Source organism: Cocleimonas flava (genome assembly GCF_004339015.1).
Taxonomy (GTDB): Bacteria; Pseudomonadota; Gammaproteobacteria; order Thiotrichales; family Thiotrichaceae; genus Cocleimonas; species Cocleimonas flava.
Genome location: NZ_SMFQ01000003.1, coordinates 57672 through 173014 on the forward strand (window position 1 = coordinate 57672; position 115343 = coordinate 173014).

Annotated in this window: 104 protein-coding genes, 1 other RNA gene and 2 riboswitches (2 of these 107 cut by a window edge); of the genes, 52 read left to right on the forward strand and 53 right to left on the reverse strand. The window is 38.8% G+C overall.

Features of this window, described 5'->3' with window-relative positions:
* The 14 genes from EV695_RS06400 to EV695_RS06460 form a co-directional block, all read left to right on the forward strand.
* Positions 1–91, forward strand: partial view of a Tad domain-containing protein gene (locus tag EV695_RS06400; RefSeq protein WP_131905127.1) — the end only. Its footprint begins 1409 nt before the window's first position; only the last 91 of its 1500 coding nucleotides appear in the window; its start codon lies beyond the left edge, outside the window; it ends in the stop codon at positions 89–91.
* Entirely contained in the window at positions 92–961 is an 870-nt protein-coding gene (locus EV695_RS06405) for a hypothetical protein (RefSeq protein WP_131905128.1), read from the forward strand.
* Positions 962–973: 12 nt separating this feature from the next.
* Positions 974–1687, forward strand: a complete 714-nt coding sequence (locus EV695_RS06410) for a hypothetical protein (RefSeq protein ID WP_131905129.1) — start codon at positions 974–976, stop codon at positions 1685–1687.
* 50 nt (positions 1688–1737) lie between these two features.
* Positions 1738–1887: a hypothetical protein gene (locus EV695_RS20130; RefSeq protein WP_165874638.1), complete on the forward strand. Its 150-nt coding sequence runs from the start codon at positions 1738–1740 to the stop codon at positions 1885–1887.
* A 23-nt stretch (positions 1888–1910) separates the two neighbouring features.
* Entirely contained in the window at positions 1911–2900 is a 990-nt protein-coding gene (gene cpaB / locus EV695_RS06415) for a Flp pilus assembly protein CpaB (RefSeq protein WP_131905130.1), read from the forward strand.
* 53 nt (positions 2901–2953) lie between these two features.
* Entirely contained in the window at positions 2954–4459 is a 1506-nt protein-coding gene (locus EV695_RS06420) for a type II and III secretion system protein family protein (RefSeq protein WP_131905131.1), read from the forward strand.
* A 4-nt stretch (positions 4460–4463) separates the two neighbouring features.
* Positions 4464–6176: a TadA family conjugal transfer-associated ATPase gene (locus EV695_RS06425; protein ID WP_131905132.1), complete on the forward strand. Its 1713-nt coding sequence runs from the start codon at positions 4464–4466 to the stop codon at positions 6174–6176.
* The gene (locus tag EV695_RS06430) at positions 6173–7024 is read left to right on the forward strand and encodes a type II secretion system F family protein (protein ID WP_131905133.1); all 852 of its coding nucleotides are present in this window, start codon (positions 6173–6175) and stop codon (positions 7022–7024) included. Before EV695_RS06425 ends, EV695_RS06430 begins: the two co-directional genes overlap by 4 nt.
* The gene (locus EV695_RS06435; RefSeq protein ID WP_131905134.1) at positions 7017–7895 is read left to right on the forward strand and encodes a type II secretion system F family protein; all 879 of its coding nucleotides are present in this window, start codon (positions 7017–7019) and stop codon (positions 7893–7895) included. Before EV695_RS06430 ends, EV695_RS06435 begins: the two co-directional genes overlap by 8 nt.
* Positions 7885–8253 carry a DUF192 domain-containing protein gene (locus tag EV695_RS20545; protein WP_131905135.1) on the forward strand — a complete coding sequence of 123 codons (369 nt, stop codon included), beginning with the start codon at positions 7885–7887 and terminating at the stop codon, positions 8251–8253. The genes EV695_RS06435 and EV695_RS20545 overlap by 11 nt, the downstream gene beginning before the upstream one ends.
* Positions 8238–8729 (forward strand): tetratricopeptide repeat protein, encoded by a 492-nt coding sequence (locus EV695_RS06445; protein ID WP_131905136.1) that lies wholly within the window; start codon positions 8238–8240, stop codon positions 8727–8729. The genes EV695_RS20545 and EV695_RS06445 overlap by 16 nt, the downstream gene beginning before the upstream one ends.
* Positions 8730–8832: 103 nt before the next feature.
* On the forward strand, positions 8833–10692 hold the full coding sequence (locus tag EV695_RS06450) for a polymorphic toxin-type HINT domain-containing protein (RefSeq protein WP_131905137.1): 1860 nt from the start codon (positions 8833–8835) through the stop codon (positions 10690–10692).
* Between the two features lie 16 nt (positions 10693–10708).
* Complete coding sequence (locus tag EV695_RS06455) at positions 10709–11323, forward strand: DUF4303 domain-containing protein (protein ID WP_131905138.1); 615 nt, start codon at positions 10709–10711, stop codon at positions 11321–11323.
* Positions 11324–11398: 75 nt separating this feature from the next.
* On the forward strand, positions 11399–12001 hold the full coding sequence (locus EV695_RS06460; protein WP_131905139.1) for a hypothetical protein: 603 nt from the start codon (positions 11399–11401) through the stop codon (positions 11999–12001).
* Between the two features lie 425 nt (positions 12002–12426).
* On the opposite strand, the gene EV695_RS06465 is transcribed toward EV695_RS06460, so the two are convergent.
* The 4 genes from EV695_RS06465 to EV695_RS06480 form a co-directional block, all read right to left on the reverse strand.
* Positions 12427–12816 (reverse strand): Hsp20/alpha crystallin family protein, encoded by a 390-nt coding sequence (locus EV695_RS06465; protein ID WP_131905140.1) that lies wholly within the window; start codon positions 12814–12816, stop codon positions 12427–12429.
* Between the two features lie 25 nt (positions 12817–12841).
* Complete coding sequence (locus EV695_RS06470; RefSeq protein WP_131905141.1) at positions 12842–14203, reverse strand: hypothetical protein; 1362 nt, start codon at positions 14201–14203, stop codon at positions 12842–12844.
* A gap of 64 nt (positions 14204–14267) precedes the next feature.
* Positions 14268–14705 (reverse strand): hypothetical protein, encoded by a 438-nt coding sequence (locus tag EV695_RS06475; protein WP_131905142.1) that lies wholly within the window; start codon positions 14703–14705, stop codon positions 14268–14270.
* 74 nt (positions 14706–14779) lie between these two features.
* Positions 14780–15130 carry a hypothetical protein gene (locus EV695_RS06480; RefSeq protein WP_131905143.1) on the reverse strand — a complete coding sequence of 117 codons (351 nt, stop codon included), beginning with the start codon at positions 15128–15130 and terminating at the stop codon, positions 14780–14782.
* A gap of 575 nt (positions 15131–15705) precedes the next feature.
* On the opposite strand from EV695_RS06480, the gene EV695_RS06485 reads away from it, so the two are divergent.
* On the forward strand, positions 15706–17118 hold the full coding sequence (locus EV695_RS06485; RefSeq protein ID WP_131905144.1) for an L-serine ammonia-lyase: 1413 nt from the start codon (positions 15706–15708) through the stop codon (positions 17116–17118).
* A 64-nt stretch (positions 17119–17182) separates the two neighbouring features.
* Here EV695_RS06485 and aat read toward each other — a convergent pair whose 3' ends face one another.
* Positions 17183–17944 (reverse strand): leucyl/phenylalanyl-tRNA--protein transferase, encoded by a 762-nt coding sequence (aat, locus tag EV695_RS06490; RefSeq protein WP_131905145.1) that lies wholly within the window; start codon positions 17942–17944, stop codon positions 17183–17185.
* Positions 17945–17971: 27 nt separating this feature from the next.
* A complete protein-coding gene (trxB, locus tag EV695_RS06495; RefSeq protein ID WP_131905146.1) occupies positions 17972–18931 on the reverse strand; it encodes a thioredoxin-disulfide reductase in 960 nt (319 codons plus the stop codon).
* A gap of 513 nt (positions 18932–19444) precedes the next feature.
* Here trxB and EV695_RS20475 point away from each other — a divergent pair.
* From EV695_RS20475 to EV695_RS06515, 4 genes are all read left to right on the forward strand, one after another.
* Positions 19445–22153 carry a DNA translocase FtsK gene (locus EV695_RS20475; protein WP_131905147.1) on the forward strand — a complete coding sequence of 903 codons (2709 nt, stop codon included), beginning with the start codon at positions 19445–19447 and terminating at the stop codon, positions 22151–22153.
* 19 nt (positions 22154–22172) lie between these two features.
* A complete protein-coding gene (lolA, locus tag EV695_RS06505) occupies positions 22173–22835 on the forward strand; it encodes an outer membrane lipoprotein periplasmic chaperone LolA (RefSeq protein WP_165874640.1) in 663 nt (220 codons plus the stop codon).
* A 124-nt stretch (positions 22836–22959) separates the two neighbouring features.
* The gene (locus EV695_RS06510) at positions 22960–24525 is read left to right on the forward strand and encodes a phospholipase D family protein (protein ID WP_131905149.1); all 1566 of its coding nucleotides are present in this window, start codon (positions 22960–22962) and stop codon (positions 24523–24525) included.
* Between the two features lie 201 nt (positions 24526–24726).
* The gene (locus EV695_RS06515; RefSeq protein ID WP_131905150.1) at positions 24727–25674 is read left to right on the forward strand and encodes a TIGR01777 family oxidoreductase; all 948 of its coding nucleotides are present in this window, start codon (positions 24727–24729) and stop codon (positions 25672–25674) included.
* A gap of 117 nt (positions 25675–25791) precedes the next feature.
* Here EV695_RS06515 and EV695_RS06520 read toward each other — a convergent pair whose 3' ends face one another.
* From EV695_RS06520 to aspS, 7 genes are all read right to left on the reverse strand, one after another.
* On the reverse strand, positions 25792–27126 hold the full coding sequence (locus tag EV695_RS06520; protein ID WP_131905151.1) for a proprotein convertase P-domain-containing protein: 1335 nt from the start codon (positions 27124–27126) through the stop codon (positions 25792–25794).
* Positions 27127–27320: 194 nt separating this feature from the next.
* Positions 27321–27683 carry a LexA family protein gene (locus EV695_RS06525; protein ID WP_131905152.1) on the reverse strand — a complete coding sequence of 121 codons (363 nt, stop codon included), beginning with the start codon at positions 27681–27683 and terminating at the stop codon, positions 27321–27323.
* A 37-nt stretch (positions 27684–27720) separates the two neighbouring features.
* The gene (gene cysG, locus EV695_RS06530; protein ID WP_131905153.1) at positions 27721–29145 is read right to left on the reverse strand and encodes a siroheme synthase CysG; all 1425 of its coding nucleotides are present in this window, start codon (positions 29143–29145) and stop codon (positions 27721–27723) included.
* A 50-nt stretch (positions 29146–29195) separates the two neighbouring features.
* Positions 29196–29702, reverse strand: a complete 507-nt coding sequence (locus EV695_RS06535; protein WP_131905154.1) for a hypothetical protein — start codon at positions 29700–29702, stop codon at positions 29196–29198.
* 21 nt (positions 29703–29723) lie between these two features.
* Complete coding sequence (locus tag EV695_RS06540; RefSeq protein ID WP_131905155.1) at positions 29724–29960, reverse strand: hypothetical protein; 237 nt, start codon at positions 29958–29960, stop codon at positions 29724–29726.
* 63 nt (positions 29961–30023) lie between these two features.
* Positions 30024–31157: a hypothetical protein gene (locus tag EV695_RS06545; protein WP_131905156.1), complete on the reverse strand. Its 1134-nt coding sequence runs from the start codon at positions 31155–31157 to the stop codon at positions 30024–30026.
* Between the two features lie 153 nt (positions 31158–31310).
* Positions 31311–33086 (reverse strand): aspartate--tRNA ligase, encoded by a 1776-nt coding sequence (gene aspS, locus EV695_RS06550; protein ID WP_131905157.1) that lies wholly within the window; start codon positions 33084–33086, stop codon positions 31311–31313.
* 194 nt (positions 33087–33280) lie between these two features.
* Here aspS and EV695_RS06555 point away from each other — a divergent pair, with 194 nt between their 5' ends.
* Positions 33281–34210, forward strand: coding sequence for a hypothetical protein (locus EV695_RS06555; protein ID WP_131905158.1), 930 nt, complete (start codon positions 33281–33283; stop codon positions 34208–34210).
* A gap of 33 nt (positions 34211–34243) precedes the next feature.
* A complete protein-coding gene (locus EV695_RS06560) occupies positions 34244–34891 on the forward strand; it encodes a hypothetical protein (protein WP_131905159.1) in 648 nt (215 codons plus the stop codon).
* A gap of 234 nt (positions 34892–35125) precedes the next feature.
* Here EV695_RS06560 and EV695_RS06565 read toward each other — a convergent pair whose 3' ends face one another.
* From EV695_RS06565 to EV695_RS06585, 5 genes are all read right to left on the reverse strand, one after another.
* Positions 35126–35620 carry a Crp/Fnr family transcriptional regulator gene (locus EV695_RS06565; protein ID WP_131905160.1) on the reverse strand — a complete coding sequence of 165 codons (495 nt, stop codon included), beginning with the start codon at positions 35618–35620 and terminating at the stop codon, positions 35126–35128.
* A 105-nt stretch (positions 35621–35725) separates the two neighbouring features.
* Positions 35726–37519 carry a DEAD/DEAH box helicase gene (locus EV695_RS06570; protein WP_131905161.1) on the reverse strand — a complete coding sequence of 598 codons (1794 nt, stop codon included), beginning with the start codon at positions 37517–37519 and terminating at the stop codon, positions 35726–35728.
* Between the two features lie 43 nt (positions 37520–37562).
* Complete coding sequence (locus EV695_RS06575) at positions 37563–38195, reverse strand: DUF502 domain-containing protein (RefSeq protein WP_131905162.1); 633 nt, start codon at positions 38193–38195, stop codon at positions 37563–37565.
* A 68-nt stretch (positions 38196–38263) separates the two neighbouring features.
* Positions 38264–38554, reverse strand: coding sequence for an FmdB family zinc ribbon protein (locus tag EV695_RS06580; RefSeq protein ID WP_131905163.1), 291 nt, complete (start codon positions 38552–38554; stop codon positions 38264–38266).
* A 218-nt stretch (positions 38555–38772) separates the two neighbouring features.
* Positions 38773–39900: a S1C family serine protease gene (locus EV695_RS06585; RefSeq protein ID WP_207906993.1), complete on the reverse strand. Its 1128-nt coding sequence runs from the start codon at positions 39898–39900 to the stop codon at positions 38773–38775.
* 123 nt (positions 39901–40023) lie between these two features.
* Between EV695_RS06585 and rfbC the strand changes: the two genes are divergently transcribed.
* The 5 genes from rfbC to EV695_RS06610 all read left to right on the forward strand — a co-directional run bounded on the left by rfbC (position 40024) and on the right by EV695_RS06610 (position 43766).
* The gene (rfbC, locus tag EV695_RS06590; RefSeq protein WP_131905165.1) at positions 40024–40572 is read left to right on the forward strand and encodes a dTDP-4-dehydrorhamnose 3,5-epimerase; all 549 of its coding nucleotides are present in this window, start codon (positions 40024–40026) and stop codon (positions 40570–40572) included.
* Positions 40573–40626: 54 nt separating this feature from the next.
* Entirely contained in the window at positions 40627–41496 is an 870-nt protein-coding gene (gene rfbD / locus EV695_RS06595) for a dTDP-4-dehydrorhamnose reductase (protein ID WP_131905166.1), read from the forward strand.
* 46 nt (positions 41497–41542) lie between these two features.
* Positions 41543–42613, forward strand: a complete 1071-nt coding sequence (gene rfbB / locus EV695_RS06600) for a dTDP-glucose 4,6-dehydratase (RefSeq protein ID WP_131905167.1) — start codon at positions 41543–41545, stop codon at positions 42611–42613.
* Between the two features lie 222 nt (positions 42614–42835).
* Entirely contained in the window at positions 42836–43243 is a 408-nt protein-coding gene (locus tag EV695_RS06605; RefSeq protein ID WP_131905168.1) for a universal stress protein, read from the forward strand.
* A 52-nt stretch (positions 43244–43295) separates the two neighbouring features.
* Positions 43296–43766: a flavodoxin family protein gene (locus EV695_RS06610; protein WP_131905169.1), complete on the forward strand. Its 471-nt coding sequence runs from the start codon at positions 43296–43298 to the stop codon at positions 43764–43766.
* A gap of 165 nt (positions 43767–43931) precedes the next feature.
* Here the strand turns inward: EV695_RS06610 and EV695_RS06615 are convergent, their stop codons facing one another.
* Positions 43932–45230 carry a pyridoxal phosphate-dependent aminotransferase gene (locus EV695_RS06615; RefSeq protein ID WP_131905170.1) on the reverse strand — a complete coding sequence of 433 codons (1299 nt, stop codon included), beginning with the start codon at positions 45228–45230 and terminating at the stop codon, positions 43932–43934.
* 184 nt (positions 45231–45414) lie between these two features.
* Between EV695_RS06615 and EV695_RS06620 the strand changes: the two genes are divergently transcribed.
* The 8 genes from EV695_RS06620 to EV695_RS06655 all read left to right on the forward strand — a co-directional run bounded on the left by EV695_RS06620 (position 45415) and on the right by EV695_RS06655 (position 52966).
* On the forward strand, positions 45415–46038 hold the full coding sequence (locus EV695_RS06620; protein WP_131905171.1) for a DUF3592 domain-containing protein: 624 nt from the start codon (positions 45415–45417) through the stop codon (positions 46036–46038).
* A 218-nt stretch (positions 46039–46256) separates the two neighbouring features.
* Positions 46257–47168 (forward strand): protease HtpX, encoded by a 912-nt coding sequence (htpX, locus tag EV695_RS06625; RefSeq protein WP_131905172.1) that lies wholly within the window; start codon positions 46257–46259, stop codon positions 47166–47168.
* 147 nt (positions 47169–47315) lie between these two features.
* Entirely contained in the window at positions 47316–47777 is a 462-nt protein-coding gene (gene speD / locus EV695_RS06630; protein WP_131905173.1) for an adenosylmethionine decarboxylase, read from the forward strand.
* Position 47778: 1 nt separating this feature from the next.
* Positions 47779–48603 carry a GNAT family N-acetyltransferase gene (locus EV695_RS06635; RefSeq protein WP_131905174.1) on the forward strand — a complete coding sequence of 275 codons (825 nt, stop codon included), beginning with the start codon at positions 47779–47781 and terminating at the stop codon, positions 48601–48603.
* A gap of 122 nt (positions 48604–48725) precedes the next feature.
* Complete coding sequence (locus tag EV695_RS06640) at positions 48726–49295, forward strand: hypothetical protein (protein ID WP_131905175.1); 570 nt, start codon at positions 48726–48728, stop codon at positions 49293–49295.
* A 185-nt stretch (positions 49296–49480) separates the two neighbouring features.
* Positions 49481–51010 carry a polyamine aminopropyltransferase gene (locus EV695_RS06645; RefSeq protein ID WP_165874641.1) on the forward strand — a complete coding sequence of 510 codons (1530 nt, stop codon included), beginning with the start codon at positions 49481–49483 and terminating at the stop codon, positions 51008–51010.
* A gap of 32 nt (positions 51011–51042) precedes the next feature.
* Positions 51043–51798: a M15 family metallopeptidase gene (locus EV695_RS06650; RefSeq protein ID WP_131905177.1), complete on the forward strand. Its 756-nt coding sequence runs from the start codon at positions 51043–51045 to the stop codon at positions 51796–51798.
* A gap of 82 nt (positions 51799–51880) precedes the next feature.
* Positions 51881–52966: a quinone-dependent dihydroorotate dehydrogenase gene (locus EV695_RS06655; protein ID WP_131905178.1), complete on the forward strand. Its 1086-nt coding sequence runs from the start codon at positions 51881–51883 to the stop codon at positions 52964–52966.
* Positions 52967–53075: 109 nt separating this feature from the next.
* Here EV695_RS06655 and EV695_RS06660 read toward each other — a convergent pair whose 3' ends face one another.
* Positions 53076–53903: a c-type cytochrome gene (locus tag EV695_RS06660; RefSeq protein ID WP_131905179.1), complete on the reverse strand. Its 828-nt coding sequence runs from the start codon at positions 53901–53903 to the stop codon at positions 53076–53078.
* Positions 53904–54112: 209 nt separating this feature from the next.
* Positions 54113–55036 carry a LysR family transcriptional regulator gene (locus tag EV695_RS06665; protein ID WP_131905180.1) on the reverse strand — a complete coding sequence of 308 codons (924 nt, stop codon included), beginning with the start codon at positions 55034–55036 and terminating at the stop codon, positions 54113–54115.
* A gap of 288 nt (positions 55037–55324) precedes the next feature.
* On the opposite strand from EV695_RS06665, the gene EV695_RS06670 reads away from it, so the two are divergent.
* From EV695_RS06670 to EV695_RS06695, 6 genes are all read left to right on the forward strand, one after another.
* Entirely contained in the window at positions 55325–56176 is an 852-nt protein-coding gene (locus EV695_RS06670; protein WP_131905181.1) for a pyruvate, water dikinase regulatory protein, read from the forward strand.
* A 23-nt stretch (positions 56177–56199) separates the two neighbouring features.
* Positions 56200–58572 carry a phosphoenolpyruvate synthase gene (ppsA, locus tag EV695_RS06675; protein WP_131905182.1) on the forward strand — a complete coding sequence of 791 codons (2373 nt, stop codon included), beginning with the start codon at positions 56200–56202 and terminating at the stop codon, positions 58570–58572.
* Between the two features lie 44 nt (positions 58573–58616).
* Complete coding sequence (locus EV695_RS06680) at positions 58617–59114, forward strand: DUF4952 domain-containing protein (RefSeq protein WP_131905183.1); 498 nt, start codon at positions 58617–58619, stop codon at positions 59112–59114.
* Positions 59115–59552: 438 nt separating this feature from the next.
* The gene (locus tag EV695_RS06685; protein WP_131905184.1) at positions 59553–60596 is read left to right on the forward strand and encodes an iron ABC transporter substrate-binding protein; all 1044 of its coding nucleotides are present in this window, start codon (positions 59553–59555) and stop codon (positions 60594–60596) included.
* Positions 60597–60600: 4 nt separating this feature from the next.
* Positions 60601–61614, forward strand: coding sequence for a FecCD family ABC transporter permease (locus EV695_RS06690; RefSeq protein ID WP_131905185.1), 1014 nt, complete (start codon positions 60601–60603; stop codon positions 61612–61614).
* Between the two features lies 1 nt (position 61615).
* Positions 61616–62392, forward strand: coding sequence for an ABC transporter ATP-binding protein (locus tag EV695_RS06695; RefSeq protein WP_131905186.1), 777 nt, complete (start codon positions 61616–61618; stop codon positions 62390–62392).
* Positions 62393–62539: 147 nt separating this feature from the next.
* Here EV695_RS06695 and EV695_RS06700 read toward each other — a convergent pair whose 3' ends face one another.
* From EV695_RS06700 to fabD, 10 genes are all read right to left on the reverse strand, one after another.
* The gene (locus tag EV695_RS06700; RefSeq protein WP_131905187.1) at positions 62540–63724 is read right to left on the reverse strand and encodes an acetate/propionate family kinase; all 1185 of its coding nucleotides are present in this window, start codon (positions 63722–63724) and stop codon (positions 62540–62542) included.
* 105 nt (positions 63725–63829) lie between these two features.
* Positions 63830–64603: a TatD family hydrolase gene (locus EV695_RS06705; protein WP_131905188.1), complete on the reverse strand. Its 774-nt coding sequence runs from the start codon at positions 64601–64603 to the stop codon at positions 63830–63832.
* 165 nt (positions 64604–64768) lie between these two features.
* Positions 64769–65170: a PilZ domain-containing protein gene (locus EV695_RS06710; protein WP_131905189.1), complete on the reverse strand. Its 402-nt coding sequence runs from the start codon at positions 65168–65170 to the stop codon at positions 64769–64771.
* 96 nt (positions 65171–65266) lie between these two features.
* A complete protein-coding gene (holB, locus tag EV695_RS06715; RefSeq protein ID WP_131905190.1) occupies positions 65267–66343 on the reverse strand; it encodes a DNA polymerase III subunit delta' in 1077 nt (358 codons plus the stop codon).
* Positions 66340–66978 carry a dTMP kinase gene (gene tmk / locus EV695_RS06720; protein ID WP_131905191.1) on the reverse strand — a complete coding sequence of 213 codons (639 nt, stop codon included), beginning with the start codon at positions 66976–66978 and terminating at the stop codon, positions 66340–66342. The genes holB and tmk overlap by 4 nt, the downstream gene beginning before the upstream one ends.
* A 5-nt stretch (positions 66979–66983) precedes the next feature.
* Positions 66984–68018, reverse strand: a complete 1035-nt coding sequence (mltG, locus tag EV695_RS06725; RefSeq protein ID WP_131905192.1) for an endolytic transglycosylase MltG — start codon at positions 68016–68018, stop codon at positions 66984–66986.
* A 103-nt stretch (positions 68019–68121) separates the two neighbouring features.
* Positions 68122–69366 carry a beta-ketoacyl-ACP synthase II gene (fabF, locus tag EV695_RS06730; protein WP_131905193.1) on the reverse strand — a complete coding sequence of 415 codons (1245 nt, stop codon included), beginning with the start codon at positions 69364–69366 and terminating at the stop codon, positions 68122–68124.
* A gap of 116 nt (positions 69367–69482) precedes the next feature.
* Positions 69483–69719: an acyl carrier protein gene (acpP, locus tag EV695_RS06735; protein WP_131905194.1), complete on the reverse strand. Its 237-nt coding sequence runs from the start codon at positions 69717–69719 to the stop codon at positions 69483–69485.
* A 116-nt stretch (positions 69720–69835) separates the two neighbouring features.
* Positions 69836–70579, reverse strand: a complete 744-nt coding sequence (gene fabG, locus EV695_RS06740; protein WP_131906121.1) for a 3-oxoacyl-ACP reductase FabG — start codon at positions 70577–70579, stop codon at positions 69836–69838.
* A gap of 60 nt (positions 70580–70639) precedes the next feature.
* Positions 70640–71575 (reverse strand): ACP S-malonyltransferase, encoded by a 936-nt coding sequence (fabD, locus tag EV695_RS06745; protein WP_131905195.1) that lies wholly within the window; start codon positions 71573–71575, stop codon positions 70640–70642.
* 317 nt (positions 71576–71892) lie between these two features.
* Here fabD and infA point away from each other — a divergent pair, with 317 nt between their 5' ends.
* Positions 71893–72111 (forward strand): translation initiation factor IF-1, encoded by a 219-nt coding sequence (gene infA, locus EV695_RS06750; protein ID WP_131905196.1) that lies wholly within the window; start codon positions 71893–71895, stop codon positions 72109–72111.
* A gap of 148 nt (positions 72112–72259) precedes the next feature.
* On the opposite strand, the gene aceK is transcribed toward infA, so the two are convergent.
* A complete protein-coding gene (aceK, locus tag EV695_RS06755; RefSeq protein ID WP_131905197.1) occupies positions 72260–74026 on the reverse strand; it encodes a bifunctional isocitrate dehydrogenase kinase/phosphatase in 1767 nt (588 codons plus the stop codon).
* A 288-nt stretch (positions 74027–74314) separates the two neighbouring features.
* On the opposite strand from aceK, the gene EV695_RS06760 reads away from it, so the two are divergent.
* Entirely contained in the window at positions 74315–76495 is a 2181-nt protein-coding gene (locus tag EV695_RS06760) for a malate synthase G (protein ID WP_243651521.1), read from the forward strand.
* A 193-nt stretch (positions 76496–76688) separates the two neighbouring features.
* Positions 76689–78434, forward strand: a complete 1746-nt coding sequence (locus EV695_RS06765; RefSeq protein ID WP_207906994.1) for an NAD-dependent malic enzyme — start codon at positions 76689–76691, stop codon at positions 78432–78434.
* A 133-nt stretch (positions 78435–78567) separates the two neighbouring features.
* Here EV695_RS06765 and recR read toward each other — a convergent pair whose 3' ends face one another.
* From recR to ffs, 4 genes are all read right to left on the reverse strand, one after another.
* Entirely contained in the window at positions 78568–79170 is a 603-nt protein-coding gene (gene recR, locus EV695_RS06770; RefSeq protein ID WP_131905200.1) for a recombination mediator RecR, read from the reverse strand.
* A 60-nt stretch (positions 79171–79230) separates the two neighbouring features.
* A complete protein-coding gene (locus EV695_RS06775; RefSeq protein WP_131905201.1) occupies positions 79231–79563 on the reverse strand; it encodes a YbaB/EbfC family nucleoid-associated protein in 333 nt (110 codons plus the stop codon).
* 95 nt (positions 79564–79658) lie between these two features.
* Positions 79659–81728, reverse strand: coding sequence for a DNA polymerase III subunit gamma/tau (gene dnaX / locus EV695_RS06780; protein ID WP_131905202.1), 2070 nt, complete (start codon positions 81726–81728; stop codon positions 79659–79661).
* 160 nt (positions 81729–81888) lie between these two features.
* An RNA gene (gene ffs / locus EV695_RS06785) (signal recognition particle sRNA small type) lies at positions 81889–81985 on the reverse strand.
* A gap of 125 nt (positions 81986–82110) precedes the next feature.
* On the opposite strand from ffs, the gene EV695_RS06790 reads away from it, so the two are divergent.
* Complete coding sequence (locus EV695_RS06790; protein ID WP_165874643.1) at positions 82111–82926, forward strand: DUF4184 family protein; 816 nt, start codon at positions 82111–82113, stop codon at positions 82924–82926.
* Here the strand turns inward: EV695_RS06790 and EV695_RS06795 are convergent.
* Entirely contained in the window at positions 82915–83523 is a 609-nt protein-coding gene (locus EV695_RS06795) for a hypothetical protein (protein WP_131905204.1), read from the reverse strand. The genes EV695_RS06790 and EV695_RS06795 overlap by 12 nt on opposite strands.
* Before the next feature lie 178 nt (positions 83524–83701).
* Positions 83702–84709 carry a beta-N-acetylhexosaminidase gene (gene nagZ, locus EV695_RS06800; protein WP_207906995.1) on the reverse strand — a complete coding sequence of 336 codons (1008 nt, stop codon included), beginning with the start codon at positions 84707–84709 and terminating at the stop codon, positions 83702–83704.
* A gap of 317 nt (positions 84710–85026) precedes the next feature.
* Here nagZ and EV695_RS06805 point away from each other — a divergent pair, with 317 nt between their 5' ends.
* Positions 85027–85821 (forward strand): hypothetical protein, encoded by a 795-nt coding sequence (locus EV695_RS06805; RefSeq protein ID WP_131905205.1) that lies wholly within the window; start codon positions 85027–85029, stop codon positions 85819–85821.
* Positions 85822–86153: 332 nt separating this feature from the next.
* Positions 86154–86663 (forward strand): DUF805 domain-containing protein, encoded by a 510-nt coding sequence (locus EV695_RS06810; protein ID WP_165874644.1) that lies wholly within the window; start codon positions 86154–86156, stop codon positions 86661–86663.
* On the opposite strand, the gene EV695_RS06815 is transcribed toward EV695_RS06810, so the two are convergent.
* On the reverse strand, positions 86653–89964 hold the full coding sequence (locus EV695_RS06815) for an efflux RND transporter permease subunit (RefSeq protein ID WP_131905207.1): 3312 nt from the start codon (positions 89962–89964) through the stop codon (positions 86653–86655). The two genes, EV695_RS06810 and EV695_RS06815, sit on opposite strands and share 11 nt — an antisense overlap.
* Complete coding sequence (locus EV695_RS06820; RefSeq protein WP_131905208.1) at positions 89965–91449, reverse strand: efflux RND transporter periplasmic adaptor subunit; 1485 nt, start codon at positions 91447–91449, stop codon at positions 89965–89967.
* A gap of 317 nt (positions 91450–91766) precedes the next feature.
* Here EV695_RS06820 and EV695_RS06825 point away from each other — a divergent pair, with 317 nt between their 5' ends.
* Both EV695_RS06825 and EV695_RS06830 read left to right on the forward strand, forming a co-directional pair.
* On the forward strand, positions 91767–92555 hold the full coding sequence (locus EV695_RS06825; RefSeq protein ID WP_131905209.1) for a sialate O-acetylesterase: 789 nt from the start codon (positions 91767–91769) through the stop codon (positions 92553–92555).
* Between the two features lie 87 nt (positions 92556–92642).
* On the forward strand, positions 92643–93254 hold the full coding sequence (locus EV695_RS06830) for an outer membrane beta-barrel protein (RefSeq protein WP_131905210.1): 612 nt from the start codon (positions 92643–92645) through the stop codon (positions 93252–93254).
* Between the two features lie 69 nt (positions 93255–93323).
* Here EV695_RS06830 and erpA read toward each other — a convergent pair whose 3' ends face one another.
* The 3 genes from erpA to argC form a co-directional block, all read right to left on the reverse strand.
* Positions 93324–93695 carry an iron-sulfur cluster insertion protein ErpA gene (gene erpA / locus EV695_RS06835; RefSeq protein ID WP_131905211.1) on the reverse strand — a complete coding sequence of 124 codons (372 nt, stop codon included), beginning with the start codon at positions 93693–93695 and terminating at the stop codon, positions 93324–93326.
* Between the two features lie 193 nt (positions 93696–93888).
* On the reverse strand, positions 93889–94284 hold the full coding sequence (locus EV695_RS06840; protein ID WP_243651522.1) for a bactofilin family protein: 396 nt from the start codon (positions 94282–94284) through the stop codon (positions 93889–93891).
* Between the two features lie 74 nt (positions 94285–94358).
* A complete protein-coding gene (gene argC / locus EV695_RS06845; RefSeq protein ID WP_131905213.1) occupies positions 94359–95387 on the reverse strand; it encodes an N-acetyl-gamma-glutamyl-phosphate reductase in 1029 nt (342 codons plus the stop codon).
* Positions 95388–95643: 256 nt separating this feature from the next.
* Between argC and EV695_RS06850 the strand changes: the two genes are divergently transcribed.
* Positions 95644–97830 carry a carboxy terminal-processing peptidase gene (locus EV695_RS06850; RefSeq protein ID WP_131905214.1) on the forward strand — a complete coding sequence of 729 codons (2187 nt, stop codon included), beginning with the start codon at positions 95644–95646 and terminating at the stop codon, positions 97828–97830.
* Positions 97831–98063: 233 nt separating this feature from the next.
* Here EV695_RS06850 and EV695_RS06855 read toward each other — a convergent pair whose 3' ends face one another.
* The 6 genes from EV695_RS06855 to xerD form a co-directional block, all read right to left on the reverse strand.
* Entirely contained in the window at positions 98064–98426 is a 363-nt protein-coding gene (locus EV695_RS06855; protein ID WP_131905215.1) for a diacylglycerol kinase, read from the reverse strand.
* Positions 98427–98480: 54 nt separating this feature from the next.
* Positions 98481–101369, reverse strand: coding sequence for an aminomethyl-transferring glycine dehydrogenase (gcvP, locus tag EV695_RS06860; protein ID WP_131905216.1), 2889 nt, complete (start codon positions 101367–101369; stop codon positions 98481–98483).
* A 60-nt stretch (positions 101370–101429) separates the two neighbouring features.
* Complete coding sequence (gene gcvH, locus EV695_RS06865; protein WP_131905217.1) at positions 101430–101819, reverse strand: glycine cleavage system protein GcvH; 390 nt, start codon at positions 101817–101819, stop codon at positions 101430–101432.
* 68 nt (positions 101820–101887) lie between these two features.
* Complete coding sequence (gcvT, locus tag EV695_RS06870) at positions 101888–102994, reverse strand: glycine cleavage system aminomethyltransferase GcvT (RefSeq protein ID WP_131905218.1); 1107 nt, start codon at positions 102992–102994, stop codon at positions 101888–101890.
* 65 nt (positions 102995–103059) lie between these two features.
* Positions 103060–103153, reverse strand: a riboswitch (glycine riboswitch).
* A gap of 6 nt (positions 103154–103159) precedes the next feature.
* Positions 103160–103288, reverse strand: a riboswitch (glycine riboswitch).
* A 61-nt stretch (positions 103289–103349) separates the two neighbouring features.
* Positions 103350–104093 (reverse strand): DsbC family protein, encoded by a 744-nt coding sequence (locus EV695_RS06875; RefSeq protein WP_131905219.1) that lies wholly within the window; start codon positions 104091–104093, stop codon positions 103350–103352.
* A gap of 159 nt (positions 104094–104252) precedes the next feature.
* Positions 104253–105149: a site-specific tyrosine recombinase XerD gene (gene xerD, locus EV695_RS06880; protein ID WP_131905220.1), complete on the reverse strand. Its 897-nt coding sequence runs from the start codon at positions 105147–105149 to the stop codon at positions 104253–104255.
* A gap of 137 nt (positions 105150–105286) precedes the next feature.
* On the opposite strand from xerD, the gene EV695_RS06885 reads away from it, so the two are divergent.
* On the forward strand, positions 105287–106057 hold the full coding sequence (locus EV695_RS06885) for an inositol monophosphatase family protein (protein ID WP_131905221.1): 771 nt from the start codon (positions 105287–105289) through the stop codon (positions 106055–106057).
* 13 nt (positions 106058–106070) lie between these two features.
* Here the strand turns inward: EV695_RS06885 and EV695_RS06890 are convergent, their stop codons facing one another.
* Positions 106071–106508 carry a hypothetical protein gene (locus tag EV695_RS06890; protein WP_131905222.1) on the reverse strand — a complete coding sequence of 146 codons (438 nt, stop codon included), beginning with the start codon at positions 106506–106508 and terminating at the stop codon, positions 106071–106073.
* A gap of 178 nt (positions 106509–106686) precedes the next feature.
* A complete protein-coding gene (locus EV695_RS06895) occupies positions 106687–108942 on the reverse strand; it encodes a GumC family protein (protein WP_131905223.1) in 2256 nt (751 codons plus the stop codon).
* A gap of 424 nt (positions 108943–109366) precedes the next feature.
* Between EV695_RS06895 and EV695_RS06900 the strand changes: the two genes are divergently transcribed.
* On the forward strand, positions 109367–109837 hold the full coding sequence (locus tag EV695_RS06900; RefSeq protein WP_131905224.1) for a hypothetical protein: 471 nt from the start codon (positions 109367–109369) through the stop codon (positions 109835–109837).
* Positions 109838–110032: 195 nt separating this feature from the next.
* Here EV695_RS06900 and odhB read toward each other — a convergent pair whose 3' ends face one another.
* Positions 110033–111220 carry a 2-oxoglutarate dehydrogenase complex dihydrolipoyllysine-residue succinyltransferase gene (gene odhB, locus EV695_RS06905; RefSeq protein ID WP_131905225.1) on the reverse strand — a complete coding sequence of 396 codons (1188 nt, stop codon included), beginning with the start codon at positions 111218–111220 and terminating at the stop codon, positions 110033–110035.
* A complete protein-coding gene (locus EV695_RS06910; RefSeq protein ID WP_131905226.1) occupies positions 111221–114073 on the reverse strand; it encodes a 2-oxoglutarate dehydrogenase E1 component in 2853 nt (950 codons plus the stop codon).
* A 283-nt stretch (positions 114074–114356) separates the two neighbouring features.
* On the opposite strand from EV695_RS06910, the gene dapC reads away from it, so the two are divergent.
* Positions 114357–115343, forward strand: the 5' portion of a protein-coding gene (dapC, locus tag EV695_RS06915; protein WP_131905227.1) for a succinyldiaminopimelate transaminase. 210 nt of this gene lie beyond the right edge of the window; only the first 987 of its 1197 coding nucleotides appear in the window; the start codon lies at positions 114357–114359; its stop codon lies beyond the right edge, outside the window.

The window sequence follows — 115343 nt, forward strand, 5'->3', positions numbered from 1 at the left end:
TGGCAACTTATTTAATCCGTATTGGCAAGCTAGATTGGTTGCCATTAGTCCAGCGGAAAGGACTCAGATTCTTTTGACGATACCTAATTAAATGTTAAGAAGAAATCAAAATGGTGCTGTTTGGGTTGAGTTTCTCGTTGCAGCAAGTACTGTTCTGTTAAGCATGTTTTTCTTAATTCCGATGCTTGGTAAGTATATGGATATTCGACATTCTACAGAGAGTGCAGCCAGATATTCTGCTTGGGAAAGAACAGTATGGCACGGAAGTGTTGGTGAATATGATAGCTCTAATACACAGCAGAAACTATCATCCCATATAGAAAATGAATCAAACCATAGAGTATTGGGGAATGGGAATACTTTAATTTATGGCGAACAAAAAAATGATTCAGATCAACAAAATATGAACGTGGATTCCATGCATTATTTTAATAATCATAATACTGAACAGTACGAAGAGTTATTAAAAACCAAGAGTAATACTGCGGATACATCAAAACAATACTTTTCATTGATTGAAAATCAAACTGAAGCGCCAGGTTTTAGTGCAATAGATACAATCTTTGGTCTCTATGGATGGATGATGGATGGTGGGTTCTCATCTTTAGAAGATAAAGGTTATTACACGGAAACCGTCAGTACTTCTGCCAAAACCCCAACTTGGATGGGTGAGTCTCAATATATTGAAAATTCAACACCTTTTGTAAATGATGTAATGTCTTTTACTGCATCAAATTCTATCCTTGTTGATGGCTGGGGTGCTGGTGGTAGCGATGATAATATTGAAAGAGTTAGAGATATGAAGGCCAAGTTTCAAGAAGATAGTTTAGACTTTGTTGTGGAAGCGATGAAGTTTCCTTATATTTTCTTTAGACCGTTTGTAGAAGAGCTTTGGGACATCGATGTTGATAAAATAGATGATGAGTTGTTATTAGATGAAACCCATCTAGGACAGTATTAGCGTATGGTGAGAATGACAAAAACAATCTTATGCATCTTTCTGTCTTCATTATTAATCAATGGTGTTATTGCAAAAGAAATCCCAGATATTAAATTTCCCAGTTTTATGAAGGTGAGTGAAGTTGCAGGAAAGGTAAATCTTGGTAAGCTTGATGTCAAAACGTATGTCTTTAGATCCTCTAAGGGTAATAAAGAAATATTAGCTTATTTCAATGAATTATGGGATGGAAAAGTCAAATCGGTAAAAACTTCAGAGTGGATATATCATTCTTACTTTGATGGAGAATTCTTGTATTCTATACAGTTACAGACAAAGGGCGAGGGCGGAACCTTTTTCTCTAGTGCTTCATCATATAATGGGATTATAGGAATTAGTCAGCCAGGCGCTGTAACAAATAATTCAAAAAGAATAAATATAGAAAAAATTTATCCCATAGCTCCTGGTACTAAAGTTTTAACTGATTTGTCATCTATAGATTTAGGTAATAAAAGTAGAACTACCGTTTTAGATAGTCCTGGAAGTGTAATGAGTAATTTAATTCACTACAAACGTCATTTTGAACTAAATGAATGGAGTGAGGTGCTTAATAAAATGTCTCTTGGAATGGCTAAACAGCTTGGAGGGTCTAGCTTGGTGATGACAAAAGGGGTTGATGAACTTGCTATAAGTTTTATTCCTAGTGATGGTAATAGAACAAAAATAGTATCTGTTTTGGTAGAGAAATGAGTTTAAAGAAAATAAATAGAACTATAAAAAATCAGATAAAAGGGGCCTCAATGATTGAATATATAGTAGGTTTATCTGCTTTGGTTGTAGCTTTATCTGTGGTTCCTGTTTCTAATGGTCTATCTGCGATAGAACTACTTGAGTTGGCACTAAAAGAAGAGTCCTCTGGTTATTCTAATTCAATTTCTAGTCCTCGATAATTTAATAAGTTTTAGGTAAAAAAGTGAAAAAAAAATCCAATATCTGGTTGATGTTATTCATTGCTGTAGTTTTAGGTGGGGCCACGTTTTATTTAACCCAAACTTATTTAAAAAATAAAGAAAAAGAGTTACAAAACTCTTATCAGCCGGAGAAAGCTGAAACTAAAAGAATTATTGTTGCAATAGGTGATATTAAAAAAGGTGATATTCTGAAGGGACCAATGGTTGCACCGGTAGATTATCCTTCGCAATTTGTAAGTGAAGGAGCTATCTCTCCTGGTGATGCAGCAAGTTATTTTGGTCAAATTTCAAATGTGCCTTTAAAACGTGGTCAAATAATCTATGCTTCAAATTTAGGGGGAGATGCTGTTGACCGTTTTTCAGAACTTTTGAAAGATGGAGGAACAGCGGTTACTTTAGAAGTAGATGCTAAAAAAAGTAATTCACATATGCTTATCCCGGGTGATTTCGTCGACATTTTAGTATTAGCTGAGAAGTCTAAAATTGATCCTTTATCAACAAAAGATTTGTCTAAAGGTTTGAGTACGGACAAAAATAAAATGCTGGTACCTTTGTTATCAAAAATTAAAGTTCTTTCTGTTGATAGAAATCCTTTAGCTAGTGAAGATGAAAAATATCGTATTCCGATAGATAAAGAGGGGCGTATTCCTACTTATAGTTATGTAACGGTAGGTGTTCCAATTAATGACGCTACTAAATTAGCGTTAGCCCAAGATTTAGGGGACATTGTTTTCTTCTTAAGAAATTCCGAAGATATGCGTAAAGTAAAAGTTAAAACCCTTGACGGACTTTTTGCTGTTTATAGCGATAAGAATGATTCACAAGATAGTTATGAATATTATTCAGCAAAAAGTAGGTTAGTACTGACGCCCACATCAAAGTCTGATGATAATAAAAATTACAAGGCAAAAGATTCTGTAGATTCACCAAAACTGATGTTTGAAAATACTTACCCTAGAATAATAGAGCCAGCGAGTACACAAGCTAACTAAAGTTAGACATTTAAAAATATAATAGAATTAGTTAATAAGGAATCATTGTTACCATGGCGATAAAAAAAATAGCTTTATGTTTTTGGTTAGTAACCTTTTTGTTATTGATGAATACTCCATCTTTAGCTGATCCAAATATGAATCTTTATGTAGGGCAAGTAAAACCTGTCTATGTAGGAAAAGTATCTAGGGTGGCTGTAGGTAAAGACTCTGTATTACAAACAGTAATATTAGATGATGGTAAGATTCTTTTTATACCCACGGCTGCTGGTGAAACAGATGTAAAAGTCTGGTTAAAGAACGGTAAATATATTGGTTACCACTTTAATATACTTGCAGAAAATATGGGGAGTAAAAAAGTTATCGCACATTCCTTGTTAAGAGCGTTTCCGGGCTTAAGGGTGGTAGCAGTTGATAAACATATAATAGTTGAAGGTAAGATTTCACCTGTTGATCAAAAAACATATGAAAATGTTATAGCTAAAATTGAGAATGTTGTTTCATTAGTAAATCCTAATAAATTTAATGAGTATCAAGCTAGGCAGCTTTTAAAAGCATTTGATATACAAGGTGTTCAAATCAAAAAAGCAGGTAAACGTTTGGTTATAGGTGGAGAGGTTGATCCACAAGATAAAAAGGCTTTTGATGCAGTAATATCTAAAATACCTAACATATCATCTCTTATTAGAGAGAAAAAATTTGTTAAAGAACGAATGGTCAGACTTAAGGTTCGTGTAGCTGAAATTGATTCAAACTATGGGCGTCAATTGGGTATTAAATGGGATGAGAGTGCAGCAGGCCCTATATTTAGTTTAGCTACTCCATTAATAAGTAATGATTATTTTGGAATCGTTCCGTCTAGTTCAGAGGTGGGTGGTGTTGATTTTGTCGATCTATTACAGTCTGCACCAAATAAGACACTTACTGACTTTCGTTTTACAACAAGTATTTTTTCTAGGTTGAATTTTTTGGAGTCAAATGGAAAGGCTAGAACTTTATCTCAACCTGAACTTTTAGCAAGAAGTGGGGCAGAAGCAAGCTTTAGTGTTGGTGGAGAGCTTCCTATTGTTTTTACAAATAATGATGGGCCTCAAGTGACTTTTAAACCATATGGTGTAAGTGTGAAAATGAAGCCATTGGTTAACAGAAATAATGAAATAGTCTTGGATTTAACTACAGAGGTTAGTTCAGTAGATACATCTAATACGGTTTTGGGTGTTCCCGGTATTAAAACATCTAATGCAACTACAACCATAAATGCTTACGATGGCCGTACAATAGCAATAGCAGGCTTGCTAGATGTAACCGCAGGAAATGATACTGCTAAAATACCGTTTTTAGGTAATATACCTGTGTTAGGTCATTTGTTTAAAACGAAAGGAAAGAATTTTGCTAAAAGAGAACTAGTTTTTTTGGTTACTCCTCAACTAATAACTCCTTCAAATGAAAACAATACCCCTATGCAGTTACGAGATGAGATAAAAAGCTTAGAAAACTTTCAAGTACCGTTAGATAGAGATATTAAAGGCTCTTCTTTTGTAACAGACATATTGGAGTAAATATATGTTTGAAGTAGAAGCATGGACAGCTGGAGGAAAGAAAGTTGAAAAAATTGTATGTCATAAAAAAAATGCAATTATAGGTAAAGCACCTGATAGCCAATTGAGATTATATGGGTGGAGAATTGGGTCTAATCATGCTCAGTTGGTAGAGGCTGAAAATGGGGTATATATATATAATAACAAATCTAAAGGAAGTAGTACTTTTGTAAATGATTCTGAATATGAAGAGTACGGTCCATTATCAAGTGATGATGAGATTAGGATTCATAATTATATAATAAAAGTAACTCATATTGGAGCTACCAAAAAAGAAGTACCCATAAATGATATAGAAAAAGCTAACAATACTAATAATGCTCATAAACCACTTTTAGATGAAACTAACAACACTGCGGTTATTAGTAGAGAGGTTGACGCTAGTAATATTGAGAAACAAAAGTTATACAAACTTTGGCAAGTAACAATACATGAACAACTGCTGCAACAAATGGATTTGCGTAGATTAGCTGTTCATGAGATGTCCGATGAAGACTTAAGATCCCTCACTGAAAAAATTCTTATAGAAGTAATTGATAAAAATAAAAATTTTCCTGTCGAAATAGATAAAAAAGAGTTAACAAAAAGAGCCTTAGCTGAAGCGATAGGTCTAGGCCCAATTGAGCCTATGCTTGAAGATGATTCAGTAAGTGAAATAATGGTAAATTCTGCTGAAGAAATATACTACGAAAAAGATGGTAAATTATATAAATCCGATGTCACTTTTTCTAGCAATCAAGCGGTGCTTTACGCCATTGAAAGAATTGTTACCCCGTTGGGTAGACGTATCGATGAAAGTTCTCCGCTCGTTGATGCCCGATTAAAAGATGGGTCTCGAGTAAATGCAATCATTCCTCCTTTAGCACTTAAAGGACCAAGTATTACAATTCGTAAGTTTATGAAACAACGTCTTCATGGTGATGACTTGGTTAGATTTGGATCTGTTTCTAAAGAAATGATGGAATTTATAAATATGGCTGTTGCGAACAGGCAAAATATTATAGTTTCAGGTGGTACAGGTAGCGGTAAAACAACTTTATTAAATATACTTTCTAATAAAATTCCTGATAATGAGCGTGTAGTTACAATAGAGGATTCTGCTGAACTTCGATTATATCAACCAAATCTTGTTTCTTTAGAGTCAAGGCCACCTAATCAAGATGGAAAAGGTGAGGTTAATATTCGTGATTTAGTAAAGAACAGTCTTCGAATGAGGCCAGATAGAATTGTCGTAGGTGAGTGTCGAGGTGGTGAAGCATTAGATATGATGCAGGCAATGAATACGGGTCATGATGGGTCATTAACGACTCTTCATGCAAATAACGCAACAGATTGCCTATCAAGGCTTGAAGTTTTAATTCTCATGGCTGAAATGGATTTACCATCTAGAGCAATTCGAGAGCAAATTGCATCATCAGTGGATATTATTATTCAGCAAACTCGTTTTCCATGTGGAAGCAGGAAAATTACCAGTATTAGCGAAGTCTCAGGTATAGATAGTGGCAGAATACAACTTGGGGAGATCTTCCGCTTTGAGCAAAATGGATATGGCGAAGACGATAAAGTAAAAGGTAAATTTATTGCTACAGGCCAAATACCTGGATTCTATGAGGAGCTCAGATCAAAAGGTTTGCCAGTTAATGTAGATATATTTGACAAGGGCAGGGTCGTGAAATGAGTTCGATACTGTTGATTCCACTTTTAGTAACTGTAACCGTAGTAATACTTGGATTAATTACTTTTAGTATAATTCAAAATGCATATGCGGAATACAAAAATTCATTTCATACTAGTATCCAAAAAAATATGATTGAAATGTTTTTATTCATACCTCCAGAAAAAATGTTCATACTTTCTATTGTTCTAATACTGGCTGTATTTTATTTAACATACCTTATTACAGGGGCATATATTCTTGCCTTAACGTTAGCCTTTATTGCAGTAGCTGTTCCTAGAATTGCGATTCATCTTATGCGGAAAAAACGTATTAAAATGTTAACTTCTCAATTACCTGATTTTCTAATGTCAGTATCTAGAGCTATGCAAGCTGGTTCTAGCCTAAGTCAATCATTAGAGGTTGCAATTCAAGAAGATAGTGGGCCAGTTTCTCAAGAGTTTGCTCTAGTTATGAAAGAAGTAAGGCTTGGAGTTGATTTTAATGAATCTCTCGATAATTTCTCTAAAAGAGTTCCTATTGAGGAAGCTAATCTTGTTGCAAACGCGATTAAAATATCACGAGAAATAGGTGGAAACCTTTCAGAAGCAATTTATCGTTTATCAGTTACATTACGAACAAAACTAGAAACAGAAGGAAAAATTGATGCTTTAACAGCACAAGGTCGGCTTCAAGGTATAGTTATGACATTATTGCCAATATTCTTAGGTTTTGTAATCTACAAGATGGAACCCGAGGCCATGTCGAAAATGATTGAGGAACCAATAGGTTGGTTAGTCATGGCTATCATTGTAGTTATGGAGTTATTAGGCTACTTTTTTATACGAAAAATTGTAAATATTGATGTTTAATCAAGAGCAAATATTATTATTAATTCCTTTACTGGCTAGTCTTGCTGTTGTCTTGCTTGTTTTGTCAGTTACGAGTATTGAAAACCCTATTCCCTCGGAAGACCGAATATATAAAGATCCCATACCTTTTTTAATGAAACCTTTATGGCCACTATTAAATCTATTATCTATACCTGCACAATACCTACCAGTTACTTATATATTATGGTTAAAAGATAAGTTAAAACAATCAGAGCTAATTTATCTTTTCAATCCAGAGCAATTCTTTGGTCTTCAGTTATTATCTTGTGTTCTTTTTTCTTTCAGTACATGGGTGTGTCTTAATGTACTTGGGGAACATAATATAAATTATATTGTTTTAGCTGGAGCAGTAGGCTTATTTTTGCCATTAATAAGTTTAAATGATCGAAGAAAAAATAGAGAATTAAAAATAGTAAAAGCTTTACCAATTTATCTTGATTATATAACTATGGGTGTTCAATCAGGTTTAAATTTCAGTGGTTCACTTATTCAGGCTACGGAAAAAGGACCAGAAGGACCTTTAAAAAGAGAGTTAATGATAGTGCAAAGAGATATTAGAGCTGGAATTTCCCGCCTTGATGCCATGAGAAATATGGCAGAACGTTTAGATATAAGGGAAATTACTAGTTTAGTTTCTACGATAGCTCAGGCAGAAAGAACTGGTTCTGATTTAGGTGAAAGTCTTAAAATTCAGGCTGATCAACGAAGAATAGAAAGATTTCAACGAGCAGAGGCCATGGCGCTAAAGGCCCCTGTTAAACTTGTATTTCCATTGGTTGCTTTTATTTTTCCTACTACATTTATAATTTTAATGTTTCCAATTGCGATGAAATTAAGGGATGTCTTATAAATATTGTAAAGTCAAATTAGCGCGTTCCAATAAAATATTATTTGAAAATGTTCGTATTCCAAATAGTTTTTATTGTAATGCTAAAGGTTTACTTGGTGAAAATAAATCTAGTAAAAATTTATATATGTTATTCAGAAGGTGTAATAGCATTCATATGTTTGGAATGAGGGTAGCTTTAGATGTCATTTTTCTTTCATCTGAAAATGTTATTCTCAAATGCGTAGAAAATTTGAAACCATGGCAGTTATCTTATTGTTTTAGAAGCTCACAAACTTTAGAGCTACCTATTGGGACAATACAGAAATATAGATTAGTAAATAATATGAAATTGGAGATACAAGAATGCACAAAACCATAACACAGATAGGAATCCTATTATTAGTCTTGGGGCTATCGGCATGTTCTAATTCTGGAATGAATAATGCAAGTGTTGGGGAAGGGCCTAAAAGTGTTAGTGGTACTCTTGCTCCTCGAATAACAACTGCCTATAAAGCATATGATGAAGGACGTTTATCTACCGCTGAAACGTTATTATTAAAATATACAAATGATCATCCTGAATTTACTGATGCATGGTTTAAACTAGGTAATATTTATTATAGAACAGGTCAATATCCTGCTGCAATTACAGCATATGAAAATGTTATTCAACAAGATAATAAACATGGTAAAGCTTGGTACAATTTGGCTTTAACTCGTATTAGGCAGGCAGAGGAAACGCTTATGGCTGGAGAGGTAAAATTCGAGCCGGGAGACGAACGTAGACTTAGGCTCACATCTCTAAAAAAGAAAATAAGATCAGGTGTGAGACAATATAAGCCGAAGAAACAATAAGGACTAGTTTTTTAGTCATTGAACTTAACAACAAAGAAAAGAACTATCTGTGTTTGTTGTGTACTGCTAGAAAGTTTTAGTATGTTGAATAAGGAAATTTGAAATGTTTGCATATACAAAATATACCAAATCTACTTTAGGAGTGAGACAAATAGGTCAATCAATGACTCAATATCTCATTCTGATGTTCATGCTAGCAGTTGGTAGTTTGGTTACTATTGGTAACGCAAGCAATGCTGGGCGTCATCAAATTGCTGCAGTGAGCCACGAAGTTGCTGGAGATCATGCAGGTTCTGTTCGAAATACTACAGAAGCTCAAAAAAGCTCAGGTTACGCTAGTGCTAGTGCTTCTTTACCTTATAGCATGAGTAGTAATTCATCAAATCCTGTTACTAATCCAACAGGAGATACCCCTACATCCCCTGCCGACCCTGGTGATACCCCTGCATCTACAGACCCTAGTAATCCAATTACAAACCCAGATGGAACAAACCCGGGTGGAACAAACCCAGATGGAACAAACCCAGATGGAACAAACCCAGATGGAACAAATCCAGATGGAACAAATCCAGATGGAACAAATCCAGATGGAACAAATCCAGATGGAACAAATCCAGATCCGGAGGAGATACAATGTACAACTACATGGGAAGATGAAAAATACCAATCTGGTGAATGTGATGGGTGGTGGTGTGAAGTAACAGGTAACTTTGTAGGTGAAGTAAAAGCTGCAGCTAATGTAGTAATGGATTTTTTGACCGGGGTACTTCAAGGTATTGGAGATCAAATTAATGACCTTTGGGAATTGTTAAAGAACCCTGGGGTATTGTTGGATGTAGCAAAAGCTTTCATTGATGATCCTAAGGGTACTATTGAGTCAATAATATCTAGTGTTGTAGATGATGTTCAAACTGTAATGAATTGTGGTCCACAAGATGTAGGACGCATAGTTGGTCAGAATGTCAACCCTGCAGTAGCACTCAGAGTATTAGATAAACTGGCTGATATTGCTGGTAATGCTAGATTAGCTGATTACGTTACTAACAAAAGGCGTGATATTGAGTGTCTAAGTTTTCCAGCAGGTACACCAATATGGACTGCTAATGGACTAGTGAATATTGAACAAATTACTAAAGGTAATATTGTCAATTCTCGAAACGAAAATAACTTCATTAATAGCCAGCAAAAAGTTACTGCACTTCACTCAAGGGTAGCGAAAGGTTTTCATCGGATTACAACAGAAAAAGGTATAATTGAAGTTACTGAAGAACATCCTTTTTGGGTACAAGGTAAAGGATGGGTAGAAGCTAAAGATATTGAATGGGAAGATCCAATAGCTACAGTTGATGGAGATGTGATTTCTTATCAGAACGATTATATTGAGGGATCTGTCAAAGTATTTAATTTCTCAGTTAGTGAGACCCATAGTTATTTTGCTGGAAATTTCGGAGCATGGGTTCATAACGTAGATTGTGATATTCGTGGTCCAAGTTTCACTAGAGCTCTAAATTCTTTTGTTAATGATGTTAATAGCAGTAACTTTGCAAAATGGAAAAATGACGCCATAGCTGATGGAGTAAATCCTGATCATATAAAAGACATAATATATGAAGGCTCTTTACAAAAAGGTGTAAATATTTGGGGTAATAATTGGAAGAAGTATTATTCTGAAATCTCAGGAACTGATTATCCTGGCCCTCCCAGTCATGCTCACCATCTTGTAGAAAAAGGATCTACTTCCCCAGCAGCGATTGCTAATAGGCAAATTCTTGAAGATGCCGGTATTAATGTACAACTACACAGAGAAAACCTAACTTGGGCCCCTAATGAAGCAGGTATTCATGGTTCAACTCCTCAACAAGCCCTTAATTCTTTATTGAATGATGCTATTCAAGGAAAAACAGGACAAGCTAAAATTGATGCTATAAATGATGCTCTAAGAAGTTGGTCAGAACAGTATTAGAAAAGGTACTTAATAAATGATGTTTAACGAAATTTGTCAGGACTTAGAAAGGGAACTTTATAAAGCTTGTGTGAGATACTTATCTTTACTTCAAAATGATGTGAAAAACGAGAAAGTATATGCTTTTGCAATTTTAATTGAATCCGGATTTGTTTCAATGGGTATTTCTGTAAATACAATTGAAGGCTTAAAAGAGAGAAGGATTAAAGAAAAATCTGTTACCCCAGTTGAACTTATTACCCCTGATATATATTTAGAAATGAGCTCTGCAGAATGGAAATACCAAAATAAGCATTGGGACGTATTTGTTTCAGTAAATAAAGTTTTAGATACTTTTTTTGAAAATTTATATGAAGGAAATGGTTTTGTTGATATTGATAAAAAATTAAATGTTGACGAAATCATGAATTTCGCTGAAAGTCGTTTTATACAAATTATTTTGAATGTTCTTAAACGTATTAAGTCAGATAATTTGTTGAATGGAAGTACTTTGTTAAATGATTTGTTTTTGGGTGTTCAATTCAATGATATTGGAAAAGAAGAGATAGTTTTGATAGAGAAAGTTTCAAAGGAACTTAATTCGATGTATTGGCTAGATAAGGTACTTCAGATGAAAAACCTAATTAAATAAAAATTAGGATTTTAATTAGGCTTAGTTTCCACAAAAATTTTTTCACTTTTTCTCCTGAAAATATAAATACACATCATGATATTACATGCAAAAAAAACTTTAATCAGACAGATATTTCTAGGTGTATTTTGTTTAGTAGTGGTAACTATAGATAATAATATTTATGCTGAAGTTGATCGAGCAAAACGTCCTTTTGTTCGAATTGAATCATTCAAAACTGGATTAAATGTTCCTATTCCTGATCGCCCAGCCTGGAAAAATTCAATAGAACCACGTGCCGGAACTTATGCTTTATTAATATCAACTCCTGAAAAATTTTATCCACAAGTCAGTATGGAACTTGTTCTTAATCATCGTATTAATCTGAATTCAATCAAATTTGAATCAGTTGTGGTTAGTGGGCTTAACACAATTCGTAAAAAATCAGGGGTTAATGAGGTCATTACAAAAGCGGATTTAAAACGTGTCGTTTATGGAGATATGCAAGCTTATGAAGATTCTTATCAGATGGAATCAAAAGAGAGAAATTATTCTATAAGAAGCATCATGGGTCTTATGCCGTCGGGTCATCCAATTACTATTTTTATTGCAACACCTAAGGGTCAAATGAATCATATTAAAGACATCACTAATACGATTATTAAAAATTTAAAAGAGTTACCTAAAGATATCAAGTAAATCTTAAATCTAGAATAGACCCATAATCAATTTTTATCTCATTTGTTAGTAGTTATAAATTCTATAGAGTTTGTCCGATACTGATATTTTTCCATTGATTTTCTAAATATAAGTAACGGTATCTTTTTCTAGATATGTTTTTAGGAAAAAGCTTTTCTAACTATTTGTATTATTTAGTATGAACAAGTAGTTATTAATAAAATAGACTACATATAAGCAATTGATTAAGTGGTGATTTTTAAGGCTCTTAAAATCCCTCGGTGGCAACACCGTGCCGTTTCGATTCAGGCCTTGGGCACCATTAATAACAAAGTAATATCTTTCTTTGTTCTTGCAATTATTCATTTACGTTCTTTAGCAATATTTTCAAACAAAAAATTAAAACTTAAATATATGTTCTTGTTTTTTCTAGAGCGTACTTCAATCTATTCGTCTGTTTTTTGATTAATTTTGGGGATAGTAAACACAACGAGTTTGTTTGAGTTGACTCTCTTTAGGTGTTGCAGATCTGCGTCATTTGGAAATCGATACGAGTAATTTACAAACTGCCCACCGGCTATAGCATTGCCGGATATCATGCCGCCATTTTGTGCAGTGATTTGTAATTCTGTTTCAATTATTTTTACTTTTAGTTGTGATGATTCAATTCCATCAATGTGTATTTTTAGATAATAAGCCTTATCACTTTCAGTTCGTTCGCTTGAAATAGATAAAGAGTTAACCGACGAGCCCGAAAAAGCGATGTCTGCATAAGTCACAAACAAAAAAGTGCTTGTTAAAACAAGCACTATAAGTTTTGAAATATAATTAATCATGTGTCTTTTGTTTTAATTGATCGATTTACTTTCTCCAGCGAGCTCCTTTTTCAATAGGAACATTTAACCATAATGCTAGGTAAGTATTAGCACCCAACATATTGTCATTAGGACTTATGATTCTGGCCTTTACAAAGTCGCTATGTAATCGCTTTAACAGAGCGCTATCAGATAGTTTTGAGTAGCTCCTATCTTTTCTATAATGAGCCAGTATGTCGCGTCGTACAGTTGCTTTTCCGTCAATAATGGATTTGCTATCAATAACTTTTCCGTTTACAGCTCTACGTTGCACTAAAGTAGTATCTTTTTCAGGGCGTTTTAGTAGTTTACGTACGCCATCATCAACATATTCAGCATTGACAAAATCTGACATAACCTGATTAATTAATAACTTATCTCGCATATCGACTAACGAAACCTTACTTTTATTTTTTAGTCTAACTCGAGAGTTACCTCGATTGAAGTTATGGAAGTCGTAAAGTTGATTTGAAGAAACTAAATCTTTGAAACCAATTTGTTGTTTATTGTCTGAATTTGGTAAGCATTTCCAATAAGGAACATAAGTGTATCTCCCTAGTGCTTCAATGACTCCCCACTCAATCAGTAAACGAATAGCTTTGTGTCTGGCATCTACAACAGATCTTTCTCTGCTGTAACCTATCGAGTTTCCGTCCACACTTAAGCCAAAAGAGAGGTCATTTCCTTTCTGGTAGACTTGTACTGTATTTGTCGAACTGCTGTTATTAACAACGTCTCCAACATTTGCGCTAGCTATTCTAAAATCCATGGTCATTCTGGCCACGTTGGTCACTTTATTTGCAGAAGCTTCCAGATTTGTTTCACCAGAACCGCTTCCAAATTCAAACGATCCTTCAGTGCTGGTTTTTGTGTTCCGTATAATGCGATCATATTCCGTCAATGCGCCATAAAGTTGTATTGTCGAATAGTTATAGTGAGATGGTTTAAAGCGGCCCAGGAACTGATCATCAATAGAATTATTGATACTTTTATATCTTGCTGCATCAAGTAGTTCGCTGCTGGTTGGTATGTGTGATATTCGAATGGGGCCGCCAATACGTGAGACCAAGCCGAGTGTCATATCCGTAAAATTATTGGGTATTTCACTATCAGGGTATGTGCTTGATGATACGTTGGTAGCGTCTTTTACATCTACGATTGCAACTCTTAAGGGAGCAACTTTATTGCCACTAGTGCGATAGGTAGATAGCATGTCACCAAAGCATCCAAGAAAATTAGTTGCTCTAGTTTGAGTATCGGATGGGTATTCTAAATGTTTACTAAATTCGTTTTGACGATTAGAGGTTGAACAGGCACTTATTAATATGGTGATACTTACAACGGTTAGTTTTCTTCTCCACTCTTTCATAATAATGTCCTTAATATGTTCTTTTTTTTATAGTTCTATTCCATTCTAGAGAAGAGAAACAATGCTATCGTTGAATGGCTATTGAATCACCTTCATTCTGATTTAAGATAATTATGGTATCAGCAGTGGTTCCCGGTGGAATAATCACTGATCCTGCAGAGGCACTGTCTGTCCCAGAATTGTTCGTAAAAACTGTTGTATCTTGTAATAGCCCCTCGACTGTATCAGTTATTTCACCTACTTCTCTTATTGTTTTTCTTGAATTATTCACAATGTGAGCAAGCAGGAAATCAACATTAAATAAACTTGAGTCAATTCGAGAGTCGAAGTCGTTTAATGGTTGTTTTAATGACGGTGGATCGAATCTACCTGCCAAAGCTGCATTGGATAAAGTTGCTAAAGATAAATATAAAATACAGGCAGTAGAGGTTTTCACTTTTGATAACTTAATTTGCTTAACAAATTCCATGTTAGAACTTATAAAACATGCTTTAGTTTTCATTTGCTACTCTCCTCTACTATCTGTGTAGTTAGTATAATTACAACGTTATACCTTAATGTACTCTTCCCATTCTATTAATATCCCATTGTATTAATATGAATAGAGCCAGCTGTTGCATTTCCAACTGCGATTGCATTTTTACTTCTGTTCTTCACATCATCAAAGTCACAAGCACAAGCGCCGCCTTCTAATACAATAGAGCCTGCTATAGCACGACCTGCCGATACATTAAGGTAGCTACTTGAAGAACCAAGTAATCCTGAACTCGATCCTCCAGAGCTACTTTTACCAATTGCCAGTGCATTTTTAGACTTATTAGATAAATCTGTACCACCACCGCCGCCATGGTGTCTTCCGCCACCAGCATATGCTGAAGTTACACCTAATGCTAAGATTGCTACTGCTGTTAATAATTGAATTTTCATAATAATTTCCCTCACAAAATAAATTTAAAATTCAAAAGTAAACAATACTGATTTCCTTCATGTGAACTGTTTACTTTTATCTTACGGTATAAAGAAAGAATGAACTTATTTCCTCAACCGCAGACAAACTATAATCTTTGTTATCAATATAGTTAATAGTCTAATGGGCTTAATACTTATGTACTAGTACATTCGGGTAATATGAAAATTTATCGTGATTTTAAATATAGTAAATTAAATCAATGAGATAAGTTATTGCTTGTATTTTAAGTTCACACTTTGCACTTTTTATTTTGAGTATTTTCGTTCATTTGTGTGACATATTTCACAAAATTTAATGTTCTTCAAAACTTCGAATTTATTGATATGTGCAAAAATTTTGAATAAGACCTTATTTAAAATTAAGTTATTAAAAATAATTTACCTATAAATATAAAAATATTTAGTCTTAAAAAATCAGCTCCAAAGTAGGGGGGTGGGTAATTTCATTAACTATTCCTGTTAATGATCATTATTTGACATATATTAGTCTCTTATATTTAAATTTCTGTTTTCAAATCATATAGAGTCGCCGCATGGCTATTAGTATCTTCGATTTATTTAAAATTGGTATAGGACCTTCAAGTTCTCATACTGTGGGTCCCATGGTGGCAGCAAATACTTTTCTTGTAGGTTTGCAAGAGCGGGGGAGTCTGGGTGCTGTAGATAGCATCTCGGTGGATCTTTATGGTTCGCTTGGTGCTACCGGCAAAGGGCACGGCAGTGGCAAGGCAGTGCTTTTGGGTTTGATGGGTGAAAAACCCGATGAAGTTGATGTCACCAAAGTACCAGAGATTTTTAATGAGGTTCTTACCTCAAAGAAGATCAAATTGGCAGGTACTGAAACAATCAATTTTGATTACGATGTTGATATTACTTTTCATCGAAAGAAATCCTTACCGTTTCATGCAAATGGCATGATGATCACTGCATGCGATTCTAGCGACGATATTTTACTGGAAAAGATCTATTACTCTGTGGGTGGTGGTTTCGTCGTAGATGATAGTGAGCGCGACCAAGCGCATTCCCCCATTAAACAGAACGACACTGTTTTACCGTATCAGTTTAATACTGGGGATGAATTGCTCGCATTGTGTAAAAAAGAAAAACTTTCTATCAGTGAAATCATGTTGCGCAACGAATGTGTCTGGTTGCCAGAAGCAGAAGTACGTGAAAAATTATTAAAAATCTGGAAAGTCATGCAGGAATGCGTAGATGCCGGGTGTAAAAATACGGGTATATTGCCTGGCGGTCTAAAAGTAAAAAGGCGTGCTGCGGAATTATGTCATTCATTAGAAAACAAGCTTACTAATGAACAATATAATCAAGGTAGCATGGATTGGGTGAATTTATTTGCATTAGCGGTAAATGAAGAGAATGCCGCTGGTGGACGTGTTGTTACTGCGCCGACTAATGGTGCTGCAGGTATTATTCCTGCTTTAATACACTATTACGTGCATTTCTGCCGTGCTTATAAACGCGATGGTGAAGATGGGATTGTTAGGTTTTTATTAACAGCGGCTGCAATCGGCATCATCATAAAAGAGAATGCGTCAATCTCTGGGGCTGAAGTAGGTTGTCAGGGTGAAATAGGTTCTGCCTGCGCCATGGCAGCGGCTGGGTTAACCGAAGTGTTAGGTGGCACGCCAGAGCAAATTGAAAACGCAGCTGAAATCGGTATCGAACATAATCTGGGTTTAACGTGTGATCCTATAGGTGGTTTGGTGCAAGTTCCGTGTATCGAGCGTAATGCAATGGGCTCGGTTAAAGCAATTAATGCGTCCAGGATGGCATTGCGTGGTACTGGCGAGCATTTTGTTTCATTCGATAAAGCCGTAGCTACCATGCGAGAAACGGGTAAAGACATGCGTTCTAAATATAAAGAAACGTCACGTGGTGGTTTAGCGATTCAAGTGATAGAAGTGCCAGTTAATATTGTTGAGTGCTAATGAGATAAACAATTAAGTGCTTATCAGTTTATAAAGCCACCCCCCTACTTATAAGGCTTTTTTATTAAGAGTCTTCTGGGTGCCAGCGTGATAGATCGATACCTTCTTCAAACTCCCACTTGGGTTGTGTAAAAGCACGACTGGTTTTCAGAATTTGTAAGTATTCGTCTCTTGGGATGTCTATTGCGCCCATGCTGGTAAGGTGAGAATTGGCAATTTGACAGTCTATCACTGAGTAACCCCAGTGCTTAATGTGATACGCCAGAGCAACAAACGCCATTTTAGAAACATCACGTTCTCTGCTGAACATCGATTCGCCACTGAAAACGCCACCAGAAGCTACGCCATACAGGCCACCAACCAGTTCCTCTTCTGCATTCCATACTTCAACGCTATGGGCGATACCTTGTTCAAATAAACGTTGATAGGCATCGTGCATTTCATTTGTTATCCAGGTACCTCCTGAGAGTGCTCTCGGAGCAGCGCACGCTTTAACCACTGCTGAAAAGTCCGTATCGAATCTAATTGAGTAACCATTATTGAGATTTTTTCTTATGGATTTTCTAAGGCTTCTACTTATTTTGATAAGTTCGGGAAATAAAACAGCGCGTGGATCAGGACACCACCAGTAGATCGGTTCATCGGGGTTAAACCATGGAAAAATGCCAGATTTATAGGCATTGATCAAGCGGGTAGGGGAGAGGTCTCCACCAAAGGCGAGTAAGCCATTAGGTTCGTCCCAAGCCATTTCCGCGGGTGGGAATGGCTCGTCACTGGCATGCGGGTCAAGTAAAACTAAAGAAGTCGGTGATTTTTCTGAAGCCATTCTTTTTGCCTATATTCGGATGTTTGTTTAACTCTCTGCTAATTTATCCATAAATTTTTCTGCATCTAATGCGGCCATACAGCCTGTGCCAGCAGAAGTGATTGCTTGACGATAGACATGGTCCATTACATCGCCAGCTGCATACACGCCCTCGACGCTAGTTTGGGTCGCGTTACCAGCAGTGCCGCTATTGACTGAAATGTAACCGCCTTGCATATCAAGTTGTCCTTCGAAGATATCTGTATTGGGTTTGTGTCCAATTGCGATAAACACACCATGAACATCTAGTTCTTGTGTTTCTTCGGTTTTGACGTTTTTAATGCGCATGCCTGTAACGCCTGCATCATCGCCTAAAACTTCCTCTAAAACATTGTCCCACATCAAAGTTATGTTTCCGGTCTCAGCTTTTTTTAGAATCTGGTCACGTAGAATTTTTTCAGAACGTAATTCATCACGACGATGTACAAGGATTACTTCACTGGCAATATTCGATAAGTATAAAGCTTCTTCTACAGCAGTGTTGCCACCACCAATAACTGCAACTTTTTGATTGCGATAAAAGAAACCATCACAGGTAGCACAGGCAGAAACGCCGCGGCCTTTGAATTTTTCTTCAGACTCTAATCCTAAATACATAGCAGATGCGCCGGTACAGATGATGAGTGAATCACAGGTATATTCGTTACTTCCGCCTTTTAATTTCAACGGTCTTGAACTGAAATCTACCGAGGCGATGTAATCAATGATTAATTTTGTGTCGAAGCGTTCAGCATGTTTCTTCATGCGCTCCATTAGTTCGGGGCCTTGTACGCCGTCATTGTCACCTGGCCAGTTATCAACATCTGTAGTTGTCATCAATTGGCCACCTTGTTCCATGCCAGTGATTATTACTGGGTTAAGGTTTGCACGTGCGGCATAAACAGCTGCACTGTAGCCTGCAGGGCCTGATCCTAAGATGATGAGAGGGTGATGTATTGCGTCGCTCATGGTGATGCTCCTGAGTAATCTGTTTATATAATAATTGTTTGGTTTATACCTCGTTATTTTTGTATAACATAACTGAGGCTATAATATTTCTGGCTATGCTATGTAATGTTCGCATTAAGGTAAAGCAATACTTATTTATTCAAGGTTTCCAAAGCGTATCTATTCATTTATAAAATTATTTGCTATCTGTTGACGAATTAAAACGGATGAACCAAAACATAAGTACTTGAAACTAAGTAAATATAATTTTGTGTAAAAGATTTAAAATCCTAATGCGCGTAGTTTCTACGTAGAAAGCTTCAAATTGGATGTGTTATGTGGTAATCTGAAGTCAACATATAAGGGCTTATATGTTAAGCAATTCAGTGTTTTATGGAATACTGTTTATGCATAATTATAAAATAAAACGTAAAGTGTTACTTTAACAACAAAAAAGGAATATGAATTGTTGTCTACCTGGGCATAAAACGGTAGCTAACAAAACGCTTTCCTAAAGGAAATGGGGATTTTCAATTGGCTACCAAAAAAGCGCCGTCTAAGCGAACCACGAGACGTAATACCAAGTCTTCAACGCAATCTAACGAAACATCTGGTACAAACTCTGCTGTAGAGAAGTCAGCCTTAACATCTAAGAAAAAAGGCAGCTTAAAACAAACCAGTATTTTTATATTGTCAGGCGTAACTGCCGTCATCTTACTGGCTTTATTCAGTTACCATCCGGCTGACCCTGGGTTGTTTGTTCACGATAGCAATGCTGTCATTCAGAACAAAGCAGGTTCGTTTGGGGCTTATCTGGCTGATGTGTTATTTGGGTTCTTCGGATATTTATCCTATCTGGTGCCTATTGCTTTTCTAGTATCCGCATTTTTACTCTTTAGATCCTCTAAAGAACGAAACAATGGCATTAATCTCGGTATTTCCGTGTTTGGTGTGTTCCTTGCACTAATCGCCGGTTGTGGTTTGGCTATCCTGCTTTGGCCATCTAGTAACCTTGCCTATGGCGCTGGCGGTCTGTTAGGGCAGGGAATTGCTCGAATATTTATGAAAACGCTGGGTGATATCGGCGCAACTATGATTCTGTTTTCTGGTTTTATCGCAGGTGTTACTTTATTTGCAGATATTCAGTGGTTAAAACTGATTGATAAAATCGGCGACACCATCCTTAGCACAATCGAACTCTTTACTAGTAGTAGCCCAAATAAAGAGTCTTACGAGACTGGCACTATCCCTATGTCATTCGAAGCTAATCTTGAACCTCAGAAACAAGCAACAAATAATGGTGAATCAGCGAGCATTGCTGGTGCAATAGGTGCCGGTTTATCTGGCTTGTTCTTATGGAAAAAGTCATCTACTGATAATGAATCGGGTGTTGGTTTTAATCATCCTCGTTTTGATCCTCTGGATGATATGACAACTAATGCAGACGTAGAGGCTGAGAAACCAAAGAAAGCTAAAAAGAAATTATTAGAAAAAGCACTAGGTAAAGGAAGAAAACAACGTCAAGAGCCTGTGTTAGGTGTGCCTGACTACATGACGAATGAAGATGACTATCATGAGCAAGATGTCCCTGTTGCTGGTTTAGACGATGTTATCACTGCTAAAAAAGTATCGCCTACAAGTAAGAAAGTATTAAAGCAGGAAGCAGATAGTTATCAAGCACCTGTTCAAAATAATAGACAGGAAAAAGCTGCTGCACCGAGAGTATCTCCTTCTATTTCATTGGATAAGGCGATTACACTGCCACCAATTAGTTTATTAAATCCACCACCGCAAGGACAGGGGCATTTCTCTAAAGAGCAAATTGAAACACATGCGAGAAATATTGTTGAAACACTAGAGCATTTTGGTGTTCGTGGTGTGCAGATTGATAGCTACTACCCAGGACCGATCATTACACGTTTTGAGCTATTATTACCTCCGGGAACCAAGGTTAGTAAAATAAGTGGTCTTGCTCAGGATATGGCACGAAGCATGTGTGTTTCGAGTATTCGTATCGTTGAAGTTATTAAAGGAAAAACTACTATTGGTCTTGAGGTTCCAAATGACACCAGAGACCTCGTAGCAATTAGCGAAATTCTTGATTCAAATTTATTTAAAGAAGCTAAGTCACCATTGACGATGGTGCTTGGTAAAACGATTGCAGGTAAACCTGCCATAGCTGATCTAGCGCGTATGCCTCATTTACTTATTGCTGGTACTACGGGTTCTGGTAAGTCAGTTGGTGTAAACGCAATGCTCATGAGCTTGCTGTATAAGTCGACACCAGATGAAGTTAAACTCATTATGATCGATCCTAAGATGCTTGAATTAAGCATCTACGAAGGTATTCCACATTTACTGACTCCAGTAGTTACTGACATGAAAGATGCCGCTAACAGCTTACGTTGGGCAGTTGGTGAGATGGAACGACGTTATGCCTTGATGTCTCATCTTAAAGTTAGAAACGTTGCTGGTTACAATGGCAAAATAAAAGAAGCGATGGATAAGGGTGAGCCACTGACTGATCCAACTTTCGATCCTACGATGCATGTTGATGTTCGTCCTAGTGTTCTGGAGCCGCTTCCTTCAATCGTAATTGTCATTGATGAATTTGCTGACATGATGATGGTGGTTGGTAAGAAGGTTGAAGAGCTCATCGCACGTTTGGCGCAAAAGGCTCGTGCTGCTGGTATTCATTTAATTCTAGCTACACAGCGTCCATCTGTAGATGTTATAACCGGTTTGATCAAAGCGAACATTCCTACACGAATCGCATTTCAGGTTTCTACACGAATTGATTCTCGAACTATTCTTGATCAGGGTGGTGCCGAATCCTTACTGGGTCATGGTGACATGTTGTACCTACCTCCAGGTACTGGTTTGCCACAACGTGTTCACGGTGCTTTCGTTGATGATAGTGAAGTTGAAGATGTTGTTGCTTATTGGAAGCTCCAAGGGGAACCTCAGTACTTAGAAGATGTCATACAAGAAACGGGATCACCAGATGCGATTCCGGGATTGGAGCCTTTGGCTGAATCAGAAACAGACGCGCTTTATGATCAAGCTGTTGCAATTGTTACTGAATCACGAAGAGCCTCGATCTCTTATGTGCAACGTCGCCTAAAGGTAGGTTACAACCGCGCCGCATCAATGATCGAAGATATGGAAGCAGCAGGCGTTGTGAGCGCAGTTCAATCGAATGGAACGCGTGAAGTACTGGCACCTGAGCCTCCTAAAGATTAAGAGACAGAGACCATTGTTTATGATTAATTCGTTACTAAGTAACAAAGTTAAATTAACGTTTGCCACAACATTGTTGGTAGCATCAACAACAGTCATTACATCAGTTAGTGCCGCTACGAGCGAAGCACGAGCGCGCTTAAATAACTTTTTTACAGGCGTTTCCAGCTTAGAGGGAAGCTTTACACAACAGGTGTATAGCAAAAAGGGCAAAGTAATTCAGAATTCTACTGGACTTATTTCAATGAGTCGTCCGGGGAAATTCCGTTGGGTATACAAAACACCAGATCCACAAGTGATCGTAGGTGATGGTAAAAATATCTGGGTTTATGATGAAGACCTGGAGCAAGTCACCATTAAACCTATGACACAGGCTATGTCCAGCGCCCCTATTGCTATTCTTACACGCAAGCAAAGCCCTGATGCACAATTTGTGGTTCAGCCCATAAAAGGCGGCGGTGGTTTAGACTGGTTTCAATTAACGCCAAGAAAACAAAGTAAAGATTTTCGCTACATTGAAATTGGTATAGATAAGAATGGAGGAATGCGCCAAATGGTCATGCATGATCAGTTAGGGCAAAAAACTGTTGTTCAGCTTAATGCCAGAGTAAATGTGCCTATCAGTGGAAGTACCTTCTACTTTAAGATTCCACAAGGCGTTGATGTGATTGGAAAAGCTATCTAATAGTAATAACTGGAATAATAATCCAGTTATTGGGCATAAAATAAATTACTAAACTAGTGTCAAACAAAAGAACTAAAAATAAGACACTTAAACTCAAGTCAACTTGATAGGCATAGAAATCTGTATGGGTATAATTTATGTTCTCAAACCAGTAACTTTACTCAATATAATATGCAAGCTGGCGATACCTATATTATTTCTCTTTTTATCTGCTTGTGATAAAGCTGAAGAACGCGTAACTGAGTCTACACAAGACTTCTGCTCTACTATTGTAAAAAAAGAAGTTGCTTCACTTTCGAAATTTTTAACACCTTTTGCCAAAAAAATGGAAAGTAGTACAGGGGTCTATGTATTAGAACAAGGTACTGAGGCAATGATGTCTAGGGCATGGTTAAGTGACCATGCAGAGCATACTATTGATGTCCAGTATTTCATTTTTTCTGCTGATAATATTGGTTTAATCGCTACTGATTATCTTGTGAGAGCCGCAGAAAGAGGTGTAAAAGTTAGGATTCTCGTTGATGACCTCATGGTCGATGCGAATGGTGATGAACTATTAAAACTGGCTGCACATGAAAATCTATCAATAAAAATTTATAACCCCATGGCTAATATTGGGAAAAATATTGCTCAAAAGTTATTTCATCTATCAACTGACTTCCATGGTTTTAATCAACGTATGCATAACAAAACCTTCACGGTTGATAGTAAGGTATCAATTACAGGTGGAAGAAATGTTGCCGATGAGTACTTTGGTTATGATCATGAGTATAACTTTAGGGATCGTGATGTTTTATTGTTAGGCGGTATGATTCAAACCATTCAATCATCGTTTGATCAATATTGGGACGATTCATTAAGTGTTGATATTGACAGATTAGTAAAGAGTAATGAAACATTTAATAGCAATTTTAACGATTTGCATCAATACGCCTGTAACCCAGTAAATTTTGTCCCAAAAGTTCGGGAGATAATAAATGATCTTTCATCTACTTTTAGTGAAATTCAAAGTGATGGAAAGTTGTATTGGGTTGATGGGGTTGAATATGTTTCTGACTTACCAGGTAAAAACGATAGGAGTGAATATTTAGGGGGTAGTGGTATTTCAACCCAGCGTCTTATCTCTCTCGTTAAAAATGCCAAAAAATCGGTCATCATACAAACTCCCTACTTAGTGACTACTGATTTAAGTCGAAACATATTTAAAGAGCTTATTCAAAAAGGGGTTGAAGTAAAAATACTGACAAACAGCTTAGCCTCAAACGATAATCTTGAAGCCTTTAGTGGTTACCAGCGAGATAGAAAAAAACTATTAAGGACGGGCGTGGAGATTTATGAATTTAAGCCTGACGCTAAGATCAGACAAAAAGTTATGTCAGGAGACATGCTTGGTCATTTAGATCGTATGCCGATTTTCGGTTTACATGCTAAGTCGATGGTTATTGATGATGAAATTACAGTAATCGGTACATTTAATCTTGATCCTCGTAGCGCAAATTTGAATACCGAAAGCATTACCATCATTCCTTCGAAGGAAATCACTAGAGACGTTAAATCTGGTATGTTAGAAGAAATTAAGCCAGAAAACGCCTGGAGAATTACAACAGAATGGAATCCTGATGGTGAAGTCGATAAAGTTAAACAATTAAGAATTAAAATAAGAAGGGTTATTCCTAAGAATATTTTATAACTCACGTACTCTGGCCTCACATAGTTTGGTAAAGACAAGCTGGTTCGATCTAAGAGATGAGATCGTCCTACTAAGTTATAAAAAAACCTCATAAAAGTAGGGGGGGGGTGTTTTAATCCATTAAAGAGTTTTTTCACAACTATTTAACATCTAGTCAGTCATAATAAGAATACTTTCAAACTAATTTAAGGTGTTTTATCTATGTATCAACAGCGCTATTTAATTACTGGTGGTTCAGGGTTTATCGGAACTGAACTGATTAAGCAATTGCTGTTAGAAAATCATGATGTCACCGTTCTTACTCGCAATGAAGTTAATACGGCGAAACACTTTGCCGCTGTCATGGATGCTGAACGTGAAGATTTTCAGACCAAGGCAAAAGTTAAAACAATCAGCTCTTTAGATTCGATCAATCCAGATCAGTCATTTGATGCAGTCATTAACCTTGCTGGCCAAGGTATCGCTGATAAAAAATGGACTAATGAAGTAAAACAGCAGCTAATTGATAGCCGTATAGACACGACAAAAGCCTTATACGAATTTTTAAATGAAGCGTTGATTAAGCCTGAAGTGGTTATTAGTGGTTCTGCGCTTGGGTATTACGGTGTAGATGCAACGAATGAATCCATAAATGAAAATGGTGATACCGATAATAGTTTTTCCAGTCAATTATGTCAGCAATGGGAAGCGGAAGCACAAAAAATAGAAGCGTTAGGTATTCGTACCTGTTACTTACGTACCGGAATCGTTCTTGGTAAAGGCGGTGGCGCGTTAGCCAAAATGCTTCCACCTTTTAAAATGGCTTTAGGTGGCCCTATTGGTAGCGGCAAGCAATGGATGTCATGGATTCACATGACTGACATCGTAGGACTGATTCGATATGCCATTGAGCAAGAATCGATAATAGGAGCTATCAATGGAACAGCGCCCGTACCTGTAACCAATAAAGAATTTTCCAAAACACTCGGCAAAGTATTAAAGCGGCCTGCGATCTTCCCAATGCCTGAATTTGTGGTGAAATTATTGTTTGGGCAAATGGGTGAAGAGTTATTGTTAGCAGGTCAGCGTGTTGTCCCTGAAAAAGTTACTCAGGCTGGATATCGATTTAAATACGCTAATCTGGAAAGTGCCTTGAGAGATATCGTTTAACTAAAAAAGTGCTCAAAAGTAGGGGCGTGTCTTTGAGATTACCCCATATCAATTAGGGATTTCTTCATAAAAAAGCCATCTTAATAAGATGGCTTTATAATAAGAAATACGTATTGGTTAGTATATTCTTTTTCGTTGCAGCGCCATTCCAAATAATAACAATAAACTCAGTAAGGCAATTAAACCTATTTGATTCAAGCTCGGAATATCTGTAGGTACTGGTATTGTTTCACACGTTTCAAATGACAAACCCCACGAATTAAGTGTACCAGTATCAAAGGTCGCATCATCGGAAATTTCCAATATCCAGTCACCTAACGGACTTTCGCCAATAAAAGCGCCGAAGGCACCTTCTGGAACTAGAGGTGTTGCAGTAACAGTATCTACAAATACGTAATCAGTTACTGGTCCGTTTGTTGCATCATCGCTAAACGTTGTGCCTGCAAATACATCACTAAAAATAGAACCGTTATCGGTAGATACCGTTACACGACTTCCTGTCGGTGATGTAAGAAATATATCTAAATCAGCATTAAAGGTATGTGTGATATTAACATCCAGATTGACCTTACAAACATAACCATCAGAAGCGATAGTAAGTGTATCCATAACTGTTGCATTGTCAGTGATCGCTAATGCAGGGGAACTCGTCACAGTAGGAATAACAGTGACTATTGGAGCTACTGGTAAGGTAGTAATAGTTAAATCCCAACTATTTATGGTGCCAGTGTCACCTCCTGCATCATCAAATACATCTAAGGTCCAGGTACCATTAGGATTCTCACCTATGAAAGCAGCTAGAGCGCCTTCTGGTACTAAAGGTGTTGCAGTCACAAGATGAGTATAAGTGAAATCGGTTACATTGTTTGCAGGGCTGGTGTCTATGGCATCATCGTCAAAAAGTGTGCCACTGAAAACATTATCGTTACTACTTCCATTATCTGTACTAATAACTATTACGGTGCCTGCAGGTGAGGTTAGCGTTATATCTAAGTCAGCGTTAAAGGTATGGGTAATATCTAGATTCAGATCTACATCCAGAATATAACTATCAGTTGTATTTACAGTTGTAGTAACTTGGGTATTGGTATTGTTAAGTATAGCGGCTGCAGGAGTTTCTGTAACCGTAGTAGAATTGTTAGCAGAATTAGGTAATGGAGCTGGTGCTTTTGCTGCCGAGTTAATTATTGGAGCTTGTGAATTAACGGCATTGCCAAATGGGTCATCGCCTCCCAGGGAATCAGATAAAGCTTGATAATCCGATAATAAAGAATTTAAAGAAGGTTGATCATTATTTGCTCGAGCTGAATCAATTTGATCTGCTTTGCTTGCTAATTCCGAATAAATTAGGTCTTTATCCATTGCGTATAAAGGCGTAAACAGACTTATCGATAGGCAAGCAATTAAGGTTCTAGAACTATGCTTAGTAAAAAATTTAGTAGAAAATTTCATTAGTGTATCTTCTCCCTGATAACTATAAACAAAATGTGTTAATTCAAAATAATGCTGAATATTTCTTATTATTTTATAGTGAACTACTATATTTATTGTGATTAATTATCAAGAATCAGATTCACTAGTGGTTGTAGTCTATACCCACTGTCTCTTTTTACAACAACATATTTTTCAAATGAAAAAAGAAACCGTTAATCATAATGCTTATGGTAAGTACGCTTTTTACCCGCTCGTTGTGTAATGACTCCTTCAATCTGCTCCCATTTGATCTCAATAGTTTCATAGAGATCATTTAATGGTTGCAGAAAATACCTTTTATCTTTGATGCGTAATTGGCGGAAGATATATTCACTTTTGTTATCCACCGCAAAAACAAAAGACCCATCGCGCGCGACATGACCTGGGTCGATAATGATAATACATCCCGCTGCAAATTCAGGTTCCATGCTGTCGTCAATGGTTCTTAGTGCAAAAGGTTCTGCTGCTGAGCAACTGTCTCCATCGCTCATGTTTTGACGGAATGCTTCCTGTATGTCTATTTTGACTTCATTCATGTGTGTTTCTCATTTTGTTGCTTACGTAAATGATCTGCTATGTCTTATGCCGCGTAAATTCTGATGCTTCTTTTACATGTCGTTGTGGTTCGTACCAATGCAATTTATCGTGTAACTTAACCACTTCGCCAATGATTGTTAGTGTGGGTGCTCTTACGCCCGAATCTTTTACTAGCTGCGGTAATGTGTCGACTGTGCCAATATGTACGCGTTGGTTCATGGTCGTGCCTTGCTCAACCAATGCGGCGGGCATGTCACCTGACATGCCGTGTGCTTGTAATTGCTCACTGATGACCTTGATGCCTGTTAATCCCATGTAGAAAACAATGGTGTGATTTTTCTGGGTTAGTTGCTCCCAGTTTAAATTGATTGTGCCATCTTTTAGGTGTCCGGTAGCAAACGTCACGGATTGTGCATAATCACGATGAGTTAACGGAATGCCTGCATAGGCTGAACAACCAGACGCTGCTGTAACAGCTGGTACTACCTGAAATGGTATATTGTTCTCAGCGAGTTTTTCTATTTCTTCACCGCCGCGGCCAAAGATAAAGGGATCGCCGCCTTTTAAACGAAGGACACGTTTCCCTTGTTTTGCCAAATCCACTAATAGATCATTGATTTTATCTTGTGGAACAGCATGGTTTTCTTTTTCTTTGCCTACATAAAGACGTTCTGCATCTTTATTTGCCATATCAAGAATTGCTTTTGATACTAATCGGTCGTAAACCATCACATCAGCCTGTTGCATCAAGCGCGCTGCTTTAAATGTCAATAAATCAGGATCTCCCGGGCCTGCGCCGACTAAATACACTTCACCTTGCGCGCTCGATTTACCTTCGGCGAGTTGTTCATCGAGCAGCGTTCTTGCAGCGTCATCCTGACCAGCGTATACGAGTTCTGAGAATGTTCCTTTTAATGCTGATTCCCAAAACTCTTTGCGTTGTTGTTGAATAGGGAAAACCTGTTTCACTTTTTCTCGGTATTCTTCGGTAATCGCAGCAAGACGTCCGCACGCTGAAGGAATCATAGTTTCCAGTTTCATGCGTAATTGTCTTGCCAAAACAGGGGAAGCCCCTCCTGTGGATATGGCAACAGTCACTGGTGAGCGATCTAAAACAGAAGGAAACAGGAAGCTGCCTGCATCTGGATCATTAGCCACATTAACAAGAATATTCGCATCGTTAGCGGCTTTAGCGATCTCCTGATTAACGTTTATATCATTGGTTGCCGCAACTACTAAAAATGCTCTAACGATGTCAGTGTGCTCGTAAGGCCTTCTTAATATAGTGATACGTTTTGAATCTGCATTTTGCTGTAAGTCATTATGTATGTCGGGTGAAATAACCGTCACAATCGCTTCCGATTTTAACAGGCTATCGACTTTACGACTCGCTACCGGTCCGCCGCCTACAACGAGGCAATGACGGTCTTTAACGTTTATGAATATTGGAAAATGTTTCATGTGTTTTCTACTTTTAATGTTCCTGTTGGCATTCTTGGCTATATGTAACGTTATTTCTTTTTATGGCGTTTGGGGCGTGACTGGTATTTCACTATATCTTTAACAATTTCCCCATAAGGAAGTTGGTCAATCGTTTGGTAACGCTTTATTGCTGCTTGCATGGTATGATGTATATTGATTACCATTTGCTGCTTAACTGAGTTAGTCTCTTCGTCATGATTCGTTTCTATTTTGGTGTTGGTGTTGGAGTCATCCTCAAAGATATTCTGTAATGCAAGCATGCCGCCTGCTTGAACTTGTAGTTCTTTATTGTGCGGCATAGGTCCATCAATAGTGACTACTTTTAAGGAGAAGCGAGCGTTATCTCTAATAGCATTCAATATTTGTGTGCATTGTTCTAAAGCCTGTTTTGACTGACAAGCAACACCTTCTCTGGTGGCTAATACAAATTTACGCTTAAGCTCGCAATCGCAGCGTCGGTTAGTAATGGCCTTCTCAAAAACACATCGGTTTGGGTTTAGTTTGTTATAGGTGTTTTTGAATTCTATCTCATCCATGTGTAAAACTATGGGCGGAGCCTATTTTTCCCACTCTTTTACAACTGTCTCTTCGCGCTTTTCCTGAAGCAATTCTTCTGCCTGAAGTTGATTGGCGGCATGTACCATTTTAACACTGATGGCACCGTTCAACGGTAACTCGGCACGCATCGCTCGTGAGAATGTTTTAGCTTCTTTAAAGGTTTCAAAGGCCTGCTGGAAATCAAGATTCTTAATTATTGGTGTTGGTTGGGTTATTTTAAAAACGTAATAAGGCATTCTTTATTCCTGATAATTATGAATATAGTGACTCAAACTCGTTATATTCAGTAACAAATGTATTTACATAAGTATATCAATTTTTTCTAATAATGGAGTGGTCAATGGTAATAGACGCTTACGCATTACAGTGCCCACAGAATCGTTTCCACTAAATACCGGAATCAAGGTATGTTCTCCCATTTGCGCGAGTACCAGCATGGCATTCAACAAGGGTAGATGTTTTGAATCTAAAGCGTTAATGACGGCTTTCAGGTCTGCATCGATAGGGTGTTCGCAAATCTCATCGCTATGCTGGACGGCTATTTCAATAGATCGTGTGCCTCGCCCATCTTTAAGCAGAGTGTCCAATGGTAGCTTAAAATACTGATTAATTGCGATGAATAATGAGATAACGACTTCCTGATCAACAGGCTTATTCAGCGATAGCTTTAGCGTTTCTAACCAGGTCTGGCCGTTACTATCGAGTAATTCAAGCAATGTACTTGCATAGATATTATTGTCGTCGATTAGGGTTACAAGCTTTTCAGCAATGCTAGCAAAATGCGAGCTTGGTTTTTTAGCTAATGGTATTTGCTTAGGATCGCTGTGTAAAAAACCCACATAAAACGGGTTACGGCGTTTTGCTCGTGCCCAGAGTTTTTCTTTTTCTGCTTTGTTTAATATGTCACCCTGAAGACAAAGCCTCACCATGCTGACGATGTTTAATTGCTTCTCTTCAAACGGCAAGAATTCCATCAGGTATTCAACCAGTTCTTTGCCTAACTCACCTTGCCAGATTTCGGGGTATTCCATTAAGCGCATCGCAACTTCAGTCGTTGGATGAGCCCACCAGGCGCGCACGCCAATGTCATGCGACAGTGTTTGTGCATGAACTACGGCGACAACTGCTTCTGGTTCGCCTAGTAATAACATGTGTTCCAGAGTGTTGTCGGTATGTCCCATGCGCGTCCAGCGTTTAATAAAAATGGGATAACCGCCGGGTGAGCCGGTAATTTTTAAAGAAAGTAATTCTCTAACCGTGCGTAAGTATTGTTCATCACGCGTATTGGGATTGAGCACGACTTTGGCTTCACCTTGATCGGTGAGTGCATGCACGGTCATTGTACCTTCGTTGATACGAATGGCTTTTAGGTCTTGGGCGAGTAATACGTTAAGACGCAGATTGTCTTCATTGGAGAGCGAGGAGAGCTGCATATCGTTATCGTAGCTCGTTTGCGTTAGAAATAGCAGTATTTATGTTATTAATCAGATGCAGAGTTTGAGCACTCTGCATCTGAATACTTTTTTTATCGGATAAAAAAAGTGCCTCAAAGTAGGGGGGTGACTTAATAGATTGCACCCCTTTGATTATTTAGTCTCTACTTCAGGTAATTTTACTTGAATGCTTAATTCTCGTAATTGCTTACGCGGTACATCAGCAGGCGCTTCAGTCAGCATACAAGCGGCAGTCTGGGTTTTCGGGAATGCAATAACATCACGAATAGATTCGGTGTTTGTCATAAGCATAACCAAACGATCTAAACCAAACGCCAAACCACCCAATGGAGGGCAACCAAACGTGAGTGCTTTCAATAAGAAACCAAATTTCTCTTCGGCTTCCTGCTCTGAAATACCGAGCATATCGAATACTGCAGATTGCATTTCAGATTGGTGGATACGTATAGAACCACCGCCCACTTCGTAACCGTTGATAACCATATCGTAAGCATCAGAAAGTGCTGCACCAGGGTTTTCACGTAACTCTTCAACGCTACAAGTAGGTGCAGTAAACGGATGATGCAGTGCTTGCCAGCGGTTATCGCGATCGTCCCATTCGAACATTGGGAAGTCGATTATCCATAGCGCAGCCCAATCACCTTGCAATAGGTCTAGGTCTTTAGCGAGTTCTTCACGTAAAGCACCTAAAGCATCATTGACGATTTTAGCTTTATCCGCACCGAAGAAAACCAGATCGCCATCTTCTGCACCTGTTTTTTCCATAATGCTCATTGCAACTTCATCAGGTAGGAACTTCAAAATAGGAGAGTTCAAACCTGCAACGCCATCAGCTAATTTGTTTACTTTGATATACGCTAAACCACGCGCGCCATAACGAGAAACAAACTTGGTGTAATTATCGATATCTTTGCGAGAAAGGTCCGCGCCTTTAGGTACGCGAAGTGCGGCAACACGGCTACCTTCGTCGTTTGCAGGGCCAGAGAAGACTTTAAAGTCTACGTCTTTCATTTGCTCGCTCACTTCAATAAGCTCTAGCGGGTTACGCATATCTGGCTTATCCGATCCAAAACGATGCATTGCTTCTGCGTAAGTCATCTGTGGGAATCTATCACCCAGATCAACATTGCCAACGTCTTTAAATAATTTGCGAATCATATCTTCCATGGTTCCCATAACGTCTGCGCTTCTGACAAATGCCATTTCGATATCCACCTGAGTGAATTCTGGTTGACGATCTGCGCGTAAATCTTCATCACGGAAACAACGCGCCATTTGGTAATAACGATCGATTCCACCCATCATCAACATTTGCTTAAATAGCTGTGGTGATTGTGGTAGTGCGAAGAAGTTACCCGGATGCGTACGTGAAGGGACAAGATAGTCACGTGCACCTTCTGGAGTAGCTTTGGTAAGAATAGGTGTTTCTACTTCAAGGAATTCGTTGTCGTCAAGATAGCGGCGCATGTTTGACGTCATTTTAGAGCGTGTCTTCATGCGTTGCTGCATTTCATCGCGGCGTAAATCAACATAGCGATATTTTAAACGCACGTCTTCGTTAACATCGTCATCTAACTGGAATGGTGGAGTATCAGAGGCACTCAAGGTTTCTAACTCAAGTGCGAATACTTCGATCTTACCGCTGGTTAGATTATCATTGATCATGCCTTCAGGACGCGCACGCACGGTGCCACGGATTCGTAAGATATGTTCGTTACGAATCGTTTCTGCAGTCTTGAACATCTCCTGATCATCAGGATCAAAAACAACTTGCACTAAACCTTCGCTATCGCGTAGATCAACAAAAATAACCCCGCCGTGATCACGACGACGATTAACCCAGCCACATAAAGTGACTTCTTGATCCATTAGTGATTCATCAACCAATCCACAACGGTGTGTACGCATAGCAAAAAACCCAATTATTTACGTTAAAATTTGAAGCGGAATAGTAAGCTTTGTGGCTGTTAGGTGCAAGTTTTTGCTGGGATTTACCAGCGGATATACAGTAAGGTTTCACGCTGAGAATGAAGATAGCCGATTAAGACTGTATTAATTGCTTGAGTTTTATAATGTGCGTTGATTTTAAGGGGGATTAATTTATGTCTATTATTTCACAGCTGCTAAGTTCGCTATTGGTGATGCTTTGGTTTGTCGCTCACTTTATGGGAGATAATATTCTTAAAATTGTTCCTTCGCCCTATGGTGAAGATTTGATTCGCTATCGATGGTTGATTTTAGGCCTTGGGATTTTTCTTTCTATATCTAATTTTACAAACAGGATACGACAACAGAGAAAGACAAATAAACGCGACAATCGAAGCCGTAATGGCTCGAGATGGCAAAAGAATGATTCAGCCATCATTCGTAAAGACTTTGAATCAGAGCAACGCAAGGAAAGTTTCGTCTCGAGTTTTCGTGAAAATACTTCAAGCCGACAAACACCAGAACTTATTGAGCTAGCAAAGAAAGTGAAGTGGACACCAATCGTTGGTGGTGGTGCCAACTTTAAAACCAGTTATCTGCTACAACCTAACCCATCAAGAATAGAAGTTAAAAAGTCTAATGGCGGAAAGCTTTTCTCAGCAATCTTCATCGGTATGGGATGTTTTGTGCCCGGTGTCATTGCCTACCAGATGTTTATGGATGAAGGATTCGGTTGGGGAATTTTGGGAATGATGGCTTTTGGTTCGATTTTTGTAGCTGTGGGTGTTGCTACGCTGTTTTACCCTAGGCCGCGTATTTTTGATAAACAAATTGGCTGGTTTTGGGCAGGTAGTAAACGATTGATGAGTGAGAAAGAGTTATCACAGCTGAAGAAATCTGCACGTCTTTCTGATATTGCAGCCATTCAGATATTATCAGAACGTGTCTCGGGGAAAAACTCCAATTATACGTCGTGGGAAATTAACCTTGTTTCGCATGACGCCCAAAGATTGAATGTGATGGATCATGGTAATAAAAATAACATCGAAGAAGATGCCATAATGCTGAGTGAATTTCTGGATGTCCCTGTCTGGGAGAATACTTAAATGATTATTTTATCTGATTTTTAAGAGATATTTGTGATTACAGAAAAGCAACAAAAGCTAAAAGCTTTAGCTAAAAAACAAGATCCTCAGTTAACACAACTGGAACTAAAGCTTGATTGGACGCCGTTATCAGATAATGGCTCAAGTTTTAAAACGACTGCATTCAAGCAATTGAATATTTCACGTTTAGTAAGCAAAAAAACACTAGGTGCATGGGTTTTTACTCTGGCTGTTAACTTCATAGCATTATTAATCTCAAGTCTTCTCGTATACACTCTTTTTATTGAAGAAAGTCCCAAATTGTTAATGATCGTTTCAACAATGCTAGCATTTTCTCTAATGTTCGTTATTGCAGGTATTTGGTTGATATTTAATCCAAAACCTTGGATTTTTGATAAAACTAAAGGTTGGCTTTGGCAAGGATCTAAACAATTACATAAAGACCAGGATTTCTTACCATTAAAAGAAGCGGTTCGATTGTCTAATGTTGCTGCAATACAAATCTTACCAAAAATAATTTCTGACGAATTAAAATACACATCATGGGAATTTAATCTAGTTTGCAAAAATGGCAAAAGAATAAATATTATGGATCATGCAAACAAAAAAAGTATTTTAAAAGATGCATACTTTTTAAGTGAGTTTTTGAGTATTCCAATATGGGAAATTTCTGATTATTGATTATTTTATTAATTGTTCTCAAAATACTTATGTAAGAACAACATCAACGTAATTATCTGCCAAGTGGCAGTAACTTAAAATAATGAACCATGGAAATACAAATAGCATTCAAGAAGATGCGAAAATACAGGGGGAAATTTTTAAATGTGTCTGTTTGAATAAAACCATGCAGGTTATGAATAAAATAAAATTGGATTATATTAAAAACACACCCCCCTACTTATAAGCACTTTTTTATCGGTATCCGATCCCTACGACTTGTCTGTAAAGGCTCGCCATATCTTTACTGCTACTACGGATTAATTTGTCCATGCTCATGACAACCAGTTCTAATAAGTTTACTGAGATATACGGGTGTTCTACACATAATCGTTTGTACATGGGGCGAGTAATCGCGAGAAGATAAACGCCATGTTTGCGGCTGGCGCGTAAACGAATAGATCTTGGTTGCTTGTCGAAGAACGACATGATTCCTACCAGACCTCCAGCTTCGATTCTGCCGACATCCATTTCCTTGCCGCCTTCATCATTGGTCATTCGAATTTTACCATCGAGGACCAGATAAAACTCATCACCCACAATACCGAGATCGGCAATAATTTCATTGGGCTGGATTTCTTGAATACGTGTGAATTTCAAAAATTCTGCAATTTCATCCTTAGTTAAAGATGCGCTGAATTGCGGACAATTCTCTTTTATTAATTCTATGATTTTTTGATTATCAGACATAGGTATTATCTTTGATATAAAAAATGGCAAGAACTCAAATTAAGCCCATTGCCATTTATGATTACTGTAAATGGTTTAACTTAAAAACCATTAATAAGACTTTTATTATTTAGAAGATTTTTTCGAGTCTTTTTTGGGCTTGTCTTTAGCAGATTTTGTTTCTGAGCTGTCTTTACCAGTTAATTGACGTAACTGTAGCTTTTGACCCATTACACGTACGCCTTGAAGATGTTTTTCAATCTCTTTTGGCATGCCTTCAGGAAGGTCTACGGTAGAATAATCGCCACTGATATCGATGTTCTGAATATACTGACTCTCTACGCCGGCTTCATTAGCAATAGCGCCAACGATGTGTCTAGGCTCGGTACCATGGCTTTTACCCACATCCAGGCGATAGGTAACCATGCCTGCTTGTGTTGGACCACGCTTGCGCTTAGAACCTTGTGATCTTTCGCGGTTTTCACGTGTACGATCGCCTCTTTCACGACGATTATTATTACGGTCGCCGCGGTCATTACGATCTCCACGATCATTTCTATCGCGGCCTTCACCTAATTTTCCATCAGGGATTCTGCTTTGCGGTGTAACCAATAACGGACGGTCTTGTTGCACTAAAAACGCTAATGTAGCTGCGATTTGTGAAAGTGTTAGCTTATTTTCTTCTTCAAGATCAGCAATAATTTTCTCATAGAAGTCGAGCTTCTGTGATTCAGCCGTTTCATTCACCATTTCTTTGAAACGATTGATTCGTGCTTCGCTGATATCTTGTGGAGATGGAAGTACTAATGGCTCAATAGTTTGACCCGTAGCGCGCTCGATACCTTGCAGTTGACGACGACCATTCGGTGGAATAAATAGAATTGCAGTTCCCTTACGGCCTGCACGACCTGTACGTCCAATACGATGCACGTAAGATTCGTTATCCGCTGGCATATCGTAGTTAATAACGTGTGTAATACGCTCTACATCTAATCCGCGAGCTACAACATCGGTTGCTACGATGATGTCTATATTGCCTTTCTTTAAACGATTGATGACTTTTTCACGCATTGACTGCTGGATGTCTCCATTTAGAGGGACAGAAGCATAGCCACGTGCGGATAATTTTTCTGATAATTCAGTGGTCATATTCTTGGTACGAACGAATATGATAATACCACCCGTTTCTTCAGCTTCCAGATACCGAGTTAGCGCATCTAATTTGAAAGAGGTTTTGCCTGACCAGTAATACTGAGTAATTGTAGAAACCGTTGAAGTTTCTGTCTTAACTTTGATATCAACAGGGTCAGTTAGGTATTTTTGGGTAATGCGTTTGATGACGCTAGGCATGGTTGCAGAAAACAAAACCGTTTGGCGTGTGTCTGGCGTTTCTTTTAGAATCGTTTCAACATCATCGATAAAGCCCATTCGAAGCATTTCGTCAGCTTCATCTAAAACTAGTGCTTTCAAGTTGCCCAGTTTAAGTGTTTTACGGCGTAAATGGTCCATAACACGACCAGGTGTTCCAACTACAACATGCGCGCCGCGTCTTAATTGTCTTAATTGAATATCGATACTTTGACCACCGTAAATAGGCATTACGTGGAAGCCTTTAAGGTGTCTTGCATAACTTTGCATTGCTTCAGCAACCTGAATTGCAAGTTCGCGTGTAGGTGCAAGTACCAGAATTTGTGTGTCTTTCGAGCTGAGATCTAATCGACTTAATAAAGGCAATGAGAAAGCAGCGGTCTTGCCAGTTCCGGTTTGCGCCTGACCAATTAGATCTTTTCCTTCCAATAGGTGGGGGATGGTTTCTGCTTGTATGGCAGATGGAGCTTCGTATCCGGCTTCTTCAACCGATTTTAGGACGAGTTCATTCAGATCAAGGTCTGAGAACTTAATATTTGATTCGTTTGACATAATTTAGTACGGCGTAATTTGAAGAAGGTCGCGCAGTATATGCTTATTCTGACCTTTGTGTAGTTATTTTAGCATTTCTTTCAGGTGTAACAACGCCTAATGACATAACAAGCTTTAATGCATCCTCTACATCCATGTCCATTTTCTTCACTTCATCCTTGGGTACAAGCAAAATAAAGCCAGAAGTTGGGTTAGGTGTTGTTGGTACAAAAACAGTGATTAAATCCTGTCCTGTGGCATCACTAAATATCTTAGGACTATCATTAGTTTTGAAGCAAATGGTCCAAACGCCTAGACGAGGATACTGTATCAATAGCACTTCATTAAAGGTATTGCTATCAGAAGAAAGAATAGTAGATGTCACTTGCTTAACAGAGGAATAAATACTTCTTACCAATGGGATCCGGTCTAAGAGATTTTCCCAAAAGTGTATAATTCTTTTGCCAGCAAGATTGGTTAAAAAGAAACCGGTTATAAAAATAATCATTGCACTAATGACAATGCCAAGACCCGGCACATTAAAGCCAAACAAAGCTTCTGGGCGCCAGGCTGGTGGTAAAAGTACAATGGTATTGTCCATTAAGTTGACCAATAACTTGATCACAAAAATGGTGATACCCAATGGAATCCAGATGAGTAAACCCGTAATGATATATTTTCTAAGTTTACCGAGCATTTGGTTTATCAGTGTCCTTTGTGTATTTTGTATACCGTAAATTTAAGGTGAAACAGATAAGTAAATGATTACTTCTCAGTTTTAGCAGGTTTTTTTTCAGGTGCTTTTTCTTTTGCGGCTTTCTCAGGCTTTTTATCAGAAGTCGATTTGTCGCCTTCCGTGAGGTTCTTTTTATTACCCGATTTAAAATCGGTCTCGTACCAGCCTGATCCACTTAGACGAAATGCTGCAGCAGAAACTTTTTTCTTCATATCTGGTTTACCGCACGCACTACAGTCGGTTATATGTGCATCACTAATTTTTTGAATAACTTCAATTTCATTACCACAAGACTGGCATTGGTATTCGTATATGGGCATAACTGATTCCGCTAAACTATCTATCTAAAATAGAAATTAATGTAAGTTTGATCTTGTTGAAACACAAGAATTAGTTTTTAGTAATATGCGGGTGATTTATTCTATTTACAAGGAAGAACAATTATTTTTTTATCACCTTTTTATCATCTTTTACCATTGTTAATTGTATATGTTTCCGAGGTAATAATGTAACTATGGCATTAGATCATGGCATCAGGTTATTGCATGAATAAGTGCAGTGGAATTTTTAATCTTGTTTTACCCTGTCTGAGTACTTCAAGCATCACAGTGTCGTTAATCTGATATTGTTCGATGATATCGAGAAAATCGTTTAAATCTTCTACTTTTTTACCATTCACCGCTTGAACAACGTCACCTAAAATCAAATCACCATTAACCAGCTTAGAATCAATTAAGCCTGCCTTGTCAGCAGGGGAGTCTCGCTCCACTTCTAGAATGAGTAATCCTTTAATTCCCAATTCTTTAATCAGTAGTTTATTTGCGGTGTCGTTGGCAGTGATTCCTACATGTGGGCGAATATAACGACCATTTTTAATCAGGTTTGGTACAACTCGATTCACTTTATCGACAGGTATGGCAAAACCGATACCTGCTGAAGCACCTGACGGACTGTATATAGCGACATTCATCCCGATTAATCGACCAGCACTATCTAACAACGGACCACCTGAATTGCCAGGATTGATCGCGGCATCAGTTTGGATGAGGTCATCCATATTCAAGGTGCTGTTTTTTATAGTGCGACCAAGTGCAGAGATAATGCCTGTAGTAAGCGTATGGTCCAGCCCAAAAGGGTTACCAATTGCATATACTTTTTGGCCTACGATTAAAGATTTGCTTGATCCGGGTTGAATTGGTCTGGGTAGGTTTTTCACACCATCCAGTTTCAATACGGCAATATCATGACGTTTTGATCGGCCTATAATACGTGCGGTATAGGTTTTCTTGTTATTTAAACGAACTCTTGCTGTCTTATTTTGTTCAACCACGTGATAGTTGGTTATGATATGACCTTTGTTATCCCATAAAAAACCGGTACCTGTTCCACTAGGTACCTCTGCAATGTCACGTGTCCAGACATTAATAACGCGCTTTACAGTCGAGATATAAACAACAGAAGGGTTATTATGTCTGAAGATGGCGATAGTGCCTTTTTCTTCGGGTGTTAGGTCTGCTCTTCGGGCAATATTTGCGGGTATGGTTTCTGCCGATAAGTTGTTATTACTGACGTTAGGTATAAATGATGTCAATAATAACGAAACAGCAGTAATTGCAGTTAAAATGAAAATGATTTTTTTTGATGATTTAATTGATCGTTTTGTCATCATATACACCCTTAAAACTTATATTTAACAATGATATTAACGTACATAAGTCATTTATAACATTCTATACTGTTTAACTTTTAAGATAGTTGCATTAAATTAGATATCAAGTATAAAGCGCCTATGAAATTTATCCCTACAAAAATCCCAGACGTCATAATGATTGAACCAACTGTTTTTGGTGATCATCGTGGCTTTTTTATGGAAACATGGCAACGTAAAACCAGTGCCGAAAATGGAATCGATTATGATTTCGTTCAAGATAACCACAGTAAGTCTACTCAAGGTATTTTACGCGGTTTACACTATCAAATTGAGCAAACGCAAGGCAAACTAGTGCGCGTTGTTGAAGGCAGTGTGTACGATGTTGCCGTAGATTTACGTAAAAGTTCTCCGACGTTTGGTGAATCTGTCGGTCTTGAGTTATCTGCTGAAAACAAAAAAATGCTTTGGGTTCCACCTGGTTTTGCTCATGGTTTTTATGTAATGAGTGAAACAGCAGAATTCGTCTATAAGTGTACGGATTATTATGCGCCAGAGCATGAAAGAAGCCTTTTGTGGAATGACGAGAAACTTAAAATAGACTGGCCTCTTGTTAATGGTGAAAACCCGATATTGTCTGATAAAGATGCGGTGGCCCCAGCATTGGCAAACGCAGAGACATTTGCTTAGTCTATCGCAAAGACTCCATACTTAAATTAAGTAACTATATACTCAAAAAAACACATGAAAAAAATACTGATTACTGGTGCTGATGGCCAACTTGGTTTCGAACTTCAAAGAAGTTTACCTGCCGGATTTGAGTGCTTAGCGACAGATAAAGACGCTTTGGATATTACAGATGCGCAAGCAGTTAATACTTATGTAGATGAGCATAAACCGGATGTGATCATTAATGCCGCTGCTTATACTGCTGTGGATAAAGCAGAAGAAGAGACAGAACTCGCAATAGCAATCAATACCACAGGGGCTAAAAATCTCGCACAGGCGGCAAAAGATAAAGCTATCAAATTAGTGCAGATATCTACCGACTTTGTCTTTGACGGCAAAGCATGTTCGCCTTATACCGTTGATGCGATTACCGATCCAGATGGTTATTACGGTAAAACCAAACGCGACGGTGATAATCTGGTTGTAGATATTCTGGGTGATGAAGCATTAATTATAAGAACTTCCTGGTTGTATTCATCCCATGGTAATAACTTTGTTAAAACCATGCTGCGCTTTATGCTGGAAAGAGAAGAGCTTGGGATTATTGCTGATCAAATAGGTACGCCAACCTGGGCAAATTCGTTAGCCAATGCTGTATGGAAATCGATAGAACTCGACACGACAGGATTCCATCATTGGTCTGATGCGGGTGTGGCGAGTTGGTATGATTTTGCCTATGCCATCATGGAGGAGGGCGTTTCTCTAGGTTTGTTAGACAAAGAGATTACCATCAACCCGATTACAACAGCAGATTATCCAACGCCAGCAAGTCGACCTTGTTACAGCGTATTAGATAAAACAGTGACATGGAAAGCACTTGGTCTAAAGAGCGATCATTGGCGCGTAGCGTTACGTAAAATGATGAAAGAATTGAAAGCTAAATAGTTATTAGCTGATAAGTGCGAAATAGCTTAATAGAGAGAATATAAGAATGAAAAGATTATTAGTTACAGGTGGCGCTGGTTTTATTGGTGCAAACTTTGTGTATTACTGGATGAGAAATTATCCAGAAGATCACATGGTGGTTTTAGATGCGCTAACCTACGCAGGCAATGAACCAAGTCTGGATGCTTTAAAAGATAAGCCTAATTTTAAATTCGTTGAAGGTAGTATTGCTGATCAGGCTTTGGTTGAAAAACTGCTGGTAGAAGAAGATCTGGATACGATTGTAAACTTTGCTGCTGAAAGTCATGTAGATCGTTCTATTTCTGGTCCTGATATTTTCCTCGAAACCAATGTTATCGGTACCCACAACATCTTGAAAGCTGCTCGTAGAGTCTGGATAGAAAATGAAGACACGGCTAAGCCAAACCATCGTTTTCATCATGTATCGACAGATGAAGTGTACGGAGAGCTAGACGATGATTCGCCAGGTTTCACCGAAGAGCATGTGTATGCACCAAATTCGCCTTATTCAGCCAGTAAAGCTTCATCAGACCACATTGTGCGTGCGTATCATCATACTTTTGGTTTGAACGTTAGCACCACTAACTGTTCGAATAATTATGGTCCATACCAATATCCGGAAAAACTTATTCCATTGTTTTTAACCAATATCCTTCGCAACAAGAATTTACCAGTTTATGGTACAGGCAAAAACGTACGTGACTGGTTGTACGTAGACGATCATGCAAAAGGAATTGATCTCATATTAGCAAGCGATAAAGTCGGTGATATTTACAATATCGGTGGCAATAACGAATGGAATAATATGGATATTATTCATCTTCTTTGCGAATCAATGGATAAACGATTTGCTGAAAACCCGGAATTAGCTAAACAATACCCTGAAGCAGCGCCGGCAAATGGCAAAAAATCAGCTGATTTGATTACCTTTGTAGAAGATAGAGCAGGGCATGACTGGCGTTATGCGATTGATGCCAGCAAGTTCAAAAAAGAACTGGGCTATGAGCCTGATGAAACGTTTGAAACAGGTATTCAAAAGACCATTGATTGGTATCTGGATAATGAAGAGTGGTGGAGACCTTTGCTAGTTAACTAAGCCTCTATCCATTTAATAATCTAAAAGGCTATAAAAAAAAATAAAGGCACCCCCCTACTTATAGGGGGATTTTTTTCTAATCACATTAGTTGATATAAGTCGCTAATACTGCGAGTTTTACAACACGCATCTTTAAAATAAGTTATTAATAAGGCATCAAAGCTCATCAAGAAATGAGTGAATGTTAATTGTTACATTAATCAAACTATTTAGGAGATAGCCATGTACGACAATATATTAATTCCTGCTGATTTTGCTCATGACCAACAAACTATCGAGTCATTACAAAAAGCCAAAAAATTATTAGGAAGTGGCAAAATCATTCTATTGCACGTGTTGGATGAAATCCCTGCTTATGCCCTAATTGAAATGCCAGATAATATCGAAGTAGAGCATATTGCTACTGCCAAAAATGATTTACAGGCTATTGCAGATAAAGCAGGTGTTGAAGTAGAAGTAGAGGTTCGCAAAGGTGGTTCTTACGCCAACATTATAGAATCTGCAGAAGATAATAAAGCGGGTCTAATTATTATCAATTCACATCGTCCAGATTATAAAGATTACCTGTTGGGTTCAACAGCAGCAAAAGTTGTTCGTCATGCGCAATGTCCTGTATTGGTTGAGCGTTAGAATTTCCTTAGGGGTTTACTCCTTCATAGGGACTCCGCCATAATGACGCTCAATGGCAATTAAAAAGAAATTACTTATCGTTGTACATACTCCTTCGGCTAATACTCAGCTATTAGCCGAAGCCGCATATCGCGGTGCATCTCATCCAGATTTCGATACAATTGAAGTCACGCTGACCCAGCCACTAAAAACCACCGTCGAAGACGTTCTCGAATGCGATGCCATTCTACTAGGTACAACTGAGAACTTTGGCTACATGAGTGGAGCGATGAAAGATTTCTTTGATCGTATTTACTATCCTTGTCTGGAGCATACAGAAGCGCTGCCTTACGCTATTTTCATTCGCGCTGGCATTGACGGCTCAGGTACAAAACAAGCGATGGAAAAGATTATCACTGGCTTACGTTGGAAGCCGGTACATGAAACACTTATTCTGCAAGGGAGTTATCAAACATCTTTTGAAGGAGAGGTTGAAGAGCTTGGTTTGACAATTGCAGCAGGTTTAGATGCAGGTATTTTTTAGTATTTAAAGCGTACTGAAACAAGTGAAATCAGATGGGTTCTATAAGACTCATCAAACCTGATACAATAAAAACCCCCTGTAAGTAGGGGGGGTGCCATATCTAATTAAAGACCTATTTATAGCAACGCTTTTTAATCGTATATCTAATAAAAGATTAAAAATATATTAATAATAATACAGATTAATGGCTCGACCAATTTTGTGTAATGTTTCGGTGAATATTTCGTCGTTTTCCTGCAGCAGCGTCATTCTAAATCCGTTTATATCTGAACTGAAACCGGTCAATGGAACAACGCAGACGCCTTCAGATCCCATCAATTCATAGGCAAACTGGAAATCAGTGTTTTTAGATAAATTATCAGGTGTTTGCTCAAGATCGTCGAGGTACAGACGCACTTGCTTATTCACTGACTCCAGCGTGTTTCTCGGTAAGTCGATTAACTCAACCACCAAATAGAAAACCCCTTTCGGTTTATTGACTCGCACTTGTGGAATATGACTAAAGAATTCGCAGGCTTCATTCGCGCGTTCTTCATATTTGCGGATACGACCTTCGAGATAACATTCGTATTCTGGGTGATCATACAAGTGCGGTAAAACAATCTGCGGTAAGGTCGTTGAACAAACTTCAAGCATTTTAGTCAGCAGGATGATTTCGATGAAACCTTTAAAGTTTTTATCTTTTTCAGCGTTATACACTTCAATCCAGCCACAGCGCGAGCCAGGCCAGGGAATATCTTTACTGATTCCTTTCATGCTGATGCCAGGCACATCTTGAACAATTTCATGCAAAAGCGTGGTTTTAATGCCATCAAAAGTCATGTGATGATAGATTTCATCAAAGATAAGAAAACAATCATACTTTTTGGCAATCGCTACAATTTTTTCCAGTGTTTCACGTTTGTAAACACTGCCCGTTGGATTGTTTGGATTAATCACCAAAATCCCAACGACATTGTCATTGTATTTAACCTTGTTCTCTATCTCTTCTACATCAGGTTCCCAATCGTTCTCAGGGTCTAGCGAGTAACTAAGAAATGCACAACCCGCATGCATGGATTCAGCCGTAGCGTGCGATGGGTAAGTAGGAGAGGGCACCAACACGCGCGTTTCTTTAGGCAGGTTATTCATCACTTTATTGATTGCTTCGCCTAGGCCGTTAAAGAACAGAATATCCTCAACAGTGCATTTCTTTTTATCAGAGAAATGTTCTAGCACGTATTCGCGTGCGGCTAATGCGCCTTTGGTTTCGGTGTAGGCAAAGCTTCTTTCAGTCGCGACTTGTTTCTGAATGACATCGTGCATCCATGCGGGTACGGGTTCGCCAGCGGCGACAGGGTCACCGATGTTTTCCCAGATCATGGAGAATTCACCCAGTTTTTCCAGTTCTTTGCCGATGATGACAACTTCACGGATGGGATAGCTTAAAAGTGCGCTGTCAGCGCGTAATAGATTTTGTCGCACAGTATTTTCTACGTTTAGTGATAAAGACGCGAAAGATCATAACAAATTCTTAAGTTTTGGTGAGCAGTTTTAATAGATAGTTATTGTCTATTTTGGGATAAGGGAAATTATCTCAACAGTTAAGGTATGTCTGTTCAGCCTAGATTCGTTTAGTTTTAGGTAATATTGATGGATAGTTGAAAAAATGACCGCCAATAATCAAAATAAAACGATATTACCCATGTCAGCATTATCTAGCCCAATACAAAAGATTCTTAATTTTTCGGTGAAACTGTTTGTCGCGTTGTTCGTTGTTGCGTTGCTTATATTTATGTTTCCTGAAATGGCACATCACTTGATATTGCTCATCGGCGCCGGAATGAGTGTTTACTCCTTACGTATCTTAAAAAAATACGGCGACTTACAAAGCTGGCAGTTAGAAAAAGCCAGGATAGAAACATTATCTGAAGTGACAGACGAACAAACCGAAGGCAATTCTGGGGCTGTGAAATATTATTACCCTGAGATCAAATACCACTACACGGTAGACGAAAAGACTTATACCAGTAAAACAGTCTCGCTGGAAAAACAGAATATCTGGTGCGCAGAAAAAAATGTCTGGGGTGAGTCACTGACAGAAAATGAAAAATGGTGGTCTGCTTTAAAAGTTGGATACGAACTGTCTGCTTATATAAATCCTAAAAACCCAGCACAATCGGTATTGATCAAAAATATCAGTAACACTCGACGTTCACATCACTTAGCCATCTTATTTGGTGGGATTCTGATTTGTTTTCTGTGGCTTTTGGTCGTACTACTCAATTTTTAATTTTCTATTATTAAATTAATACCACGTTCTTATAAAACTTCTCAAATATTTGTGTATTTATTTCATTAAATAAATAGAATCTCGCTTGTAAACTGAACTAATCAGCCACATGTTATCTCTAGATAAGTAACTGATTAATATTTTTAGTCATAATTATAATTACACATATATTCATTTAAATTTAAACCGACTTTTTACTAAAGAGAGACACGAACACTATGAAACGAGTATTTTTACTACTAGCCACTAACTTCGCAATCATTGCGGTGTTGGGACTTGTTTGGAATATTCTAGATGCCACTTTTGGTATTTCAGGAAAGTTGGCAGAAATGGGCTTGCCAGCACAGTTTGGCTACATTGCCGTTATGTCTATTGTTTTAGGCTTTGCCGGTTCTTTTATCAGTTTATTGATGTCTAAAGGCTCAGCAATAAAAAGCATGGGTGTTCAATTAATCGAAAATCCAACATCAAGACAAGAACGCTGGTTGTTTGATGTGGTTAAACGTCAGGCAGACAAAGTAGGCATTGATATGCCGGATGTGGGTATTTTTCACGCAAACGAGCCGAATGCGTTCGCCACAGGCGCACGTAAGAATAACGCGCTAGTAGCCGTTAGTACCGGTTTGCTGGAACACATGACCGCCGATGAAGTAGAAGCGGTACTGGGTCACGAAATGGCTCACGTAGCGAACGGCGATATGGTGACACAGACCTTATTACAAGGTGTGATGAATACCTTCGTTATCTTCTTCTCACGTGTGATTGCTCACCTGGTTAACTCAGCACTCAATCGTGGTAGCCAGAACAGCAGTTCAAGCTATGGCGCAACTTACTTCATTGTATCAATGGTCGCTCAAGTATTACTTGGTTTCCTTGCGAGCATGGTGGTTATGTGGTTCTCACGTTATAGAGAATTTCATGCTGACAAAGGTGGAGCAGAATTAGCAGGCCGTGAAAAAATGATTGCGGCATTACGCAAACTACAGCAAGTTAATCAGCCACATGATCTACCCGGTGAAATGGCTGCGTTTGGTATAGCGGGCGGTATGGGCGATGGCTTGAAAAAATTATTCATGACTCATCCTCCTCTAGAAGAGCGTATCGCTGCTTTAGAAAATGCTAAGTACTAATTGCAAATTACTAATTGCTTAGTACTAATCTATAAAAGCGAAGCCACCCCCCTACTTATAGGCATATTTTTGAAAAAAACGGCCTCAAAGTGGGGGGGGGATAAATAAATAACCTTATATTTCCAGTCGCGTTATACTCCATTTCCTATGACGAAAAACCACGCAAAAACATCTAATTGGCCGACACATATAGATTCTGAGAAAACTCAGGACCTGTTCAATAAAGCTGATGGTTACGACTATGCGGGCACGCATTTATTGCTGGATTGCTGGGAGGCGACGCAACTTGATGACTTGCAACATATAGAGCAAGCTTTACGTGACGCAGTTGATGTCAGTGGGGCAACCTTGTTACACATTCATCTGCATCACTTTACACCCAACGGTGGTGTTTCCGGCGTTGCGGTATTGGCTGAATCTCATATCAGTATCCATACTTGGCCAGAGCGTGATTACGCGGCACTGGATGTGTTTATGTGTGGTGATACAGAGCCGCGAAAAACAATCGATGTATTTGCAAAAGCATTTAATACCAACAACATTGAAGTCACGGAACATTTGCGTGGACGCATTAACGATATACCTAATCAAACCGAGTTAAGTAACTAACATGCAAGAATCATCAGACAGCACATTTGCAGGTTCTTTTAAATTATTAAGAGAGATGGAAACCTCCGATATTGGCAAGGTTTTCAAAATCATCGAATCTCATGAAGAGGATGATGCGGAAGAAGCAGTAGCAGGCTATCAGGAAATCGGTGGCGTGATGGATCAATATGTTTTGGAGCATGAAGGTAAAGTCATTGGTGTTACTGGTTATATGACGCCGCCAGCGTGTGATCAAACGCATTGGCTGTCATGGACTTATATCGACGAAGATCATGTCAATCAAGGGCATGGTCGCAAAATGCTGGAAGAACTGATCTCTCATTTAAAAGCGATTGGTGGCAGAAAGTTGTTTGTTAAAGTCAGTGATTATGTGGATGATGAAGATGGTGCAATCTACGCAGCAGCTTTACACCTATATCAATCAATGGGTTTCAAACTCGAAATCACGCATAAAGATTACTATGATGATGGCGAATCCCAAATGATTCTGGGGTTGCGTTTAAAAGACAAAGAGCCGGGTGCAGTATCGGCAACAATGGAAGATCGCAATGTGAAATTCAACGCGGTCTACGAAGTTGCAGAAACCGATGATACTTACAGTTTTGGCTGGACCGATGAAGGTGAAGAACCATTGACGGTAGAAGATGTCAAAATTGGTCTGGACCATGTGAAACAGAATGATGGAAGAGCGGTATTTCTCTCTTTTCCAGGTAATTATAGCGGTGTGAGTGAAAAAATACTCGCGGCGGGCTTTACCAATGCTGGTGTTTTAGATGACTACTTTGAAGATGGTCTGCACGAACAGCATTTTAGTTATCGTTTTTAACATAAACGTTTAACAAAGAACGAATTCCAGTAAAGCATTAATAACATTAGACTATATGGTCTAATTGACAATTTAGATAAAACATAGATAAATAGACACAATCAAGGATTAAGGGACAAAATATGAAATTATCAAAAATCGGAACGTTTACTGCAACGACACTAATTTGTAGCACCGTTTTATTAGCAGGTTGTGACCAAACAAAATCAGCGACTGCAGATTTAGACCGTGTTTTAGGTGTTGCTTCTGACTCAATGACCAAGTTTGAAGGCACTGAAGATGTCAATAAAGATAACGTTATGGAGAAGTTTTCTAGCACTTATCAAAGCAACCTGAATTCAGCTCAACCACCGCTACTACCTGGAACGATTGGTGTAACGCCTGCAAAAGATGGTTCTTTACTGAGTTTTGAAGATAAAAACAATAACAATATCCAGGATGAAGGTGAACCGGATCTGTTTAAACTTGAGGTTGATTCAGAGAATAATCGTTTAGTTGCATCTTCTCAGGAAGAAGTGCGTGAATCAGGTTTTTCTGGAACTGGCTTATTGATGGGTATGTTGATTGGTAATATGTTAAGCCGTCAACGCGCAACTGGAGCGAATCCTGCTGCGAAACGTGCAACACCTCGTAAAGCTGCTCCAAGTGCAAAATCACGCGCTGGTTCAGGAAGTCATTCACGCGGTAAATAACCAAAACGAGTAATTAACGTATTTACAATTGCTCTATGACGCCTTTTTATTACTCTTAATATGTAAATTAGAGTATAAAAAGGCGTTATTTGTTTCAGCTATTGCTGTTTTAAAAATAGATGACTTGTGATTTCGAGGCTTAATCACAGCGTTATTAACTAACATCCATTCCCGCGGTTACCATCTTGCATATCTACTCAAAAATATCCAAACAACAAGTCGCTATTCTGCTTTTTTCGATTTTAATCGTGGCGCTTTGTGGTATTGCTTATCAACTAATCATTAGTACGGTTTCTAGTTATCTATTAGGTAACAGTGTTTATCAGTTTTCATTGACGATTGGCTTGTTCATGTTTTCCATGGGCGTTGGTTCGTATTTATCGAAACTGCTCGGTGACAATGCCATACAGAACTTCATCAGTGTTGAAATTGCGATCTCTCTATTTGGTGGAATCAGTAGTTTATTGTTGTTGATGTCATTTCCCTATGTTCGTGCCTTGTATGACACGGTGATGTTTGGTCTTATATTTATCATCGGCGCTTTGGTGGGAATGGAAATACCGATTCTTACCGGTATTTTGGCGAAGAAACAGAGCATGCGTGATTCGATCGCGAATGTAATGTCACTTGATTATGTGGGTGGACTTATTGGTGCGGTAGCGTTCCCGTTGTTACTTTTGCCACATCTTGGTTTATTGAAATCATCGTTTGCAATTGGACTGGTAAATATCATTACCGCTTTGATTAATATACATTTCTTCCGTGAATATCTTACTCGACCGAGATTGATGACAGCGATTAGTGTTGCAGTACTGATCATGCTCACAGCTTTTACTGTGTATGGCACCAGAATTAGTAGTTTCGCCGAAAAGCATTTGTATTTTGATCAGATCATTTATAAAAAACAAACGCCTTACCAACGAATTGTGGTGACACAATCCGAGTCTAATAAAGAGAATCGTCTGTATATAGATGGTCATATCCAATTCTCATCACGTGATGAATACCGTTATCATGAATCCTTAGTGCATCCGTTAATGAGCATTGCTGGAAAAAGAGAGAATGTATTAATTCTCGGTGGTGGTGATGGTCTGGCGATTCGTGAAGTACTCAAGTACGATGACGTAAAGTTGATTCACTTGGTCGATATTGATCCTGAAATGACGGATATCAGCTCGACGTTGCCTATGTTAACCAAGCTCAATGAAAATAGCTTTCAACATGAAAAAGTCACCGTTTATAACGAAGATGCATTCAGTTTTATCAATCAGGCCGGGATTTTATACGATAGAGTCATTATTGATATGCCAGACCCGCATAATGAAGCAATTAATAAATTATACTCGCGTGAATTTTACAGAATGATTCGTAAGCGCATGTCGGATCAGGGCTTTGTTGTGTCTCAAAGCTCATCGCCATATTTTACCCATAAGACCTTCTGGGGAATCGAAAAGACCTTGGATTCTGTGTTTGATACTACGCTAAGCTATCACGTAACCATTCCATCTTTTGGTATCTGGGGATTTAATCTGGCTAGTGCGGGAACTTCTATCCCTGAAAGTTTTCAATTTAATGTAGCTACGCGATTTATTAATGAAGAGACTATGCAGGCAGCGATGGTATTTCCGAAAGATACTCAAAAGATAGATGTGCCTGTTAATTCAATAATGGAACCTAAACTTTATCAGCTCTATCTGGAAGATCTGAGAATTTAGGGGTAGGACCTGATACAAACCTTAGTGATATAATGTTACCAATGACCAAAATCATCATTCATTCTGTTTTACTCGCTTGCCTTGTATTTGGTGTTAGTTCTAGCAGTGCTGCCGATACAACGCATGCGTCAAAATCCGTCGAACATAAGCAGGTCGTTGATTATTTAACGGGTCGTTTTCAGCCATCTAAACATCCCGCATTTTCACGTGTTCCTAAAAAATACGCGAATCGATCTGGTTTCTATCTAAGAACTGAAGCTTATAATGCTTTTCAAAAAATGCATGCCGCAGCAAAAAAACAAGGCATCAACTTAGTGATCCGGTCAGCCACTCGTAATTTTACCAACCAGCACTATATCTGGGAAAGAAAGTGGAAATCTAAAAGTCGCGCAAATTTAAATGCGTCTGCACGTGCGTTAAATATACTAAAATTCAGTTCGATGCCAGGTACTTCAAGACATCATTGGGGGACTGAGATAGATATAAACTCTTTCAATAATAGCTGGTTTACCTACGGTGAAGGTTTGCGTTTGTTCAATTGGATGAATAACAATGCCGCTAAATATGGTTTTCATAGACCTTATACTGCTAAAAATAAAAATAGGCCGAATGGTTATAACGAAGAAAAGTGGCATTGGTCTTACACACCATTATCCATACCCATGTTGCGTGACGCCTATCAGGCTTTATCAAATGATGATATTCGAGGGTTTTCAGGTAGTAATACGGCTAGCAAGATTGGTATTAAAGAGAATTACATTTTAGGCGTTGATAAAAGCTGCCAATAATCGTTTACCCATTTAAATCCTTTAACCCTGAATAAGACTGCTTTAAAATTAGGGTTCTGTCCCCAAAAAAATACTTTCACCTATGTATAAGTTGATTCGAAAGTTTCTGTTTTTATTTCCTGCTGAAGTTGCCCACGATTTAAGCCTTCCGGCTTTGTCACTGCTTGATAAAGTTGGTCTATTGCGTGCTGTTACGCCTAATGTTGAAACTAAATCCATCAAAGTGATGGGTATCGAGTTCCCGAATAGAGTGGGTTTGGCTGCCGGTTTAGATAAAAACGGTGACTATATTTCGGCCTTATCTAATTTAGGTTTTGGTTTTGTTGAAATCGGAACGGTCACTCCTTTGGCGCAACCCGGTAACGATAAGCCGCGTATTTTTCGTCTTCCAGAAGCTAATGCCATCATCAATAGAATGGGGTTCAATAACGATGGAATTGACCAGTTAATTGAAAATGTAAACAAAGCCAGAGGTAATGGTTTTAAAGGTGTTCTGGGCATAAACATTGGCAAAAACCTGAAAACCAAAGTCGAAGATGCAACTAAAGATTATCTGATTGGTTTACGTCAGGCTTATTATTACGCTGACTATATAACGATTAATATTTCCTCTCCAAATACGCCGGGCTTAAGAACCTTACAATATGGTGACGAGCTTAACGGATTGTTGTCTGCGATTAAAAATGAACAGATGAAGCTGGCTTTGGAGCATAAAAAATACGTGCCTGTAGCGATTAAAGTGGCACCAGATCTGACTGAAAAAGAAGTAGAAGCCGTTGCTGAATCAATCTTGGCGAATAATATGGACGCATTGATAGCGACGAATACGACCTTGGCGCGTGATGCTGTAGAAGGATTAAATCATGCGAATGAAGCAGGCGGTTTGAGCGGAGATCCTGTTAAAACACAATCTACAAAAATTATTGCAGAATTTCATAAGTATTTGAAAGGTCAGGTGCCTATCATTGGTGTTGGTGGTATCTCATCTGCCAAAGATGCAGAAGACAAGTTAAACGCTGGCGCGTCTTTAGTGCAAATCTACACAGGGTTTATCTATCAAGGACCAGGTTTGATTCGTGATATTTTGCAGTCTGATGCCATTAACAATCATCAAGATACCGTCATAGATGTCGATGTCGCAGATGGCGTAGATGATCATCAAGAATGACCTATCGTTAAAAATCAGACAAATGCTGCATAAAAAAAGCCTCTAAAGTAGGGGGGTGACCTCGTTTAAAACCTGGTTAGTCTTTTGATGATTTAAGGTTAATTTTGCATTAATTAATTTGCATTTGCTGTTTTAAGCGCTGCTTGCGTCTTTCATTTAGCTGTTTACGAAAACTGATGAGTTTATCGTATTGCTGTTGATTTAATACTGCTTCGATCTTCATCCGCATCTCGCCACTTTCTACGACCATTTGTTCGACACGTTTGGCATTAATGTCGGCTAGCGCAAAGATGTCAGACTTGTAAGTAGCAGATCGAGAATCCAGGGTATTTAACTGATTATTAAACTCTAAAACCTCTTCGCGTAAAGGTTGCATGATGACTTCTTTTTCAACAATTAATGTTTTGATTTGAGAGATTTGTTCAGGTTTTAGTGCTAATTGCGACAACTGTTGTGGTGGTAGCTTTAGATGTCTGGCCAGTGTGATTAAATCTTGTCGGTTATTATTTTGATTATCATTTCCGTGTCTCTCTTCGTAATGTTCCTTAAATCCTTCTGGTATTTCGATATCACCGTCGTAAATATATTCCGCAATAAGCTTGGCGTCATCGTCCTGTATTGAAATAGGTGGCATCAAATTAAAATGCCTGATCGCACCTGGCATTAAGCTTTTGCTCGCATCCGGTTTTTTTAACCACGCAGTGACAGCATTGACAAAGGATTCTTTATTTTTGTGTACGTCCAGATAATGTGCTCTTACGCCAGCAATCGGTGGAGCTATTCGCTTTTTCATATTCATGCCACCGTTTAGACCGTGACAGACACTGCAGTGTTGCTCGAATAGTTTAGAAGCTGTTGTTGATTTTTTGTCTTCAGCGAAAATAGTAACAGCAAAAAATATGACTGTTACGGCAATAACTACTTTAAGTATATACATTCAGATAGATCCGAAATTTAGTGATTGATTTCTTATTTATAGACTAAATAGGGAATGCTTGCTGTGATATATCAGATGCGGGGGAAAATATAAGCAATGAAAAAGTCCCTCAAAGTAGGGGGGTGGCATTGCAATTAAAACTAACTGTATTAATGAATATTAGCCTGCCTAACCTGAACGGGTAGACAAGCTAACAAATCAAGCATTAATTATTCAGCATCAGCTTCAGAATAGCAGTTATTCATGATGTCGATGAAACGCTCTGCTGGCGTAGATAAGAACTTACCTTTGCGCGTTACAATACCGTAACTACGTTTCGGGAAATATTTGTCGAGCGGTAATACGGTTAAGTCTTTTCTGTCTTCTTCTGTTAGACAAACGTCAGTAACAATAGAAACACCCATACCAATTTTTACATACTGTTTGATAACTTCCCATCCACCAGCTTCCAAACTTACTTTGTAGTTGGTGTTGTTCTGAGCAAATACCATTTTAACAATACGCCATGTACTTAAATGACGAGGAGGTAAAATTAATCCATAAGGACTGATATCAGAAAGGGTAAGGCTTGTAATCTTAGATAAAGGATGATCTTTTGGTGCAATCAAAACAGGATTATAAGAAACGATTGGTTTGTATTCGATATCATCCGGAATTTCCAGCATTGATCCAATAGCGATATCTATATCATTGTTTCTTAGCATTTCCAGTCCATCTCGACCAGTTTCATTCGCTAGGCGTAATTTAATGCCAGGATATTCTGTGGTGAATTTTTGAACAGGTTCTGGAAGTACATAGAGTATTGTGGATTCACCAGCAGCAATAGATAACTCGCCAGTACTTAAATTGCCACAATGTGCGCTGAAGGTTTCGTGTAGATGATCAACATTTTGTACTAATGGCTCAGCTAAATCGTAAAGAATTTTTCCTTCGACCGTTAGCATAATTTGCGGGCCGTTACGTTCAAAAAGTGAGACTTCCATCTCTCTTTCTAAAGCCTGAATTTGTAAGGAAACCGTCGGTTGGCTGGCAAATAACTTTTCAGCAGCTTTGGTAACACTGCCATGTTTAGCCACTTGACAGAAGGCACGTAATTTTTTAAGCCTATTTTGCTTATAGTATATAGTCGTCATGTATATCTCTTCTCAGCGGGAAGTTAATATTAGACACGGAAATGATTAAAAAGTCCAATTATTAGTTTTTGATATGCTAAAGATCGGTTAACTAGACTCTTTTGAATGATTGGAAAATGCTTTAATGATCTTTTAAAAAAAACATAGCACAAGGCATAGTTTCACTTTAGTTCGAGTATATATTCTTTTTCCGTATCAGTTTATAATGCCGCCTCTAAACTCACCATATTCAATTTTTGATGACACGATTTGATACCCATCAATTGATTCTAATCAATGGACACATAAATGATAAATAGCCGTCAACGTACTGTGTTTATTGTTTCTGAAAGTACGGGTATAACCGCTGAAACGATGGCGCATAGTTTGCTGTCGCAATTTCCCCATTTAGAATTTACCTATCATCAGCGCTCGTTTGTCGATACCGAAGAAAAGGCACATGAGCTAGCTAAAGAGATTTACGAAGTTGGTGAATCACAAGGCTTTAGGCCGCTGGTTTTCGCTACCATGCCAGAAACCAATATCAACGATATTCTGGCTTCTGCAAATTGTCATTATTACGAAATTTTTGAAAGCTTTCTGGATAAAATAGGGCACGATCTACATACTGAACCTACTCGCGAATCTGGTTTAAGTCACGGTATGATCAATCATAAGACTTACGATGCACGAATCGATGCCTTGAACTTCACCCTAAAACATGATGATGCGATGGTTCTCAAGACTATTGGTGAATCAGATATTATTATTATCGGTGTCTCACGGTCGGGTAAAACGCCTACTTCATTATATCTGGCCTTAAAATTTGGGATTAAAGTTGCTAATTATCCCATTACCGAAGACGACTTTGAAAAAAACGAATTGCCACAAGTGCTGTTAGACAATAAACACAAAATTTTTGCCACATCGATTAAAGCGAAACGTTTGATGCAGATAAGAGAAAAACGCATCCCTAACAGCGAATATTCTTCCCTGAAAACCTGCAAGGCAGAAATAGCCAAAGCCAACAAACTTTATAAAAAGTATGGCTTTGTCCCTATGGATGTAACCAAGCGTTCTATTGAAGAATTAGCCGCCCAGATTATTAAGACCTTCAAGGGCAAGCAAGATATTACATTAACCCCCTCGACAGATATTTAAAGATTAACTAAGGAATACTCGTGATGAACACCTACAATGTGATCTGGTTAGATCAACTTGGCATAAATGATATTGAAAGCGTAGGGGGCAAAAATGCCTCTCTCGGTGAGATGATACAAAACCTGGGTAATTTAGGCGTAAATGTACCAGGTGGATTTGCGACAACTGCAGATGCATATCGAGGATTTCTGGAGCACGAAGACCTAGGTAATAGAATCAATGCTTTACTGGATGAACTTGATGTAGATAATCTTGAAGATTTAGCCAGAACGGGTAAACAGATTCGTGATTGGATCATGGAAATTCCATTGCAGGATGATCTGGAAAAAGACATCAATGAAGCTTACGAAAAACTCGTGGGACAATACGGTGAAGAAGTTTCATGGGCTGTTCGCTCATCAGCTACTGCTGAAGATTTACCTGATGCGTCCTTTGCCGGGCAACAAGAAACCTTCTTAAATGTCTCTGGCATAGATGATATTAAAATAGCGATTCGCAAAGTATTCGCTTCATTGTTTACCGATCGCGCAATTTCATACCGAGTTCACCAAAATTTCGACCATGCTGGCGTAGCATTATCGGCTGGTATCCAGAAGATGGTTCGTTCGGATATCGCTGCCAGTGGTGTTATGTTCACTCTGGATACAGAATCTGGCTGCGACAAAGTGGTATTTGTAACCGGTAGTTACGGTTTGGGTGAAATGGTAGTGCAGGGTGCTGTAAACCCAGATGAATTCTATGTTTATAAGAAAAATCTTACTGAAAATAAACCTGCTGTTCTGGGGCGTACTTTAGGCAGTAAAAAAATAGAAATGATTTATGATATCGGCGGCGAAGAACCAGTCAAAATCATTGATGTGGAAGAATCAAAACAGACGAAATATTGTATTACAGATGCGCAAGTGGAAGAACTTGCACGTCAGGCAATTACTATCGAAAAGCATTACAAGCGCCCGATGGATATTGAATGGGCTTTAGATGGTAATGACGGTGGTTTGTACATTGTACAGGCTCGCCCAGAAACGGTACAAAGCCAGGCAACCAATGTTGTTGAAAGATTTGCATTAGATAAAGCAAGCAGAGATGCAGCTACTGTTTTAGCGGAAGGCCGTTCAATTGGTTCTCGAGTTGGAGCGGGTAAAGCGAAAATCATCATGAGTCTGGACGATATGGATCAAATCCAGCCTGGTGATGTATTAGTGACCGACATGACTGACCCGGATTGGGAACCAATCATGAAACGCGCATCAGCGATTGTGACAAATCGTGGTGGAAGAACCTGCCATGCGGCAATTATTGCACGTGAACTCGGTGTCCCAGCGGTTGTAGGTTGTGGTGATGCGACTAAAACGATAGTCGATAATAGCGATGTGACCGTATCCTGTGCTGAAGGTGACACCGGTTATACCTATGAGGGCTTGGTAGATTTCGAAGTGACCAAAACTGAAATCAACACCATGCCTGAACTCGATTTGAAAGTAATGATGAATGTGGGTAATCCTGAGCGAGCATTCGATTTCTGTCAGCTACCCAATGAAGGTATTGGTTTGGCACGTATGGAATTCATCATTAATAATATGATTGGTATTCATCCACGTGCATTGCTGGAATATGATCAACAATCTGAAGAACTTAAAGCAATTATTTCACCTAAAATCGAGGCTTATGAAAGTCCAAGAGACTTCTTTGTTCAGAAAATAATCGAAGGTGTTTCAACACTTGCAGCGGCGTTTGCGCCAAAGCCTGTGATTCTTCGAATGTCTGATTTCAAATCTAATGAATATGCTAATTTGATCGGTGGCACAGACTACGAGCCGCACGAAGAAAACCCAATGATTGGTTTCCGTGGTGCTGCACGCTACATCGATGAAACGTTCCGTCCATGCTTTGAAATGGAATGTGAAGCGATTAAATATGTTCGTGATGTGATGGGTCTCACCAATATAGAAGTTATGATTCCATTCGTGCGTACTTTGGAAGAAGCAAAAAGTGTCACTGAATTACTTGCGGCGAATGGCTTAGGTCGTGGGGAAAATGGTTTACGTCATATTATGATGTGTGAATTACCATCGAATGCCGTTTTAGCGAACAAGTTCCTTGAATATTTCGATGGGTTTTCAATAGGTTCCAACGATATGACACAACTGACCTTAGGTCTTGATAGAGACTCCGGATTAGTTGCAGAGAGCTTCGATGAACGTAATCCAGCAGTTAAAAAGATGCTTAAAATGGCTATTAAAGCAGCCAAGAAACAAGGTAAATACGTTGGTATTTGTGGTCAGGGTCCGTCAGATCACCCCGATTTAGCTGAGTGGTTAATGAAGAAAGGTATTGATAGTGTATCTTTGAATCCTGATACAGTGATTGAAACCTGGAAACGTTTAGCATCTAAGTAGTACATACATATACATTTTGTCTAAACTGGTACAGATATAGTGAAATGCATCCTCTTACTTTTATGAAAAAAGGATTAAAAGTAGGGGGGTGTTTACATCACTTTGGCTTTCTCTTTATTTGTAGTTTATTTGCTGCATTTATCAATTCTGTATCCTTTGCAGATATAAAAAATAACCCATACAGTGATGTAGCTTGTGGGGATTTCCTAAGTGATGCTCATCAAAAGCCTCAAGCTTTAACATTTGAAACATGTGTGCGAACTAATGATGCACAATTAGCAGTTCTTAAGTCGACATATTCTGTTTCCGGAGAGAAAGCTGATATTGTAGAAAAATATCTAGTAGAACAATACTCGATGCCTAAACTTAGATTTGCTTGTTGTGGCTGGGAATCTTCAAATCGAGGAGATTCTTTTAATTATAAAAATTATTCTATGGCTGTCACTATGTACACATCCGAAACTTTAGTTTCGGATAGGAATCATTGGGCAGAGATTCCCAAATTTTATGTAGATGTAATTTTGTATCTTGAACAGCCTTGATTTAAAAAAACACAAGAATAAAGAGCAGATGGCAGAAGAGGAGGAAGTAAGGCTGTATGTTTAAATATCACAAGATAATATACAAATAGTCTATTTAACATAATATAGATTATACGCACTTAGGTGTTATTGTCTGAGGGGGACGCTATCTTTAGCTTTCACATACAAAAGGCTGTAAAGCATAGTTTAACAAGCCTTTTATTAACCTTCTTCATCCATAACCTTCGGTTTTAATATTTCTAAATGTATTTAACAAAGTCGTTTTAAATAATGTTCCTGCTGTTATTTCTCTTTCGTTACTCATAGGTCCGCAGTAAACTTTGATGGAATCATAAAAAAAGTAACTCGTTTTTTAAAATAAAATATTAGGTGTAGTCTGTGGGTATTTCTTCTCTTAAAAACCAGTTCACGTTCAGTATTAGAAATTTACTAATTACAATGCTGATATTAACAACGCAATTACTTTCTATACATTTTGCTTCTGCACAAAGTATTACTGATTCGGCCGGACGAACTGTAGAGCTTCCGGAGAATATTCAGCGTATTTATGCTGCAGGTGCACCAGCAGCTATTCTAATTTATATTCTTGCGCCTGATATGTTACTCGGTTGGCCTCGCGAACCACACGACTATGAGCGTGAATATATAGCCTCACCTTACCGTGATTTGCCTGCTACGGGACAATTAACTGGCAGAGGCAGTTCTGCGAATCTTGAAAAGGTGCTGGCTTTAAAGCCTGATCTGATTCTTGATTTTGGTTCTGTTAAAGGCACTTATGCTTCACTAGCGGACCGTACCCAGCAGCAAACAGGCATCCCATATCTTTTAATTAATGGTCGTTTTGATAAAACAGCGGATGCACTAAGATTATTAGGCAAAGCGATTGGTCGTGAAGATCGCGCTGAAAAACTAGCTGTTTATACTGAAAACTTACTTTCTGATATTAAACAGAACTTACAAACGGTCGATAAAAAAGATCGTCCACGAGTGTATATGGCGCGTGGTCCTGCGGGTTTAGAAACGGGCTTAAAAGGTTCTATTAATACCGAGATTATCGAACAAGCTGGTGGCATTAATGTTATAGATCCTGGTGAAGGCAAACCAATCAGGCGTGGTTTGGTAAATTTAAGTATGGAGCAAGTGATTGTGGCTAATCCAGACATTATTATTACCTGGGACAGAACTTTTTTCGCAGATGTCTGGGATAACCCTTATTGGTCAAATATCCCTGCGCTTCAACAGAAACATGTCTATTTAGCACCTACAGCACCATTTGGCTGGATTGATCGCCCTCCTTCTTTGAATCGTCTGATTGGGCTTAAATGGTTATTTGGCCAATTCTACCCCGATAAAGTAAAAACAGACTTAAGTGATGATGTGAAAGAGTTTTACAAACTTTTCTATCATGTTGATCTAGAGAATCCAGAGACTAATAATGCTGCATTGGAAAGATTGATTCAGTGGGCAGAAAAAAGTAAGTGATTCAGTGATAAAGTCTGCTCAATACAAGTCTCCTTTTTTCGTTATAGCTGCCCTGCTTCTCATTAATATCATCATTATATTATATTCGTTGGGCACTGGCGCTTTCTCGCTACATTACACAGATATACTACAACGTTTGTTTACTGGTAAACCGTTTTCAAATCAACAAGCTGAAATCATTCTTTATCAAATTCGATTGCCGCGTTTAGTCGCGGCTTTGCTGGTTGGCGCTTCTTTGGCCGCTGCAGGGGCAGTATTTCAGGGTATTTTCCGAAATCCACTGGTTTCTCCTGACATACTCGGTGTTTCAACGGGAGCTGGTTTAGGCGCAGCGTTAGGTATTCTGTTTTCTTTGCCTGTTATTGCCATTCAGGCTAGCGCTTTTATCGGTGGTTTGGTCACGGTTTTTCTGGTTTATCTGGTCGCTAATATGGTCCGTGGTCGCGAACCTACCCTGGTTTTAGTACTAGCAGGTGTGGTTTTAGGATCCATGGCGGGTGCGGTTATTTCGTTGATCAAGATAGTCGCTGACCCTTATGATCAATTACCAGCCATTACCTTTTGGTTATTGGGATCACTTTCCAGTATTACAATTGAAGATGTTTGGACCACAGCGCCTATGATGCTGTTGGGCCTAATTCCTATGGTGTTGTTGCGTTGGCGTGTCAATGTATTGGCTTTAGGCGATGAGGAAGCAAAATCTCTGGGTATTCATCCCGGTAAAATGCGTACTATTCTGATTGTGGCTGCTACCTTGATGACAGCTGCAGCCGTTGCGGTGTCTGGAGTAATCGGTTGGATTGGCTTGATAATTCCGCACATGGCACGTTTGCTGGTTGGTCCGAATTTTGCCTTATTATTGCCGGTGAGTATATTGATGGGAGCGGGTTACCTAAGTCTGGTTGATATGCTGGCGCGCAGTATTGCCAATAATGAAGTGCCGCTGGGTATTCTGACCGCTTTTCTGGGTGCGCCGATATTCATCTGGATACTGGCTAAAGGCAAAAGGGATTGGTGATATGAATATTGCTACGATTGAAGCTAAGTCGCTTACTGTAGGTTATGGTGATAAAAATATTGTTAGTGATATTAATTTACGTTTTTTCCATGGTCAGGTTTACTGTCTTTTAGGGCCTAATGGTTGTGGTAAAACGACGTTATTCAAAACCTTGATGGGATTAATTCCGGCGCTTCAAGGAAACGTATTGATAAACGGAAAGGCGCTACATACACAAGCACGTAAGATTATTGCCAAAAATATAGCGTATGTTGCACAAAACCATGGCGTGGTTTTCCCCTATAAAGTATTAGAAGTCGTATTGATGGGTCGCACTGCTCATTTGGGCTTGTTTAGTGCGCCGGGAAAAGTCGATATTGAATCTGCTAAGGCAGCTTTAGCAACCGTCGGACTTTCAGATTTTTCTGATACAGACTTTAATCGTATTTCCGGTGGTCAGCAGCAATTAGTGTTAATTGCACGTGCATTGGCACAAGATGCTGGCATGATCGTCATGGATGAGCCAACCGCGAGTTTAGACTTCGGAAATCAGATGCTGGTACTCGAACAAATTCAAAAATTAGCAAACCAAGGTCTAGGTATTATTCTATCCACGCATAACCCCGATCATGCATTTCGCGTAGCACAAGAAACAGTGTTAATGGCAAAGGGAAAATTAATCGCACAAGGCTCGCCAGATGAAATTTTAACGGGAGCACAGCTCAGTGCTATTTATGATTTCCCAGTGCAAGTCGAAGTGTTAGCTTCTGGTGCAAGGGTGTGTGTACCCTCTTTCTGATATCGCTATTTCGTTAATCTTGATATTCTATCAAAAGAATAAATAGTTAAAGCCACCCCCCTACTTAGGGGCGTTTTTTTTAATAGTTAAGATACTGTAAACCGTTGATTTGCCATATCGTTGTTATTACACAATCGCTTTGATTGCTTAAGTATTGATTAAATCCGAGGTAGAGATAGCTATCATCGCTTGCTCATTCGTTGGGATAATGTGCACATCAATAGTCGATTGTTCACTGCTGATTTTATTTAGATGCTTTTCATTGGCTTCATTGTCTAACTTAACCCCAAGCCAGGCGAGTGGCTCGCAGATCATTTTTCGTACTTGTGCTGAATTCTCTCCAATCCCAGCGGTAAAGACGATTGCATCCAAGCCACCAAGAACGGCGATTTGAGACCCGATTTCTTTTACGGCTCGGTAACAGAATAATTCGATGGCTTCATGTGCTTTAGGATCGTCGCTTTCTGCGAGCACTCGCATATTATTGCTGATGCCTGAAACACCTAATAATCCAGATTGGCGATAGAGCATCTCCTGTACTTCTTCGGCACTTAAGCCTTTTTCATTCATGAGGTTTAACACCAACCCTGCGTCAATAGAGCCACTCCGTGTGCCCATAATCAAGCCATCTAAGGTACTGAATCCCATACTCGTAGCAACGCTGCGTTTGTTATGCATTGCGCACATGCTGGCTCCGTTGCCAAGGTGCGCAACAATTACACGACCTTTGGCTTTTGGGCCCAGCTTAGCTGTTAAACAAGAAGCAATATATTGATAGGATATGCCATGAAAACCATAACGGATAAGTTGATCTTCTGTATATTTGCGCGGAATCGCGTAGATTTTTTCTAAACGATTTTGTGTATGGTGAAATGCTGTATCAAAACAGGCTATTTGCGGTAATTCGGGTGAATTTTTTGTAATCGCCTGAATAGCTGCTAAGCAATGTTGCTGGTGTAAAGGTGCTAACGGAATATAGCTTTTTAAGATTTCCATATTTTCATCGTTGATGACGATAGGTTGATGGAATTCACTACCGCCATGTACAACGCGATGTCCTGCAGCTACCGGGTGAAATCCCACGTAGCGGCTATAAAGTCGTTCTAACAGATTGGTGATTAACCATTCATGAGTAGCGTCTTTAGGGATATGGGTAAAAGGTTCGGTAACTGTTAATGCATCATCACCGATTGAAGCCATTAGTTTTGGGTCTGAACCAATGCGAATGACTTTGCCCGTCATAAGTGGTTCTGTTACTTCTGTAGACACAGGATATAACGCAAATTTTAAGCTAGAAGATCCTGAATTTACCACTAAAATAACATCAATCATTTTGGCCTTTCCTTTAAAAGCAGAGTATTTATTGAAGGTCACCCCCCTACTTTGGAGGTTTTTTTTTGTTTATTGTTTGTACGATTTAGAAATGCGTTCTGAGGATTACAGTTTAAATAGGCGGTTAAAGTTATCTGTCGATACTTTTGCTATATGTGAATAGCTACATCCGCGTAAATCAGCCATTTTTTCTGCAACATATTTTACATACGCAGGTTGGTTAGGTTTGCCGCGTTTAGGGACTGGCGCTAACCATGGAGAGTCTGTTTCGATAAGAAAACGGTCTTCAGGTACTTTTTTGGCAACTTCCTGCAATTCTTTTGCGCTGTTGAAAGAAACAATGCCCGAGAATGAAATATAGAAGTTTAATTCCATCGCTTGTTGAGCAGTTTCCCAATCCTCTGCAAAGCAGTGCATGACACCCCCCACCTTTTGGGCGTTTTCTTCAGCAAGTATACGAATGGTGTCTTCTTTCGCAGAACGGGTATGAATAATCAATGGTTTTTGAGTGATTATTGCCGCTCTAATGTGCGTCCTGAATAGGTCATGTTGCCAGGTCATATCGTCATCTTCGCATCGAAAATAGTCGAGACCCGTCTCACCGATTGCGATCACTTCTTCGTGCTGTGCAAGTTCTACTAATTCTTCAACTGTTGGCGCATAAGAGTCCTGATGGGTTGGATGAACGCCTACCGAGCAATAAATATTGGAATATTGTTGTGCCGGTTTTAGCACATCCTGAAAATGCTCAGTATCGATACAAACACAGAGAAACTGGCTGACATCAGCTTCTTTAGCTGCATCAACCATATTAGAAAAGTTGTTATCGAAGGGAGTTAAATCAATTTTGTCGAGATGACAGTGAGAATCTGTAAGCATGAGATAATAAAAATGGAATCAAATCAAAATTATACCTGTTTAAATATAAGAGTTTATTAATTTAGCTAAATAAATTGATAATTTTATTCATCTGCGTGTTAACTATTTCTGTCTATCAGAAATAATCGATTATTGTATTGGCGGCTATACTATATTGCTAAAAAATTAATAGTTTCTTACAAGTGGGGGTACGTTAGCTCTATTGCCCAGCATGGTCTCGATAATAAGCTTAACCTTTGCTTTTGTCGTACCTATGAACTGAATGCCTAGTCCTTGAGTGCCACGTTCGCAAGATTCTGGAGCAATCCACATTACCTTGCCTGGTATCGCGAGTTTTTTATCTGTTGATTTAAGATGCATAGAAACAATAATTTCATCGCCAAAACTGAATGATTCGCTTTTAGTCGGAACAAAAATAGCACCGCCTCGAACAAATGGCATAAAGCTGGAATGAAGTGCCGCTACATCATTAAGAGATAGTTTTAGGATGGTACGTTGTGGCTTATCTTCTTGTTGTTTGGCAGCAACAGCGTTGGTGTGTTTAATGTTTTCTTCTTGTGTATCCATAGTTTTATATGACTATTTGTTGTTGTGATTATTGTTTTAATTATTCTTGTAATGATGGTTAAGTAACTGAAAAATATGAGTATAAGCGCTTACTTTTTATTTTCCTGCTTCTAACCATAACAGTAACATGTTTTCAATAAACATCAGAGTATTAACAGACGTATGGATATACTGTTTTTGTTTAATCAATTGTTGATATAACTCCCAGTGTTTATCTGATTTTATCGTAGCGAATAGTGTTTGTTCAGATTTATGGAGTGTATTTGTTTCTGGATTACTATTTTGAGATGAAGTAGAAGTAGAAGTAGAAGTAGAAGTAGAAGTAGAAGACGAATCTTTACATTCTGTTGCTTTTATTAGTTGTTGAACCCAGGTAATTTGCCAATTCAGAAGTGATTCTAAATTCGCTTTTTCCCATTTTTTTGCAGTGGCTACAACGCTGATGTTTTCCCTGACGATATCGTTGAGATCTATAAGAAAGCTGGATCTCGACTGTATGTCTTCATCAGTAATGTGTAATGCTTTTAAGGGTTTGTAGGCAGTCATATTGAGACGTAACTCGGCGTGCTCTATTTCAGCATGATTTTCTTTAAACCAGTCAATTGCTTGTTGGTGAGTTGGGCTTACAACTGAAATTAATTGACAACGACTTTTGATAGTCGGCAATATTTTACTTAAATTCGATGCAACAAGTATGATAACGCTATTGTTAGCAGGTTCTTCCAGTGATTTTAAAAGACTGTTTGCTGCATTATTATTCATCCGTTCTATGGGATTAATAATAGCAACACGATGCGTATTAAAACTGCGACTATAAGTGAGGAATTCACTCAATTTACGTATTTGATCTACGCTGATTTGTTGCTTGTCTTCGGCTAATTCTATTTTTGTGTAATCCGGGTTTGCTCCAGATTCATAGGTTTTACACGATTGGCACTGACCACAGGCTTCAAATTCTATGGGATTAATGCACATTAATGATCTTGCAATTCGTTCCGCCAGTTTGTTCTTGCCAATACCTTCTTCACCGACCAGCAATAATGCATGAGGAAGGTGTTTTGCAGTACGTGCCTGAACAAAGTATTTCCAGTTCTTTTCATGCCATGGATAGATCATGGTATGAAGCTGGTTGGCTTTATCAGGGTTATGGCTGTTCTCATTCTGCCGAGTCATTGAATGATCTGACCTAATAGTGTGTCTATTTGTTTTTGTACCGTTTGTAAATCGTATTGAGCATTAACAATGCGATAGCGCTGTGGGTTCTCTTCAGCCATTTTTAAATAAGCTGATCTCACGCGATTGAAGAAATCCAGATGTTGTTGCTCAAAACGATCTGTCTCTCCCCTATTTTTAGCTCTGGCAAGACCTATATCCGCATCTATATCAAAGAGAAATGTGTAATCAGGTCTGAGAGTGCCTTGGACAAGATTTTCCAGAGTCTGAATATTCTGCAGGTCGATGTCTCTGCCTGCGCCTTGATAAGCGTAAGTTGCATCAGTAAATCGATCGCATAATACCCATCTGCCTTGTTCTAGCGAGGGAATAATTTTACGGTGTAAATGCTCTGCTCTCGCGGCAAACATAAGTAATAATTCAGTGGTGGAATGCATTTCTGGAAATTCTTTAGAGATCAGTAATTCGCGAATCGCTTCTCCTAAATCTGTTCCTCCCGGTTCTCGGGTGAGCAATATTTCCTGACCAGATGCTTCTATTTTTTCTGCTATATATTCAATATTTGTTGTTTTTCCAGCACCTTCAACGCCTTCGAATGAAATAAACAAACCGTGCTTAGCATTTTTTTTAGTCATTGGCTTTACTGGCCGCCTTTGTAGCGATTAGCTTTTCCACCTAAAAGGTATTTGATCACGGCCTTTTTGTGTTCTGCGTAAGTTTTAGAAAAATAGGAATAACCATCACCCTTGGCTACAAAATACAACATGTCACCTTCGGCAGGATTGAATGCCGCTTTGATAGAGGCAGCGCTGGGTGTTGCTATCGGTGTTGGCGTTAAGCCTTTTCGAGTGTAGGTGTTATAAGGCGTATCTTTTAGTAAATCTTTTTTCCTGATATTGCCTTTGTATTCATCACCCATTCCGTAAATTACGGTTGGATCTGTTTGTAATAACATGCCTTTCTTTAAGCGATTGATAAATACGCGCGCTACTTTTCCGCGATCTTCAGGTGCGCCCGTTTCTTTTTCAATAATCGAAGCCAGAATAAGTGCATCATAGGGCTTCTTAATGCCCTTGAAAGGTTTGCGTTTTTCCCACTCTGTATTGAGCAATTTGAGCATCGCATTATGGCTACGCTGAAGAAATTGTAAGTCAGTAGTGTTTTTCGGATAGCTAAAGGTATCAGGAAAGAACCACCCTTCTGGTTTATGGTGTTGGTACTTTGTTTTTAATTTAGACATGATGTTTTTGTAATCATCATCAGTCAAAGTCTGTTTAAGGTTTTTATCGTTCTTAATAATTTCAACGATTTCCTCAAACCTGGTTCCTTCTGGAATTCGTGTCTGGTATTGAATCGTCTTACCTGAAGCAAATAAAGATAAGATATCAGCAGGTTTCATGCCTTTTTTAAGGGCGTATTCGCCTGCTTTGAGTTTATGGTCTTGTTTGTTTAATCTGGCTAGAATTCTTGTGAGAAGTGCCGGTTTAAGAATTTCTTTTTGCTCAAGTTCATTCGCAACTGTTTTTATGTTGCTGCCTTTTTTTATCTCAAAACTATCCACATCATTAGATAATGATGTGTTTTTAAATTCATTGAATTGAGTATAGGCGTAGAAGGATACTGCGCCCACGACGACAAGAAATAGAGGTAAGAACACTTTAAAAAAGAATCTCATGTAACCTCTCTATAACTCACTATCTGTTTTGAAAGAAGCTCAAAAAGCTTCTTGTATCTATCGATGCTGATGAAAATAATCAAACAAATGTTTGATAAATCGATTAAATCTTTTTAAAGATTAATGTGCCATTTGTGCCGCCGAAACCAAATGAATTACTCATCGCAACTTCAATTTTGGCATCACGGGCTGTGTTGGCTACATAATCTAAATCACATTCAGGATCTTGATTCTCAATGTTGATTGTTGGTGGAAGAATTTGATCACGGATTGCTAACACACTGAATACTGCTTCAATACCGCCAGCTGCACCTAGTAAATGACCTGTCATTGACTTAGTTGAGCTAACCGCTACTTTTCTTGCATGGTCGCCGAGTGCCAATTTAATGCCATTGGTTTCTGCAACATCACCAGCTGGTGTAGACGTTCCGTGAGCATTGATGTAATCAATATCTTCCGGGTTTAAGCCAGCATCTTTTAGTGCATGATTCATACAGCGAGCACCACCCTCACCAGTCGTTAACGGAGCACTCATGTGATAAGCATCACTACTCATGCCGAAACCGGCTAATTCACAATAAATTTCTGCACCACGTGCTTTAGCGTGTTCGTATTCTTCCAGAATAAGTACGCCAGCACCATCACCCAGAACGAAACCATCACGGTCTTTGTCCCATGGACGACTTGCTGCTTCAGGATCATCGTTACGTGTTGAAAGCGCACGCATCGCTGCGAATCCACCTATGCCTAATGGGGTTGAACACATTTCTGCGCCACCACCTAGCATCACATCGGCATCACCATAGCTAATCATACGCGCTGCATCACCAATACTGTGAGTCGCAGTTGCACAAGCAGATACAGGAGACATATTGTGGCCTTTTAAGCCATGCATAATCGATAAGTTACCAGCAACCATATTAACGATAGTGCTAGGAACAAAGAAGGGTGAAATCTTACGTGGTCCACCGTTTAAAAAGGCTTTGCTGTTCTTTTCAATAGAACCTACTCCGCCGATACCAGAACCAACAATAACGCCAATTCTGTCAGCGTTTTCATCCGTTACTATTAAACCAGAATCTCTAAGTGCATCAGTACCAGCACCAATACCATAATGGATAAATGGATCCATCTTCTTCTGGTCTTTGGGCGTGATGTAATCAGTTGGATTAAAGTCATCAACGTTTCCTGCAATTTTTACAGAAAAGTCAGTCGCATCAAATAAATCAGGTGATATCTTATTGATACCGCTGACACCTTCAATGATATTTTTCCAGGCTTTCTCTATTTGAGAACCCACTGGAGAAACAATTCCCAGACCTGTAACAACTACTCGACGTTTTGACACTAGATAATCCTATTTTTGATAAAACAATAAAAAAAAACCGCAGTGACTATAGAAGCTCAAGTAATTTCCAAGGCTAAATAGTTCTGCGGTTTTCTCACAGCTTATGTGACTAATAATTAACCTTGGTTATTATTTACGTAGTCAATCGCTAATTGAACTGTAGTAATTTTTTCTGCTTCTTCGTCAGGAATCTCAGTTCCGAATTCTTCTTCAAGAGCCATAACTAACTCAACAGTATCTAATGAGTCCGCGCCCAAATCATCGACAAAAGAAGCTGCATTAGTAACTTCTGATTCATCAACTCCTAATTGTTCTACTACGACACCTTTAACGCGTGCTTCAACATCACTCATGATTGTTTATTCCTATAATTTAAAAAAAACATATTCGTACTGAATATATGATTAGGCTATTGTAGAGAAATTCAACTCTCTACACAATTATATATTACCGATTAATTGTCTATTATTTAAGACATGTACATGCCGCCGTTAACGTGCAAAGTTTCACCGGAAATATAAGCGCCCATGTCTGATGATAAAAATAATACAGCATTCGCTATATCTTCAGATTGCCCAAGTTTGCCCAGCGGAATATTTGTTAGTAAGGCGTTGCGTTGATCATCTGACAATTCACGTGTCATGTCTGTATCGATGAATCCTGGGGCTACAACATTTACTGTTATCCCACGTGATCCTATTTCTTGTGCCAGTGATTTAGTGAATCCAACTACGCCTGCTTTTGCCGCAGCATAATTTGCCTGTCCTGCATTACCGGTAGCGCCAACCACTGAAGAGATTGAAATTATACGTCCCTGCTTTGCTTTCATCATACCTTTCAAGCAAGCTTTGCTAAGTCTGTAAACAGATGTGAGGTTGGTTGATATAATATCGTTCCATTCATCTTCTTTCATTCTCAGCATTAAGTTGTCACGAGTAATACCCGCATTATTGACAAGAATTGTAACAGCGCCAAATTCACTGTTTATGTCTTTAATCAAGCCGTCAATAGAATCAGTATCAGTTACATTTAACACTTTTCCGACGCCGTTTATACCTGCTTCTTTAAAATATGCGCTGATTGAATTAGCACCAGATTCGCTGGTTGCTGTACCAATGACAGTCGCACCTGCTTTGCCCAGTGATTCTGCTATAGCTTTACCGATGCCTCTGCTTGCACCCGTTACTAGTGTTACTTTTCCTTCTAAATTAATCACCTATACTTCTCCTATCGGTTTTTTAATGCGGCTTTATCTTTTGTTATCTTGGTTCTATTATGAATTACAGGCTTCAAGGGCTTTATCTAATGACGCTGGGTCACTGATATAGAAGCTACCAAGCGCTCTATTTATTCTTCTGTTTAGTCCGAATAATACTTTTCCCGGACCAAACTCAATAATGGTGTCTGCGCCTTGTACTTTATTTAAATTGTTGATGGTATCTGTCCAAAGAACAGGTTTATATAGTTGCTTCGCTTGTGCAGATTGTTTATCAGCTGCTGATGCATAACTGATTGCCTCTACATTCTGTAAAACTTCAAATTCACCATTATTAAAGTTAGTCGTTAGCAGGCTCTCGCTTAACTGAGTGGCTGCATCTTTCATTAAACTACAATGAGAAGGAACACTTACAGGAAGTTTTATCGCACGCTTGGCGCCCGCTTCTGATAGTTTCTCAATAGCTGCATCAACTGATGAAGTATTACCCGCGATCACAACTTGACCGGGAGAGTTGAAGTTGACGGCTTCAACAACGCCTTCTTTAATAGATGAACAGATTTCAACGATCTGGTCATCTTCCAAACCTAAAATAGCTGCCATAGCACCTTCACCCGCTGGAACCGCTTGCTGCATAAGGCTAGAGCGTTTAGCGACAAGTTGCATGGCATCTTTGAAGTCAATTACACCAGCGGCAACCAAAGCTGAGTATTCACCCAGACTGTGACCTGCCATACCAACAGGAGCACACCCCCCCACTTTGAGCCATAAATTCCACACTGAAACACCGGCGGCTAGCATTACTGGCTGGGTGTTTTCAGTCTTGTTTAATTCGGTAGCATCATCTGCTGTAGTCATTGACCACAAATCTTTACCGATTGCGTCAGACGCTTCTTCAAACGTTGCTTTTATCTCTGAATATTCAGTTGCCAATTCACCTAACATTCCGATTGACTGCGACCCCTGTCCTGGGAAAACTGCTGCAAATTGCATTATAAATTCCTTGTGATGTAAAATTTCGCCCATATAATATAGGTATTAGGTGATTATGCACACTCTAATATGTTGTAGATTAAGATTATAAGTAATACATGGCCATCATGTAGACATGAGTTAAATGCATAAATTCAGTTGTACTCACTTCGTATCAAAAATCTCCTTAGAACAGAACTTAACACAAGCTTTAATTTAAGTTTGTAACTTGTAAATACAAGGTTAAGCTCTGGTTGATTATAATAGGCAGAAATTACTTGTTAAATATAGTAAGTAATGGATAATACGCCGACTCCAAAAGGAACTAGTTGTAAAGCATGGCAAAAGAAGAAAGTATAGAAATGGAAGGAACAGTAGTTGAAACACTACCTAATACTACATTCAAAGTTGAGTTGGAAAATGGACATATTGTAAATGCCCATATTTCTGGTCGTATGCGTAAAAATTATATTCGTATACTTACGGGTGATCAGGTCACTGTCCAGTTAACTCCTTATGATTTGACTAAAGGTCGTATCACATACCGTAGTAAATAAGGCTGTAAACTTGTATCTGTTTGATTATTGAACAGCAAGTCTTATCCCTCCATACACATTCAGAATTATTCAGCTATCTATTTAGCTCCATATTCAAACCTCAGACTATCTTTTTAAGTGGCCTACCCTATCTGTGTGCCTGTTTGTTTTATTGATCAGATACTTCCCTTTGTAAACGATACTTCTGTGGGTATGGGAAAACATCTTCAAAAATGCCATTTTTGATATTTTCCTGTTTCTGTATCCAGAAATTAGCATCCAGTAAATCTGCATGATATTTCATAAATGCCGCTTTTATGTAGTCATTACCCAATAAAAAGCGCGCAAACTCCTCAGGAAAAACATCATTTGGTCCAACACTGTACCAGGGCTCTGCGGCCATTAACTCTTGTGAGTTTCGTGGCGCGGGTATTTTTCTGAAGTTGCAGTCTGTGAGATAAACAATCTCATCGTAATCATAAAATACAACTCGACGGAGTCTGGTTACACCAAAGTTTTTATACAGCAGGTCGCCGGGGAATATATTAGCTGCGCACAATTCTTTAATGGCATCTCCAAAGGATAGGATAAGTCTTTCGATTTCATCAAACTGTCCTTTTCTTTCTGCTTCTTCCAGGGCCATGTTTAAAGGCTGCATACGTCTTTCTATATACATGTGCTTAATTTTAAGTTGCTTCACGCCTTTGTGATTTTCAACAACCTGAATACTACTTTTACAGGTAGACTCAAGGTCTTTGAGTAAATCTTCAGTAAAACGATTAAGTGGCAATAAAACTTCTGAAAACTCGAGTGTATCGGCCATTCTTCCGACACGGTCGTGTCGTTTTACTAACTGATATTTTTCTTCTACCTGTTGCCGACTAATTTCTTTAGGTGGTGCGAAATAGTCTCGTATTAATTTGAACACATAGGGATATGAGGCCAGCGTGAATACAGACATCACCATACCCGGAATTCCGGGCGCTAGAATCAAGTCATCATCGGAGTAATCCAAATGATGCAAAAATCCTCTATAGAAGTCAGTTTTACCTTGTTTGTGTAGTCCGATGGATGAATACAGTGCTTCTTTTTTTCGCTGTGGCATCAATCTTTGCAAGAAGCTTACGATTGCAGAAGGTACGGGATGCTCAACCATAAAATAAGCGTATGAAAAACTGAATAAGCGCGATACTGAATCTTCCCCTATTAATAGCGCATCTGTGTAGATTCCTCCTTTTTCATTATTAAGCAAAGGGATAGCAAAGGGGTATTCGTTATGACCGTTGATAGCCTTACCTACGATATACGCTGCCTTGTTTCTATAGAAGAGCGCATTAATAACCTGAAATTGAAAATTCAAATCTGCATTACGATTATCATTTTTCATATACTTACAAATTGATTTTGCCATGTGACGGCAATCTCTATGGCAATTTTCAAACGGTATAGATAAGGGTGAGTGATTTAAAATGAGTTTTATCGCTCTGAAAAAACTGGTATTTGCCGGATAGTAGGCTTCATAAGTCGGCACTTCAGAGTCGATATATTCTGTCGCAACCGAACTTCTTAGAAATATATTGAGATTGGTATAAAACTCAATCGGGAAAATTCGACAAAAAACCGAATTAAAAAAGGTTTCAGCAAGTTCGGGTTGTTGGTGGTTCTGTAATAACAGAATGAAGTGACCCTTCACTTTTTTCCAACAATCCTGATCGAATGTTTCAGGTCGAGTGTCGTAGTTTTCTTTAAGATAATTAACCGTTTCTTTTACACGAGAATCATAAAATTCGATTCTATGTCGTGATGCTAATCTATCTGCTTTCCAGTCGGCGCTTTCAAATCTGGCTTGAGCCCCAGAGGTAATTTCAGTGAAAATTCGAAAGTGTTTATTGAATCCTTTAAGGATTTTTTTGGCTATTGTTCGAGATAGATTCATGCAATGACTATAGGTTAAGGGGACACTTTAGACAACATCCCGAATGGAATCGGCATTTACTAAGTCACCCCCCTACTTTGGAGGCTTTTTTTAGCTATTGTGCCGTTTTTATATCTCTAAGTAGTAATAGGAGCAAGCTTCATTATGTCTATAATTAATGATGATGGTTTTAATACACCAGATTACTTAATTCAATCTTACTTGCACATGCCCTCGAATGAGCTAACCTATAAACGCAATAAGAGCATCTAAATATTTAGATTACCTATAATAAATTAACAGAAAGTAATGAATATGACATCAAACGTACAGAAAGATAAATTACAAATAAGCCAAGCTATCTATGATTTGGTAACGAATGAAGTTCTACCAGGAACTGGTGTTGAGGAAGATCAGTTCTGGACAGGAATGCAAACTGTGCTCGAAGAGTTTGCTCCGAGAAACAAAGAACTTTTAGCTAAGCGAGATGATATTCAACAACAGATAGATACTTGGCATCAGCAAAATAATGGCCAGGAATTCGATCACAATGAATATAAGCAATTCTTAAAAGAAATTAATTATATTGTGGATGAAGTCCCTGATTTTGGTATTACAACAGAAAATGTAGATCCTGAAATTGCCACTATCGCTGGTCCGCAATTGGTTGTTCCTATCAATAATGCGCGTTTTTCGCTGAATGCTGCAAATGCCAGATGGGGAAGCTTGTTCGATGCTTTCTACGGTACAGATATCATTCCTGATGAAGGTGCACTTGCAAAAGGTAATCAATACAACTCGGAACGTGGCAAGAAAGTTATTGAATTAGCCAATGTATTTCTGGATAAGGTCTTGCCACTAACATCAGGCAGTCATAAAGATGTTGCTTCATATAAATTAATCGATAAAGACGGTCAAAAAAATCTTCAAATAACACTCGGTAATGGTGAAGTAACTGAACTACAAATCGCAGATTCTTTCGTTGGCTACACAGAAGAAGAATCAACGTCGACCTTATTGTTTGTTAATAATGGTTTACATATCGAAATTCAAATAGACCCAGCTTCGGTTATTGGTCAATCATCTGCCGCTGGTGTCAAAGACGTCATCATGGAATCAGCCTTAACGGCGATTCAAGATTGCGAAGATTCGGTAGCCGCGGTTGATGCTGAAGATAAAGCTCTGGTTTACCGAAACTGGCTTGGTTTGATGAAAGGCACGCTGGAAGAGAGTTTCGAAAAGAACGGCAAAACACTTAGCCGTAAACTTAATCCTGATCGCGAATACACAAGCCCTGCTGGGGATTCATTTAGTTTACCGGGACGAAGTGTTTTACTCGTTAGAAATGTCGGTCATTTGATGACGACTGACAGCGTCTTATTGAATGGCGAAGAAGTACCTGAAGGTATTCTAGACGGTTTGATGACAGCACTTATTTATATCCATGATATGAAAGGCACTGGTCCATACAAAAATTCTAAAAGTAATAGCCTGTATATCGTAAAGCCAAAAATGCATGGACCTGATGAAGTGCGTTTGACGGTTGATCTATTTGCGGCGATTGAGAAAGCTGTTGGATTGCCTGTTAACACCATGAAAGTAGGTATCATGGATGAAGAGCGTCGCACTACAGTGAACCTAAAAGCCTGTATTTATGAAGCACGCGAACGTTTAATCTTTATCAATACGGGTTTCCTCGATCGTACTGGTGATGAAATACACACAAGCATGGAAGCTGGATCATTCTTACCGAAAGCGGAACTTAAAGGTGAGCCATGGATTTCAGCGTATGAAGACTGGAATGTAGATATCGGTTTAGAGTGCGGTCTTCGCGGTAAAGCACAAATCGGTAAAGGTATGTGGGCAATGCCGGATCTAATGGCAGATATGCTAGAGCAAAAAATACAACATCCCTTAGCGGGCGCTAATTGTGCCTGGGTACCCTCTCCGACTGCAGCAACTTTACATGCTATGCATTACCATTATGTGAATGTTGATGAGGTTCAGGAGCAATTATCTAGCCGTGAAACGGCAAGTCTGGATGATATTCTAACAATCCCATTAACGCCTTCATCGTATGTTCTTAGTCGTGAAAAATTGATCGAAGAGCTGGAAGATAATGCGCAAAGCATGTTGGGTTATGTGGTTCGCTGGATCGATCAGGGCGTTGGTTGCTCTAAGGTGCCTGACACACGTAATGTGGAATTAATGGAAGATAGAGCAACATTGCGTATCTCGAGTCAGATTATTTCAAATTGGTTGCACCACAATTTATGTACTGAAGCACAAATCACCGATGCGTTTAAAAAGATGGCAGTACTGGTTGATGAGCAAAATGCTAAAGATCCGCTGTATGTACCAATGGCTCCTGCATATGACGGCATTGCATTCAAAGCAGCACTAGATTTAGCCATTAAAGGTGCGGCACAGCCAAATGGATATACCGAGCCATTATTGCACCACTATAGAAAAGTAAAAAAATCTGCGTAAATTAAATCTGTTTAAATTTAATGCAATACTGAATCCGTTTTGTATTAAATTATTATGAATTTAATCGTTAATAAATAACATCTGCTTAAATTTGGTCTACTATAATATTTTTATATAGATCCGTTTTTTAACCCAGTTATCTAAGCAAATTATTTAAGCAAATAAGAGGTGAATTATTAACACGCAGTTACCTTTGTCTCCATTCTTTGATGCAAAGTCAAAGAATGGAGAGAAATACCTAGAAGTATATTCCCGCGGCATTGAAGTTTTACGTTTAACAGCGTTAAACAAAGGCACGGCATTTTCTCAAGAAGAAAGAATCGAATTAGGACTAGAAGGTCTTCTTCCTCCTGTTGTTCTTACCTTGGAGCACCAAGTCGCACGTTTGTATAACGGCTTTAATGAACAGCCTGACGACCTGGCTAAATATCAATTTTTACGTGCGGTACAAGAACGTAATGAAGTATTGTATTACGCGCTAATTTCTTCATATCTGGAAGAAATGATGCCAATCATTTATACCCCAACTGTGGGTAAAGCTGTACAGAAATATAGCTCCATGTATCGTTCACCTCGTGGTTTAACTTTCACGGCTGAAAATATTTCGCGTGCTGATCAAATCGTTAATAACTACCCATGGAATGATGTTCGCATGATTGTTGCGACGGATTCGTCAGCAATTCTAGGTATTGGCGATCAGGGACATGGTGGCCTAGCCATTTGTATTGGTAAAATGGCGTTATATACAGCTGGTGGTGGCTTAAGCCCGTTTAATGCATTGCCAGTTGATCTTGACGTGGGCACTGATAGAACAGACTTAACTGATGACCCGGGTTATTTAGGTGTTCATGATAAACGTCTTACCGGTAAAGCTTATTATGATTTACTGGATGATTTTGTTGCAGCAGTGCAGAAGCGTTGGCCAAAAGCCATTATCCAATGGGAAGATTTTGCCAAAGACACAGCTTTCGCGGTATTAGAGCGTTATCGTAAACAGGTGCCTAGTTTTAACGATGATATTCAAGGTACCGGAGCGGTAGTACTGGCAGGATTGTTAAACGCCTGTAAGTTAAAAGGTGAAACTCTGTCAGATCAGCGCATAGTAGTTGTTGGTGCTGGTGCTGGTGGCGTTGGTGTTGCCAAAGTTATTCAGGATGGTTTGGTCCACGAAGGCTTAACGCGCGAGCAAGCCCGTAGCCAGATGTTTATTGTGGATGAGTTCGGATTAGTGATTGAAGGAATCAGTCCTGATGAATACAAAAATCCGATCAAACAAGACCCTAAAAATTGTGCTGACTGGGAAACTAAGGGTGAAATTCCTTCGTTGCTTGAAGTCATTCACAATGTGAAACCTACTGCCATGTTAGGTCTAACGGGTGTATCTGGTTTATTTACAGAGCGCGTGATTCAGGCAGTTGCTGAATACAATAAAAACCCGATCATATTCCCGCTTTCTAATCCAACATCGAATGTTGAAGCAGTGCCAGAAGATATCTTCAATTGGTGTTCAATGATTAACACTGGTGCTGATGCTTACCCTATTATTGCTTCGGGTAGCCCATTCCCTAATGTAGAGAGCCGTGGAAAATCGCATATTATCGGACAAGGTAATAATGCCTTTATCTTCCCTGGATTAGGATTTGCCTGTTCACTGGGTGAGTGTAAAGAAATCACTGAAGGTATGATTATTGAATCAGCACATGCACTGGCCAACTACACCAGTAAGCATCATTTAGAAGCAGGTAGAATCTATCCACCAATTGCAGAACTGCAGGCGGTGAGTCAGGATATTACAGAACGGGTAATGCGATTAATGCTGGATCAGGGACTGGTACGTAATAAAGAAATTACGTTTGAAAACTATATCGAGAAGATTGCCGAAAACTCGTGGAAGCCAGAGTATTTACCGTTTGTTGCTGCAGAGAAAAGCGAATCTTAAGATCGTATTTTATGTAGACCAAATAAAAAAGCGCTTATAAGTAGGGGGGTGGGTAATTAATTGCCACCCCCCTACTTTGAGGCGTTTTTTTTGATTTCTGTTAAGACACTACTATTTTTATACAGTAAAAAAATCAGTAGTTTCGGCGCCCATCAAAAGCATGTGAAAGCGTGCTACTGTCCACATAGTCCAGTTCACCACCCACAGGAACACCGTGCGCGATTCTGGTTGTGTTCACATTGTATTTGGCCGCCAATTCACTGATATAGTGAGCAGTTACTTCGCCTTCTACTGTAGGATTGGTCGCTAAAATCAGTTCTTTGATTGGCTCATCTTCAAGTCTTTTTTCTAATAAATCCAGACCAAGCTCATCGGGGCCAATTCCATCTAATGGGGAAAGTTTCCCCATCAATACAAAATAAAAGCCGCGATATGCCGTTGCTTGTTCTACTGCTAGTACGTCAGACGGATTTTCGACCACACACAGGGTTTCGGTAGCGCGTGATTTATCCGAACAAATTCTGCAAATCGAATGCTCAGTCAAGGTTCGACATAATGAACAATGGCCAATATTTTCAATGGCATTCTGCATGGCTGCTGCAAGCCTAAGTCCATTTTCTCGATCATGTTCGAGTAAGTGAAAAGCCATGCGTTGTGCAGTACGCGCACCGACACTGGGTAAACATTTAAACGCTACAACGAGCTCATTCAGCAATGCTGACTCAGTATCTGACATAATGGTTACTGTGGTTTAGTTGAGAAAAAATACGTTTTAAGAATGCTATTTGCTTAGATCTTAGAACGGTAGCTTCATTCCAGGAGGTAAATTCATGCCTTCTGTAATTCCAGACATTTTGCTTTTACTGGTCTCAGCCATTTTATGTGAAGCGTCGTTGAATGCTGCAGCAACAAGATCTTCTATCATTTCCTTGTCGTCATCAGCTATTAGACTGCTATCGATATTGACACGTTTACATTCGTGAGCACCATTGATAGTCACAGAAACAAGACCTCCGCCAGATTCACCTGTAACTTCCATTGCGGCAATTTCTGCCTGCGCTTTTTGCATGTCTTCCTGCATTTTTTGCGCTTGCTTCATCATTCCGCCAAGTCCGCCGCCTTTAAACATTGTTGTATCCTCTTTTTGCTATATTTTAAATACTAAAAAATTCTATTCTGTTTTAAATCATGGTTGTTGCTCATGATTCAGTAACTTAGATGGTGTTACTGTGATTTAGGTTCTATTGAACCGGGCACTATTTGTGCATTAAATCTGTTTTGAAGCTCAATAACAAAGGGGTCTGATTGTATATTTACTTCAGCTTGCTGCTGCGTTTCCTCTACTTTGCGTTGTGCTCTTTGTGCAGGTGTTTCATTATCCTTGTTGATGGCACCCGAATTATCAACCGCTTCAGTTTCTTGTACCTTTAGATCTAATCGGTAGTCTGCCCCATAATAATCGCATAAGGCATTCTTGATTTCTAATTCGATACTTTCAGCTAATAAACCTTCGCTGCCTTTATCCAGTGTAAGACCAATAATACCATCTTCCTGATGCGCTAACAGGCAGTGTTTAATCAATTCTGCCGCTCTACCACTTAAGCCTAAATTGGGGACAACTTCGTGCCAGGCAAGTTTTAATCTGTTTTTAATCTGTTCTGGATCGGGTTTCTCTAGAGGCTTTGCCTGTGTTTCAGTTTCAGAAGCTATGTTTTGATCTTTTTCAGGTTCAGCTATTACTGCTTCTGGTTCTAAAGCAGTGGATGTATTGGTAACGGCTTCTAGAAACGCACTCTTTTCAGTGCTTGATGGTTTTTCGCTATGAGTATCTGTTACGTGTGGAGTTTCTTCAGGCTTACTTTGACTAGGAGGTGTAGCAGATAAGTTATCGTAGTCTGGTGTTATATCCCAAGGTGGGGCTTCATCCATGGGTGGTGTAGGCATTTCAGGGGCAGCACTAGGGGCTGAATGTGATTGTTCTCTACTAACATCGTTACTCGTAACAGATTGAGGTTCTGGTTCTGCTGAAGGTTTTATTTGAGGTTCGGCAGTGCTAGCAAATTGTTCATTCGAAGCGGAATGTTGAGTAACAACCTTTTCATCATTTCCCTTACTTACGTATTCGTCATTCGCGACTGTTTTTTTTTTGCTTGAGTCAGAATCTGCAACAGTGGCAGACCCAGCAGCTTCTGTTTCTGATGTCTCTAACTGCATGCCGACTCTTAATGGTCTGAACGACAGCATTCGCAACAGTATCATTTCAAAACCACTTTTAGGGTCAGGAGATAACGATAAGTCAGATCTTCCCTGTAAAGCTATTTGATAAAACAACTGCACATCTTCTTTGCTCAGTTGTTGTGCGAGATTTTTAATACTGTCTTCGTCATTAATGGCATCAGGAACGACCTGTTGGACGGCTACTTGATGTAATACAGAAATCAGTGCATCACAACTGGCATCGAAGTCGGGGTTGATTGAGGCCAATTCATCGACTTGACCTAGAAGCGTAGCACCATCACCTGTTGCTACAGTTTCTAAAATAGATACTAACGGTTCATGAGAAACCGTCCCAAGCATGTCGCTAACCGCTTTTTCGGTGACTGTCTCTCCAGAGTAAGCAATAGCCTGATCAAGTAAGCTCAAAGCATCACGCATACTGCCGTCAGCGGCTTTGCCTAATAATTTAAGCGAAGGTTCTTCAAAAGCGATTGTTTCCTGTTCTAACAGGTACGAAAGATGTGAGGTGATTTTCTCTAAAGGCATACGCTTTAGATTGAATTGTAAACATCTAGATAACACCGTCGCAGGCAACTTTTGTGGATCAGTTGTTGCGAACAGGAATTTAACGTGTGGTGGTGGTTCTTCCAGAGTTTTCAATAAGGCATTGAAACTATGCCCGGTAAGCATGTGCACCTCATCGATGAGGTAGACTTTGAAGCGCGCTCTGGTCGGTGCATATTGGACATTTTCGAGTAATTCGCGAGTATCTTCAACCTTGGTTCTAGACGCCGCATCGACTTCAATTAAATCAAGAAAGCTTCCTGCAGCAATTTCTAAACAACTATTACATTTACCACAGGGTTTGGAAGTAACACCAGTTTCACAATTTAGGCATTTGGCAAGTATTCGTGCAATGGTGGTTTTACCCACTCCGCGGGTTCCGGTAAACAGGTAGGCATGATGCAGGCGGTCGCTATCTAAAGCATTGATTAAGGCTCGTAATACGTGCTCTTGACCGACCATTTCTGTGAAATTTTGCGGTCGCCATTTTCGTGCTAATACTTGATAACTCATGAGAGAATCATAAATGAATCAGGCGAATAACAATAGTAAAATCAGGCATTTCAAATGAAAAATGTCACCCCCCTACTTTGAGGCGTTTTTTTCTGATATTTGGGTGGGATTTTAAATGGGTATACAGAACAGGAAGATGTTTTGATTAGCTGGAGGTGACTCACACCAGCTACACCTCGGCACCCGAATCCACTACTACCGTTGCTCCCTTCCGGGCCTGGCGGGGTTCGCAGCTTATCGTCGCGAGAGAACCAATGTGAGTCTCCACAGATAGACAACTAATTCTGCAATGTAACCGTTTAAACAGGTGATTATTGCAGAGCGGCGCATTATGAGGGAAGATTGCATTTTTGACAATAGCTCAATAACAAAAAGCCTATTTATGCCATTTACTGTTTCACATACTGTTGCTGTTATCCCCTTATATAAGTATTTGGGAAAGTATGGCGCAATGTCGCCTCTGATTATCGGAAGCATGACGCCAGATATTGCTTATATAACTCCATTTTTAGTACATCAACGTATGGATAGTCATTCCCTGATTGGCTTGTATTTATTTTGTATTCCCATGGGTTTAACCGTGTACTTTTTGTATCACTTTTTGATGGCGCCAGTGATAACGTCGGTTTTGCCAAAATTTATTCAAAAGCACCTAGGCAGTCATTTGTTTCAGGGCAAGTTACCAGACATTCCAAGTCACGTATTGGTGTTGTCATTAGTGGTTGGCGCATTAACCCATATCATCTGGGACTTTTTTACGCATGAGACCGGATTACCACAATTCATTCACTGGATGGATGTTCCGTTAACGGCAATCGATGGTTATGACATTATGCCTTATCGTGTATTACAGCATTTTAGTTCATTATTTGGTTTGGCATTGTTGGTGTTCTGGGGAATGAGATGGTTAAACAGAAATAAAAACCAAACGGCTAAGATTACTCACAATACTGCAGATAGTGGTTGGCGAGCTTCGTCATCATTAAAGATGACTGCATTTTTAGTTGTGGCTATTTCTAGTGTACTTGCGGGGGTGTTTTTTGGTTTAAAACACATGCCCGAAACCGAAGTAATGTATGGTTTATATGGCGCTCAGGTATTTTTGAGATTTGCCATTGTCGGTGGCGCTACGGCATTTTTAACCAGCACGATGGCGATGGGCTTGTACTATCAATACCGGATTCGTTCAGGATTTTAAGCGTGCTTTAATCACATCCATCAGCACATCAAAATCAAATTTACGCTTTTTTTCAAGAATGGTTTGATGGTGCTGTAAGTCCGCCGCTAATATCTGAATGTTCTCACGTGCTTTAGCTTGTTGTTCTGATGTCATGTGTGCCGCATCTTGCGCAATTTTGTCTACGAATTGTTGCAAAGCATCAAGCGTGTGGATGAAGAAAGTCCGCATATTGTTAATGAGGTCATCTTTTTTAGCATTAACCTGATTGGTGTTTTTATCGTCTTTGATCGATGCAACTTTGAAGCTTAAATCATCTAATATTTGTTTTGCCTGAGACGTTAATGGCTGCATTTGAGAAGACCATTCCTGGGGTAATTTATCTGTGCTTTGTATAATTTCGGCGTAAGTGTCGAAGCCTTTTTGCAGCATTTCAGGTAAGTGTTTTTTATTTTCTTTATCTTTCCATTGCTGTTGCTTTTCGGCGGCGAGTTCTGCACTTTTCTTGTAGGTTGAAACTAGCACTTTCTTGATTTTTCGATATACGAAATACGACACTAATCCAAACAGCAATGTGCCGAAGATGATGAGTAGAGGGAAAAGTGTAAATCGAAACATAGTTGTAATATAAGGCTCAAATGTAATGAATCAATGCAGAGAAGGTTTTCAGTCTATTATCAATCACTTTATATTGGCGTCAAAGTAAAGGGTTAATTAACATAAGCCACCCCCCTACTTTGAGGCCTTTTTTAGAGGTAATTAGAGAAGACGTTTCATCGAACAACTCTAAATAGCGTTAAACAAGTGCAGTAATATCATCTACGGTCTCTGCCCAGCGAGTAGTATCTAATAAAGCGGAGCGATTCATAAATGGTTCACCCTGCATACGCATCAACCGTTGTGATGACTCTTCACTGTGTTTTATTTTTGCGTTGTTTAATACTTCTAATGCGCCCGCACGATTATTGCAAACAAGCACCATGTCACAACCCGCGTCAATGGCAGCTTCGGCGCGTTGCGCGTAGTTACCCATGACAGAAGCGCCTTCCATGGTTAGGTCATCACTAAAAATTACGCCATCAAAATTTAATTCATCGCGCAGTACTGTTTGTAACCAATACGGTGAAAAGCCGGCGGGTTTATCATCTATTTCTTTATAAATGACATGCGCTGGCATCACGGCATCCAGTCCCTGTTTAATCAAGTCTGCAAACGGAATGATATCTTCCTGCCAGATTTCTTCTCTACTACGCGTATCAACGGGAATTTCATGGTGAGAATCTTCTGTGACAGCGCCATGGCCCGGGAAGTGTTTGCCGGTCGATGCCATTCCGGCTTCTCGCATGCCTTTAATGTACTTTGTTGCCAAGGTTGAGATTGTTTTAGGGTTACGGTTGAAAGAACGATCACCGATGACTTCACTCACACCAAAATTAACATCAAGAACAGGTGCAAAACTGAAGTCTATGTCCATTGCCCTGACTTCTGCAGCCATTAACCAGCCATGTGAATAAGACTTTTCTTCAGGGTTTGTTGATTCAGCTAATGTTGCGATTGCTGGTAACGTAGTGAATTCTGTTCTAAATCGTTGTACACGCCCACCCTCATGATCCACACAGATAAGCAGCGATTTACCTTTTGTTGCCTGGCGTACATCGGCTACCAATCGAGACAATTGTTCTACCGATTCGTAATTTCTACTAAAAAAAATGACTCCACCGACTAAAGGATGATTTAGTAGTTCTTTTTCTTCGTTTGTTATTTCCAGCCCATCTAAGTCGAGCATTACAGGTGCGATACCCATCGTATTCCCCTTTGTATTTCTGTGTAGTTCTATGATTTATAGATTTTTACCAGTATACAAAATTAATCTAAATTCTATTAATTATTTATTAGAAGATGTGCATTACTCTGGTTATTGTTTAGGAAAAGAAAGACCGGTAAATAGGCAAATATGTCGTCTATCCTTGATTAAATAGAGAGTGTATCTCTGAATGGATAGATTGCTTTTTAACGAGAAGTTATAGTTGATTTAGCTATATTAGCATATTAGAATATTGATAAATTAGGTTTTGCTACTAATCCCTTATTACTTTCATAATACACGCTAGGAGTTTTAAAATGAAATTACGTATCGCTACTTTTGCAGCATTGGTCGCTCTATCAGGAACAGCATCAGCTAACTGGTGGGATGGTTTTAATAATGGAAACGGTTCGGGCAATGGTTATGGTAATGCCGCTGGAAATACTTCAGGCGCAGGTAATGCAACTGGAAATGCAAATGGTTCTGGTCAAGGATGGGGAACAGGTAAAGGCGACGCTGATGGCGAAGTTGATTTCAGCATAAACTTTAAAGGTAAAGGCAAGACTGATATGGATACTGCTGGCAACCTAACAGGTTCTGGTCAAGGCGCAGGTAACACAGCGGGTAATATGGACGGCGCTGGCAACACTGCTGGCAATATGTATGGTTCTGGTCAAGGCCAAAACAGTGGTAATGGCTACGGTTCTAACATGCCTTGGAACAATAATAGCAATATGCCATGGAACAATAACGCAAACATGCCGTGGAATAATAACAACTATGGTGGATACAACGGTTATGCTCCGCAGATGCAAATGCCGCAACAGCGCATGATGCGTCCTCAAATGCAGCAAATGCCTCAGCAACGTATGATGCCACAAACTCGCATGATGGCTCCTGCTTATGCCGCTCCAAGTTATGAGCAAATGCAAGCTCAAATGGAAGCGCAACGTAAGCAATATGAAGCATTTGCCAAGCAAATTGCAGCCCAGCAGAAAGCAATGTCTATAGCGCATCAAAAAGCGCAAGCTCAACAGAATGCTCAGGCACAGCAAAAAGCACCTGCTGCTGCAACTACTGCACCTGCAGCGCCAGCAGCTAAAGCTGAATAAGTGATTAGTTAAATTGAGTTAAATACAGTTGATCATAGCGAAAGTAAGGCTTTGATCTAACGTATAAGCATAAGCCGCCAAGCAGTGATTGTTTGGCGGCTTTTTTGTGCCTGAATGAAATAGCATCAGCACTTTATCGGATAATACTTGGACTGATAACTCATTATTTTTATTGGTTTTTGACCGTTGCGCGACACAGATTATCCACTTATCGGTGTCTCGGGATATTTATTGAACGGCATCTGTCAGAATAATCGCAACGTAAACTATATGTAAGTATTGTTAATAATAATCATTATAAGGATATTATGATGTCTAGGAATTCAAATACTATGAATATGCAATTTGAAAATCATACTTTGCAACGATATAGCGAAGTAGATTTATTTTCCACTGATGGAAGAATAGGAAGTAAACGCTACTTTCTTTATTCAGTGTTGCTTCCTTTTATAATTTTTTGGAGTCTGGCGAGTATCGCTGGTGTTTTAACCTATATGGGGAGTGCGGCGACATTAGCATCCTACGCTATTCTGGGTGTAGCCATAATAGCTATGCTGTTCATCCTGGTAAGACTAACCATTCAACGTTGTCATGACTTTAATAAATCAGGCTGGTTGGCAATATTAGCAGTAGTGCCATTTTCCAATATAATATTTGCGCTTATTCCTGGTACTAACGGTTTAAACCAGTACGGTGAAGTACCAGAACCAGCGAATAAATTAACCAATATTCTGTTTTATTTATTGATTGCTGCGTTAACCGCTATGACAGCTTTTTTGCTATATCAGTTATTTAACGGAGATATTATTAACTCCGCTATGCAGCGTTGGTTCACGTTCTAATAATATGTAACCGCTTTAGTATTGATTTGAAATCTTCTACGATTAAATAGAAGGTAGGAATCAATACTAAAGTAAGCATGGTCGCAAACAGTATCCCAAACCCTAAAGATACAGCCATTGGTATCAAAAACTGTGCTTGAGTACTCTTCTCAAGTATTAGAGGTGTTAAGCCTGCAAAAGTTGTCAATGAAGTGAGTAGAATAGGTCTAAACCTGGATTGACCAGCAATTCTGATCGCTTCAGCAACCGGAATACCGCTCTTTATTTTCTTATTGGTATAATCGACCAACACTAAAGAATCATTCACCACCACACCTACAAGTGCTAACAAACCCATAACACTGCTTACACTCAAACTCATTCCCATTATTGCGTGACCACCGATAGCTCCGATAATACTAAAAGGTATGATGCTCATCACCATGATTGGCTGAAAATAGGAGCCAAATGGAATTGCCAATAATATGTAAATAGCGATTAAAGCTACGGCAAATCCAAACATTAGACTCGAGTTAGATTCTTTTTGCTCTCTTTGCTCCCCTTCCATATCGAAATTTACTCCTGGATTATTAGCTAGAATATCCGGGAACCACTCTTTAAAATTAGCAACTACGGCATTCGCAGAGATCTTGTCTTTGTCCAGATCAGCCGTAACATTGATAATACGCTGCCTATCAACGCGAGAAATGGTCGACGAGCCTTTGCCAATACTCACTTCTGCAACTTCACTTAATGGAACGGATGCACCTGTAGGTGTACGTATCTTCAGATTTTGTAATCCGGATAGGGATAACCTTTCTCCCTTTGGTGCTCGAACCATGACTTTTATTTCTGATTGATTACGCTGAATACGTTGTGCCTCAGCACCATAAATAGAATTTCTTACTTGCTGCCCTAGCGTTGTTAGATTCAATCCTAACTGCTCGGCAGATGGTTTTATTCTAAGCTGTACTTCAGCTTTTCCACCTTCGTAACTGTTTTTAATATCAAACAAACCATCGTATTCACTCAACTTAGCTTTCACTAAAAGCGCAACATCATTAAGTTCATTGAAATCAGTGCCAATCAGTTGGACATCGATGGGTTCTCCACCTCTTCCTATTTCTGCTCTGAAACTCAGTTCCTTTACTCCGGGAATTGGACCAATCAGGTCTCGCCATTCTTGCACTAATGCTATGGTGCTTATATCGAGTTTTCTCTCTTCAGGAGGGATAGTTTCAAAAGTGATTGTGGCAATATTGGCAACACCACTACTACCGCTAGGTCTTCGACCGGCACTGCCAACAGTGACTAAAATATGCTTAATGATGCTTTGGCCATGTTTAGCTGTATCTGCGCCAGAGTCATTAATAGATGATAAGTTTTGGGTTTTATCTGATGATGATTTTGGCATAGGTTCTGACAAAGATTCAGAGCCTTCATCGCTATAAGGCTCGATGTATTTCTTCTGTAATAGTTCTACGCTTGAAACCATTTTGTTTACGTACTTTTCCGTTATCTCAAGCGAAGTCCCCTCCGGCATCTCGATGGTCGCAGAAACAGTTTCGCTTTCTATACGTGGGAAAAATGTGTACTTGTAACGACCCGTTGTGACCATGGTAATGGTAATAATTAATATACTGATAAACACTGTAAGCGTTAAATAGCGTGCGTTAAGACAGGCGTTTAAGAATGGTGCATATATATTTTTAACGAACCAAACAAGGCTTTGAGCAATCGATCTTTGTATGCGAGTGAAAATATTTAAATTGTCTTTATTTTTACGTAATTTCATATGACGTAAATGTGAAGGTAAGACGAATTTAGATTCGATCAATGAAAATAACAATACCGGTATGACTACCATTGGAATCTGGGCAAAAATCGGTCCACGTCTACCTTCCATCATCAACAAAGGTAAAAAGGCAGCAACTGTCGTTAAAACACCAAAAGTAACAGGTACTGCAATTTCTTGTGTTCCCTCTATGACCGCTCGTTTCGGGTCACCTGTTTTCTCTAAGTGAGAATAAATATTTTCACCCGTAACAATGGCATCATCGACCACAATACCCAATACCAGTATAAAACCGAACATGCTGATGATGTTCATGGTCATACCTAATTGTGGCATCAAGGCTAGAGCGCCAAGAAAGCTGATAGGAATACCCACGCTCACCCAAAAAGCCAGATCGGGACGTAAAAACAATGCAAGCAACAGCAATACAAGCCCTATTCCTTGAATCAAACTATTCGTCAGTGTGTTTAGACGTGCTTTAACTATTTTAGAGCTGTCTTGCCAATAGGTTAGATGTAATCCAGGTGGTAATGTTTTATTACGAGCTTCGATATAATCTTTAACAGTATTCGCAAGTTCGATGGCATTTTGGTCTCCCACGCGAGATATGTTAATAAAAGCAGCTTTCTTGCCATCAAATTCGCTGTATAAAGGGTCTTCATTAAAACCATCATTTATATCGGCAATGTCCCCCAAACGTATACTGGTGCCATTTTTCTTGCTGATCACTTTAATATTTGCAAAATCATCTTTTTTGTACGCTTGTCCTAATGTTCTAACCAATATGTCCCCAGACTGGGCTTTAATCGTTCCACCAGGTATGTCTCGAGATGCATTGCTGATAACGTTAGAAATGTCTCCCAAGGTTAAATCATATTGTCTTAAGGTTGATTCAGGTACATTGATGCTGATTTCCCAGGGGCGTACACCACCCATGGAAATTTGCGTTATATTGGGTAAACCGCGAATTTCATCGCGAATCTTTTCAGTATTACGACGCAAGGCCACTTCATCTAAACTGTCTTGATAAGTGACGACTGTAATTACTGCCCGACTTCGTATCTGTTGTTCTATGACGGGCTGCTCTGCATCCTCAGGAAAAGAGGTGATACTGTCTACTCTGGACTTTATCTCGTTAAGCAGTTTAGTTACATCGTATTTAGAGAGAATTTCAACTCTGATTGATGCGCTACCTTCGGAAGAATCGCTGTAAATTTTATCTATACCGGGTAAGTCTGCAATTGCATCTTCGACACGAATCGCAATCCCTTCTTCAACTTCTTGAGGGGTAGCCCCCGGATATGAAATTGAAATATTTACCACATCTGTTTCAAACGAAGGAAACGATTCAAGAGTGATTAACTTTGCACCTGTATAAAGACCAGTAACGATGATAGTAATCATCAATATATTTGCTGCTACCGGATTGTTTACAAACCACGCAATGATGCCTTTTGATTGGGTGCTGTCAAAGGGCTCTGAGGCGTTGTTATTTATGTCATTAATGTCTGACGAATTGGTATTCATTTAACTGTTTTCGCCTTTGTTTGTTTGTTTTTTTGATTTTAATTCGTCATTAACTTTGTTGGTTCTTTCGACTTTTTCTGCTCGTTCTCTCTTTTCTGTGCCTTTTTTTTGGTCAGTAGCACCTCTTTGGCCAGTAACATCTTTCTTACCCGTTCCCTCTCTATTACCTCTTTTCTTATTCGAGGCCTTTTCCTTATTTAATGCTTGTTGTGCTTCTAAGGTAATCACTTCCATACCATCAACAACTTGCGGTAAATTAGTTGTAATTACCTGTTTACCGATAAAGGTTGGGTCTGCTTCAACGACTGTCTCAGTATTGGAGTTCCATAGCACTTTTACGGGAATAATAGAGAGCTTCCCATCTTCTAAAATACGAATTTCACGATTATAAATAACGGCAATTGACGGGAGGATAAAGACGTTCTTAAATGTTTTACCTTTAATCGTGGCTTTTAAATACTGCCCAATACGGATAGGAGTAGTAACACCTTCTTTCGCTTCATAAGGATTATCCACCCTTGCAATGACGTTTATTTGTCGACTTTCTGCATCTAGAGCAGCACTGGTTCTATCTACATAACCTTTCCATTGATCATTTTTGAGGCTGTCTGGACTTGAGAAAGTGACGCTTGGTAAGGTCTTTTTATCAATACGTTGATTGCGGAATGCTTCAGGCATATCCAGTAATTCATATTGGTTTAATGATAACGGTAACTCAACATTGACATAATCAGTGGCGTATATTTCGCCTAATACAGTGCCAACGGAAACATACTGTCCCACGTTGACATTTTTCGATAAGACTCTGCCGCTATAAGGCGCTTTAAGTTTTGTGCGAGAGAGATTCAATTCGACTTGTTTTAAGTTAGCTTTCCTTGAATTAATATTCGCTTGAATGGCGTTTATCTTACTTTCATAGGTTGTTTGTAAGCCATTGAGATTCTGCAATGATTGTTCGAGCTGATTGATTTTCTGGTCTTCCGCGTCAACTAATGAACGAGAGATCAGTTTCTTACTCAACAAGGTATTTACACGATTGAACTCTTTCTTACCTAAAGCTAAATTCTGTTGAGCGAGCTGAATAGACCTTTTATTGCTTTTTTCTTCAGCGATTAATTGTTTCAGGCTTGCCTCATTGGCAGCAACTTCGCTTTTTGCAATTTCTAATGCATTCTTATAATTAGATTGATCGATTTCTAGTAAAATCTGGTTTTTGTCAAAGTAATTACCTTCTAAGAAATTGTCAGATATACGAATAATTCGACCAGCAGCCTCAGCGACTAGATTCGTTTGAGTGCCTGCGGTCACAGTGCCTGATGCTTCAATATTGACAGTGTATTCAGTATTTTTTAGCGTTTGAACTTCAACAACAGGTAAGCTTCTGACAACGGGACGTTTTCTCGCTTCTGGGGCAGTTTCTTTTAAATATTGAGTGTAGGTAAACGCTGCCGCAAGAACCAGAATTGGTAAAATTATTTTTAACATGAAATTTCCGTAAATTTATCAATAAAAATAGATACTTCAAAGGTGTATCTAATAAGTATTGTGAATCAAGGAGTTATTTTACACCCCCCCATTTATAGCCAGTTTTTTATAATCGGTAATTGGCTGGCATCAACTTATAATTATCTGATATATAATAATTAAGTGCAATTTATGAACACTTGCTTAGTTGATAATGCGTTAGACTTTAGTAATGTCTGCATTTAATACAACTATTCTTCAAATAACGTCTTGATAAAGTCTATTTGAAATAGCAACATACTGGTCATTAACAGCTTAATACCTGCGTATCATAATCTATGAAAATTACACTTTGTTTTTTATTACAAATATTTACAATAACGGCATACGCGGATGAAATAGATTTATTCATCATGGCAGGTCAATCTAATATGCAGGGTTGGCGCAGTGATGCCGCTATGTATCCACCTGATCCCATGTATAAAGATGCTGAGATACCTTTCTATTTTGAAGCATTAAATTATGGATCTTCCAATAAGCATTGGGAAACCTTAGGTCCACAGATTGGTCATTTTCAGAAAGGACACTTTGGGCCAGAAGTTACTTTTGCCCGTGCCCTTTTTCAATTAAATATGCGCCCTGCTATTTTCAAATACAGTTCTGGCGGTACGAGTATAAAAAATGATTGGAAAGCGCCCGGTCAGAATGGTTTGTATGACGATATGGTACGTAACCTCAATGTAGCGATACATGAACTCAAGAATCAAGGTCACACAGTAACGCCAAGAGCATTTATATGGATTCAGGGTGAGACCGATGCAAATGATCCTTATTTGGCCAGAGAATACCATTGGCGCTTGAATAATTTGCTGAAGAATATGCGTAATCATGTATTACGAGATCCGTCTCTTCCAGTAATACTCAGTGTTGATGAACAGCACCCACGGGTTAGGACTCAACCAGAAATAGTCGCGGCTCAAAAGAAGTTGGCTAATGATGATGCCTCAATTACTTTTATGTCGATGAATGGCCTGGAAAAGTATGATGTTACTCATCTCACTGCCAAAGGAACGATTAATCAGGGAAAGAGACTGTTTCAAACCTATAAAGCTGCTGTCGTTTACTAACCGCTTATCCAGTGCATCTTTACCACTCACGTTAGGTGGAATAAGATTATCACCAAGGAAAAATAATAAAAAAACTGGGGTATAACAATGAAGTCCTTAAAGAAATCCGTGATTTTGCTCGGGTTAATCTCTATCGTTTCTGTTTCTTACGCTGATCTACCTAAACCTTTCGATTATAAAAAAGCATCAACGAATTATGTTGATAATACATCGGGTGGTTTCGGTTCTATCGCGAATCCTTACTTTTTTGGTGGCTCAATTGGCGCCTCTGAAGCGAGCAGCTATTGTTCGGGTGAATCAAACTGTGAAGATACAGATACCGCCTGGAAAATATTTGGTGGCTACAAGTTCACTGATAAGCTTAGTGTAGAAGGTGCTTATATGAATTTAGGCGATATCTACAAGAATGGCCAAAACTCTGATGTGAGTGCTTTTTCCGCTTATGGCGTGGGTACACTTCCCGTTACTGAACAGTTTGATGTGTTTGGTAAAGTCGGCGCGACACGTTGGAGCAGTGATAATACGGATGGCAGTGAGAGTGGTTTTGGTGCAAGTTTTGGTGTTGGTGCAAAAATGCACATCAATGAAAACACTAAATTGCGTGCGGAATGGGAAAAAGTTCTGGATGTCGAGACGTCAGATTCTGAATCCAGTGACATCAATATGCTAAGTGTTGGTGTAGAGTTATCGACTTTCTAAAACGTTTTTAAATCTAATAAAAAAGGCAGCCTTTAAGGCTGCCTTTTTTATGAATAGTACTAATGCTTATTATTCTGGGCTGAATGAAGATCCACAACCACACGTTGTTTTTGCATTCGGGTTACGAATAACAAACTGAGAACCTTCAAGACCTTCGGTGTAATCGATATCAGCACCAACAAGGTATTGAAAACTCATAGGGTCAATAAGTAGTTTAACGCCATTCTTTTCTACAGTCGTGTCACCATCATTGATGCTCTCATCAAATGTGAAACCGTATTGGAAGCCTGAACAACCTCCGCCAGATACAAATACTCGTAGCTTTAGATTGTCATTCTGCTCTTCATCAATCAAACCTTTAACTTTATTAGCAGCGGCATCTGTAAAATTTAAAATTGGTGCTGCACTTGCTGTTTCTACTGTTGCTGTTTCTGCTGTCATGATATTAACCTTTATAAATCGTTTGGTTTTTAATAATTAGCGATATAACTCAACGTCTTAATGGGTATTTAATGCTGAGATAAACAACTAATTTAAAAATGTGTATTAGATAATTCCTAGTTTACCCTAGATTGGCGTTTAAACTAAATAAACCATATCTTTTTAATGTTAAAATGTTGATAAAAAATACAGGTCAACCCTTTTGATCTGTTGTTATTTTTTCGTCTTGTCTTAACAATTTCCCGTTTACTTCTGCACCTACTGGTAATTCGAGTAAACTGTAATGTACATCACCATTAATGCGGGCTTTATCGAATAATTCAACCTTACCGTCTACATAAACGCTGCCATCAATTTGCCCATTAACAATTAAATGGTTAACCGTGACATCGCCTACTATTAAAGCACCTTCACTTAAAATGAGTAAAGAGTCTTTAGATTCAGAATTAATGTTACCGATAATCGTGCCAACTACATGCATTTTGCCTTCAAAATTGATATGGCCTTCAATTATGGTGTTTTCACCGATTAGTGAATCAATTCTGGTACGGTGTATCTCTTCATAATTCTTTTTTTTCTTAGCTAGCATCATATTTCCTAAGATATTTCATCAGTGGTAATTTACACACTCAGTGCTGTTGTGTATCAAGTTAACTTGTTTATTTAAGGTAGAAGCGCTGGCTTATTAATTGCTATATTTTCTTCAAAACCGAGCATTAAGTTCATATTCTGAACGGCCTGTCCTGCAGCACCCTTTACCAGGTTATCTATGACGGATAATACAACGATACGTGAACTTTCTGGATTTTTATGTACGGCAATCTGGCACATATTTGAAGCTTTAACGCTTCTTGTTTCCGGGTGTGATCCAGCTGGAAGTACATCTACAAAAAACTCATTTTTGTAGCGGTCTTCATACAGTGCTTGAAAATCGATATCATTGTTTGCATTAGCATAAATAGTGGCGTGTATGCCTCTGATAATAGGTAATAAATGAGGTACAAAAGTTAAATCTACTTTTGTGTCAGCGATGAGTGAAAATATTTGTGCAATTTCCGGTAAGTGTCTATGCCCACCTACCCCATATGCTTTAAAACTTTCGCCCATTTCACTAAAGAGTGTCGCCACATTGGCTTGTTTACCTGCGCCGCTTACACCTGATTTCGTATCAGCAATAATATTATCCAGATCTATAAGGCCGGATTCCAATAATGGCATCAGTCCTAATATAACCGACGTTGGGTAACAGCCTGGGTTTGCTACTAGATTGGCTGATTTAACCCTTTCTCTATTGATTTCTGGTAAACCATAAACAGCTTGTTCAACCAGTTCTGGACATGCATGGGTCATGCCATACCATTTACTCCAAACATCCAGATCTTTGATTCTAAAATCTGCCGCCAAATCTATTACTTTTACACCAGCTTTAACTAATTCAGCCGTATGTTTCATGGCAACGCCATTAGGAGTAGCAAAAAAGACTAAATCGCATTGGGCTAATGCATCAGTGGTTGGATCACTGAATTCTAAGTCAATGAAACCACGTAGATTGGGAAACATAGAATCTACTCGTGTGCCAGCATTTGATCGTGAAGTCACATAAGTGATTTCGACATCAGGGTGAGTGGCAAGTATTCTAAGTAATTCAACGCCGGTGTATCCTGTAGCACCAACTATTCCAATCTTTTTCACTGTGGCTTTAACCTATTAATTAAAATTTAAAACGATAATGATACCGTGATTTATGACAATGCACATACTTGAAATTGCGACTTATGCCTCTATTTAAGTATAAGTGGCGTATAAAGTATGAGGCTAAGCTTAAATTACTTAATGTGCCATATATTTATGAGGCTAGACTAGCCTTGTAAATAGTTTTTTCTAACGCCGAATGATATAGTCTTTTCATATACTTTGAATTATTTCAACTTTGCAGATACTAACTATAATGACCAATACCATAAACAAACTAAAAACTCTTAAACTCAATTCAGTTTTAAAAGTTTCATTATTATCAGGACTTATTTCGATCAGTGTTGGTTGTCTAGGTACGCCACCTGCTGGCACCTCTTTAATTGAGTCTGCAAATGCTGCTGAAAAAACAGATACTAACCTTGAACAGTTAACGCCAAGACATAGTTTTGAATACAAAATTATCAACAGCATGCTCAAGCGTTATCATTATAAAAAGTTTGAATTAAATGATGAATTCTCAGGGAAAATCTTAGATCAATACATTAAACAATTAGACCCAAGTCGTATCTACTTCACACAAGCCGATATAACTCAGTTTGATAAGCATCGTGACAAATTCGACGATTACATAAATGCCGGCGATACTGAAGTTGCCGTTAATATTTTCAAAAAATATCAGCAAAGAGTCAATGAACGCTCTCAATATGCGATTCAACGATTGGATCAAAAATTCGATCTTACCAAAGACGAAGAATATAACCTCGATCGTGAAAAAGCGCGCTGGGAAGTAAATTCTACGGCATTGAATATACTTTGGGATAAACGAATAAAGAATGACTATATCAATCAAATACTGTCTGATGAAAAGCCTAAAGAAGTTATCAGTAAGTTAAAAAAACGTTATGCGAGCATGACGAAAAGAACCAATCAGATCAAAAGCAACGAACTATTTCAAACTATCGTAAATGCTTATGCAGGTGCTATTGAGCCTCATACTTCATATCTTTCGCCGCGTTCATCAGAACAATTCGATATTAATATGAGTTTATCCTTAAGCGGCATCGGTGCTGTACTTAGAACTGATGAAGAACACACCAAGATTATAAGTGTTGTACCAGGTGGGCCTGCTGATCTAACTGGTCAGATAAAAGCAGGCGATAGAATCATTGGTGTGGGTCAGAAAACAGAAAACAGCATCAAAGACATTGTTGGATGGCGCTTAAGCGATGTGGTTAATATCATTCGGGGTAAAAAAGGCAGTACCGTAGTTTTATCGGTATTACCTAATGAGACTGGTTTAAGCGGTAAAGCGAAGACAGTAAAAATAGTTAGAGATAAAATTAAACTTGAGCATCAAGCTGCAAGCAAAAGAATCATCGAAATAGAAAGACCCGAAGGAAAAGTGAAAGTTGGTGTTATCGACCTTCCCTCGTTCTACATCGACTTTAAAGCCCGTAATCGTGGAGATGCTGAATACGCTGGCACGACGCGTGATGTTAAAAAACTTTTAATTGAATTAAACAAAGAAGGTATTGATGATCTGATTATCGATTTACGCGGTAATGGTGGCGGATCTTTAAGTGAAGTTGTCTCTTTGACTGGCTTGTTTATCGATCAGGGTCCTGTTGTACAAATTAACGATACGACTGGTCGTACAGATATTCTTCGTGATAATGATTCTGGTGTCGTTTATAACGGCCCTATGGCAGTGATGATAGATAAAGGCAGTGCTTCGGCATCAGAGATTTTTGCTGGCGCTATTCAGGACTATAAACGCGGCGTAATTATTGGTGAAACTACTTTTGGTAAAGGTACGGTACAAACTGTATTGCCATTAGAGTCTTATACCCGTAAAACATTCGATAAACCTTTAGGGCAGATCAAAATCACGTCAGCGCAATTCTTCCGTGTGAATGGTGAAAGTACCCAGCATAAGGGTGTGGTTCCTGATTTATCCTGGGATTTACCTCAAGTCGATGGTGATTTTGGGGAGCGTGCATTCAAGAATGCATTACCTTGGAGACGCATTGAAATGGCTAAGCACAAAGATTATAAAAATGCCTTCGGAGCTGCTGCTATTCAACAGGCTCGAACTAAATCATTAGAACGAATTTCGAATGACCCTAAATTTAAAACTACGGTAGATAGAGTGAAATTGTTGGTAGATGCCGGTAATGAAAAAGTTGTTTCTTTAAACTTGAAAAAACGACAAGCAAAGCGTGAAGATTTTAATAAGCGATTATTGGCATTAGAAAATAATCTACAAAAAGCAAATGGTCTACCTGCATATAAAACCATTAAAGAATTGCGCGACGCTCAAGAAAAGAAAAATGACGATATCTTTACTAAGCAACCTGTTGATGTGTTCTTAAATGAAGCGGCGCATATACTGACAGACTTACAGAAATTCAATGTAATGGCAGCGTCAGCAAACAAATAAACGCCTATTAACAGGGTGATATATAGATGGATGACTTTTCTGCCTAATTAAAGGCTAGAAAAGTCGTCCTTAGATTTCAAAATATTGTTTGTATGTTTAATGGTTGAACTAGACCAATTATAAATAAACTTAAGCCACCCCCCTACTTTGGGGCTGTTTTTTACATACCTTTCTTAATGATCAATTTTTAAAGGGGTAAGCTATGGTCAAAGTATGGCTAAAGATAATTATAACTAAGGCCAAAGTACAAATAACCAGACAATCGCAGTATTCATCATTGCAACAAATACAGCAGCAGAACCCATATCTTTAGCCCTGCCGGATAATTCATGGTGTTCTCCACCAAAACGATCTACCACTGCTTCTATTGCGGAATTTAATAACTCAACAATCAATAGCAAAAGCACACTGCCTATCAGTAGTGCTTTTTCAATCCCTGAATCTCCAAACCATAAAGCAATCGGTGTTGATACTGCTAATAACCAAACTTCCTGTCGGAAGGCTTCTTCGTGTTTGTAAGTCGCTTTTAAACCGAGCCAGGTAAAGCCTAAGGCTTTTATCCAGCGTGTTATGCCTGTATTACCACTACCAGCCATTTTGGCTCCTTTATCTAGAAAGAATCGTTCTAAATAAAAGCTACCAATTAGCTACTATCGGTAACTTTCTATAGAAGGACAAGAGCATACCAAATTACGGTCACCATACACATTATCTATACGATTAACCGTAGGCCAATATTTACTGGTTGCGATGACACCTTTTGGTAATACAGCCGTTTCTTGTGAATATGGTCTATCCCAGTTTTCTGAAATATCAAAGATAGTATGTGGTGCATTCACTAATGGATTGTTTTCCAGTGACCAAACGCCCGTCTCTACATTTTTGATTTCTTCTCTAATTGCAATCATGGCGTCACAAAAACGATCTAATTCATATTTAGATTCGGATTCTGTTGGTTCTATCATCAACGTTCCAGCCACAGGGAATGACATAGTAGGTGCGTGGAAGCCATAGTCCATAAGACGTTTAGCAATATCTTCTTCAGATATTCCCGACTCATTTTTTATGGGCCTTATATCGATGATACATTCGTGAGCAACACGACCGTTCTTGCCTCTATAAAGAACAGGATAATGAGGTGCTAAACGTTCAGTGATGTAGTTAGCGTTTAGTATTGCCATTTTACTCACTGCAGCGTTACCTTCAGCGCCCAACATCTTCATATACATCCACGAAATTGTAAGAATAGATGCACTGCCGAAAGGAGCACCAGAGACAGCATGTGTTTTATCTTCTTCGTTATTAATATGCCCTGGAAGGAAAGGTGCTAAATGGCTACGTACACCAATAGGCCCGACACCAGGTCCACCGCCACCATGTGGTATGGCAAAGGTTTTGTGTAAATTAAGATGAGATACATCCGAACCGAAAACGCCTGGTTTAGATAAGCCTTTTTGAGCGTTTAGATTTGCACCATCAAGATAGACTTGACCACCGCAATCGTGAACAATCTTACACATCTCAACAATACCTTCTTCAAAAACACCGTGTGTAGAAGGATATGTAACCATAATACAGGCTAAATCATCTTTGTTTGCTTCAGCTTTTGTGCGTAAATCTTCAAGGTCGACGTTGCCATTATCATCACAATTAACCAAAACAATTTTCATTCTGGCCATAGCAGCTGATGCTGGATTAGTACCATGAGCAGAAGTCGGTGTAAGGCAGATATTACGATGTCCTTGACCTATACTTTTGTTATAACGATTAATAGCAACAAGTCCCGCATATTCGCCCTGAGCTCCCGAATTGGGTTGCATAGAGACTGCGGCATATCCTGTTACTTCAGCTAACCAGGCTTCTAATTGATCAATCATTTCGTGGTAGCCAACCGTCTGTTCTTTAGGAGCAAATGGATGGATATTAGAAAACTTTGACCAGCTGAGTGGCATGAGTTCACTCGCAGCATTTAACTTCATGGTACAAGACCCCAAAGGAATCATTGCATGTACAAGTGATAAGTCTTTATTTTCAAGACGTTTGAGGTAACGCATCATTTCTGTTTCTGTATGATGTTGTTTGAAAACTTCATGCGTCAGGAATGATGTTTCGCGTTGATAATCCGCTGGAATACCAGACTCAGCTTTGTCATTGACGATTAGATCATCAAGGTCAGCGACCGTTAACTGATGCTCTTTACCAAAGAAAATTTCAAAGAGTGTTTCCAGGTCTTTAGCTGTTTTAGTTTCATCAAAACTGATTCCAATTTTATCGGATTCAACCAGACGTAGGTTTATACCTTTATCCAAAGCTGCTTTATAAAAGGCTTGCTGATGATCACCAACAAATACCGTTAAGGTATCAAACCAGCTTGTGTTAACAATATATTCGGCTTTAGAGAGATCGCTTTGGCGCACAGCGGCAGCAAAGATGCTGGTTAAACGATTAATTCTTGACGCTATACGTTTTAAACCTTCCGCTCCATGGTAAACCGCATAGAAGCCGGCCATATTCGCTAATAAAGCTTGAGCAGTACATATGTTCGAAGTGGCTTTATCACGTCGAATATGTTGCTCACGCGTTTGCATCGCCATTCTCAGCCCCTGATTGCCGCGTGAATCCACAGAAACACCAATAACGCGTCCTGGCACAGAGCGCTTTAGCTTATCTTGTACTGCAAAGAATGCAGCATGTGGACCACCGAAGCCCATTGGTACACCAAAACGTTGAGATGTCCCGAAAACAATATCGGCACCCATTTCACCGGGGGCTTTCAATAATACCAAAGACATCAGATCAGCAGCCACACAGACAAGTGCTTTTTGCTCATGTGCTTGTGTAATGATTGGTTCAATATTGCTTACTTCACCGGATGTTCCAGGGTATTGCAGAAGAACACCAAACACTTCGTGGTTTTTCAGGTCTTCTTGTGGATTTCCAATGATTAATTCAAAACCAAAGTATTGAGCACGAGTTTTCATAACCTCTAGCGTTTGCGGGAAAACAGCTTCGTCTACAAAAAACTTATCCGTTTTTAAACGATTTGATCGCTTACACAAAGCCATGGCTTCAGCCGCTGCTGTAGCTTCATCAAGTAATGAAGCATTCGCCATGTCCATGCCCGTTAAATCCATGATCATTTGCTGAAAATTCAAAAGACCTTCTAAACGACCTTGAGAAATTTCAGCCTGATATGGCGTATAAGCTGTATACCAACCAGGATTTTCTAAAACATTACGCTGAATTACGGAAGGTACGATAGTGTCGTAATATCCCAGCCCAATAAATGACTTATTAACAACATTCTTATCTGCAATATCACTAAGAGTCTCTAACGCTTCTCTTTCAGAACAGCTGTCGTCGAGTTTTAAGGGTTCTCTAATACGGATTGTTTCTGGTACTGTTTTATCGGCAAGTTCATCGAGTGATGAAACGCCAATAACTTCCAGCATTTCATTCAAATCTTCTGTTTGAGGTCCAATATGACGAGAGATGAAATCATCGTGCTGATCTAAAATATTTAGTGGTAAGTTTTTCATAGATAAGTTTAATGCATTGTTAAAGGGATATGAATCAAATGGAATATAGCTGGTAGCTAATTATTCCTGACACTCAGCTTCGTATTCGTCAGCACTTAATAGGTTATCCAGGTCTGCGATATCATTAAGTTTCATGCTGAAAATCCAGCCTTCACCAAACGGTGCTGTGTTGATTAACTCTGGTTCGCTATCAAGCTCTTCATTAACTTCTGTAACTTCGCCCGCTAATGGTGCATACATATCAGATGCAGCTTTTACTGATTCAATAACACCACAGTTTTCTTCTTCAGTAAGTGTTGTTTCTACTTCTGGTAATTCAACAAAAACAACATCGCCTAATAATTCTTGCGCGTGTTCTGTAATTCCAATAGTTGCTGTTCCGTCACCATTATCTCTGACCCATTCGTGAGTTTTGGTGTATTTAAGATCGCTAGGGTTCTCATTGCTCATAATCGTTCTCCGATTTCAGTTAATTATTTCTAAAAAGAAAGTGTAAATTAAGGGTGTAATATCTAATTCTAGATGAGTGCTTTGCCATTTCTAACGAATGGTGGTTTAACAATGCGGGCAGTAAGTAGTTTGCCTCGAATGTCTACCTGACAAGTATCTTTTGCTTCTGTAGGAATACGCGCAAAGGCTATAGCCTTACCTAGCGTTGGTGAGAATGACCCGCTGGTTATTTCACCATCTCCAAATTCAGTCACTATTTTTTGATGGCCGCGTAATACGCCTTTGTCTTCTAGCACCAATCCAACAAGTTTTTCTTTAGAGCCATTTTGTTTTTCTTTTTCAAGAGCTTCTCGGCCAATAAAGTTTCTATCTTCTGGTTCCCATGCAATAGTCCAGCCCATAGCTGCTGCTAATGGAGATATGGTTTCATCCATATCAGTACCATATAAATTCATACCTGCTTCAAGACGCAATGTGTCGCGTGCACCTAGTCCAATTGGTGATACACCATTATCAATTAATGCATTCCATAAAGCAGAGGCTGATTCATTAGGAACCATAATTTCATATCCGTCTTCACCGGTATAACCTGTGCGTGCATAAAAGCTTTCACCTATTTGTACGCCAAAGAAAGGTTTTAAATCTGATACTAATTTTTGATCGGAATCACTCAAGGTTGCATTTGCCTTCTCTCTGGCATTAGGGCCTTGTACCGCAATCATTGCGAGATCATCTCTTTCTGTAAGAGTCAGGTCATAATCAGTAGCTTGTTGATTTATCCATTTGAGGTCATTATCACGAGTTGCGGCATTAACAACCATGCGATAAAAATCATCTGCGAGGTAATAAACGATTAAGTCATCAATGACGCCACCATTTTCATTCAACATCGCACTGTATAGTGCCTTGCCTGAATCTTTTAATTTTTCTACATCATTAGCTAATAGATTTTGTAGGAATTTTTTAACATCTTTTCCTTTGAAATCTAAAACAACCATGTGGGAAACATCGAACATCCCAGCATCTTCTCGAACTTGTTTATGTTCTTTTACTTGTGAGCCATAATTGATTGGCATATCCCAACCTGCAAAATTTACCATTTTGCCACCAGCTTTATGGTGTTGATCGTATAAGGGGGTTCTTTTAGGTGTTTGATTCTGTGATGATTCGGACATAAAATTTCCTTTAAACTTAATTTTAAACAAAAAAAAGGGGCGGCAGATTCTTCAATCTGCCGCCCCTCTGTCCTTGTACCTGAGAGATTCCCTAAATATATGCGACTAAGCAAAATTAGGTTAAACCCTTCGGTGGAAACTGTGTTTCACTCTCCAGAGCCAGTGTTTTTACCTGCAGTCCTTTTACCTGAGCGTTTCCGAGCGGATTTGCGCCTTCGGTGTTCAATAATTCACTTTAGAAAACAAATTTGAATTGTTTCCTCGTAAAAATTGAATCTCTCCTGCAGAAAATTTACTGAAGTCTCGACTATACCTCAGGATGGATTAACGAGGAAGAAATTTAAGTGTCAAATTTCTACTTATCAGCATCAAGTGCAGCTGCTAGTCGATCTGCTGGCATGTAACCGGGGATTAGACGTCCTGACTCAGTCACTAATGCAGGTGTACCTGTTACGCCAACTTCTTGACCAAGTGTGTATTGAGCTTCAATAGGGTTATCACACGTCTTTTCAGCTATAGGCTTTCTTTCTTTTGCGTCTGTCATTGCTTGCAGTTGATCATCTGCGCACCACATACTTACTGCTTTCTTAAACGAACCAGACCCTATCCCTGCTCTTGGGAACATCAAATATTCTACAGTAATACCTTTAGCATTTAACTCAGGCACTTCTCTGTGAAGCTTTGCGCAGTATGGGCAATCAATGTCAGTAAAAACTTTTAAAACATGCTTTTCGTTTTTAGCTTTGAATGTTACCGGCTTATTATCTTGTCTATCGATAATATCTTTTCTAACTGACTGTTTAGCCACTTCAGATAGGTTTTCTCTAGTATCCAGGTTGATCATGTCACCCGCTAGAAAGTATTTACCGTCACTAGAGACATAAATTACTTCAGTCCCATACATAACTTCAAACACATTAGGGAGTAAACTCTCTTTGATTGAAGACGGTTCTGATTTGAATCGTGTCTTCAATTTTTGCTTCAATTCTGTTATGGCTTGAGCTGTATCAGCATTCGTGCTTTCAACTTTAGCCAGTGCTGGCGTCATCGATGATGCTAAAAAGAACAACGATGTTGCCAATATTATTTTTTTAATCATTTTTATCCCTTAAATTATTAGTTTTAAACCTTACTTATATACAATAAGGCCATTATTTTAGTTATCCATTGCGATTTTATAATAAACAGCTATCCCACACAAATACAGTCGATTAACGTATCATTTGTTGTTTTAGATGCACCTTTTTTAAAAGTAAAACTAACCACGTGGATGGTGTTTTTGATGAATCGATTGTAATCGTGCTTTAGCAACATGCGTGTAAATTTGTGTTGTCGATAAATCACTATGACCCAGCAATAATTGTACGACCCTCAAATCTGCTCCATGGTTCAATAAATGTGTCGCAAATGCATGTCTTAATGTATGAGGGGATAGTTTTTGTTTGATTCCAGACTGTTGTGCATATTTTTTTATCAAATACCAAAACGCCTGACGAGTCATACCGGAACCTCTGCGAGTCACAAAGAGTTGATCGCAAACGCCCTTCCCTGTCATTAATTCTGCTCTGGATTCATCTAAATATTTAGTCAACCAAATAACTGCTTCGTCTCCCATTGGAACCAGTCTTTCCTTGTTGCCTTTGCCGATAACTCTAACAACGCCTTGTTGTAGGCTCAATTGGTTGTAACGTAACGACACAAGTTCAGAGACACGTAAACCTGTTGCATATATCAGTTCCAACATTGCTCTGTCGCGGAGACCAATAGCATCATCAATTAATGGCGCGTTTAACAATAATTCTATTTCAGTTTCAGTTAACGTGCTTGGTAAAGACTTCCCTAATTTAGGTAACTCGATTAACGCGGTAGGGTCCTCTGTAAGGTTTCTTTCTCGTAATTGATAACGATAAAAACGCCTAAAGGTTGAAATTACTCTAGCCATACTAGTGGTTTTACTGCCTTTATTGATTCGGCTTGCTATATATTCAAGTAATAAGGGATGAGTTGTTGATAATAAATCAGTTTGTTTTGATTCTAGCCAGGCTGATAAGGCTTTTAAGTCTCTACCATAAGCAGCTAGCGTATTGTTACTTAAACCTCTCTCTGACCATAATGCATCAAGAAAACTTTCAATTATTTCTATATCGCTAGCCATATACAAATTCCATTTTAGTGATTCCGTTTTCGAAAGCTTTAATATTTATAATTTTTGTGGTTATTAACTAACAATCATACTAAACAATATCAAAATCAGTATAATATTCGCTTTCCTACAAAACTACGATTTTTATCATGAGTCCATTTCTAAAAACAGCCTTAGAAGCAGCGCAAGCCGCACAAGAAGTTATTAAAAAGTATTATGCAGGTGAGTTCGAAATAGAAATTAAACCTGATGAAACACCTGTCACTATAGCTGACGTAGAAACAGAAAAAACGATTAAAAAAATAATTCTTGATGCTTTTCCTGATCATGGTTTTTATGGTGAAGAAACTGGAAAAGTTAATGAAGATGCTGAATACAATTGGTTAATTGATCCTATTGATGGCACTAAAAGCTTTGTACGCCGCTACCCATTCTTTTCTACTCAAATCGCTTTAATGAGAAATGGGGAATTAATTTTAGGCGTATCTAATAGCCCTGAATTCGAAGAAATGGCTTACGCTGAAAAAGGAGAAGGAGCTTGGCTAAATGGAGAGAAAATCACTGTCAGTGATATAGATACCGTCAAGGGTTCTACGCTTTCTCTTGGGAATATTGCGTCTATCGCTAAAAGCCCTCAATGGAATAATGTTGGTGATTTAGTAGCCAGTGTAAATCGTATTAGAGGCTATGGTGATTTTTACCATTATCATCTGTTAGCAAGTGGAAAAATTGATATTGTTCTTGAGTCTGATGTCAATATTCTTGATATTGCTGCATTAGCGGTAATTGTTAGAGAGGCCGGAGGCATATTTACTGACTTGACTGGCAATGAATTGAGTCTAGATACGAGAACCGTTTTAGCGTGTAGCAATAAAGAGGTACATGCAAAAGTATTAAAAGATATTGCTTATTCAGAATAAACTATTGAATGACTTATTGAGTGATCTTGTCTGAAATACACATGCCTATTAACAATTGTTTTTCTATTTGTGAATAATTGGTATGTCTGAATTGTTTTTGGCAGGCAATTCGAAGGGTTCCCTTCTTTTTTAAATAGCTCGTATCATGCACTGATTGAAGCGGTTCTTGATAATTACTTACCATACAGTTTACGACAGCTAAACTGAGCTGATCTTTACTTTTTATTGTCTTGTTTAATAGAGACTTACAGTGTAATTCAACCTGGTCTTTGGTCATGCTAGTGATCAAGTCCCCTTTATCACTGAGCGGATCATTCAAAGGAATTATTTCTGGTCTGAAAACTTCGGTTTCTAATGAGTTTTGATGACTAATTTGAGAATTGTTTAAATTATCATTACTTATTGGAGGAATCGCTAAAGGACTAATATTATCTGCTTTATCAGCCTTCAAATAATCACTCCAGTGATATTTGATACCTAGATATATTATCAATAATGCTAAAATTATTGATAATATAATAGTCCTGAATATTGGCTTTAGAAATAGCATGCGCTAATTCTACCTATTATTTATTCAATGTATAGGTTGTAACCGATACATTAAAATAACATCCTTTATTTCAATATATTTAAGCGTATTTTAGTTTCTTATTTTCAAGCAAAGCTTTTTGTTTCTTCTTAGAATGATATTTAGAATAGTATTTCGCATTCACACTTGGGTTTTTAACATTAACCAATAAAAAACCTGACACATTGTTTTTGACACGTCTTAACTGACCTAATACATTTTTGATTGTTCGAGCCTCTAAATTATCTTCCTGCGCAACTATTAAAGTCGATGTAGCAAGAGAAGATAATACAAGTGTATCCGCGAAGCCTGTAATAGGTGGAGCATCGATTATTACATAATCAAAAATGGTTGAACCCTGAGTAGTCAAATAAGACATTCTTTCATGGCTTAATAAGCTAACTGGGTCAATTTCATAATCTCCAGCAGTTATGGCGTATAAACCTGGAATACTTTTCACTGGCTGAGTAATTCCAACGAGGTCACTTTCACCTTTTAAATAGTGGCTAAGCCCTCTTTTGTTGTTTATTTCTAATTTAGTATGGATAGAAGCGTTTCTTATGTCAGCATCTACTAACAGTACTTTCTTACCCATTTGAGCATAAGAACAGGCAATATTCGTTGCAGTAGTACTTTTGCCTTCACCAGAATGTATGCTGGTAATTAACATGACGTGTTCAGATTCGTTATTGAACATTAACCGTATATTGGTGGCTAATATTCTGTATGCTTCGGCCGCTGGTGAATGCGGCACTTTATGAGCAATTAAATCTAATTGTTTTTTCATTGAAGATTTGGTTACCCGAGGAATCATACCTAATACTGGTAAACCTGTTACTTTTTCAAGATCATCAGAAGACTTAATGCTTTGATCTAATGATTCGCGTAAAAATGCAAATGCCAGACCAAGAATCAAACCTGAAAGTAAACCAAGCATAATGTTCATTTTTGGGCGTGGTCGATACTTATTTACAGGTAATACAGCAGGTTCAACAATGCTGATGCTGCTGGTGTTTGCAGCTGAAGCCACACTCACCTCTTCTCTACGCTGCAAAAGGCTATTGTAAACTTTACTGCTGCTTTCTACTTCACGTTTCAAGTTATTATAGTCGACGCCGCTATCCTGTAAGTCACGCATGGTTGAATTGAATTGCCCCAATTCAGAACGGATTTTATCTTCCTGGCGCTTTGCAGCTCTATAGTCAGCTTCCATAGAACGCTGAATATTTCCCATTTCCTTTTGTAACTTGCCTCTAGCAGAATTAATTTGCTGTTGTAATCGTTTCATATCAGGGTAATTTGGCTTAAATGTTTTAAGCATCTCCTGATAATCCCCTTCTAACTGAACAAGTCTTGCCTTAAGGCTCGTAATAACGGGGTTAGTTAAAACAGTCGAAACACTTCCTGCTTTTTTCATTTGTAGATATAAGCTTTCAGCTTCAATACGACGTATCTCAGCCTGAACCAGTGCATTGTCTAGATTTTCTAATTTTTTAACTTGTCTTGTTTGATTCTCATCAACACCTAATATGCCATTTTCATTTGCATATTTAACCAGGGTTTCTTCAGCAGAACGTAAACGATCACCTGCGTCTTCGATTTGTTTAGTGAGAAATTCTTTGGCGTATTCACCAGTTTCACTTTTCGTTTCAATTTGCAGTTTAATAAAATTATCAAGTAGGCTTGTAACAACTGCTTTAGCTTCTTGTGGCGATGATGCCTCATAAAATACTTCAACTAAATGTGTTCCACCAATAGGTTGTACAAATAGGTTTTCTAGAAAAACAGCACTGTAGTCTATTGTTTGATTGTTATTAGCTAGTTTGGGCTTATCTTCAGCAAGTCCGATAGTTTTTAATAGCTTAGATAAAGAAAAACTAGATTCTTCTGTTTGCTTAGGGACAAGACTGTTTTCCAGATTTAGGTCTTCAATTACACGTTGTGCAATAACCCGGCCTCGTAACATCTCATATCGTGTTCTAAAGAAGGGATCATTCTCTGAATAACCAGTAGAAGTTTGTTGAGTATTACCAAAACTAACAATTTCAGCACCTTCTCTCTCTATTTGAATAATCGCATTTGCACGAAAGCTTGGTTTGGTTGAGAAGGTATAAAGCAGTGCTAAAGCTAGTACAGCCAGAAGTGTTAGCAGTATCGTGAATTTACGACGATTCAGAATTCCAAATATGTCTCGCATTGACATCTCTTTGGGAGTCTCAAGCATTGGCGCTTGTTGCTGAGAAGTGGGAATAGCTAGTACCTTCCCATCAATGGGTTGCAAATGCGTATTGTTAGTCTGCTTTGTAAGAACTGACATTAATTGTTAACCTTAAAATTTTAATTTATTATTTCTATATTACTTAGTTACTAAGTATTGTTATTACTAAGCAATGCTTAACGTATAAATAGCCATCAAGGATGATTACTAAATACGTTAATGCCGCCTAATCGTTAGCATATTAGGCAATATTGTAATTACGTTCGTTATCATATTAAACAATTCTGATATATACGTAAGTGATTACTAGATGAATGGGGATTTATTTAGCACTTATGTCATAAAATATTGATAACTTAGTGATTTAATGGGAAGCAAGATTATCAAATATCTTTTAGTTACCGATCATCATCTCTCTCATACAGTTAGTAGTTAGACGGCTAGATTTGTTTAATTTATGTCTTTATTTTGGACAGACGGTAGCAAATCTATTGCTATATAATTTACTGGAAGGGAATCTAGAATGAAATATGATATTAATGCTCAAGAAACTGCCAGTATTCAAGAAAGAAAAATCGTTTCTTTAAACGCAAAATCAAAAAAACTGATTAAATTATTATCCGTTTGTATCTTGTTTACATTAGGTGCATTTAATGTTGCTATGGCAGCGGAAACTTCGGAATTACCGACAAATGCTACGGTAATTGGAAAAGTATTTCACGACCAAAACAATAATGGCATTCAAGATAAAAATGAGAATGGAATACCCGGAGTTCGTTTGGCGACAGTCACTGGGCTGGTATTAGAAACAGATGGTTATGGTAGATATCACTTACCAGATAATGTGGTTGATTCCAGGTTTAACAGACATTTTATTATAAAAATTGATACAGCTAGCTTGCCTGTAGGGTCTATAGTTAAATCAGAAAACCCCAGACTCATACGTTTGACCAGTGGCTCTCTTAATAAAGTTAATTTCGCTGTAAATTACTAAAAAACTAAAGTGCAGTGAAAGCTGTGCTTTAGATTCAAATTAATATGGTCATCCTCAATATAAAAAGGGGATGTATACACCCCCCCTACTTATAAGCCTTTTTTTAACCTATTTACATAATGTAAACAGGTTAAAAAATACAGCATCTTTAACGAGTTGAGCTAAGTTAAACACTCAACATTAAAGACACTGATCTTATAGCTCTAAGAACAAACTAGCTGGATCTTCTAGTAATTCTTTAATCTTAACAAGGAAGCTTACTGCCGCTTGTCCATCGATAAGACGGTGATCGTATGAAAGCGCCAAGTACATCATAGGACGAATCACAACTTCACCATTGATCGCCATAGGACGTTGCTGAATGTTGTGCATACCCAGGATAGCACTTTGTGGTGGATTCAAGATTGGTGTTGAAAGCATTGAACCAAAAGTACCGCCATTAGTGATAGAGAACGTACCACCAGTTAATTCATTAAGCTCAAGATGACCGCTACGTGCACGAGTCGCGTAATCAGCAATCGCTTTTTCTATGTCTGCATTGCCCATGCCATCTGTATTTCTAAGGATTGGAACAACTAATCCACGTTCAGATGAAACAGCTACACCGATATCATAAAAACCTTGATAGATGATATCGCCGTCATCGATTTTTGCATTTACTTCAGGGTAACGCTTAAGTGCTTCCGTTGCCGCTTTAATGAAGAAAGACATAAAGCCTAACTTGATATCATGAACTTTAGTGAAACGATCCTGATACTTCTTACGTAATCGCATGACTTCAGTTAAATCAACTTCATTGAACGTAGTTAAGATAGCTGAAGTTTGTTGTGCACTGAGTAGACGCTCAGCAATTTTAGCGCGTAGACGAGTCATTGGAACGCGACGCTCTTCTCTACCTTCAGTGTTTAGCATGGTATCAATCTTAGGCGCAGATTTAGCTGCTGGTGCAGCCGCAGCTGGTTTTTGTAGATGATTTTCTACATCGCCTTTAAGGATACGACCATTTTTACCACTACCGGCAACATCAGAACCAGAAAGATCATTTTCTGCCATGGTCTTTCTAACAGATGGGCTTGCATTTGCATCATCGCCAGCAGCTGGGCTACTAGCAGATTCTGTAACTTCAGCAGCAGGTGCAGCCGTAGCAGTTTCATCAATAATACCAAGAAGGTCTCCAGCAAGAACTGTGTCACCCTCTTCTACTTTTAGTTCGGTGATTACGCCTGCAGCAGGTGCTGGTACTTCCAACACAACTTTATCAGTCTCTAATTCCAAAAGATTTTGGTCTTCTGTAACTGAATCCCCTACTTTAACAACCCATGCAGCAATGCTAGCGTCACTAACTGACTCTGGTAATTGTGGTACTCGTATTTCTATAGTCATTTATTTTGTCTCTAATTTAAGTGCTTGTTGTACTAATTCGTTTTGTTGTTGAAGATGAACTTTATGTGATCCAACGGCTGGTGCTGCAGCACTAGGTCTACTTACACAAGTTACAGTGTATTTATCTTCAAACTTTCTAAATCTATGTTTCGCGCTATCCCATGCTCCCTGGTTGCGAGGCTCTTCCTGACACCAAACCAGTTCTTTCAAATTAGGATAAGACTCTAATATCTTCTTCAGTAACTTTTCCGGATGTGGGTAAAGCTGCTCTAATCGAATTAACGGAATGTTTTTAACGTTCTCTTCTTCAGATTTAGCCAGAAGGTCGTAATAAACTTTTCCGCTACACATAACAGCGCGTTCTACATCCTGTTTAGATTGAGAGAATCTCTCGTCATCAATAATGGTTTTGAAATTACCCTCTGCTAATTCTTCCATGGTACTCACAGCAGCAGGATTACGTAACAGACTCTTAGGAGTCATTACGATTAACGGACGACGATACGGTCTAAGCATTTGGCGACGTAACATGTGGAATGTTTGAGCCGGTGTACTTGGTACACATACCTGCATATTGTCTTCTGCACAAAGCTGCATGAAACGTTCCAGGCGAGCAGATGAATGCTCTGCACCCATGCCTTCATAACCATGTGGTAAGAACATAACCAAGCCACATAGGCGGCCCCATTTTTGCTCACCAGAACTAATGAATTGGTCAATAACCACTTGAGCGCCGTTAACGAAATCACCAAACTGCGCTTCCCAGATATTAAGCGTGTTAGGAGACGTAGTAGCAAAGCCATACTCGAACGCAAGTACTGCTTCTTCTGAAAGAACAGAATCGATTACTGTAAAACGACCTTGATTATCACTTACGTGTTTAAGTGGAACCCACGCTTGTCTTTTCTCTTGATTGTGAAGTACAGCATGGCGATGTGAGAATGTACCGCGACCACTATCCTGACCACTAATACGAATATCATAGCCTTCACTAACCAATGTAGCATAAGCCAATGTTTCACCCATACCCCAATCTACAGGGCGTTTGCCTTCTGCCATTTCATTGCGCTGATCCAAGATCTTTTTGATCTGGCGATGAATGACCATGTGCTCTGGTACATTATGGAAACGCTTAACCATTGCCTGCATAGTTTTTAGGTCAAAGCGGGTATCCGCTTTTGCTGTCCATTCTCTACCGAGATAGGTTTCCCAATTGACAATAAGGTGTGGTGGAACACTGCTATAGTCTAGTGTTTCAACAGCTGGTTTACCTGCAGCTAGTTTGTCTTTGTAAGCTTGAATCTTTTCTGCAGCCTGATTTTCAGACAGTAAACCTTCATTCACTAATTTTGCAGCATACAATTCCTGAGTTGTTTTCTTGCTACGAATTGCAGAATACATAACAGGTTGCGTCATTGCTGGTTCATCAGCCTCGTTATGGCCGTGACGGCGATAACAAACCAAATCAATAACAACGTCTTTATTGAACTGTAATCGATAATCTAAGGCTACCTGAGCAGCATACGCAACAGCTTCTGGGTCATCACCATTAACATGAAGGATCGGCGCATTAACCATTTTTGCAACATCAGTTGCATAGTAGGTACTTCTACTGTCGTATTGTTGGCTGGTTGTAAAACCAATTTGATTGTTAACAACAATATGAATTGTTCCATCAATCGTGTATCCGCGAGTTTGAGACATATTGAATGACTCCATAACTACGCCTTGGCCAGCGAATGCAGCATCACCATGTACACATACAGCAATTACTTTGCCGTTATGGTCATCTTCACGTTCTGATCTGCGTTCTTGTCTAGCTCTTACCGAACCACAAGCAACAGGAGAAACGATTTCAAGATGAGATGGGTTAAATGCCAACGTTAAGTGCATTGGGTCATGGCTAGTCTCTATATCACAAGAGAAGCCCTGATGGTATTTCACGTCACCCGCTGAAAGTTCTTCAACTTTTTTACCTTCAAACTCACTGAATAGTTCTTCAGGTGATTTACCCATGACATTAATCAGTACGTTCAAGCGACCACGATGGGCCATTGCCAAAACGATTTCACGTGTATTCTGCTCAGCCGAATGATGAATGATTTCATTCAACATCGGAATTAAAGATTCACCACCTTCCAGTGAGAAGCGTTTTTGACCAACGTATTTCTTATGCAAGTAACGCTCTAGTGTTTCAGATGCGACTAAATCATCAAGCAATTCGCTTTTCTTTTCGTTATTGAAATTTGGTCGAGCTTCACAGGGTTCAATTCTGCTTTGAATCCAGCGTTTTTCTTCTGTATCGAGAATATGCATATATTCGATACCAATACTTTCCGTATAGGTATGTCTCAACGCGCGGAAGATATTATCCAGAGTAGGTTTTTCTTTCATCTGGAAAGTACCAGGATCGAAAACCGTATCTTTATCAACTTTATCTAAACCAAAGTTTTGTAGGGTAAGCTCTGGTAGATTCGCTTTTACTTCATCGCCTCTTAAAGGATTTGTATAGGCGACTAAATGTCCTAAAGAGCGATAGTTGTTAATCAGCTGAAGAACATGCACTTGCTGACGTTCTGCTTCAATTTCACCGTAATTGGCTGGAGTAGCAGTTTGAATAGCATGTAGCTTTTTTCTGCTGAATTGCTCGCGCATAACCGAGTGAGTCGCACCGTTGGTAAAATCAGCAGGTACAGGTAAATCAGTAAAATATCTTCTCCATCCATCACTTACAGAATTAGGGTCTTGTAAATAACTTTCAAAAAGCATCTCAAGATAAGCTGCGTTATCCCCATCGAATACTGTGTCTTGTTGTATGTTTTTATTATTATTGTTGTCTACGTTTTCTGTCATTTGAATAAATTCCTAGTTGAGGTCATATGCCTATACGGTTTTTAGTTTGCTTGGGGAAAAGTGTCAAGCTACAGCCGCAAAGTTCATCAATTAATTTTAAATACAGATGATTAAAAGTTAAGTTTCTAATAATCATATTAATAATATTAATGATGCACCCCCCTACTTATAGACCATATCTTGTAACTTATTTATTTAAAAACTCTATTTACCACTAACACGTGAATATCCTATCAATTAACAATATACTCAGTAGCCCGATAAATAGTCCTAATATTTTGCGATGAATCCTAATTTAAATCAATTACACCCTTATCCTTTTCAAAAAATTGCAGAGCTCTATCAAGGTGTAGAACCAGCAACAAAAGACCTGATATCTTTTGCTATTGGAGAACCAAAACATAAGACGCCGGATATTATACTAGAAGCTGTTCAACAAAACCTATCTGGTTTTTCAAATTATCCATTAACGGCTGGTTCTCCTGAACTCAGAGAGTCAATTAAACACTGGTTGATACAGCGATTTAATCTTGGTCAAAGCAATATAACAGAAGATAAAAATATTCTACCCGTTAATGGCACACGAGAAGCATTATTTGCATTCGCCCAGGCAGTGGTGGATAACACTAAACCAAACGCCTCAATTTTAATGCCTAACCCCTTTTATCAAATTTACGAGGGTGCGGCTTTTCTCTCTGGCGCTAAACCGGTGTTCTTGTCGTGCACCAAAGAAACAAATTTCTCACCTGATTTTTCTAAGGTTACTCCTGCGCAATGGGATGATTGTCAGTTACTGTATTTATGTAGCCCGGGAAATCCGACTGGATCAGTTGTTGATGCAGAACAAATCGTGCAATTAATCGAATTAGCAGAAAAGCATGATTTTATTATTGCCAGTGATGAGTGTTATTCGGAAATCTATTTTGATGAAGAAAAGCCACCTGTAGGTTTATTAGAAGTGGCTGCGACAATGGGTAATCTTGACTTTAAACGATGCGTGGTTTTCCATAGTCTTTCGAAACGCTCTAATGCGCCCGGCTTACGATCTGGCTTTGTCGCTGGTGATGCCGAGATCTTAAAGAAGTTTTTGTTGTTTCGTACCTATCACGGGTGTGCGATGTCTCAACCTATTCAAATGGCGAGTATTGCAGCGTGGAATGATGAAAAACATGTTAAAGAAAATAGAGATCAATACCGTTTGAAATTTGATGCGGTTTTAGATGTTTTGGGTGATGTGCTTGAGGTAGACAAACCTGAAGCGGGCTTTTAT

What these genes read in the sequence shown, in the direction of transcription:
- EV695_RS06405 (WP_131905128.1), top strand. Translation starts at nt 92, where the DNA reads ATGTTAAGAAGAAATCAAAATGGTGCTGTTTGGGTTGAGTTTCTCGTT.
- EV695_RS06410 (WP_131905129.1), top strand. Translation starts at nt 974, where the DNA reads ATGACAAAAACAATCTTATGCATCTTTCTGTCTTCATTATTAATCAAT.
- EV695_RS20130 (WP_165874638.1), top strand. Translation starts at nt 1,738, where the DNA reads ATGATTGAATATATAGTAGGTTTATCTGCTTTGGTTGTAGCTTTATCT.
- EV695_RS06420 (WP_131905131.1), top strand. Translation starts at nt 2,954, where the DNA reads ATGGCGATAAAAAAAATAGCTTTATGTTTTTGGTTAGTAACCTTTTTG.
- EV695_RS06425 (WP_131905132.1), top strand. Translation starts at nt 4,464, where the DNA reads ATGTTTGAAGTAGAAGCATGGACAGCTGGAGGAAAGAAAGTTGAAAAA.
- EV695_RS06430 (WP_131905133.1), top strand. Translation starts at nt 6,173, where the DNA reads ATGAGTTCGATACTGTTGATTCCACTTTTAGTAACTGTAACCGTAGTA.
- EV695_RS06435 (WP_131905134.1), top strand. Translation starts at nt 7,017, where the DNA reads ATGTTTAATCAAGAGCAAATATTATTATTAATTCCTTTACTGGCTAGT.
- EV695_RS20545 (WP_131905135.1), top strand. Translation starts at nt 7,885, where the DNA reads ATGTCTTATAAATATTGTAAAGTCAAATTAGCGCGTTCCAATAAAATA.
- EV695_RS06445 (WP_131905136.1), top strand. Translation starts at nt 8,238, where the DNA reads ATGCACAAAACCATAACACAGATAGGAATCCTATTATTAGTCTTGGGG.
- EV695_RS06450 (WP_131905137.1), top strand. Translation starts at nt 8,833, where the DNA reads ATGTTTGCATATACAAAATATACCAAATCTACTTTAGGAGTGAGACAA.
- EV695_RS06455 (WP_131905138.1), top strand. Translation starts at nt 10,709, where the DNA reads ATGATGTTTAACGAAATTTGTCAGGACTTAGAAAGGGAACTTTATAAA.
- EV695_RS06460 (WP_131905139.1), top strand. Translation starts at nt 11,399, where the DNA reads ATGATATTACATGCAAAAAAAACTTTAATCAGACAGATATTTCTAGGT.
- EV695_RS06465 (WP_131905140.1), bottom strand. Translation starts at nt 12,816, where the DNA reads ATGATTAATTATATTTCAAAACTTATAGTGCTTGTTTTAACAAGCACT.
- EV695_RS06470 (WP_131905141.1), bottom strand. Translation starts at nt 14,203, where the DNA reads ATGAAAGAGTGGAGAAGAAAACTAACCGTTGTAAGTATCACCATATTA.
- EV695_RS06475 (WP_131905142.1), bottom strand. Translation starts at nt 14,705, where the DNA reads ATGAAAACTAAAGCATGTTTTATAAGTTCTAACATGGAATTTGTTAAG.
- EV695_RS06480 (WP_131905143.1), bottom strand. Translation starts at nt 15,130, where the DNA reads ATGAAAATTCAATTATTAACAGCAGTAGCAATCTTAGCATTAGGTGTA.
- EV695_RS06485 (WP_131905144.1), top strand. Translation starts at nt 15,706, where the DNA reads ATGGCTATTAGTATCTTCGATTTATTTAAAATTGGTATAGGACCTTCA.
- aat (WP_131905145.1), bottom strand. Translation starts at nt 17,944, where the DNA reads ATGGCTTCAGAAAAATCACCGACTTCTTTAGTTTTACTTGACCCGCAT.
- trxB (WP_131905146.1), bottom strand. Translation starts at nt 18,931, where the DNA reads ATGAGCGACGCAATACATCACCCTCTCATCATCTTAGGATCAGGCCCT.
- lolA (WP_165874640.1), top strand. Translation starts at nt 22,173, where the DNA reads ATGATTAATTCGTTACTAAGTAACAAAGTTAAATTAACGTTTGCCACA.
- EV695_RS06510 (WP_131905149.1), top strand. Translation starts at nt 22,960, where the DNA reads ATGGGTATAATTTATGTTCTCAAACCAGTAACTTTACTCAATATAATA.
- EV695_RS06515 (WP_131905150.1), top strand. Translation starts at nt 24,727, where the DNA reads ATGTATCAACAGCGCTATTTAATTACTGGTGGTTCAGGGTTTATCGGA.
- EV695_RS06520 (WP_131905151.1), bottom strand. Translation starts at nt 27,126, where the DNA reads ATGAAATTTTCTACTAAATTTTTTACTAAGCATAGTTCTAGAACCTTA.
- EV695_RS06525 (WP_131905152.1), bottom strand. Translation starts at nt 27,683, where the DNA reads ATGAATGAAGTCAAAATAGACATACAGGAAGCATTCCGTCAAAACATG.
- cysG (WP_131905153.1), bottom strand. Translation starts at nt 29,145, where the DNA reads ATGAAACATTTTCCAATATTCATAAACGTTAAAGACCGTCATTGCCTC.
- EV695_RS06535 (WP_131905154.1), bottom strand. Translation starts at nt 29,702, where the DNA reads ATGGATGAGATAGAATTCAAAAACACCTATAACAAACTAAACCCAAAC.
- EV695_RS06540 (WP_131905155.1), bottom strand. Translation starts at nt 29,960, where the DNA reads ATGCCTTATTACGTTTTTAAAATAACCCAACCAACACCAATAATTAAG.
- EV695_RS06545 (WP_131905156.1), bottom strand. Translation starts at nt 31,157, where the DNA reads ATGCAGCTCTCCTCGCTCTCCAATGAAGACAATCTGCGTCTTAACGTA.
- aspS (WP_131905157.1), bottom strand. Translation starts at nt 33,086, where the DNA reads ATGCGTACACACCGTTGTGGATTGGTTGATGAATCACTAATGGATCAA.
- EV695_RS06555 (WP_131905158.1), top strand. Translation starts at nt 33,281, where the DNA reads ATGTCTATTATTTCACAGCTGCTAAGTTCGCTATTGGTGATGCTTTGG.
- EV695_RS06565 (WP_131905160.1), bottom strand. Translation starts at nt 35,620, where the DNA reads ATGTCTGATAATCAAAAAATCATAGAATTAATAAAAGAGAATTGTCCG.
- EV695_RS06570 (WP_131905161.1), bottom strand. Translation starts at nt 37,519, where the DNA reads ATGTCAAACGAATCAAATATTAAGTTCTCAGACCTTGATCTGAATGAA.
- EV695_RS06575 (WP_131905162.1), bottom strand. Translation starts at nt 38,195, where the DNA reads ATGCTCGGTAAACTTAGAAAATATATCATTACGGGTTTACTCATCTGG.
- EV695_RS06580 (WP_131905163.1), bottom strand. Translation starts at nt 38,554, where the DNA reads ATGCCCATATACGAATACCAATGCCAGTCTTGTGGTAATGAAATTGAA.
- EV695_RS06585 (WP_207906993.1), bottom strand. Translation starts at nt 39,900, where the DNA reads ATGACAAAACGATCAATTAAATCATCAAAAAAAATCATTTTCATTTTA.
- rfbC (WP_131905165.1), top strand. Translation starts at nt 40,024, where the DNA reads ATGAAATTTATCCCTACAAAAATCCCAGACGTCATAATGATTGAACCA.
- rfbD (WP_131905166.1), top strand. Translation starts at nt 40,627, where the DNA reads ATGAAAAAAATACTGATTACTGGTGCTGATGGCCAACTTGGTTTCGAA.
- rfbB (WP_131905167.1), top strand. Translation starts at nt 41,543, where the DNA reads ATGAAAAGATTATTAGTTACAGGTGGCGCTGGTTTTATTGGTGCAAAC.
- EV695_RS06605 (WP_131905168.1), top strand. Translation starts at nt 42,836, where the DNA reads ATGTACGACAATATATTAATTCCTGCTGATTTTGCTCATGACCAACAA.
- EV695_RS06610 (WP_131905169.1), top strand. Translation starts at nt 43,296, where the DNA reads ATGGCAATTAAAAAGAAATTACTTATCGTTGTACATACTCCTTCGGCT.
- EV695_RS06620 (WP_131905171.1), top strand. Translation starts at nt 45,415, where the DNA reads ATGACCGCCAATAATCAAAATAAAACGATATTACCCATGTCAGCATTA.
- htpX (WP_131905172.1), top strand. Translation starts at nt 46,257, where the DNA reads ATGAAACGAGTATTTTTACTACTAGCCACTAACTTCGCAATCATTGCG.
- speD (WP_131905173.1), top strand. Translation starts at nt 47,316, where the DNA reads ATGACGAAAAACCACGCAAAAACATCTAATTGGCCGACACATATAGAT.
- EV695_RS06635 (WP_131905174.1), top strand. Translation starts at nt 47,779, where the DNA reads ATGCAAGAATCATCAGACAGCACATTTGCAGGTTCTTTTAAATTATTA.
- EV695_RS06640 (WP_131905175.1), top strand. Translation starts at nt 48,726, where the DNA reads ATGAAATTATCAAAAATCGGAACGTTTACTGCAACGACACTAATTTGT.
- EV695_RS06650 (WP_131905177.1), top strand. Translation starts at nt 51,043, where the DNA reads ATGTTACCAATGACCAAAATCATCATTCATTCTGTTTTACTCGCTTGC.
- EV695_RS06655 (WP_131905178.1), top strand. Translation starts at nt 51,881, where the DNA reads ATGTATAAGTTGATTCGAAAGTTTCTGTTTTTATTTCCTGCTGAAGTT.
- EV695_RS06660 (WP_131905179.1), bottom strand. Translation starts at nt 53,903, where the DNA reads ATGTATATACTTAAAGTAGTTATTGCCGTAACAGTCATATTTTTTGCT.
- EV695_RS06665 (WP_131905180.1), bottom strand. Translation starts at nt 55,036, where the DNA reads ATGACGACTATATACTATAAGCAAAATAGGCTTAAAAAATTACGTGCC.
- EV695_RS06670 (WP_131905181.1), top strand. Translation starts at nt 55,325, where the DNA reads ATGATAAATAGCCGTCAACGTACTGTGTTTATTGTTTCTGAAAGTACG.
- ppsA (WP_131905182.1), top strand. Translation starts at nt 56,200, where the DNA reads ATGAACACCTACAATGTGATCTGGTTAGATCAACTTGGCATAAATGAT.
- EV695_RS06680 (WP_131905183.1), top strand. Translation starts at nt 58,617, where the DNA reads ATGCATCCTCTTACTTTTATGAAAAAAGGATTAAAAGTAGGGGGGTGT.
- EV695_RS06685 (WP_131905184.1), top strand. Translation starts at nt 59,553, where the DNA reads ATGCTGATATTAACAACGCAATTACTTTCTATACATTTTGCTTCTGCA.
- EV695_RS06695 (WP_131905186.1), top strand. Translation starts at nt 61,616, where the DNA reads ATGAATATTGCTACGATTGAAGCTAAGTCGCTTACTGTAGGTTATGGT.
- EV695_RS06700 (WP_131905187.1), bottom strand. Translation starts at nt 63,724, where the DNA reads ATGATTGATGTTATTTTAGTGGTAAATTCAGGATCTTCTAGCTTAAAA.
- EV695_RS06705 (WP_131905188.1), bottom strand. Translation starts at nt 64,603, where the DNA reads ATGCTTACAGATTCTCACTGTCATCTCGACAAAATTGATTTAACTCCC.
- EV695_RS06710 (WP_131905189.1), bottom strand. Translation starts at nt 65,170, where the DNA reads ATGGATACACAAGAAGAAAACATTAAACACACCAACGCTGTTGCTGCC.
- holB (WP_131905190.1), bottom strand. Translation starts at nt 66,343, where the DNA reads ATGACTCGGCAGAATGAGAACAGCCATAACCCTGATAAAGCCAACCAG.
- tmk (WP_131905191.1), bottom strand. Translation starts at nt 66,978, where the DNA reads ATGACTAAAAAAAATGCTAAGCACGGTTTGTTTATTTCATTCGAAGGC.
- mltG (WP_131905192.1), bottom strand. Translation starts at nt 68,018, where the DNA reads ATGAGATTCTTTTTTAAAGTGTTCTTACCTCTATTTCTTGTCGTCGTG.
- acpP (WP_131905194.1), bottom strand. Translation starts at nt 69,719, where the DNA reads ATGAGTGATGTTGAAGCACGCGTTAAAGGTGTCGTAGTAGAACAATTA.
- fabD (WP_131905195.1), bottom strand. Translation starts at nt 71,575, where the DNA reads ATGCAATTTGCAGCAGTTTTCCCAGGACAGGGGTCGCAGTCAATCGGA.
- infA (WP_131905196.1), top strand. Translation starts at nt 71,893, where the DNA reads ATGGCAAAAGAAGAAAGTATAGAAATGGAAGGAACAGTAGTTGAAACA.
- aceK (WP_131905197.1), bottom strand. Translation starts at nt 74,026, where the DNA reads ATGAATCTATCTCGAACAATAGCCAAAAAAATCCTTAAAGGATTCAAT.
- EV695_RS06760 (WP_243651521.1), top strand. Translation starts at nt 74,315, where the DNA reads ATGAATATGACATCAAACGTACAGAAAGATAAATTACAAATAAGCCAA.
- recR (WP_131905200.1), bottom strand. Translation starts at nt 79,170, where the DNA reads ATGTCAGATACTGAGTCAGCATTGCTGAATGAGCTCGTTGTAGCGTTT.
- EV695_RS06775 (WP_131905201.1), bottom strand. Translation starts at nt 79,563, where the DNA reads ATGTTTAAAGGCGGCGGACTTGGCGGAATGATGAAGCAAGCGCAAAAA.
- dnaX (WP_131905202.1), bottom strand. Translation starts at nt 81,728, where the DNA reads ATGAGTTATCAAGTATTAGCACGAAAATGGCGACCGCAAAATTTCACA.
- EV695_RS06790 (WP_165874643.1), top strand. Translation starts at nt 82,111, where the DNA reads ATGCCATTTACTGTTTCACATACTGTTGCTGTTATCCCCTTATATAAG.
- EV695_RS06795 (WP_131905204.1), bottom strand. Translation starts at nt 83,523, where the DNA reads ATGTTTCGATTTACACTTTTCCCTCTACTCATCATCTTCGGCACATTG.
- nagZ (WP_207906995.1), bottom strand. Translation starts at nt 84,709, where the DNA reads ATGGGTATCGCACCTGTAATGCTCGACTTAGATGGGCTGGAAATAACA.
- EV695_RS06805 (WP_131905205.1), top strand. Translation starts at nt 85,027, where the DNA reads ATGAAATTACGTATCGCTACTTTTGCAGCATTGGTCGCTCTATCAGGA.
- EV695_RS06810 (WP_165874644.1), top strand. Translation starts at nt 86,154, where the DNA reads ATGAATATGCAATTTGAAAATCATACTTTGCAACGATATAGCGAAGTA.
- EV695_RS06815 (WP_131905207.1), bottom strand. Translation starts at nt 89,964, where the DNA reads ATGAATACCAATTCGTCAGACATTAATGACATAAATAACAACGCCTCA.
- EV695_RS06820 (WP_131905208.1), bottom strand. Translation starts at nt 91,449, where the DNA reads ATGTTAAAAATAATTTTACCAATTCTGGTTCTTGCGGCAGCGTTTACC.
- EV695_RS06825 (WP_131905209.1), top strand. Translation starts at nt 91,767, where the DNA reads ATGAAAATTACACTTTGTTTTTTATTACAAATATTTACAATAACGGCA.
- EV695_RS06830 (WP_131905210.1), top strand. Translation starts at nt 92,643, where the DNA reads ATGAAGTCCTTAAAGAAATCCGTGATTTTGCTCGGGTTAATCTCTATC.
- erpA (WP_131905211.1), bottom strand. Translation starts at nt 93,695, where the DNA reads ATGACAGCAGAAACAGCAACAGTAGAAACAGCAAGTGCAGCACCAATT.
- EV695_RS06840 (WP_243651522.1), bottom strand. Translation starts at nt 94,284, where the DNA reads ATGCTAGCTAAGAAAAAAAAGAATTATGAAGAGATACACCGTACCAGA.
- EV695_RS06850 (WP_131905214.1), top strand. Translation starts at nt 95,644, where the DNA reads ATGACCAATACCATAAACAAACTAAAAACTCTTAAACTCAATTCAGTT.
- EV695_RS06855 (WP_131905215.1), bottom strand. Translation starts at nt 98,426, where the DNA reads ATGGCTGGTAGTGGTAATACAGGCATAACACGCTGGATAAAAGCCTTA.
- gcvP (WP_131905216.1), bottom strand. Translation starts at nt 101,369, where the DNA reads ATGAAAAACTTACCACTAAATATTTTAGATCAGCACGATGATTTCATC.
- gcvH (WP_131905217.1), bottom strand. Translation starts at nt 101,819, where the DNA reads ATGAGCAATGAGAACCCTAGCGATCTTAAATACACCAAAACTCACGAA.
- gcvT (WP_131905218.1), bottom strand. Translation starts at nt 102,994, where the DNA reads ATGTCCGAATCATCACAGAATCAAACACCTAAAAGAACCCCCTTATAC.
- EV695_RS06875 (WP_131905219.1), bottom strand. Translation starts at nt 104,093, where the DNA reads ATGATTAAAAAAATAATATTGGCAACATCGTTGTTCTTTTTAGCATCA.
- xerD (WP_131905220.1), bottom strand. Translation starts at nt 105,149, where the DNA reads ATGGCTAGCGATATAGAAATAATTGAAAGTTTTCTTGATGCATTATGG.
- EV695_RS06885 (WP_131905221.1), top strand. Translation starts at nt 105,287, where the DNA reads ATGAGTCCATTTCTAAAAACAGCCTTAGAAGCAGCGCAAGCCGCACAA.
- EV695_RS06895 (WP_131905223.1), bottom strand. Translation starts at nt 108,942, where the DNA reads ATGTCAGTTCTTACAAAGCAGACTAACAATACGCATTTGCAACCCATT.
- EV695_RS06900 (WP_131905224.1), top strand. Translation starts at nt 109,367, where the DNA reads ATGAAATATGATATTAATGCTCAAGAAACTGCCAGTATTCAAGAAAGA.
- odhB (WP_131905225.1), bottom strand. Translation starts at nt 111,220, where the DNA reads ATGACTATAGAAATACGAGTACCACAATTACCAGAGTCAGTTAGTGAC.
- EV695_RS06910 (WP_131905226.1), bottom strand. Translation starts at nt 114,073, where the DNA reads ATGACAGAAAACGTAGACAACAATAATAATAAAAACATACAACAAGAC.